Origin of the sequence: Luxibacter massiliensis (assembly GCF_900604355.1) — a bacterium.
GTDB lineage: Bacteria > Bacillota > Clostridia > Lachnospirales > Lachnospiraceae > Luxibacter > Luxibacter massiliensis.
The window spans coordinates 114,149-229,491 of the sequence record NZ_UWOE01000002.1 but is presented as its reverse complement, the minus strand read 5'-3'; the positions used below and the strand labels follow the sequence as shown (position 1 = coordinate 229,491).

Here is a 115,343-nt window from a genome sequence, read left to right as displayed (position 1 = left end):
GAATACGAAAATAATAGGAAACTACGCAATGTAGGGTTTCTCAAAATTTCCCGGAGCTATCACTCTTGCTCTATGCAGATCCAAATCCGCAATGTTCCTGTAAATCCTGAGAACACGATAAAATTTTTCGCGTTCTATAACCAGGACTCTTCATGTATTTTTCAAATGATAGATGAAATAAACTGTATGAACAAGTCTGTCTCAGCCAGAATTGTATTTTCCGAAAATCAGCTCCCCAGCAATCGGAAACTAGAAGAAATAGATGGTTTCTTCCTTAAAACAGCGGGAGGGCAGTTTTACGCGGCACTTTCGGAGGGGAGCACCTTTGATACTAGTTTGCTCCACAGTCCTGCCAAGCCAGATCAGCAGCCCCCACAAAGTTTTTCAGATGAAATCGGTCCGGCGCCCGGCGGTATATCCAGTCCTGATGAAGAATCTGCTAAAAAGGCCCTCCAGCCACAAAAAATTTCCTCCCCTGAGACAGCCGCAGCAAACAGTAAACCACTGTCGGCAGTCTTGCCGCCAGCAGAAATAAGTACCCCATCCGGGGAAAACGCTCCCGCTCTCGAGGAAGCCATCCCTGCTGGCACAGACACACCATTGGAAGGAGACGGCTTTTCAAATACCCAAAACTTATCAGCCTCTGACATAGGTATATCTGACACTCCTGAAGCAGAGATTCTAGCCTCAAATATACCTGATAACCCACATAAGAGCACTACTATTGCAGAACCACAGGCATCCCAGCCTAAAGCCACAGAAAAACCTGAAGCTGAAACTTCTGAATTGTCACAGCCTGCATCTCAGGAATCTGACTGCAGCATACAAAAAATCCAGCGTTCACAGCTTTCGGCCCTTCCCCGCAGGCATTGGAACCTAGCCAACAACAGCTTTCTGATGCATGGGTATCATAACTACAACCATCTGCTGCTAGTCGAGGAGGATGGCCACCATTGGCTGGGAGTCCCAGGCGTATATTCTGCCAGGGAAGCACGGGCCGCAGAACTCTTTGGCTTTCCGCAGTTTACTAAAAATTATAAAGATAAACTGGAACTCTCACCGGACGAAAAAGAAGACTGCGAAAACTTCGGACACTGGTGCCGCTATATACGCTGACCGTGCCTTTTCCTATTTCAGTCCTTTAAAGAGATACCAAAGTGCACACCGGGACAAAGCATATCCAAAGTCCCGCTTCCCCAAGTACAGCTTCAGCCAAAAGGGCATGTATGAAGAGATACCCTAAGGTACACCCTCATACATGCCCATAAACAGGTTATTCCTAAAATAATGTACTAAAGGCAGCTAATGTCCTATGCCGTCAGCCGCCCTTCCATCCCAGCAAGACTTTTCTATTAATCAAATAATCCCGTTCATTTCTTGATAAAGGCGTTTAGCATAGCTGTCAGTCATCCCGCAGACATAATCCGTCACCAACAGCAATCGGAGATAAAGTTTCTCTGCCTCGTCTTTGCCCTGTGCCTGGTTCTTGTAGGCATTTTTATAATTATCTGAAATAAAAGAAATAATCCTTCTGTCTATCGAATCCATCTTCTTATCTGTGTCATAATACAGCACGGCATGGGACAGTTTATCCATCAGAAAATCTAAAATAACGGCCTCCGTGACCTCCATCTTATAGATCTCCCTGGAAGAGAACACATATCTGTATGCCATCTCGCCCAGTAAATCCATTAGTTTCTCCCCGACTGTCCCATAGAACAAATCCTTTTTGAAGGTTCCAGCCATTATTGCATTGTAATTAGATGTAAACCCAAAAGTTGCGCAGCTAATCAGAAACCCCTGTACACGGATAATCCAATTTTTTACTGCATAGGACTCTGGGTTTGCTATCTGCTTGTCGGCGCCCCTCTGGTACAGTCTTTGAAGAATACCCAGCCCATCAAAGCTATCATTTTGCCCGGCCTCTTTGAGCCTCTTTAACTCCTGTTCCAGAGTATGGTAAGAAATAAAGCCTTTTACAAACGCATCCTCAATATCTGCAGTCTTATATGCCAAATCGTCCGCTGCCTCCAAAATATATGTAAGGGGGTGGCGGTTATTTCCCGTTCCCGTAGCCGCTGAAACTGCCCGGAAAATATCCCGGTCAGCGTAATAATACCCCATTTTTTTATCCTTGATATTTCCAGTGCCTGGGGCAATCCCTGTAGAGGGAACTGGATACTTTATAATTGTATTTAAAAGGGCGTAGGTCAGATTCATTCCATTTTCATCTACCAGATAGTGCAGTCTGGTCACGAGCCGCAAAGCCTGCGCATTTCCTTCGAAATTATAAAAATCTTCCCGCATCTGAGGAGTCAGCATTTCCTTTGCAGTTTTTCCAGAGAAATTTAGCAGGGAAAGGTTCCTGCGAAACCAATCTCTGATAGCCATCTCGCCAAAATGTCCGAACGGGGGGTTCCCGATATCATGGATCAGTCCCGCACACTCCAGGATATGGCAGATATCCGCCTTCATCTGCCCGGTAAAACCTGGGTCCTTTTTCTCTGAAATAATACTCTCTCCAATGTTCTGCCCCAAAGACTTCCCGAGAGAGGAAACTTCCAGGGAATGTGTCAGCCTCGTCCGTATAAAATCGCTCTTATCCAGCGGAAATACCTGCGTCTTATCCTGAAGCCGGCGAAAGGATGCGCTTCCAATAATTCTATGATAGTCTTTCTCAAATTCACTCCGCAAGTCTGTCGTTTTCGCCTTCTGGACATTTAATCCTTCCCGCATTCTTTTTGTTGAAAGTAATGTACCCCAGTCCATAGTATCCTCCATTTATTTCTCCAGATATGCAGCCGCCCTTCTCTTAATCAAGATAGATGGGCGGCTCGTAATCCTTCCCCAGCAATGCCTTTTTCCGTTCCTGGTATCCTAAGAATGCCCATTCTGTCATGTCTGTCCACTTATGGCCGTCGCGGTTATACACCTGGACATAACCAATCCTGCTTGGATGCATACGGACACTGTTGGATTGATATTCACGCCCTGTATACGGATTCATCTCGCCGATCTCTAAGTCCTCCTCCGCATCTTCATGTTTGATCACAGGTTCAAAATCATCGGTCTCACCGGAGACGCCCCGTGAAGTAATATTGCCAGGTCTCCTTACAAATGCCGCTCTCCCTTCTTCCTCTCCCGCAGACTTATTTGTCCTGAGAAAAATCCCCTCTGTATGGAGCTTCTCCTCGTTTTCTTCGGCCTGCTTTTCCAATTCTTCCTTAATCGTCTCAGCAGGCTCCCCCATCTGCGCGTTTTCTTCCAGTTCAGACAACTCCTCATGAATTTTATAAAGCTCCCCAATTGTGATATCAGTCTCTCTTACTCCCGTCCCCTGTACAGGCTTTGAATGAGCCTCTGTCTCATCCTGTCTGTCCCTACCATGTTGGGGCGCCTCTGTCTCTTCATTTATGGTTTGCCTGCTTTTAAGCTCTTCCTTTATCTGTCTTTTTTCTGGGGATATATCTGTCTGTACAGGAGATACCGCCTGTCCTTCCATAAGTATACTTAGATGAAAAGAGCAACCCAGGATATTTGCAATCATGCGCATATCCTGCTCCTGGAAATTGTCCCTCCCCAGACGCTGTGTCAGATTCTGCCTGGACATTTTTTTGCCTGTCCTTCCTTCAATAATCTCTGCCAGTTCTTTAATAGTCATCCCTTTTCGGCCAAGGATAATTTTGACTTGTTCTCCGAATGTAAGATCTTGCATGATCCTCCTCCTTAGTCTAATTAATACTATACTCCTAAATAGAAACTATATAATTTCTTCATAAACCCATCTTTTTCTATTTTATCAAATCAATAAAGTTGCGTCAATGTTATATTCTTTATAACCCGGGCCCGGAAAACATTTATCCCCGGCTACCCCTCCAAACGTTCACTATAACAAAATTTGGACGCTGATTAGGCATACTAAAAATAAAGCACGCCTAAAATTCATCCTTATGGTCTGGGGGCGTTGCAAAAGCCTGTGCAAACAAATATACTTTTGTCTGAAAAAATCGGGAAGAAATCCACAATTAAAGATTTCTTCCCGATTTTTCATTTATATAGAGCGAGGATGTCACTCAATTATCTAATTGGACACTTTGCGATACCTTATCTTAAAAATAACGGTTTTTAGGTATGCTCTATCCATGAATGATATTAAATTTATTACGGCGCTTTACAGAGACAGATTCTGCACTATGCGACACCCAAATATTCCTCCAGTGTCACCCCCTGCTCCTTTATCTCTTTCGCCACCTCTTTCCCAACATATCTGTAATGCCAGGGTTCATAAACAATTCCGGTGATATCTGACTTATCTGAAGGATAGCGGAGAATAAAACCATATTTATAGCAATTCTCTGCCAGCCATTTTGCCTCCGCAGTTTCTGCCTGCTTTTCATCCAGTTCCTGGTATCCCTCGGATGTAATATCCATAGCCAATCCTGTGGCGTGCTCACTGTAGCCAGGCACTGCAACAGATTTACTGGTCTCTGTATAGGCATCCACATAGCTGTTTCCCTGATCCACCCATGTCTGCATAGTCTCATTAAAAACAGTCTTCTGTTCCTCATAAGAACGATATGCTGAACAGATATGCATACTTAGCCCTGCCTGGGCCGCGTCAGACAACATATTTTTAGCGTCCTCTGCAATTCTGGAGTCCACCGAAAATCCAGTGGCCACTTCTGCCAGATCCGGTGTATACTTCTGATCCAATGGGTGATCCCCATTGACTAATATAAGTGCCCAGTCATCCGGTTCTTCTGTGGAAAGTGTAGCGGCCGCCTCCACCGTTTTTTTCTTTTCTAACTGTCCCTCCAACTTTTTCTTTTCAGCTGTCCAGGTCTTTTTAGTGGCTGCCATGGATGCTTCCTTCTTGTCAAGCGCCTTGCTGGCCGCCGCGAAGGTTAGGAGCATTCCCAATATCCCCCCTGCCACACCTCCAAGGATTAAAGCTCTCTTTATCTTCCAGTGTATTTTCATACTCATAATTTCAACTCCGTTTGTATTTCAGAATCTATTACTCTGTCAGTGGAACATATGGCTATCTTATAAGGAATATGGGGCAACGCATACTCCCTGTAATAATAAGGCTCTCTAAATCTCTCTGGCTTCCTGAGCAGGACGGGAGGGTCTGCAAGCTGAATCTCAAAACTTCTCATATCCAACGCCATGCCCATCCTGGTAGCCTTCATAAAACTCTCTTTTAATACCCAGAAACGGTAAAATCTGTCATCCCTCTCGGCTTTCCCTGGCTGTCTCATGATTTCTTCATATTCAGAGGGACAAAAAAACCGCTGTGCTACCTTTATGTCAGCATCTTTTATCTGTTCTATATCACATCCGGCGAGTATTCCGGCACGGCATTGTATATCAACAGAACACAGCACATAATCTCCCGAATGAGAAAGATTAAATGCTGCTTCATCCGTTATGCCATATTCTTTTCTTATCATTTCCAAAAGTGACCAGGCCCCGATGCTCTGCATCTTACCTTTATGCTGCTGTATCCTTCTTGCTTTCTCTTTTCTAAAATCCGGCAGGTTTTTATAATATTGCATATAACGGTCCGGATCACATAAAGGCCTGATATCCGCAATCCATGTCTTTATCATAGACTAGATTCTCCAGTTCCCTACCCCCTCATATAACGCACTTCAAATGTGTCTATTTTTATGGGTTTATTAAACAATGTCCCCTGGGCGTATTCACACCCCAGCTCCTTTAATACATTCAGTTGGTCTTGTGTCTCTACTCCTGATGCAGCCACATGCACCCCTAACTGGCTGCATACATCAATAATAGCCTTAGCCACCACCTGGCTGCGGCGGTTCCCCACTATATTAGTTACCAGGCTCCGGTCAAGTTTAAGTCCGTCGAATTCCATGATCGACAAAATCGAAACACTGGAATTCTTGGCCCCAAAATGATCTAGGGTCACCCGTATATTCTCTTTCCTGATTTTATTACTTGTCTCAGCCAGCATCTCCTGGTTCATGGCTAAATTAGACTCAGACACTTCGATCTCAAGATACTCACAGGATACATGGTACTTCTCCACCAGCGCCATCATCTTCTCTGCAATATCTCCCTGCCGCAGCGTTGTCCCCGCAAAATTTACGGATACGGACAGCATCGGCATATCCTCCATCTCCCATCTTCTGAGAGTCTTACAGACCTCCTCGAACACATACAAATCCAGATAATGGGACAGCCTGGTTTCCTCCAGGAGCGTTATATATTTGCCGGGATCCACAATCCCTAAATCCTTATGATGATAACGCACCACAGCCTCTGCGCCTACCACCTCTTCAGCTGCCACGTCCACCCGGGGTACAAAACATACGATAAAATTCCCCTGCTTAATATCCTCCAGCAGATCCTGTTTTATAATTGGCTCATGGTGTCCCTTTTTCAGATTTTTATAGTACTTCTGCTTCTCCTCCCGCATCATATTCTCGGCATCTGTAACCAGCTTGTCCACATTAATATCTATTTTCTCCCAAGCATACCCCATTGTAGCCAGGCCCAGACTGATGTTATCAAGCTTGGTATGCGCTTCATGCACTCTTTTCATAAAACTGTCGTAAGTCACATTCTCCATAATGGCCAGGTATTCATCCCCAGTCAGGCGGAAAACCATGGCTCCCCTGAAGTATTCTTCTAACACTTCACCTACACGGATAACAACCTCATCCCCATATTCACGGCCAAATTCTTTATTAAAATTCTTCAGACCATTAATATCTGCTGATAAAGCGCCAAGAGATTTCAGCTCTTTGTGTTTAGCCTCTTCAATGTATCCCACGAAACTATTCCTGTTCAGAAGGCCGGTCAAGTCATCATGATAGCTCAGATATTCCTGTTGTTTCTGCATTTTCTGCATGACTATGGCCTGAGAAATATAGGGGATTACTGCCCGCATAAGGGAAAGGTCGCACCCTCCTCTATGGACATTCACAACAGCCAGAATAGCAGTTACATTATCCCCCAGGGACTGAAATATACTGTAACTTTCTTCTGTAGTGTCAGTAATCTCCTGTTTCATCCACCGGGGGATCTGCTCTGCATCCAGCATCTTAATCCGATCCCGCTGCCACGGGATATTCTCAGCGCACCATTCATAAATTGTGAGGATATCATCCTCTTCCTTCTCTATATAATAAGCATACTCTGAATCATAATAATCACGTATCGCGCTTAAGATGTCATTCATAATCTCAATAATCGAACGCTGTTTATATTTTTCATTCATGGATCTCTCTCCCCTGATTATAGCTTTACCGAAAATCACCTCATAGTCTGTTCTTTTATAGTACAGATATAGTTATTGTAGTATAATCCTTTATAAAATGCAAGTTAGAATAGGAAACAAAACAGGGCAGAATACACATACTGTATCCTGTCCTGCTGCTAAAAACCGGGCCTTGCCAAACCTTATTGGATACGTCAGCATCCCGCCGGGCAGACGTAAACCTAAAGCCGCTCTTTCCTGAAATCCCCTTCCTGAATTACAGGTAACACCCCGTGTCTTCCTATTGTATTCTTTATTGCTATAGATTCCAACGCTTCTCCTGGGACAGCTTCAGCCGGTTCATGGCTCTTGCCAGTGAAGACTGGGTCTGATGATATTCCTGTGTACTCTGTTTCTGCCTTAGCTGCTCCTCCGCGCGCTCCTTGGCCTCCTCTGCCCTCCGTATATCAATCTCCTCTGGACGCTCGGCCGTATCTACCAGTATAGTCACACGGTTATTTACTATCTCAGCAAACCCATCGCCCACTGCTATCTCTGTCCACTGTCCTTCACCTTGCTGCATTTTGGCAATGCCGACATTCACCGCAATCACCATATTCTCATGATTTGCAAGTATCCCCTTTTCTCCGTCAGGAGCAGGAAGTATCAGCTTTTTACAGCGGCCATCATAGAAAATTCTGTCACTGGCAATTATTTTCAGACTAAATGTATCCATATGCGTACACCTCTATTCTCCGGCATTTTCTGCCTTTGCCTTTTCGATTACGTCTTCTATGGTTCCAACATTGAAGAACGCAGATTCAGGATATTGATCCATTTCGCCATCTATAATCATTTTAAACCCTCGGATTGTCTCTTTTAAAGGCACATACTTACCTGGAATCCCAGTGAAAGTCTCAGCTACAAAAAACGGCTGTGACAAAAATCTCTGTATTTTTCTGGCCCGCATAACGGTAGCCTTATCCTCATCCGATAACTCTTCCATACCCAGTATGGCTATAATATCCTGCAGTTCCTTATATTTCTGAAGAATAGCAGTCACCTGGTTGGCTACACGGTAATGCTCTTCGCCCACAATATCAGCCTCCAGAATACGGGAATTAGATTCCAGCGGATCTACTGCAGGATAAATTCCCTGCTCAACTATTTTTCTGGAAAGCACTGTCGTAGCATCCAAATGTGCAAATGTAGTGGCTGGGGCAGGGTCAGTCAAGTCGTCTGCCGGCACATAGACTGCCTGTACTGATGTGACAGACCCATTCTTCGTGGAAGCGATACGCTCCTGCAATTCTCCCATTTCTGTAGCCAGGGTAGGCTGATATCCCACGGCGGACGGCATACGCCCAAGAAGAGCAGAAACTTCAGAGCCTGCTTGAGTAAAGCGGAAGATATTATCAATAAACAGCAGTACATTCTGATGTTCTTCATCCCGGAAATATTCTGCCATTGTCAGTCCGGTCTCCGCTACTCTCATACGGGCTCCCGGCGGCTCATTCATCTGCCCAAAGACAAGCGCTGTCTTTTCGAGCACACCCGACTCCTTCATCTCGGTCCATAGGTCATTTCCTTCCCTGGAACGTTCCCCGACTCCGGTAAAAATAGAATATCCACCGTGTTCCGTCGCAATGTTTCGGATAAGTTCCTGTATCAGGACTGTCTTACCCACTCCTGCGCCCCCAAACAGGCCTATTTTTCCCCCTTTTGCATAGGGGGCAAGAAGATCTATTACCTTGATTCCCGTTTCCAATATTTCAATAACAGGACTCTGTTCTTCAAAGCTGGGAGGATCCCTGTGGATAACCCATTTGTCGCTATTTTCTATAGGCTGGCCATCATCAATAGTCTCTCCAAGTACATTAAAAAGCCTGCCCAGTGTCTGCGCCCCCACAGGTACCTGTATCCCTGATCCTGTGGCTGTCACTTCCATATCCTTATGCAGGCCTTCACTGGCTGCAAGCATCAGGCAGCGCACTTCATTATTGCCCAGATGCTGGGCGACTTCCATAATGCACTTTTTACCATTATTTTCAACTTCAAGCGCATCCTTGATAAAAGGAAGGCTGCCATCCTCAAAAACCACATCAACGACAGGCCCCATGACCTGCACAATTCGTCCCTTATTCATATCAGTATCACTTCCTTCTTGGTGTGGGAGAGCAAAGGGGTCAGTCCCTCTTGCAAAAGGGACTGACCCCTTTGCTCTCCATTTTCAGAATATTCTCACTTCTTCTTTTTTTGAGCATTTGCACCGCTGCAAACTTCTGTTATCTCCTGTGTAATTTCTGCCTGCCTTGCTCTGTTATACAGAGTTGTCAATTCCTTTATAATACTCTTTGCACTGTCAGTAGCAGATTTCATCGCCATCATCCGGGCATTATGCTCGCTGGCATAAGCTTCAACAAGACTTCCGTATATCATGCCCGTAACGTAGTTTGGCACAATACTATCCATCACGCTCTCTGCAGATGGGTACAACTCTATTTCTTCTCTATACATATTCAGAGGCATGACCATCTTATTAAATGAGGCTCTGGCCAAGGGAAGAATCCTGACTTTTTCAGCTTCTGCCTGTATAGAGTTCTCCATACGTGTATAGATAATATAGACTTCGTCCAAGTCACCCTGCTCAAATTGGCTGAGGATTACGGACGATATATTACGGGCACGGTGCATAGTCGGCTTCTGCACTGTATATTGAAAGTTTGTGTCAATCTCTACATCGCGCCTGGCAAAATAATGCCTTCCCAGCTCTCCGACGACAAACAATTTATGTTCTCCCGGCTGCTGCAAAAGTTCTTCTTCCAACTTAATAATATTATGATTGTATGCACCGGCAAGGCCTTTGTCGGCAGTAATCACGATTGAGCCTATCTTCCTCTTATCTTTCGGAATCTTCTCCCTCAGATCAAAATATGGATGCTCAATGTCTGGTACATGGCGCAGGATTCTGGAAATTTCCCCCTGCAGGCCATAAAAATATGGCTCTGTATCCACCAGTTTTTTTCTGGCCTGCTTCATTTTAGAAGAGGAAATCATATACATTGCATTTGTAATCTTCATTGTATCCTTAACGCTATTGATACGGGTCTGTATCTCTCTGATATTGGCCATATTAACACCTGCTTCTCTTAAATTCTCCGGCCGCGGCCACAATTTTCTCAATCAAATCTTCACTTAATGCTTTTGTATCCTCAATTTCACGGCCGATTTCTGGATGCTCTGATTCAAAATAACGCAGCATGTCTGCCTGAAACTGTTTTATTTTAGACTTCTCCACTCCCAACAGGATCTTATGGGTCGCTGCACAAAGGGTAATGACCTTTTCCGGCAGGCTCATCGGATGACAGAGCGGCTGCTTCAGAAGCTCCATCAGTCCACTGCCATATTCCAGCTGCTCCTTTGTGGCGGCATCCAAATCAGAACTAAACTGGGTAAATACCTCCATCTCACGGTACTGAGCCAGATCGATACGGATACTTCCTGAAGCCTTTTTCATAGCTTTTGTCTGTGCAGCGCCTCCCACACGGGAGACTGACAATCCTACATTGACAGCAGGCCGCATTCCTGAGAAAAACAAATTACTTTCCAGGAAGATCTGCCCGTCTGTTATAGAAATTACATTTGTAGGGATATACGCAGATACGTCACCGGCCTGTGTCTCTATAATAGGAAGGGCAGTGATAGACCCGCCTCCCAGTGTATCACTTAGACGGCTGGAACGCTCCAGCAGCCTAGAATGCAGATAGAATACATCTCCCGGGTAGGCCTCACGCCCCGGGGAACGTCCAAGCAGCAAGGATAATGCCCGGTATGCCACAGCATGTTTAGACAAATCATCATAGACAATCAATACGTCTTTCCCCTGGTACATAAAATACTCGGCCATAGCTGTACCTGCATATGGAGCAATATACTGAAGCGGCGCACAGTCACTTGCTGTGGAGGAAACTACAATTGTATAATCCATAGCGCCATTTGTTTTCAGTGTATTTACTACCTTTGCCACAGTAGAAGCTTTCTGCCCTACTGCTACATAAATACAAATAACATCCTTGCCTTTCTGATTTAAAATTGTATCTAAGGCAATAGAAGTTTTTCCAGTCTGCCGGTCTCCGATAATCAGCTCCCTCTGCCCCCGTCCAATAGGAAACATAGCATCAATAGAAAGTATTCCCGTTTCCATTGGCACGCTTACAGATTTTCTGTCAATAATACCAGGAGCCTCCTGCTCTATAGGCCTATAGCCGTCAGAAGGAATCTCACCCTTGCCGTCAATGGGGGCGCCTAATGAATTTACAACCCTGCCTATATACTTATCGCCGACTGGAACGCCAGCCTTCTTGCCAGTTCTTGTTACTTTGGTGCCTTCCTTGATGCCTGTATCATGTCCAAATAATATACAGCCTACCGCATCTCTCTGGATATCCTGCACCATACCCTTTAATCCATTTTCAAAAGTAACAATTTCTCCATACATAGCCTGGTCAATTCCATAAACTGTGGCGATCCCATCACCCACTGCAATTACAGTACCTACCTCACTGTTCCTGCTGATTGTATCAAAATTTTCTATCTCATCTTTCAGAATAGAAATAATCTCATCTGAATTGATTGAACTCACCTTGCTCACCTCCAGGTTAATTTTTGCTCTAATCTCCTTAAGCGCCCTTTCAGGCTCCAGTCATATTCATCACTTCCAGCCTTCAGGACAAACCCGCCAAGCAGAGTCTCATCTGTCCTTATTTCTATATCAGCCTCAGCTGCATCATATTTTTCACAGAGAAACTCCTTTATTTTATTAAACTGGACCTCATTTGGAGGATCCACACAAACTAATACCGCATGTAAAATTTTGTCCTGTGAGTCGCAATAGCTTCTGTATGCATTGAAAATATTCCCTAATAGATGTATCCTCTGGTATCTCAACACCACTTTCAAAAACCTCTTTATCTCCTCAGGGAAAATGCGTTCTATTGCATTAAACTTTTGTTTTTCCGGTATTACAGGGTTGGCCAGTATTTCCTGAATGCCCGGAACCTCCATATATATTTTCTCTGCTCTCTCCACTGCATTTCGTGGTATCCCAAGTTCAAATAATACACGGGCATATTTCACAGCTGCCTGGGGGCAATACTTACTTTCACTCTCTGTCTTTGTTTTCATGAGCATCACCTACTTCTCCCAGAAACTGGCTGTAAATATCCTGATTTCCTTGCGTTCCCGCCTTTTCCCCGACAATTTTGGCGGCCGCTGCCATAGCAAGTCCTGCAATCTCTGACTGGAGTTCTTTCATTGTCTGCTCACGCTCAGTCTCTATACTGGCCTTAGCTGCCCCCAGCATATCAGATGCTTTCTCCCCTGCCTCATTTAAAATACGGTCATATTCCACTTTGGCCTGTACCTGCGCCTTTTCCACGATTCTGGCGGATTCTTCCCTGGCGCCTGTAAGGGCAGTCTCATACTCCTGTTTCAGTTCCATCGCTTCATTTCTTGTGCTGTTTGCACTTTCCAATCCTTCAGCAATTAACTTCTCACGTTTTTCCATAATATCGGTTATGGGCCTGATTAAAAACTTTTTCAGCAGAAGATAAAGAACGACAAGATTTATAATGGTAAAGATTAGGCTCTCGTTTAATTGAAGCACCTGTCCCACCTGCCTTTCCTGCTATTTATTTTAAAAGTAAGATAACCAGCAAGCCTATAATAAAACCATAAATAGCTGTTGCCTCTGCAAGGGCACATCCCAAGATCAATGTCTTACTAATCTTGCCCTCTGCCTCCGGCTGCCTTGCAATGGCCTCTGTCGCCTTGCCTGTAGCAATACCAATGCCGATACCTGCTCCTACACCTGTCAAAACTGCAATACCTGCCCCTATAGCAATAATTGTTCCCATAATGTCAATCTCCTTTTCTATCTTTATTAAATTCTTAGTTTATAAATTACTCTTGTTCCTCATTCATAAATAATGCTGTAAGGAACACAAAAACATATGCCTGCAATAGACCGTCAAAAATATCAAAATAAAAACTAAACGGTATTGGCACTAAAATCGGTATAATTGCTTTTAAAAGCTCCATAATAACAAATGCGCCCAGCACGTTGCCGAAAAGCCGCATACAAAGAGATAACGGACGGATTATGATTTCCAGAACCATAATCGGCGCCACAACCGGTACTGGCTCTGCGAAATGCTTTACCCAATGCTTTACCCCATTTTTGCGTATACCTGAATATTCAATCAGGAACATGCTCATTATTGCAAGCGCTGCTGTCACGTTCAAGTCCTTTGTTGGCGGCTTAAACCCAAACAGACTGATGATATTGGAGACACCTAGATAGAGAATCACTGTAATCAAGTAAGGAATATATCTCTTATTTTCCTTCCCTATAATGCCCACAAAAAAATCCTGCGCCCACCCTATGGCTGATTCAAGAGCAAGCTGCTTTTTCCCCGGATTCTCGACTTTTAGATTCCGGACAAGAATAACAGACAGGATAACCAGTATGGCCATAATGATCCAGGTGACAACTACTGATTCGGATATCGGGATTCCACCAAAAACAGGAATTGTAAATACCGTCTCACAGTTCAGCTCCTCCAGCAAATTCTCTGTTAAATTTTCCGTATCGCTCCCTCCCTTTCTTCTATACATGTATTTATTGCGGCGATAAAGGAACTGCCAGAAACTGCCATATAAAGGAAGAAAATCCATACTTGGAATTCCCGAATCCCCGCCTACTTTTAGGCAACTCCGTCCTAAAAGCCAAATAAAGATTACGCCTAAAAATTTTGTTTGTCAACGATAAAAAAATGCAAGCTTTTGCCGTATATTGACACCATTTTTATCAAATTTGAATGTGAATCAAAATAAGAATTTTAGGAATTTATATAAATTTAATCTTTATTTTTTTAGGAATAATATTTCAAAAAAATATTTTCTAAAATTATTACCATATATACTTATTTCAAAATGAATATTTCGTCAAAATAACCATGAGTATGTCTATATTTTCACAAGTATTATATATATTGAGGACGTAATAAAGTGACAAAGGGTTACGTCCTAAACTTCAATTAGACCTGTACCTTTTTGACAAAATTTATTATATAATCATTCTAGATGTCTGCAATTTTTATGCCAGATATGGAAATATTTTTATAAGAGCGAGGTTAAAGAATCTTGATTCCTAAAATATGCCAGGTTTTCAAACTTAAAAGCTCCTTATTTCATAAGCTATACTATATTCTTCCACACCAGGGCATGGGTTATGAGACTGGGCGCGGGATTCTATTTAAATTTAATATTTTTTCGCTTTTCTGTGGCATTATTATGGGAGTAAGCGAAATATGGAAACAATTGTATCTCACATTTGGAATAAACGGGGGAGTGTACCAGTGGTGGTTTTTTCCATTCCAGCTTTGTAGTATTGCCATGTATATTCTGCTTGCCCTTCCCTGGGTCAGAAGTCTTAGATTACGCCAAATGTTTTTGTGTTTTTTAATGAGCTATAGTATGCTGGGCGGAATTGCTGTATTTGCTGATACAAGCGGACTCCACTATCCCGTTTTGCCTCTTACTATTCATTCTTACCTGTGGCACATTTTGCTAATAATTGTAGGGATTATTTCCGGTATCACATATATAGGGGAAAATAAAATTTGCCCCTATACTTATAAATTTCACTTTTTGCGATTTTATAAGGCCACCTTATTATACTTTTTATGCTGCTTAATCGCCACGCTCATCAATGACTGTTTTGATTCTTATGGCAATATTAATATGTTCTATATTAATCCGGACTATCCTATGCAGCAGGTCTTTTTCTCCTCTTTGGTGAAATATATTGGCAATGTCCCTTCAATTATTGTTTATATGTCCGCAACCATTCTTGGAGCTTGTATCCTTTTCAGCATTTGGCATATAGCAGCACACTATTTGATGCAAAAAAGAAAACCTCAAATATAGCAGCAAAAAACTTCCCTTACAGCAGACAATCTAGTTACAATACTCATCTAATGTAAGGGAAGCTCTGAGTTACTGCCCTGGTTTCTCAATATTCTTACTTTCACTTTCTTCCTGAGATTCTACGATTCTCAGAAAATCCCGCTCTGCTTTCTTTTTTCTAGGCACAAGCCGCCTTACCACGAATCCTTTCCCTCTATTTTTCACATAAAAATAACCTATTATAGAGAACACTACAGCCCCTATAAAATTTACCATGAGATCCTTCATGGTATCAATCAGTCCAATATCCAGGTAGCCGCCTAACCCCAGCTCTTTTCCCTGCACAATCACATTGGTAATATTGCCAATCTCATATGGGACATTATGTCCTGCAGGATCTAACATTACAGACCGAATCGTATGCACGACTGTGTCTTTCTGCATGTCGAACCCTAGAATCTGATCCATCCCAAACTCAAAAAATTCCCAGATTACACCTATTGTCATAGAAAAGCAAAAAGCCACTATCGCTGTAAATAGGGGGGACAGCTTGAAAACCATCCTTTCACTCCGATTTAATAAATCAACCAACGAAAAACCTATAGCCGCTGCCAGGAAACCATTAATTGTATGCAGCACTGTATCCCAAAAAGGAAAAACCAGGTAAAATTCTCTAATCTCCCCCAAAATCTCCGCTGCAAAAATAAATACTAGTATAATTATTTCAAGAGTTGTAGGCAGCTCGATTTTCATAGTCACCTGCACAAGACTGGGGATTACTAACAGCAGCAGCGTCAAAATACATAAAAAAACATTTTCATAATTTCGATTGAAAATCTGCAGGATCATCATAATAATCACAAGGAGCCGCAATATAAAATATACTAAAAACGAACTCTTGTGCTCCCGCAGTTCCATTTTCAATGCTTTCCACATATAACGCAAATGTTTCTTGTCCTTCTTCTGATTATTCCTCATATCAACCTCATATTCTATAGTATCATACCTTTCCTCAATCCCCGGTACCGGTTCTCTCAATGGAAAAGATAATTATTTTTTTATTATATTGATATTCCAGGAATATTGCAAGGTAATTTCTGAAGGGTATAGGCCTGGTGCAAAAGATTACAGTACATGTGTCACAATTGAATAATGAAAAAGTCTTATGCCCTGACGCCTGCATCGCCGCTAGTTTAAAGCGCCGTATATTTACATCGGGGCCTTTGACTTTAACAAATATTTTTCATATGCCTTATGAGCGTCAAAGTAAACTTCCTCAAAGAATACAATCAGCCAAATATTAAACCTCCTCCGCAGTATGGGTTCATAATTATGTCCCTTCATCCTGGACTTCCACTCAGGAAGTCTCCCCAACTTATAATTCCTTCCTTCCGGCTGTCCTGTAATTGGATCCTATTTCAGCAGCAGGATTTTCTCTTCCGGCATAAACAGGTATTTAGGAATGCCCTTCCTATCCAGCTCAGCCATCCTATCCCTCTGTACAAACCAGCATATTTCTTCCCTATTCTCCCGCAAACTTTTAATAAAGTATCTGGTCTCAAAAGGCAGTTCTGCTGTACTTTTTATATCCGCAGGTATACAATTTTCCCCTGCCTCCTCCCATACAGGGATAAAGTCATGTGCCCTAAAACCCACAAAGCGTACCCACTCAGGGACTTCCCCCTCAAAAATCAGCGTCACCCCCCAGTCCTCAACCTCGATATGGTGCGCATCCAAGGGGCGGGCAGGGGCAATATTTTTGCATCCTGTAAGGCGGGCGGCTTCTCTTCGGCCGGGATCCTGAAATATAGTCTTTGTCTCCCCGCTGCAAATCACTCTCCCCTGATCCATAACCAACAGTTCATCACTAAACCTGTAAATCTCATCTCTGTTATGGGAAACTAAAAGAACTGTTCCTTCATAATCCGCAAGCATCTCCTGCATTTCCTGCTGAAGCCTCTCCTTAAGAAACTCATCCAGAGCCGAGTACGGCTCATCCAAAAGAATGGCATCAGGCTCATAGGCCATAATCCTGGCCAAGGCGACTCTTTGCTGCTGTCCCCCTGAAAGCTGTCCCGGCAGACGGTTTTCCAAACCCTGGAGACGAAATTTTTCCAACATCCGCCCCACACGCTCCCGCTGCTGTGCTTTACTTCCTTTTAATCCCGCAGCAATGTTGGCCCTGACAGACATGGCCGGAAAAAGCGCATAATTCTGAAACAGATACCCAATATTTCTTTTCTGTGGTTTCCAGTTTATTTTCTCTGCAGAATGATATACAACCTTATCATCTATAGTAATTTTTCCTTGATCCGGCGTCTCAATCCCTGCTATGCTTTTAAGTGTCATGCTCTTCCCGCAGCCAGACGCACCAAGAATCCCTAATCTCTTACTCTCACTTTTCAAATCCACATCTAACACAAAGTTTCCAAGCCTTTTTTGAATGCTGATTTCAATTGGCATTTTCTTCCTCCCCGGCTGGACTGCCTGTTACCAGCGTTTAATCTGTTTCATATTTTTCCCAGATATCAAGTTCATCAGAAAAATAATTATAAATGCAATAAGCATGACTATTAAGACCCATATTCCGGCAGTCAAATAATCCCCGTCCTGGATGACCATAGCGATTTTCTGTGAAATGGTACCTGTTTTTCCTGGTATATTCCCTGCCAGCATGGAGGTTGCACCATACTCCCCCATGGCCCTGGCAAATGTCAGTATAGTCCCAGACATGATTCCCGGGCCTGCAGAAGGCACTACTACCTTCCAGAATATAGCTGTCTCACTCATTCCCAGTGTCCTTCCTGCATAAACCAGGTTGGCATCTACCAACTCAAAAGCCGCCCTTGCATTTCTGTACATGAGGGGAAAGGCTATGACAGTTGCGGCAATAATACACCCAAGCCAGGTCTGTACTATCTTTAGATCAAAATTTTCAAACAAAAAGATTCCCAGGGGCCTCCGCCTGCTAAATAAAAGGAGAAGGAAAAATCCGGCCACTGTGGGAGGGAGTACCATAGGCAGGGTCAAAATGCCATCCGCCACTGCCTTTATTTTAGGACTGGCTTTTATCACCCTCCTGGCGGCTAAAATTCCAAGAAAAAAAGATATTACAGTTGCCACAATACCAGTTTTTACTGAAATCCAAAGAGGGCTCCAGTCCAGATTTTCTAAAATCTCTATCATTGTTTTCATGATTTCCTCCCTACATTTTAGCCTTGCCCATGAGCACCCTGGGACACTTGCATACAGTCTTTAAAATTACTGCCTCTCTAAATCTGTATCAAAATAATACGCGTCAAATACTTCCTTGGCCTCATCTGAAAGTATAAACTGATAGAAATCTGCCGCCGCTTTAGCCTGCAGTTCATCCGCCTCCTCATTTACTACCTGGCAAATAGGATAAATAACATCCCCTGTCAGATCATAGCTGACTGTCTCTAAAATATCCAGATCATCCTCATAGCCATATGTATCAGAATAATAAGTAGTGCCTACCTCGCAGGAACCTTCTACCACAGCCGAAAGTACCTTGCTTACATTGTCCTGCTCACTGATCTCCACACCTCCAAGTGCCTTTGACAATTCCTCAGTGGTAACTGCATCCGGCGCTTCTGTTCTCTCCAAAATGCCAAGATTCATCAAAGCCTGCCTTGTATACTTGCCAACTGGGACACTGCCCCCTGCCAAGGCTATACTTTCTGCCTCTCCAAGTGTTTCCAGGCCAGTCACTTTTGTTTTACTGTCTTTGAGCGTAATAACTACTACCTGGTTATTCAATACATTGGCCCTTGTCCCTTCTTTCACAAGGCCGTCCTCCTCCAGCTGGTCCATTTGTTTCTGTGCTGCTGAAAAGAATAGGTCACATTCATACCCCTCTTGAATCTGTGTCAGCAATGTACCCGAACTGTCCGCATTAAATGTAACCTTCACATTGGGCTGGATTTCCTTATACTTCTCAGCAAGGTCTGTCATGGCTGTGTTCAGGCTTGCTGCAATAAACACCTGGATTTCTGTATCACCAAGTACGTCTGATTCCTCCTGGGCCTCTGCCTCTTTAGTCCTTTCCGTCCCAGCCTGTTTTTCTTCTGCCCCGCCTGCACTGCCTCCGCATCCTGCCGCACTGACTGCCATGATACCTGTCATAATTACCGCCAACATTTTCTTTTTCATTTTTTTCCTCCTTTATCCTTCATAATCTTATCCTTCCCATTTTCTGACCCGGCAGGCAATATAACCTCAACCCTATCACCAACCCGGATATGCCCTCCAGCCACTACTCTGGCAAATACTCCTTCCCTGGGCATAATACAGTCTCCCATGCTCTGGTAAATCTCACAATGGCTGTGACACTCCTTCCCAACCTGCGTCAGCTCCAGCACTGCCTTATTAATATTAATCCTTGCCCCTAAAGGAAGATTTTTCAGATCAATTCCTTGTACAATTATATTCTCCCCAAAATCCCCCTGGGCCACCTCCGCCCCTCTCTCGCGGAATGCCTCTATTTTCTCATAGGGCAGGAGGCTCACCTGGCGATGCCAATTGCCTCCATGGGCATCCCTTTCTATCCCCCACCCTTCTACAATATCAGCCTCTGGCAGGGGATTCTTCTTCGTCCCACGTTTCTCACTAATGCATATCCCAACCACTTTTCCCATACCTCAGCCTCCAATCTGCACCATTTTCCTGGCCTCTGTCATATCCTGTTTCCTTTCAAAACAGTGCCCCTCTGGCTTCCCTTTAATGGCCTGCCCCAAAATCCGGCGAACCTCCATCTTATCTCCCTCTCGAAGCGCCCGCTTTACAGAACCGCCCCCGCCATAGCAAAGACAAGGCTTTATCTCCCCATCTGCAGTCATACGTATACGGTTGCATGCTGTGCAAAATTTTTCATGGACAGCACTTATAAACCCTATGCTGCCTAAAAAACCAGGAAGGCGGTAATAGACTGCCGGTCCGTTCCCATGTCCTTCAGCATCTCTGGCCAGCCGCCCATATTTATCCATGATCATCTTAAGCAGATACTGATTGGAAATCCCCCGGCACTCTTCCCCGCCCCCAATGGGCATCATCTCAATAAATCTTACATCCACAGGCCATTCCTGTGCCATTGCAAGAAGGCCGTCCCACTCCCCGGCATTTACGCCCTCCTGCAGGACCACATTGATTTTCGTATTTACACCATGACATACCGATGCCTTAATTCCATCCAATACCTGGCCCAGCTTATCTGCCCCAGTAATCCGCCTAAAAGTCTCCCTATCCAAAGTATCCAGGCTGATATTAATCCCATCCACCCCAGCGCTGCACAATTCTTCTATAGACTGCTCCAGCAGGATGCCATTGGTGGTCAGCGTCACCTGGCAAATTCCAGGGATCTGCTTTAATTTCCCCATCAAACTCACGCATCCCTTTCTTATCAAAGGCTCCCCTCCTGTCACCTTTAATTTACTAATGCCCAAAGCTGCCGCCTGCCTGCATACCTCCTCTATCTCCTCGTATGTTAAAATCTCTTCCGGGGCCATCCACTGGATGTCCTTTGGCATACAGTATCTGCACCGGAGATTACATCTGTCAGTTATGGATATTCTCATATAGTCTATAGTTCTTCCTTTTCCGTCTATCATAATCTTTCTGCCTCCAATAACAGAACCCTGCTTTTGTCAGTTCTCCAGAAAATCCGCTAATCAAGCTCTTTCATTTCCTTTGTAACTTATATCAGATAGGTAATTTTAGATAAGAATGCTATACCCGCAAATTTTTATAGTCGGAGAACAGCCACGCACCCCTCCAAAAAGGTACAGGTCTTTTGTTAATTTGGGACGTAGCCTTCTTGCACTTTATTACGTCCCCTGTTAAAATGTTCACGAGGTGATTCATATGGCACAGCCATTTTCCTATGAAATTATATATAGCAGCCGTAAATCTCTTGCTGTGCAAATCACAGTGGAGGGATCGGTAAAGGTCCGCGCCCCCAGGGGATACCCGGCTGCTTCTATCGAAGCTTTTCTGAAAGAAAAGGAACCATGGATTTTGAAGCATATAGAGAGGGCAAGGCAAAATTGTCCTAAAAGCCCTCCCCCTCTCTCTGACTATGACCGGAACAGATATATACAAACTGCCCGGAGTGTTTTTACTCAAAAAACTGCATATTATGCCGCAATTATGGGCGTAACTTATGGCCGGATATCTATCCGTGAACAGAAAACCCGCTGGGGCAGCTGTTCGTCTAAGGGAAATTTGAACTTTAACTGGAGGCTTATCTTCGCCCCCGGCGATGTGCTGGACTATATAGTGGTGCATGAATTGGCGCACAGAAGAGAGATGAACCATTCATCTGCCTTTTATGCCATTGTGGGATCCATCCTGCCTGATTATAAGAAGCAGCAAAAATGGCTCCGTGACAATGGCCACTCACTCTGGACTATTGTATAAATCCTACATTTGCCCAATTTCTTTTAATAACTGATACAGGCGGGAAATAGGCAGTCCCATCACATTGTAATAATCACCTTCAATTCTGTCTATATAAGCTGCAAATTTTCCCTGTATCCCATAGGCGCCTGCCTTATCCATGGGTTCTCCACTCTGGATATATGCCAGGATCTCACTGTCATCCATATTATGGACAAACACCTTGGTCCCTACCGCACACACATGGGGTTTACAGGCGCCCGTTTCACTAAAATCCAGGAGGGACACCCCGGTAAATACTTCATGTTCCCTCCCCTGCAGGCTTTTAAGCATCCCGAACGCGTCCACTTCGTCCTTAGGCTTTCCCAAAACACTTCCGTCAAGCGCTACTACTGTATCTGCCCCTATTACAATTATATTTTGAGCATTTAAGTCAGCTGCTACATTTTGAGCTTTCATCGTGGCAAGTTCTTTTACAATCTCTTCAGGAACAGTACTTTTGTATATCTCTTCCCCGAAACTGGCCTTCACCTCAAATTCAGCTCCCATCTGCTCCATTAAAGCCTTCCTCCGGGGAGATGCCGATCCAAGTATTATTTTTTTCATAGCATTTTCTCCTTATAGCAAAATTGCATAAATATTATACCATGAATTTTACTGACAGGCACCACACTTCAAACATTTCACTTTTGGCCTCTACTTTATTTAAATTTTGAAGAAATATAGAAAAAACCTTTAAACACTGATATTTCAGTGCCTAGAGGCTTTTCTTGCATACTCCTAGACGTATGGCATAAATTATTATACCCTTTACTTTCCGCACTTTTTTTACTGAATTTTCACTACACCACTTTCACAGCACACCCAGGAATGTTTTGCAGATTCTGTCTAGCAATTTACGATTCCCATATACCGGGTTTCCTCTCCTGACAACATACGGCATGGATGATTCAGTTCATCCCTTATTATTTTCTTACCCCATCCAGTATATAAGATAAAACCAACTTCTGCCCCAGTCGAAAAACCTGTTTACAATCTCACAAAAACACTTTCCGGACGTCCTCTGGAAGTCATTCGTTTCTTATAGGCCACTTGCAGTGTCCCCTCCTTTTCAAGTGCCGCAAGCATTCGGTTGGCACTTCTCTTTGTCACTCCAAGGCGAAAAGCCAGCTCCTGCGCCGTAATCTCTTTTTTTGGCGCCGCATCCATGGCCGCAAACACCTTTTTCAAAGTAAGCGGCGACAAACTGGATTCCATCTCCGGCCCTGCACTACTTTCTACCTTTAAAATAAACTCTGCACCCTGGCCAAGGGGACCTATCAACTCCTCCCTCTCGCTCATCAGATAACTCACATTTTTTCTGAGCTCTGCTTCGTGGCAGGCGCTAAGCGCATTCATTCTTGTCTGTGCAAGCCCCATCCCAAGCCCATAGCCAATACTGAAACCCCATGCAGTTTTTTTGCTTTTCAGATAAACTCCCACCCGATCCTCAGTCAGGTCTTCTGTCCACTCTAGAATCACCTTCCTAGATGTAACAATCTCCATTCCATAATGATAACGCTTTATAGAATAATCCATCATCCATTCTTTGAGATATTCTGTCATCAGTGATTCAAGACGAACATAGTTCAGGTCAAGCTCTTGTGAAAAGGCTTTTTCAGAGGCAGCTATTTTAATGATAACAATTCCAGGCTGATGCTCCTCTAACTCCTTTTTCTCAATCTTTTCAAGGAGACTTCCGCACACTTCCCGGATATACGGTTGTCCTGGATATGGAAAATAGACGTTTACCCCGGCTTCACGCAGCCTTAGGACAATACTGGAAAACCTTGTAATAGACAGATCTGTCTTTCCTCCCCTCCACAGCTCCAGGTGCTTCTCATACTGCTCCTGTTCAAGATGCAGCATTCTCTCAAGACTGAATTCCTCCTCTGAGAGTCCGCTAATATCAGGCATATTTTCCCTGCCCTCCGCAAATGCCTTAAGATCCCCGCCGAACATCTGTATAATATCTGCATAAACACGATCAAAATCCAGCTCTCTGTTCCTTTGCAACAAAATCAAGAGAAGTCGGTACATGGCCGATTCATCCGTATTAAAAAAACAGATCGGCCGCTCTTCTCTCGGATAATAAAGCTTTATCATATGTGCCGGAAAGCTCCCGCTGGTCAGAATCCCGTCATATTCTTCTGTAATATCTTTATAGATTTCTTTTAAATCTTCAAATGTATGGTAAACAAAAATCCGGTACGCAAAGCCCAGATTTAATTCATCCAACGTATTACAAATAAATTCTCCTAAAAAATCCGTTGTAACCACTGCAATTTTCCTAATCATTCTAAGCCTCCTGCCCTTTCTCTTTTCTAATAGTAACACATTTACCAAAAACGGGCACCCTTTTTTATTTCAAAAGTATTCTCAACTTTGTGCATATCTCACATTTTTCCTAAAGTATATTGACACATTCTGTATGAATGTTATAATAAAGACATATCTTTATATATTCTTTAAATGCGATTAAGGAGGAGTTTGCATGAATCATTTTTTAGAAAGAGCAAAAGAGCTTGAAATCCAGATGCAGGAAGACCGGCATCATCTGCACAGACGGGCTGAAGCCGGAGAACATCTGCCGGAAACAGTTTCATATGTGATGAACCGTCTGCGTGAAATCGGACTGGATCCAGAAGAAATATGCCCATCTGGTATTTCCGCATGCATCAAAGGAGCATATCCAGGAAAAACAATACTCCTGCGGGCAGACATGGATGCACTGCCAATGAACGAAATCAATGATCTTCCGTTTCAAAGTGAGACAAATGCCGCACATAACTGCGGACATGACCTGCACACAGCAATGCTTCTCGGTGCAGCACAGATACTTTTTGAACACCGCAATGAACTCCACGGCAACGTCAAATTGATGTTCCAACCTGCCGAAGAAATATTTGCCGGTTCTAAGAAAATGATTGAAGCTGGTATTTTATCCAACCCTCCTGTAGATGTGGCTATGGGCATGCACGTCATGCTTGATACTGCAGTGCCCTCTCTGAACTATGGCACCGGCTATATGACTTCTTCCTGCGACGGCTTCAAAATTACTGTCCACGGCTCAGGATGTCATGGGGCGATGCCACATCTAGGGATTGATCCCATTAATGCCGGACTACATATTTATAGCGCTTTTCAGAATCTTATTGCAAGAGAATGTGATCCATCTGAGAAAGTCAGCCTGACTTTCGGTGCCTTTCAGGCAGGTTCCACGACTAACATCGTACCGGATCAGGCCATCCTCATGGGAACACTGCGCACATACAATAAACAGCTTAGGGGGCGGCTCGTGAAAAGAATGCAGGAGATCTGTGAATATACCGGCAAGGCTTTTCATGTGTCTGTTGACTATGAGACCGTCTCTGATGTACCGTCTACTTACTCTGATCCAGAGCTGACCACAGAACTGGCAGAATATGCCTCCCATATCGTTCCGGACTTTATATGCCATACGGACTACAAGGTAACTCCTTCTGATGATTTTGCATGTATCTCAGAGCAGGTTCCCACCGCTTACTTTATGATCGGATGCAAGGTAGAGGGATGCAGCGTACAGCATCACAATCCAGGCGTACTTTTTGACGAAGCTGTCCTGCCTTACGGAGCAGCCACACACGCAGCCTGTGCTTTCCATTGGCTGAATAAGGAGCATTAATTATGAATAAGAAAAAAATTTTTTATGGATGGTATATTGTCTTCGGATGCCTCATTATCACTTGTACGATGGTGCCTCCGATTATGGCACTTAGTAATAAATTCTTAATCCAGGTAACTGGAGAGCTTGGTATCTCCCGAAGTGCCTTCACCCTTGCAAATACAATTCTGCAGGGACTTGGCATCTTTATCTCACCAATTGTCTCTTCCAGGCTTGCGAAAGGAAATATGCGCCGGATTCAGTGTATCAGCATTGTAGGATTTGTACTTTCCTACGCATCCTATTCGCTGGCCCAAAATGCAGTCCACCTTTATATTTCCTCTTTCTTTACCGGAATCTTCTTCTTAAATGCGGCTCTCATTCCTGTCAGCATGATGATTACAAACTGGTTTGTGAAAAAAAGAGGGTTGGCAATGAGTATTGCCATGGCCGGAATTGGCGTGGGCGGAACTATTTTCAGTCCCATTATTACTACACTCCTTGAACACTATGGCTGGCGCCACACTTATCAGATCATGGCGCTGATTATCCTTGTCCTGGCGCTCCCTGCAGCCTTCTTCCTTCTGCGGAAAACACCTCAGGATATGGGCCTTCTTCCATACGGAAGTGATGAAGCTGCTCAGTCAAAGACTTCTGCAGCGCAGGCTTCTCCTTCTTTTACCCTAAGTGTAAAAGAATCCTGGACAAAGGTATTCTTCTGGATTTTTATTTTGGGGATGCTCTGCAATGGATTGATCAATACCGGTGCCCTGGGCCACTTCCCTCCTGCAATTGAGGAAATGCACGGCGCGCAGGTACAGGCTCTGATTATCTCCATGTATTCGTTAATCGGCATCTTTGGAAAAATCGTGCTGGGCTGGCTGAACGACCGGTACGGAGTTGTTGTCAGTACTGCATTCGGCTGTATAACATTTGCCGTCTCTTTTATCTTTATGCTAATGGGAAGCAACGTAACCCTACTTTATATTATGGCTGTCCTTTTCGGTCTCGGAGATGCTATCGGAACCGTAACACCGCCCCTTGTAACCTCCGCTATCTTTGGCGCTGAAAAATATGGAGAGGCTTATGGGATCGCAAACAGCTTTACGCAGATTGGCCTCTCGCTTGGTTCTCTTCTGGTCGCCGCAATCTATGATGCAAGCGGCTCCTATAATACAGCCTGGATTCTTCTTCTGATCCTCACAGTCGGCGCACTTTTTGGATGGGTTGGCTCTTATTTACTTTCTAAAAAATACCGTACACAGTAATCATAAAAGAAAAGCCTTTAAACACTGCTATCCTAGTGTTTAAAGGCTTTTCTTACTTATTCATATTTTACGCTGTCAGAATTAGTCCTGAACGTATGGCATCAAAGCAATATGTCTTGCTCTCTTTATCGCTACCGTCAAAGCTCTCTGATGTTTTGCACAGTTTCCTGTGATCCTTCTGGGAAGAATTTTTCCCCTTTCAGAGATATATTTCTTTAATTTTGCAACATCTTTGTAATCAATCTCATTATTCTCTTTGCCACAGAATACGCATACCTTTTTTCTCCTGCGTGCCGGGCCTCTTCTCTTGAAGCCGCCTTCTGGTCTGCTGCCCTTTTCGTAAGCCATTTCTTTTACCTCCTGTTATAATTAGTTTATTGGCCCTCTCCGGCCCAATAAGTAGACAGAAAGAAATTCACAACTATGTCTAATTAAACGGCAACTCTTCATCAATCCCATCCGGAATATTCATGAATCCGTCACCCGCATCGACACTCGGTGAAGGACTCGGGGCCGCCTGCTGGAAGGAATTTCTGTTAGCTTCACTCTCGGCTCTGCTCTCCGCAAATTCCTGCTCCTCAATAATAACCTCTGTCGTGTACACCTTAGCGCCTTCTTTATTAGTGTAGCTTCCGGTCTGAATACGGCCCGATATAGAAACACGCATACCCTGCCGGAAATACTTCTCCGCAAATTCAGCAGAACGTCCAAACACAACACACGGAATAAAATCTGCAGTGGGTTCATTATCCCTTTTAAATCTGCGGTCAACGGCCACTGTATATCTTGCAACGGCAGTTGTACTGTCACCTTGTGAATATCTAACTTCGGGGTCTCTTGTGAGGCGCCCTACCAAAACTACTTTATTCATATATACCTCTTTCTTTATGCTTCCTGTCTAACGCATAAATATCTGAGTACATGATCCATAATACGGATACGCTGCTCCACTTCACTAGGAACAGTACTTTCAGATTCGAAGTGGATGAAGTAGTAATATCCCTCTTTCATCTTCTGAATCTCGTAAGCAAATCTTCTCTTACCCCATTCATCAACGTCTGATACGCTGCCACCAAAACGTGTGATTAAATCTTTCACTTTTTCGATAACTTGCGCTCTGGCATCATCTTCGATCTTTGCGCTGACAACAACAGCTAACTCATACTTATTCATGTTTCTTGCACCTCCTTATGGTCTCTGGCCCCCGGTCCACCCGGGAACAAGGAAAATTATATCTGAGGCTATAAAAATCCCCAGGTACGTCACGATTACTAATCATACCATAAATGCCTGTCCCTTTCAAGCTTTTTTCCTGATTTCCTTCGTATTCTTTTCCACCAACTTCCGGGGAACCATAATCTGATGTCCACACCCCTGGCATTTAAGCCTAAAATCCGCACCTACACGCAGAATCTCCCACTCATGGCTTCCGCAAGGGTGAGGTTTCTTCATCCGTATCAAATCTCCAATATCAAATCTGTCTGCCATTGGGCACCTCCTCATTAAAAACTGAATATTCTGAAAATGGTGGTCAAAAGGGACAGTCCCCTTTGCAAAGGGGACTGTCCCTTTTGTACTAAGGCTCTTTTACCAACACCCCCTGTACCAGGAATCTCTCGTCGTCGTTTATGTTTGTACAGGTAGACAAACTCACAATTTGCGACTGGCTGTTCAATTCAACATCTACCTGATAGTTCGACGTGGCCTTGCACAGCTCTTCGTAATCAAGAAACTCTTCCTGTGTGGCATATGTAATTTTATAATTCTCTGCCGTATCTTTGACAACAGCGGCGGAAAATACCCGGTATGTTAGCTTCTGTCCATTTGGCGTATAAATATAAAAATATGGATATTTCTTACAGAATTCTTCACTCGCATACTCATTTAGCTGCGAAAACATTTCTCCGCCCACCTTTAGGTTATGCCCATAAATAAATGTATTACGCTCCGTAAATTCAGGATTATTCCGCATATCCATGAAAATTGCCCCCAGCCTGTTATCATTAGCGGAAAACGTCTTTGTGAGATATTCTTCGTTATCCGAACTCTTTACAATAGGGTAACTGATAACTGATGGTTCTTCCAGCCTGAGCCACCCTACTGTATCTGGATTCTCCTTCAAGAGTGCTTCAAAGTCAACTTTAAAATCATCCCCATCTTCTCCGTTTCCATCAGTCTGTTCGATGGCCAGCTCCTTGACTTTATCATATTCCTTCCCACCTGTGTAATATGGCACAAGCACCATCGTCAGCTGGTAGGCTGAAAATATAAAAACACACACTGCCGCTAAAAGCACGGCGGTAGATATGGCTCCCCCTCCCCGGCCTTTCTTCCTTTTCTTTTTTTCCTGATTCCTGCTCATATTTCCAACTCTTCCCTCAATCCATTTCTCCCTGCCCACTCCGCCCTAAAGGACACTCTTAGGCACGGGCCCCTTAGGCAATTAAACACAAATATGCCCACAAGGTATGCCCTAAGAATCCCCCGCAGTTCAGGCCCTCATGCAGTTTGGCGCAATCCTGTCCCACAGGGCATCTATTTTCAGATATACAACTAAATTCTTATTTTTACAGAAAGAAAGATTATCTTTTAATAAAATATTCCTCATACCAAACCAGAAAAGTATAAATCGTCCACACTTTCCTCCAATTATCTGAATTACCGCCTATATAATCCTCAAAGATTTCATTAATGGCATTAATGTCAAAAAACTCAGCGGCCATCCTGCTGTTAAACTTATCTCTGACATCCTGGTTATATCTGTCATCTGCCATCCATATGCGGATGGGCACAATAAACCCAAGCTTCTTTCTGAACGCAATTTCCTCTGGCAGTACTTTTGCCGCAGCCATCCTAAACGCGACCTTATTCTGCTCCTCATTCACCTTATATTTCGACGGCATACGGGACGCAATATCAAAAATCCTGCGGTCAGTCAGGGGCATACGGATTTCCAGGCCTGCCGCCCTGCTCATTTTATCCACATTCAAATAGATATCACCCTCCAGCCAAATTTGGATGTCCACATCTGACATCTTAGCCAAAGGATCCAACCCTTCCGTTTCCTCGTAAATATCCCGTGCCAGCTCTATAGGCAATACATCCGGGTCATATTTCTTCAGAATCCTCTGCTTCTCATCTTCCTTCATTATATTAGTATTGCCAACATAAAAGTTCTTCAGATTCTCCCCATAGCGTTCAGCATTTCTATACATATTGTATCCGCCAAAAAACTCATCTGCCCCCTCTCCCGAATAGCAGATCTTCGTGTGCTGAGCTGTGGCCCTGCACGCAATGGCAAATGCAATAGCAGATGCATCTCCCAAAGGCTGCTCCATATTATACATAACATAGGGCACGACTCCAAAATACTCCTCTGGCGTAATCAGACATCTTCTGTTCTTGCGGCCCAGTATTTCTGCCGTCTGTTTTGCCAAGCCAGACTCATCAAAACGTTCCTCCTCATACCCACAGGAGTCAGACACCTTAACATCAGACATAGCCAGCACATAAGATGAGTCAACTCCCCCTGACAGAAATGACTCTGCTTCCTCATCCTCTGACTTTACCTCAGGCATAATTTCCTGAATCGTTCTGTGAATCTCATCCGCCCACTCTTCAAGATCCCGGTTTTCGTCAGGATGAAACTCCGGCCGAAAATAACGCTCAATTTTCAGCTTTCTATGCTGCCATGTCAGATAGCGCCCCGGCATCAATTTCTTAAGTCCGCGGAAAAATGTATTCTCTCCCCCCACATACGTGAGGCTTAGATAAATCTGCAGCATCTCCTCATTTAGTTCCTTTACAAATCCAGGCTGCTCCATAATTCCGCGGATGGTTGTCCCATAGAGCAGACGCCCATCTTCAGTCTCATAGTAATAAAATGGCTTCGTACCAAAAGGATCCCGAAGGCAGAACAACTTCCTCTCCTCTTCATCCCACAGCGCAAACGCAAACATTCCATGCATGTGGTCTGCCATTTCATGTCCCCATGTTTCATATGCCCTGATTAGAATTAATTCCTCCCGCTCTTCTCTTGTAAGAGAAAGGTCAATGCCAAGGCGCTCACAAAGCTCCTCCCAATTGCGAATATGTCCACTGTATTCTTTGATTTTTATCATTTGTGTGCTTCCTCTCCTGTAAAATGGCTATCCCTATTATAAACGAAAGTTCCAATGATAACAACCTCTCCCTTTTGAAGTTTCTTTGTTACCCTCATTTATCCTTCCAGCACTGCCTAAAATAAGGACTGCCGCAAAATGGATTTCTCATACAAGATCATGGTATCTGCCGGGCAGGCAGAACATATTCTTGGTTGAATTCCCACATTTTGCGGCAGTCCCTGAGCCGATATACTCAAATAGTTTATTTCTATAGATATGTTTATAGCTAAAGCTATAAAGCAAGATACACTTATTGAACTACTAATATTCAATAAGGTACACCCTAAGAGTATACCCCTAATACATATCCTTCGGGCGGACTTTGTCTAATAAGGTACACTTTTATTCACATATCAAATTAAATATGAGAAATAATATTATAAATAATATATTACTTTACATTACTATTGTTATGCTCTATAATTTAAACATATTTTTAGCTGGATTAAATATCTATATAAGTAAAAATATTGTCGACTATTGTGTACCTTATTAGACACTGTATGTCTGCCTGCAAGGGCATGGAATGAAAGTTATCACGTTTCAGGCAGAACCCGTGCTAATCCCGAAGAGGATTCTTTATTTACAGTATAATCTTTTAGCTCTTTTCCCTAAACCGGGGATACACTCTGGCGTTTTTTCATATCTTATATTTTTTATCCAGCAACTTCTATGATATAATTATATCCAATAAGAATTAACTCGTGGGGGGAAATATCTTATGAATACATTGATAATCTGCGATGATGAACAGTCCATTGCCGAGGATTTACAGTCACGCATTTCTTCTATCCTTAGTGAGGAGTGGGATATTCAATTCTTCTGTTCGCCGGATAAGTTCCGGGACTATATGCGCGGCGCTAAAACTTTACCTGACATTTTATTTATGGACATACAGTTCGGAGCGGAGAATGGCATAGAACTGGCCTATGAGATCCAGTCACGCTGCCCATGGACTGCAGTCGTATTGATAACCGGTTATATTAATTTTGCCAATGATATTTTTACTATTCGCCCAGCCTATTTTTTAGTAAAGCCTATTGACGATGACAAATTGGCCGCCTCGGTAGAGCGGGCCCTTGAATACCTGAATAGCTGCCGCGATACTGCAGTCACCCTTCAGAGCAACGGAAATATTTTTACATTAAGAAGCAGTGAAATTTATTATGTAGAGAGTGAGAAGCGCAGGCTCCATATTCATACAACAGCAGAAAGGTATACTGTGTATATGAAACTAAATGAAATAAAAGAACAGCTTCCCGACTGCTTCCTGTCCTGCCATAAAAGTTACCTCGTAAATTTAAATTATATACATACTCTTACTTCACAAAAAATAACTCTGGTTAATTCTGCTGAAATTCCAGTAAGCCGTTCCAGATACAAAAAGTTCAAGGAGGACTTCATGCACTTCTTCAGTATGGAGAACCGCCGGCAGCAAAGGAGATTTTAATGCTTTTGTACAATCTGATAAGGCTTACATTGGCCACTGGCCTAGTTACATTCCTGATAAGTAAAGACGTGGATAAAAGAAAACTTTTTACAGTTGTATATACAAGTATATTTTTATTGTTTACCGCTGTCTCCCTTATATTCACGGTACATATTTCGTGGTATGCCGCCTTTTTTACGGAGTTTATGCGTATGCTCCTTCAGTTGGCCGCAGCCTATATTTATACAGAACGCGGATTTTATTACTTTATAAAAGAATCTGTATACTATGTATTATTCAACCTGATTTTCTCGGGACTCACTATCCTGGAGGGACTGCTGCTGTCTAACTGGCAGCATTTTATGACAACTCTTGCTGTCTTGGATGGAATACTTTTCCCCAGCCTTTTGACCCTTTTATCTCTTTTGGCTGTATGGTTCCTAATACGCTTGAATTTCTTTGATAAAATCCCCTACAATATCATGAAATTTCTCTTTATTTCTATGACATTAATGGATCTGGGGGCAGGACTGGTCATCCGCACAAGTCAGGTTCCCTTTCACCGTATGTTGGCGGTCTGTCTCTTAGTATTCTTTTTATGGATTTTATTTCTCACTGTATTTATATTTTTCCGCCACAGATATAAGTCTGAGGCCCGCAGTATCTATCAGGAGATTTTGAAAAACCAATATGCATTTTATCAGAATATACAGGCGGATCCCGATGAAGTCCACAAACTACGCCATGATCTTTCCAACCATCTTCAGATCTTAGGCCATCTGTCCAGTTGTCCCCAAAATACAGAGATACAGGAATACCGGCGTACCCTGATGCAAACCTTATATAATACTCCACAGCCTAAATCTGAGAGCCAAACGCCCCGATGCAAGCATACGGGGCATCAAACTAGCAGCACTGCAAGCCGGGGTATTAGACCCTCGCGGCAGTCGCCAAATGGACATGTAAACATGTCCGCTCGGCTCCTCGCTCTCGGGAATAAAAGCTTTCCTGTAAAAAGAAAAAACTTCATATACTACATTATCTGTATTGCCATAATGTTCTTCTGTATATTAGGGTTTAGGGTATTTATTTTTCCCCATATTTCCCAGAACTATAGCATATATGAGTGGGCCGCCTTTATTTTGATGAGTATACTGCTGGGTGTCACATGCCTGACAATCTCTATATATGCCAAGGCTGAATATACACAGCGCAGGACACGGCAGATGCTTGAGAATGCCGCTTCCCTTAAAATGCAATGGGATGAGGTCCAAAAAATGGCCAGCACTGCTTTATCTGGCAAAACAAATGAATTTAGTTTCCAAAAGGAACAGATATACTTTACTTCCCTTCCAGTTATAAATACTGTACTAAACATCAAGCACCGTTATTGCCGGCAGCATAAAATCCTGCCAGTCTGGCATATTTATGTCCCTCCCGTCTGCCAGATCGAACCTGTAGACATGGCAGGCCTTCTCGTAAACCTGATTGATAATGGAATCGAAGCCTGCCTGCTCCTTCCAGAAGACAAACGCAAACTGACGGTACAAATGCAGGCCAGGGCAAACTTTTGGATAATAGAGGTAGAAAACTCTAAACTTCCCTACGAGCACCCTACTCAAAATGGATTTCATTCCATGAAAGGGGAAGGGCATGGCCTGGGGCATCAGATTGTCATGGATCTGGTACATAAATATAATGGGGAAATTCATTATATTGATAAAGGCAATATATTTCTAACCACAGTTATGCTGGATGTAATGACTTAAAGTACACAAAAAGCTGCCGCAATCTTAGATATCCGGCGTAATATGGAGCAGGTATCCCCTGCAAATACCATACTCCGTATGGATAACTAATTTCGCGGCAGCCTCTTGCTGTCTGTTAAATTATATTGACACCAATGGAATCCTCTATCTTCCTATGTTCTCCATCACATTTTTTACAATCTCCTGGCGTACCTTTTCATCTGGCTCTGTCAAAGATCTAAAGTCCGCATAGCGGGCCGCGACATATAAATAATCTGCCAGCCGGTTCATATACTGCATGGCTTTACTGTCAGCCCCATAATTCTGGGCCACCCGCCGAAACCTGCGCTCCGCCCTCCTGGCAACAGCCCGTGCCACATCCAGGCGTGCGGACTGTTCACAGCCCCCATAAAGGACAAACTCTTTTGCCCGTGTAAACAGAGCCTCCATGCGGTCAATCTCCTCCTCAAGACCCAGTGTTTCTTCTTTAGTAAACCGATATTCCATATTTCTGGGATCAGCAATACCGGCCATCATCTGCATCAGCTCCCTTTGTATCTGTGACAGGCGCTCTCTTAAAGATGGCTCAGCGATCACTTTAGCAAGGCCAATATTGCTGCTTAATTCATCAATAGTCCCCAGCAGCTCAATTCGGTCATCAGATTTTGAAACACTAATTCCATTCATGAGAGAAGTTTTACCGCTGTCCCCATTTTTAGTATAAATCTTCATACTCATCTCCCCTTTTAAACATTATTTCATCATTTAACTGGAATCCTCCTGCAGGGCAGAAACATAGAACCTCCTATTTAAAAGGCAGCTTTTTAATGGCCCTGGCGCTATTAGCTCCCAGCATACGCGCCTGCTCACGGGTTGGTTTATCATACTCCTGCACACTGCGCTTTTTATTGGCTCCCCGCATCTGAAAAGCCGCATGGGAACCATTTAAGCCTATTCCCGACCCCAGCATAGAATCATTGGCAGCATTCCACGCCAGCTCACCCGGGCATATATCAGACATTTCCGCCACCTCATAAAACACGCCCTCTTCCTCTATGCCAGCACATATTTCCCGCAGGACTGCCGCATCCGGTAAATATACATATATAAAGATCGAAGGTTTTTTAATAATCATGACTGCATTTCTCCTGCATATGAAAGCACAAGTCCCGTGGCCACAGCATTACGGGGGCCCTGTGTACCCCTGATGTTTCCTCTGCCGCACACAATCCGGTAATTAGAAAACTCCTCCATAAGCATTTCAGGAATCTCGAAATCCTCAGCCGACCCACCCACCAATACCACATTCGTAATATTTTTCAGGTCATGCCCGGGAGCCACTTTTTTCAGCGCCCTGAAAGCATTTGTCAAAAAGACTTTCCGTTTCGCATCTCTGCGCACCTGTACAATCTTTTCCATAGGGATATCCTGTTCCATTCTGATAAACCCATCCTCTGCAAGCAATACTACCCTGCCATAAAACCTGGGGTCAATGGATTCTTCCACAAAAGTCATCTGCCCATTCTCCATACGCATATGAAAAAGGCTCTCCACCTTGGCGAGAGGATACTTCTTAATCTGTTCCGCCATATGACGGTCGCCTAACCCCAGCTCCGTCTCTATCAACATAGAAACAAGTTCTCCGGCGCCTGCCTGGTGTGTCATAGCCACACTTCCCTCCTGGGAAATCACGGCAGCATCGGTAGAACCGCCTCCCATATCCAAAATTGCCAGGGGCAGCTTTGTTCCGGGTGTAGTCAGAGCCCCCAGGGTAGCCATCACGGCCTCCACTCCCGCAACCATAACCTTTGTACTTAATTCCCCTTCCAGCCTTTGGGCAATCTGCCTCATGGGGAGCTGCTGTGTCTTAACCATGGCAGCAATCCCCACCGCTTTCTCCAGACAGGTTTCACCTGCAAGGGCGCCCGAGATAAGCACAGGCGCCAGTGTATCCACTGCAAGGATATCTGTGATGCGTATGTCTGCATCGGCTCCTGCATCCACCTCGCTCATGCCCTTCCTGATACGGGCCAGCATATTTCCTACATTGGTCCCTTCCTGGCCGCTGATGTCCCGTATATCCCCTGCATTAGACACAGCCTCCATAATCTTCTGAGCGCCCTCGTCCAGATTAACAGAAGTACTATTCTGCGCATCCAGATAAATTTCACCTGCAGGCAGCACATTCTCCCGGATATTGCCCCCCGGCGTCTTAATTACAACCGCACTGCGCTTGCCGATTAAGCTCTTGGCAATTGGCGTAATGACCCGTGTCTCCTCTGCATTTAGGCTAAGCAATGTGGCAATGCCATAGGGATTAGAAAGCATCCTCACTGTCTGCCCGGGAAGGGCTACCTCAATAGCCGCCAGAACACCGTCAGGCAGTTTATCGATGCGTGCCACTTCATCAATAATCGGCACTTTCTTCTGCAAACGGTTTTCCACAAGCACGGCCTCATCCGCCTGCAGAATGACCCCTGTAATATCCAGCGAATCCGCCGACTGATTTAAAATAGCCGCGGCCTCCTCATAGGAATATACTGCAGACGCAGCCACAATATAGGGAATCCCCGGCACGCCCCGGGATATATTCTCAATCAAGAGAATCTCCCCAACAGCCTGCCCTGCACCGGCCGGAGTGGAGGGATTATGGCCAATCATAGAAGAATCCGTAATAATTGTTTCCGTCAAAGTCTCCATGGCAGTATCCCCGATAACCGGCGCGGCTTCATTTAGCCGGATCAGGTCAATATCTGTCACCTCCCGGCCAATCTTACTCATTGCCTGGACTAGCGCAGATTTAATGGCATGGATATTTTCGACTGTTCCCTTTGTACCAGTGGTAGCGCAGGAGGCGCTGGTCAGAAAATGGATCCTGCCATCCCCCCCGGCCTCGCCAACGCAGACTTCTGTAGTTGAATTACCTATATCTACTCCAGCAATATAACTCAAAGCAGAATCCCTCTCTTCTCATACACTTCAGCGGCTTCCATCACAAGCCTTGCACAGTTCCTTGCGTGGTACTTCTCCAAAAGCTCCTGGGCCATCATAACCAGCTCCAGCTTTGTAGAGCGGTTCGGGCGCAGCTTATCATACATCTTCAAAATCACATCATCCGGCACATCCACCAGTTCTGCAGCCCTTTCAAAGTTCTTCTCCATAGGGCCATTATCCGCTTCCCTGGCTACCTGGCCCTGGGCCCTTAGCATTTCTTTTGATATTTTGATATCATCCGCCGCCACATGGTTCTTCATAACCTCATCCAATGTAATATCTGTCAGCTTCTTTCCTGTCTTTGATGTAATACGTTCCTTTTCATGTTCTCCTAATGGGTACTGCATATCATAATCCCTCCCATTCGATAATTCCTACTTCCGGATCCAGCTGTTCTGTCTCCGCAATATGCATCAGCGCCGCCTTTACCTGATATTTAGGCCTGGACATAGGGTCGTTAGTGCAGGGAACCGGCACAACCTGCTCGCCCTTTACATACTTAGCCGCGTTCTGGCCTATTTGACGGTATGTGTCCAGATCCATAAGGGGAGCCTGGGGAAACAACTCTAAATTGGAAAGGGGGTATAAATCCTTCTGATGAATTACCGTTGTCCCTTTTGACTGCAGGCCGATACCAATACCTGATCCTGAAAGCTTGGCAGCCTCCAATGCCATAAAGCATACATCCGATGTATCTAAAATCTTGACAACCCTGGGTATCAGCCCCTCTTCCTCTATGCCAGCCTTAATATTTCTCAGTACATCATCCAGAGGGATGCCGCAGATTGTCTTTTTTATCTCTCTCTGAAAGGCGGCCCCAACCCCAATAACAACTTCCTTAGGGTCTGTCCCCTTCTTCGCCCTGGGATAAGAAACATAGGAAGTCTTGATTTCATTCACCCGGTCATGCCCTGCGAGGGAAGGGGCGGGACTTGTGGACTGTACACTGTTTGAAGGTTCCTGTGTACCTTTCTGTTTTATTTCAGCCAGGACAGCATTCGCTATCTGTTTCACTAAAGCTTCGTTAATCTGCATGGTCTTTCCTCCTAAATATCCTGCGGGTTTATAATATGGGGAATCTTCTTAATCTCCTCCCAGCGCTCTCCCTCTACACGATAACCAGTCCCCGGCCCCATATAGTCGTTGGGTGTGTTGACTCCTGACAGGACATGGAAGTCTCTGTCCAAAATAGCCGCCGTCTGCATATAATCACCAGCAACGCGCTGCTTGAGCATACTCAATACGCTCTCCGCAATATCCTGGTACCCTGTCTCGGCCAATGCCTTTACGATATCTATACCGGTTATGCCCCGCTTCAGCACATCCTCTGCAGCCATAAGGTCCGCCGTCACATCGCGTGGCAGTGTGTCCTTACTGCCATGTGCATAGGTGACAGCGTCCACCTGCTCATCTGTCACAGGTGACAGTCCCAGCTGCCTGAACACAGCCTGTACCGCCTTTCCGGCTTTCCCTCGGACATGTATGACTTCTTCTTCTGTCACAGGCCTTAACCCGCCGTCCACCTGCATGTCCCTCTGCAGCACATTATAATCGTCAAAATCCTCTGCATCAAAATTAGACCCTGCAAACATATTGTCATAGTTAGGCTCCCCTGCATAGCCAGAGAAAATAAAATCTGTTCCAGGCAGGAACTGCAGCATTGTCCTGGCAGTTCTCCTCATATCAGAATTGGAAAAGCTCTGGTCATTGGAGGATGCGCACTCCAACCCTAAAAGAGCAGCCACCAAGTTCTCTGTCATGACCTCCCGTATGCCTCCAGGCACAGCCCCTGCCACGCCTATGCAGCTTACAGACCCATTCTGTATGCCCTGGCTCCCGGCGCCCTTTGTTGCATAGAGGCAGCGGCATTCCAGATAAAGCATGGATTTCTTCTCACTGCTGCCCATCAGGACCTCAGAGCCGGCGCCTGATGTAAAACGTACCTTCAGTCCTCTTGAGGCATACGCTGAATTAAGAAACGCTTTAGAATAAGGCGTGTCATCTCCATCAATAAATACTTTTTCCGTGCCATACACAGACAACGTCTCTGCATATGTGGTCAGTCCCCGGATGCCTAACTCCAGCTCAGTGGCCTCCTCCGCGGAACACTGGGTCAATACCCCCGGCCGCCCCACCTGGGATCCGATCAAAAGTGCAATAGAGCTTAACGGGGCATATCTGGCCACTCCCATAGTTGTCTCTTCCTCAGCAAACCCCCGAAGCGCCCCTTCCGCGGCATCCGCGGCAATCTGAACCGGATCGTCCTTTAAATTCGTGATGTGGGCCTGGTTCCCCGGAGTCCTCCGGGCCCTGATCTTCTGCATGCCCATCATAAGCTCAACTACATTCAGGTGGTTCATCACCTCCGCCATCTTCGCCGGGGTAATCCCACTTACAAGTTCCAAGATCTCTTTTCTGGAAACATGGATATCCACAATCATCCTTGCAATATCAAGGGACGGCACGCGCATAGAACTCTCTGTCCGTCCAACATGGATGGCATAATCTGCAATAAACTGGTCAATAAAGTCAAACTCCTCTCTTTTCTTCCCGTCCAGCTCTACAATCCTGCCATCCTCTACCCTGACAGAAGGCTGCGGGTCATAAGGACTCTTCATTGCAGTAAATCCCATCTCCGGCCATTCATTTATATAGCCATCCAAATTTACCGGACGCTTGTCCAATGTCTCAATACGTTTTGATCTTCTCATTTTCTTACTTCTCCTTACGGATACTCTCCCACGTTTTACAATATTTTTATTATACAACAATCCCCAAAAAATAGCAATTCATTATTCTATCAAACAATCAAAAATCCACACTTTTTATGTGCAAAAACCACACAAACCAACGTATCAATCCAGTCAAATGGGGCCGTTGCCAAATGGACATATAAGCATGTCCTTTTGGCTTGCTGCTCGCAGGAATACCGCCCGGCAAAAAGACAGGCCCCATAAAGGCTGTAAATTATCTGGCATTCTCTGGCTATCCAGGAGCCATTCTGCTATAATTATATCACTCTATATTTTTTGCCGTATAAAGTCCGCCTGCCTGTAAAGGCATAAGTTAAAGGATGCCCTTGAGAGTATATACCCCGGCGCAGGCATACGGGGCATCAAACTGGCAGCAACGCAAGCCTTGGAGTATTAGGCCCGGTGGGCAGCCTCCACATAGACACGTGAAAATGCCGCATTGCCCGAGGGAATAAAATCTGTTGTCAAAGGAGAAGCACATGGAAATAATCAAAAAAAGGACTGCATGGATTAGCGCTTGTATAATGGCAGTATGCCCCCTGTTTATTTCTGTTCCTATGGGGGAAAAACGTTATAATATATATTCCGCATTTGGGGCCGCTGTCCGCAGCCAGGATTATGTAGGCTTTTGGACAAAGGACTGGCAGGTTGACGGACTGATCATCATGGCCGCCCACGGCATGATCCTGCTGGGAATTGTCTTGTATGCCGCAGATGCCATTCTCATGCTGAAAACGACCCGCCATAGATGGATAAACACATTAAAGCATATAGAAATGCTGCTCTTGGCAGCCACAGTTTTTTCATTTCCCTATATTACTTCCTTCCTCATATTTTCTGCCATATCATTTGGTGAATTCTTTACACAAGTATGTTTATTTGAATTTAAAGATTCGAAAGCTGCAAAGGAACAGCCACGGCCGGCAAAAATAAAAAAGGCGAAGGAAAAACCTTATCCGGCAGAATTTTATCATATTATATTGAAAAATTTTACATTTTATAAAAGTCTGAACATCCTACTTACATTGGGAGGGGTCCTGACAGCATTTGTCCTCTATGTCTGTTCATCTGTTTATATGAAAATGCAGGAAGTCCACGGCATTGAAGATATTTTCAAAGGAAACGGACTTCTTCGGATGTTCATTGAGCTTGGGGGAATGTTATCTTTGGTGTTCCTCTTTTTGATGTTTGCCGTCGTCTCACATTATATAAAAAACAGAGGAAATAAATATGCCGTATATTTGATGCTCGGTATCCGCAGAAAAACGCTATATGCAATGCTGGTTCTTGAATATATGCTGTGCATCCTTACAGGCGGCGGGGCAGGGATTATTCTAGGGATCGCCGCATCAGGCATGTGGGTTTCACTGGAAAGCCTGGGAGTTACTTTTGGTATATACCTCTTTATCTGCTGCCTGGCTCTTATGCTGAATCAGGATCATATTGTCAGGGCGGGCATCGGACAGGCCGCAGCGCCTCAAAATAAACCAGAACCTGTCTACAGTAAAGGACTTGTCTGGCGTCTGATTGCCGGGATTATCCTGATTGCCCTTGCCTGTCTGTGGTTTTCCAGGCAAAAATCTGCAGAAACAGTCTATATATTCCTGGCGCTGGTTCCAGGATTCGCCTGGGTTCTTTCGGGCGGACTGGCTGTCTTTTTCAGGCATTACAGGAAAAAAGATTCCAGATATTTTCCTAATATACTGAAGGTAAGTCCTTTTTACTCAAAATTCAAATCAAATACCAGAAATATGATTGTATTATCCACAATCCAGATTTGTCTGTGGGGATTGGCAGGTATACGGCTGTTCAGCGCCCTTATTGCCGAAGACTCCCAGACCCTGTTCCCTTATGATGTTGTAGGTATGGCATACTCACAGGATATGGATCAGCTGCAGGAAATTTCTGCACAGTACAAAGCTCAGATGTCTGTATATCCCATGGTCCGCATAACGTCTATAGACGGGGATGAGGAGAGGGAACATTGGGGCGGCGGGCGCAGTGTCATATGGATACAAGGGCAGCACATAGGGATATCCCAGTCCACATACAATGAACTTAGGGCAGCACTGTCACTGGAAACTAAAAACCTGGGGTTAAAAGACCAGGAGATGCATGTGGTATATCAGCAGGACAGGTCTGTAAAGGCCCAACCAATAGACTGGGATATAGGAAGCCTCAAGCCAAGGCTCCGCTTCGGCCAGCCGCTGGATGTATACAATACCAGTGACGTGGATCATATTTTCCCTGAAAGAAAGATCAAAAGCCAAGAAAGGGCAGTACTTACCGGCGCCTTCCACCAGGGACTGGAAGAAAACCTTATTGTTATGTCTGACGAATGGTTTAATAAAATATACCAGACCATTTCCAGGCAAAATGAAGAGAACTGGGATGAACGCCTGCAGATAACAAATCAAGAGTGGAAATCATATACAATGGAACATGACTCCAACCTGACTGAAGGGCCGACCAATCTGGTAGTTTGGGATGTGCCCAGTGAAAATACTTCAGAGTTTATCGGATCACTTTCATTTCTGGATACTAAATATCCACATGAAAAAGACTGGGATCCCTCAATTAAGCATTTTTATACCCGGAATCAGCTGCTGGCAGACCATATGGGGGAGCAAAACTTCAAAATAACTATTTATGGAGCCGTGGCCTCCATCCTCTTTATTGCATATTTTTTCCTCCTGTACGCCCAGTATGAGGCTAATATCAGGGAGTTAAAGTGGCAATATAAATTTCTGGATCAGACGGGCATGAGGGTGCAGGAACGCAAAAAGCTGTTTATAGGGCAATACCGCCCCTTTGTACTTTTGCCTGCCGCAATTGGCATAGCAGCAGGCTTCATGCTGACCGTTATAATGTGGCAGATCCGGTTCTATTCTATTTCCGAGATCGGACTATATATTCAGGTATTCGCCCTGTGCCTATGCGCATATCTCTTTATACACTTTCTGGCAGCATGGTGCATATACCGCTGTCTCTGGAAACAGATAAACAACTAAGCAGGGAGGTACTATGAAAACAGTAATCAAAGCAGATTCAATCATCCGGGATTATTCCGAAACTATCCAAGTTCTAAAAGGGATAGATTTTTCCGCAAATGAAGGGGAGTTTATAGGCATTATGGGGAGATCCGGCTGTGGAAAGACCACGCTCCTGAAAATTCTTGGCCTCATAGACAGGCCTACCCAGGGAACTGTCTATTTTCAGGGGAGAGATACAGGAGAGCTTGACAAAGATGAACTATCTGATATCCGACGAAAAGAACTTGGATTCATATTTCAGGACTTTTGCCTGATGGACAACCTAACTGTAAGAGAAAATATTTATCTTCCGTCAATTCTGGACAGGGATGATATTTCTGCCATAAAAGAGCGGACTAAGTCCTATGCTGCCAGGACTGGACTGTCACATCTGCTGGATAAAACTCCCAGCGAGCTTTCCGGGGGCGAAAAACAAAGGACGGCCATCTGCCGTGCCCTTATGAACAGTCCCGCTGTCATTTTAGCAGACGAACCTACCGGAAGCCTGGATTCACAATCAGGTGAGGCCGTTATGGATATGTTGGAAGAAATTAACAGAAACTATGGAAAGACAATCATCCTGGTCACGCACGACGCAAGGGTAGCAGCATACTGTGATAAAATCATCACTATGCGGGATGGTTCCATTTCAGATATATTGCAGAGAGGGCAGGGGGAGGACAGAGACAGCTTCTGTAAAAGAATTACCCTTGGACTGCAGGAAAGCATCCGCTGAATTCGGCCTGTCTCTGTGGCGCCCTTACTTCTGTCTGTCCGTGAGGGTTATGCCATGGAACGCCCTGAGTTATGTATTAACTGATATTTAAAATAAGGATAGGAGGATCTAGTCTATATGGTTCAAATAAGTGCTTCCGTCTTAAAGGGATGGTTTGACCAAAATTTTGATTTTATGAGGGAGACTGCCCACAAAATATTCCGGCACCCTGAATTATCTGGCAAGGAAGTGTATTCCTCCAGATGCCTTGCCGAATTCCTAGAGAGCCGTGGTTTCTCCGTGCAGTGGAACATTGCCGGATTTGAAACAGCCTTTATTGCCGAATGGGGGTACGGCGAGCCTGTCATCGGATTTTTGGCAGAATACGATGCCTTGCCTGGACTTGGCCAGGAGGCAGTCAGCCAATATTGCCCTACCGGATTACCAGGCCACGGATGCGGCCATAACCTTCTAGGTACTGCCTGCGCTGGAGCCGCCTGTGCTCTCAAGGCACAGATAGAGGCGGAAATGAAAGGCAGAAAAGGAGCAGGGACGATCCGCGTTTATGGATGCCCGGCAGAGGAAATCGTCATAGGAAAGATCCGCATGAATGAGCAGGGCGTATTTGATGATTTATCCGTGGCAGTAACCTGGCATCCATTTGACAGAAACAGGGTGAGTTACGATATCTGGCAGGCCCAGGACATTAAAAATTATAAATTTTTTGGGACCTCAGCCCATGCAGCCAAGCATCCAGAAGCTGGGCGCAGTGCGCTGGATGCAGCCGAGTTGATGAATGTAGGCGTTAATTATCTCAGGGAGCATGTGGCTGACGACGTCCGGATCCACTATGCCTATACCAGTGATTGCGGCCCCGCTAATATCGTGCCCGCCTACGCCTCCACCAACTATTTTATCCGCTCAGGGAAACGCGCAAAGACAGAGGACGTATCCAGAAGGGTAGACGACTGTGCAAGAGGCGCTGCACTTATGACTGGTACCAGGGTGGAGATTGAGCTGGCCGCCAGCAATAAGGAAATGAAAGTCAACCGGACACTGGCCGAGATTTTCTATCATGCCATGGAACAGACAGCGCTTCCCATTTACACTGAAAAAGAATTGGAGTTTGCAAGAAATGTAAGCCGCCAGGCGGGACTGGAAAACAACGGCCTTTATTTCACTGGGTTAGAGCCGTTGGAAGACCAGCCAGTACCCCTGGCCATTGGGACAGATGTTTCAGACGTCAGCCACACTGTCCCCACAGTCATGCTCAGCGCCGCTGCCATGTGCAAGGGCACCCCTCTCCACCACTGGTCGGCTACTGCCCAGGCAGGAATGAGCATCGGCGAAAAAGGAATGCTGTATGCGGCAGAATGCATGGCGCTTGGCAGCTGGATGCTCCTCAATGACCCGGATGGATTAAAGCGCGCTATAGAGGAACATGGTTTACTATAAATCCTGTTTTTTTACATTTTTAATAAAAACATATTCTGTCTCTGTTGACAGGCCAGGCTGATATTCATAATCCAACCTCCTAAAGTCCCTAATATCTTCCACATTCGATATTTGATTTTCGGCCATCCAGCGGACCATTTCGCCCCTGGCCATTTTCGCTTGTGTGGCCTTTACCTTAGTTTTCCCCCGTACTTCTTCTCCGAAAATACAGGTAAAGCATCTCACAGGCGGCTTTATATAAGGCAGAATAGCACGGCTGTATTCTGCTGAGGCTAAGTTTAAAATATCCATATATTCTGAAGCAACGGCTTCTCCCTTCAATTTATCATACAGGCTCCCGCCCCAGAAATCATAGAGGTGGCTGGCGTTTTCTGTCTTAAGTTTTGCCTGCATCTCCAAACGGTATGGGACTACTCCATCTGTGGGCCTTAAAATACCATAAAATCCCGACAGAATCCGCAAATGTTGAACCGTATATTCCCATTCTGCTTCTGAGAATATATGGGGAGCCATATACTGGTACTGTATCCCTTCATAGGCAAGCAGCGCTGGCGTCAGCAGCCGGGACGGACTGTAAGAATGCAGGCGTTCCCAGTTAGCATGAACCAGCTTATCACTGCATCTCCATAACTCTTTTAATTCCTCCTGGGACATTCCTGACAATATACCATGAAGATAAAGCGCCTGCCCCAAAAATGCCGGATAAGTCACCGGGCAGGTAAACTCATCTAAAACATTCATTTTCTTGGCAGGAGATATTATGATTTTTAACATATAAGATCCTTCCTTCTATATTGTATATATCCAGGGGCATACATCGGAAAAACTCCTGGGCGCGGCTCTGTTGGGTGTATCCGCCTTCCCGCAGGGACATATGTAATGGAACGCCCTTCAGTATGTATTAAGGACCCCCCCTGGCGCCATTATATCATACAACCCCCAAGTATAGATTTTTTAGTATTTTGTGTTTATAATGTTGAATATGTGAATATGCTTATTGCATAGTACACTGCAGAATTGTCCCCAGCTTTATCTGGCAGGACATTAGGCATAGTTCATAAAAAAGAGGTGACTACTATGGATACAATAGGAGAATTATTACTGACAGCAGCAGTAGCCGGAGCCGGCGGTATGGGACTGGGAGGCCTCTTTGGAGCGCTGTTTAAAAAGGAATCAGGCAGAAGTGTAGGCATGCTTTTAAGTTTCGCTGCAGGTGTTATGACCAGCATAGTGTGTTTTGACCTTATCCTGGATGCCATAGAAACAAATATAAATATCTTCGCAGTTATATTTTCAATCATGGCAGGGGCAGTCATTATATACTTGCTTCACAATATAACAGAAGCCAGAAGCAGCGGGGCAGACCATTCTCTATTCATGGCAGGCGCTGTGATGGCCTGCGCGATTGCCGTCCATAATGTACCAGAGGGGATGACAATCGGCGCTTCCTATGCGGGCAGCCATGGAAATATAAAAGCTATATTAGTTCTGGGACTCCTCATTGGAATCCACAATGTTCCCGCCGGGATGGCAATCTCAGTCCCTCTCATCAGCGGAGGCATGGCAAAAGAGAAAGCCATATTATTGACAGCCCTAAGCGGCACGCCCACGATTATTGGAGCCGCTATTGGCTACCTGATCGGCGATCTGGGCTCCCTTGGCCTGGCCTTGAGCCTTAGCTTTGCGGGCGGTTCTATGCTGTATGTCATTTTTGGGGAACTTCTCCCCGAATCTGCCTGGATGTGCCAAAGTAAACGTTCCGTGCTGATGACAATTTTAGGAATATTAACAGGCCTGCTTCTCATTTATCACTAAAGGGCCTGGACATAGTCTGCTGCAAAATTGTTCCCAGCACCCAGCTAAGGTTTCGCTGGGTTTCAAGATTCTTTTACTGGCCAGGCTTCTGTCCTGCGGCCTCTTTTTCAATATTCTGTTGAAAACGGTTTTGGCTGGCAATCAGGCGTATTTCAAAATCCTGTCTGTCCTGCTGGACAATAGACGATAAGATTAACCCTGCAAAAAATGAGATAATAGCTGCCATATATACAAATCCGCACACAATTAACGTGGGGAAATTGGGAACCATCCCCGTCTGTGCATAAGTGACCAGCACTGGAATTAAAAAGACTGTACTGATCAGTCCAAGCATAAGAGATACAAATGAAAAAAATCCAAGTGGTTTATAGCTTCTGTATAAACGCCAAATTGTGCGGAGCACTTTCATCCCATCTCTGTATGTGTTTAATTTCGATTCGCTTCCCTCGGGACGGTCGCGGTATTCTATGATCACATTCTCCACCTGCATATTTTTGTCCACCGCGTGAATGCTCATCTCAGTTTCAATTTCAAATCCTTTTGACAGTACCGGAAATGTCTTAACAAAATTATAACTAAATGCCCGGTAACCTGTCATGATATCTTTTATATCATTTTTAAACAGTGTATTAATTGATTTGCGGACCAAAGTATTGCCAAAATTATGGAAAGGCCGTTTATTCTCCGTAAAGTAAGTGGAGGACAGGCGGTCTCCTACGACCATATCTGCATGACGGCAGAGAACCTTCTCCACCATCTCCCGTCCGAACTTTGCAGGGTACGTGTCATCTCCGTCTACCATTATATATGCCTTGGCATCAATCTCGCGAAACATCCTCCGAATGACATTCCCCTTCCCCTGCTGGTATTCATGGCGTACAACTGCCCCTGCCCTCTCAGCCAGTTCGGCAGTTTCATCCATAGAATTATTATCATATACGTAAATAACGGCTTCTGGAATTGCCTCCTTCCAGTCATGAATTACTTTTGTGACTGTCTTGCTCTCATTGTAGCAAGGAATCAGTACTGCGATTTCGTCCATAGGTTATCCCTCTCATTCGTAAAAAAAGATAATTTAATAATAAACTATTTTACATGTCCATTCAAGCCGTTGTATTAAAATAGCGCTGTTAAGGACATACATTGTACAAAAAGGAGTCCTTGAAAAAATAAGCGGCCCCTTTTATAATAGGAAAGTAAATATTAACTAAGATCCAGAGACCCTGATGTAAGCATACGTGGCATCAAACTAGCAGCGATGCAAGTATCGGGGTATTCGGCCCTGGCGGCAGCCGCCAAATGGACATGTAAACATGTTCCCTTAGCCCGCTGCACGCGGGATTAAATTTCCAACTATACTCCAAAAAAGAGGTCTGGTGTATTTATGCGGTTTTATTATAAAGTAAAAGACAAGGAAATAGAAATTTTCAGATGCCACGGCAGTGGTTCCCGTGTGGAAATTCCTGCTTATATAAATGGCCTTCCAGTAACCCGGGCTGCAGGATATGCATTTTCTGACAGAAAAGCCGAAAAAGATGCAGATATTCTGGTGTGGGAGAGCGAGGGGCAATTTATGTCAGAAGATAGTGGACAACCGCTCTGGGGCCCCAAAATTGAAGAGATTATTTTCCCTGATACTATACGGGAAATCGGAAATTATATATTTTATGGCTGTAAAAATCTCAGGCACCTGGAATTTTCAGATTCCCTCATGCACATTGGCAGCGGGGCATTCACCGGATGCGGGAATCTTTCAGCTTTGACTGTGTACATGAAAAATGGACTGCGCTCCTGCGTCAAGGAGATTCTCGGCGAGCTGTGGCAGCGCATTGACGTAACATTCTGCTTTCAAAATGGCGGCTGCGCCTACCTGGTATTCCCAGAGCATTATGAGGAAGCTGTGGAAAATACCCCGGCACGGATTTTATTTACCCAACACCATGGTTCCGGCAATAACTACCGCCAATGCTTTTACAATAAAGAATTGGATTACCGCAAATATGATAGCCTATTCTCTGTGGCTGCTGCCTGGGACAAGCCGAAAGTCCTGGCGGATATTGCATTTTCACGGCTTAAATACCCTTATCATCTGGCCGGCGCGCACCGGGAAGCTTATATTTCCATGATTCAAAAAAGATATGAGGAGATCTTAGAATATGTCATTGAAGAGGACCGTCTGGATTATATAAAAGTAATCTCCGGGCAGGTATTCTGGACTCCCGGTATGATAGAGTATGCATTAGAAGCAACAGCCGAATCAGGAAAAACGGAAATTTTAAGTTATCTTATGAATGAGAAGCAGAAATTTACGCCGAAAAAGAAAAAACTTTTTCAGTTATAAATATAGAATATATTAATCTGGTATATGAGTATAACCCTCATTCATATATGGCAGCGGAAGGGAGATGACCCTGTGACAGTACAAGAAAACAACGAAAACCGGGAGGTTGCCCAGAGGCTGGAAAGTATAGGAATACAAATACTCTGTGCAGCAAGGGATGAATTATATTTAGGGATGAGGTTTCTCGATGTGGCTCTGAGCAGTTTTGTATACCAGATGGATCCGGGAGCCGCTCCTTTTGGCACCGACGGGAATATTATGTATTTTCATCCCCAGCATTTAGGAGGCTTGTATAAGGAGAACCGTATTCTCGTAAACAGAGGATATCTTCATATGGTTTTCCACTGTATTTTCCGCCATATGGTAAAAAGGGGGATGGATGGGAGATGCTGGAATCTGAGCTGTGACATTGCAGCAGAACATATAATTGACAGCAGTTTCCACCGGTCCATCCGGTTTTCCAAAAGCCTCCTTAGAAGGGATACCTACCAAAGGCTGGAGTCCCTTGGACATGTCCTCAATGCTGAAAGAATTTATAAAAGCCTGGCATCCTGGGAACTTAGCGAAAAGGAGCTCGCTCAGCTTGAGAAGGAATTCTATGCTGATGACCATCAGTACTGGGAAAATCAGAAACCCGGCAGAAAGCCTGACCCCATCCTTAATCAGAAATGGCAGGATATCAATGAACGCATGGAGACAGACCTGGAAACCTTTTCTAAGGAAGCTTCTGAGAAGTCGGGAGATTTACTGGGACAGCTTAAAATAGAGAATAGAGAAAAACATGATTATAAAGACTTTTTGAGGAAGTTTGCAGTAATGCATGAGGAAGTTGCCGTGGACCCTGACTCCTTTGACTACACGTTCTACAGCTACGGACTTCGTATGTACGGAAATATGCCTCTCATAGAGCCTCAGGAGACTAAGGAGGTCAAAAAGATTTCAGAAGTTGCCGTGGTAATCGATACTTCTATGTCCTGTTCAGGCGAATTGATCCAAAAATTCCTTGAGGAAACCTACTCTGTGCTCAGTGAAAAAAATAGTTTTTTTAAAAAAGTAAATATCCATATAATCCAGTGTGATGAAAAGGTACACTGCGACCAGAAGATTACCAGCACAAAAGACCTTAAAGAATATATGGGCACAATGACTTTGTATGGGGAGGGCGGGACAGATTACAGGCCGGCTTTTGCTTATGTGGATGATCTTTTAGAAAAAGGAGAATTTGAGGAACTCCGCGGATTAATATATTTCACAGATGGCTATGGAATATATCCTGCCAGGATGCCCGCCTATAAAACTGCATTTGTATTTATGCAGCAGGATTACCAAGATGTAGATGTCCCCCCCTGGGCCATCAGGCTAGTTTTGGAAGAAGAAGATTTAATTGAAAAATGAAACCTTGCTGGACGAAGTCCACCCGTCCGTAGGACATGTATTAGGGGGTGCCCTTGGCGCATAAAATATTTAGAAGGGAGAATTATACAGATCAATTCCCAGATTTTGATTTGTATTTTTCAGGCATTGCCAACTTTTGCCTGAAAAGCTTTAAAAATATGGATATTAAGAGAGCGAAACAGGAAATTAAAGATACAATAGAAGCCTATTTGTTGAAAGATGCCTTTGGGGAGTATAAAATCCCCACCGTGCGTCAGCGTCCCATCCTGCTGATGGGGCCTCCAGGAATCGGCAAGACTCAAATTATGGAGCAGGTCGCAAGGGAGTGCAAAATAGGCCTGGTGTCCTATACAATTACACATCATACAAGGCAGAGCGCTGTAGGCCTTCCTTTTATTCAGGAAAAGGAATTTGGCGGGCAGAATTTTTCTGTGACAGAATATACTATGAGCGAAATCATTTCCTCTGTATATGAAAAAATAAAGCAGACGGGTATCGATGAGGGCATCCTCTTTATTGATGAGATCAACTGTGTGTCTGAAACTCTGGCCCCCACGATGCTTCAGTTTCTGCAGTGCAAAACTTTTGGAAACCAGAAGGTTCCAAAGGGATGGGTCATTGTAGCAGCCGGGAATCCCCCCGAATATAATAAATCTGTCCGGGAATTTGACATCGTCACACTAGACAGAATCAAAAAAATTGATGTGGCTGCCAATTATGACGTATGGAAAGAATATGCATACCGGCAGGGTATACATCCAGCAGTTATTTCTTATCTTGAATTAAGGAAAGAAAATTTTTATAAAATAGAGACAACGGTGGACGGTAAGTACTTTGCAACTGCCAGGGGATGGGAGGATTTATCTGAGCTTATCTCAGTATATGAAGTTCTTCGCAAACCCATAGACAGAGATGTGGTATATCAATATATCCAGCATCCCAAGACTGCAAAAGATTTTGCCAATTATCTGGAACTTTATTACAAATACAGGAAAGATTACAATATTGAGGATATACTAAAAGGCCATTGGGATGACTCCCTGCTTAAAAAGATTCATGCCTCGCCCCTGGATGAGCATCTCGGCATAGTCAGCCTGCTCAATGGACGGCTGGCCGAGCTCTTTACAGAAAGCTATACGCAGGATGCCTATGTAGCCAAGCTATATGAATATCTTATTTATTATAAGGAAAATCAAATAACCACAATGGCGGAGGACATCTGGCATATGGCCGAGAGTGACCTGGCCCGGCAGAAACAAGCCGGGCACCTCAGCCGCCGCGAGGAAGCAATATTTAACAGAGTAGTCTCCACCCTGGAAAGATATTCTGTAAATATACGTGGAGAACTATTTATTGGAGATGGTGTATTTGACGAAATTAAAGCTTTATTCGAAACCGAAGTAAAAGACCGGGAAGAACAAATTGCATACACATCTAAAACACTTCAAAATGTATTTAATTTCATGGAAGAGGCATTCGGCGAGAGCCAGGAGATGGTGGCCTTTATCACTGAGCTGAATGCCAATTACTATAGTATCTGGTTTATAAAAGAAAATGGCTGTGACCAATATTACCGGTATAATAAGGGACTGCTGTTCGACGAGCGGCAGGTGGATATTGTGCGGCAGATGGATGCGGCTGAGGAGATATTAAATAGAGGGATTAAATAGAGAGATAAAGCTGCAAAAGTGCCTCACAGCAAGGCTTTTCATGTGTGAGGCACTTTTTGAACCATATAGAGGGGATACCGTACACAGCATAAGAATTACGCTAATAAACTTTTTGATTTCTCCAAGCTGTCCCCCGACAGATGATCAAACGGAAATACACAATGCGTCTGTATCGGCAAACCTGACTCACGCATAATTTCTTTAAAAAGTTTCTGAGGATTACTCTCAAGGGTATACAGTCCCATCAGCTTTTTAATTTTTTCATATATTTCTCCCTGCAGTTTAAAATCCCCCCTGTTCACTGATGATACCCACTCAGCCCAAATACCGGGGCGGAGATTCGACAGGGCGCCTATTCCCCCTGCCCCTCCAAGCCATGCATTCAAAAGGAATTGATCATCATAACCTGAAAATACTTCAAAATCAGGTCTGAATGGCTTAACTTTTTCAAGAACAGCTTTTGTGTGCCCAAAATCTTTCACAGAATCCTTTAAACCCACAATATTTTCGTATTTCTCTGCCAGCCTGGCAATTATATCCGGGGGAATACTATGGCCTGTCCGCTCGGGATAATTATAAATATATACACGTCCTCTGATTTCATTGGCAATACGTGCATAATAGCGGTAAAAATCTTCGTCATCCATATTATAATAAAACTCTGAAATAACAAGGACTCCTCTGATTTTTCTGCCATGTCTGCTGAGAATATAGTTAGACAGATGAATTGTGTCCTCAGCATTTTCCCCGCCTGTCCCTGGAAGCAGTTCTACCCGCCCTCTGGCAGTGGTTATATATTTATCCAGATAATCTTTTTTTGCCTGAAGAGAAAGGGTCGGATATTCCCCGGTAGATCCAAGGGGCACTATGCCGTCTACCCCACCGTGTATCAAATGTTCCATTACCTGTAAATTACCATTGAAATCAATACTGCCGTCTTTGTTAAATATTGTAACGGCAGGCGTATATATTTTTACTTTCATAATCTCTTAATACTCCATTATTAGTACTTAATCAACTAAACAGTCCGAATCCGCCAAGGACAATTGCCGATACTATAACCATTGTCCCTCCTATGACCGCCTCGTATGGGATAACTTTGAGTCTTTCCCGCATTTCCATCTGCACAGACCCTGCGCTCACGTGGAAGAAACTACCGTGGGGCAATCCGGCAAGCATGACTGCACCTATATTAATCATAGCTGCCGCTCCAACTGCACCAACCCCGGCCTCCAGCAATGCCGATCCAAAAATCTGGCTTGCAACGGTGGCCCCTGCACTTGCAGATGCAGTGGCAGCCCCCATAAGCACACCGGAAAACGGAGCCAGTATAAAGCTGGGCAGTCCGAGAAACTCAATAGCTGAAGTAACTGCTGCCTGTATATCAGAATTTGAAATAATGCCTGCCAGACACCCTGTACCAATCAGCAGCATAACAACACCACTCATTTTTCCAAGTCCATACTCCAGATATTCGCGGAAATGCCCCCATCGCCGCATAGCCGCAGCGCCAACAATAGCGCCTATAGGCATGGCAATGATTGGATCTATTTTAATTCCCACTATCGGATCCAGAAACAGCAGAGCAATAGTTACAACAGGGCCGCTTATGGCTCCTATCAGCTTTGGACGGTCAATATTCTCTGACATTTCTACTGGCTGTAATATAATCTCTCCCTTGTCCGCAGCAAAAAATGTACAGGCCACTGTAGCAGCAATCCCTGCCACAGATGGAATAATCCCTGCCATCATCACCATGGTAAGAGGAACTTCAAATATCTCTGCCACTGCGATCGTATTGGCGATAGGTCCACATATAACCCCCGACATCACGCCACCGATCAGGCACACAATAACAGACCGGCGGGACATTTTAAGTTTGAACGCCATGTCAAGGCCAATAGGCGCCACAGTGAGAATAACCACATCCCCGAATATCCCTGCCACGCACAGCAGCCATCCACATATTACAAGAGCTACAATAGAGAACCGTTTCCCAAATACCTTGATAATCGCATCCGATATTGTTTCAGCAGCGCCAGACCCTGCCAGCATTCCCGCCAGTGTTCCTGCGGCGACTATTCGTACGATGGTTGGCACAATATTCTTAACTCCGTCCAGCATAATACTGATCGTTTCCGTCATTCCCGCACCGCCTACGATGCCTCCCACAAGCGCGCCCACCATCATGGAATATGTAGGATTCACTTTTATAAGTATCAAGATAATAGCGACTGCCATGCCGATCAGCGCGCCCAGCAGTGTTATTTGTACATCCATACTTTACCTCCCTTCTGCCTGTCCTTTCGTCAGACTTTCAGTACTGCCCCCTCTGCTGCTGATGCCGCCAGTTTACCATAAATGGAAAGATATCCTGTCTCAAACCGTGGTTTGGGAGCCTTCCACTCTTTAAGCCTGCTGTCCATCTCCTCCTGTGTAATATGAAGATCCACTATTCTTTTCTCGATATCTATCTCTATCTCATCTCCATCCTGAATGATGGCAATTGGCCCTCCTTCCTGTGCCTCCGGCGATATGTGGCCGACAAAACACCCATTGTTTGATCCAGAAAATCGCCCGTCAGTAATCAGAGCAGTACTCTTATTCAGTCCCCGGCCATACAGATATTTCATGGCTGAATACATCTCTCTCATTCCCGGCCCGCCTTTTGGCCCCTCATACCTTATCACTACTACATGGCCCGGCTCTACCTTTCCATCAATGATCGCTCTGTTTGCCTCCTCCTCACAGTCAAAGCAAATAGCCTTTCCCACAAAGTGCTGGACACTCGGATCTATGGCTCCCGGTTTCGCCACCCCGGTCTGCGGGCAGAGATTTCCTTTCATAATTGCAACTGAACCTGAATATCCGAACGGATTATCAAGAGTCCTTATCACTTCAGGGTTCACTGGGAATTTATAATGGAAAGAATTGATATTATCATTCATTGTGTTCCCGGTTACTGTCATGACATCCATACACAAAAGAGACTGCATATAGTCTACAACCCTCACGATTCCGCCTGATAAGAAGAAATCCTCCGTGTTATACTCATAACTGCTGGGATTAATCTTTACGATAGTTGGGATATCATATGATAAAACGTCAAACTCATGCAGGACATCAACATCTGCCCCGGCTTCTTTCGCGATTGCTATAAGATGCATTACCACATTCGTGGATCCGCCTATAGCTATACATACTTTAATGGCATTTAAAATAGATTCTTTTGTAAGTATCTGATCCGCGCATATATCCTGTCTCACAAGTTCCACTATCTGTCGGCCCGTCTCAAATGCCAGACGTTTCCTATCATTATGGACGGCAGGAACCAAAGCGGCTCCAGGCAGGCTCATACCAAGAGCCTCTGCGATACAATTCATAGAATTAGCTGTTCCAAGAAATGAACATGAACCACATGTAGGACAGCAGGTCTCTTCAAGATCTTTAAGCTCCTGCTCTGTTGTCTTACCCGCTGAAAGCATTCCATATCCCTCTGCGCAGGAGTTCACATCTGATTTACGTCCATCAAAAACAGCTCCGCCGAGCATGGAACCACCACCCAGAAAGATCGCGGGAATTTTAAGCCTGGCAGCGGCTATCAGCATTCCGGGAACAATCTTATCACATGAGCCTAATAGCACAATGCCGTCAAGTCTGTGTCCCTGTACCATAAGCTCTACAGAACTTGCAATGAGGTCGCGGGATGGCAGTACATATCTCATGCCCTCGTTAGCCTGTCCGATGCCGTCACACAGTCCGATGGTTCCGAACTCCACAGGGGTCCCTCCTGCTGCATATATTCCATTTTTTACTTTCTCTGCAATCTCACGCAGATTGTAGCTGCCCGGACAGATCTCGCTAAAAGAATTGGCAATACCAATTTTAGGCCTACGTACCTCCTCATCTGTGTAACCCATGGACTTCATCAGAGAACGGCCAAGACTGTTGTGTGCTCCTTTCAGAAACTCATCACTTCTCATTTGTTTTACCTCCTTTTGCAAACTTTCCCGCATTATGGGAATTGTTTCTCATATTGTGGGATTTTTTTGCCGGGCAATAGAGCCCGGTTTTTATAATTTTTTTATTTTATAAGATTGGGGTGTTAAAAGGGTGTGCCGCACCCACTCTATAGCATATACTGATATATATGTTTGCCCATAATTACAATATATGGTATGAGTGTGGCACCAAAGGTACTTTTGACACTCTAATCTTTATAAACGTATACCCACAGGGTACCCCCTAATACATGTCCTACGGACGGGTGGACTTCGTCCAATAAGGTATACCCACAGGGCACCCCCTAACACATGTCCTTCGGACGGGCGGACTTCGTCCAGCAAGGTATACCCACAGGGTACCCCCTAATACATGTCCTACGGACGGGTGGACTTCGTCCAATAAGGTATACCCACAGGGCACCCCCTAACACATGTCCTTCGGACGGGCGGACTTCGTCCAGCAAGGTATACCCACAGGGCACCCCCTAATACATGTCCTACGGACGGGTGGACTTCGTCCAATAAGGTATAAAAGGCTAAATATAATGATGTACTATCTCCCGGGATACCCGAGTTCTGCTGAAATCTTCCGCGCAGCACTAATAATTCCTGGTTTCAGCACTTCTTCCTGTTCAGGGGTCAGGCGGTATGATGGCACAGAAACGCTCACTGCATAGTTTACCTGTCCTTTATAATCGAAAATTGGAACTGCAAAGCAGACCAGATCCTCAATAAACTCTCCGTTATCCTTTGCCATGCCTTCTGCACGCACACGTTTAAGCGCATCTAACAACTCTGCACGTGATCCTATCGTATTTACCGTATATCTTTTAAGAGTCTCAGGAATATATTCCTCAATATAGTCCCCGGAGCGATACGCTAAAAGCGCTTTCCCAAGTCCAGATACATAGGCAGGAATCGTATCCCCGCGTTCTGAATTTGTTTTAATGGGATGGAAACTCTCCACCTTTTCCAGGTATACTGCAAACCCATTCTCCAATTTTGCAAGCTGAACTGTTTCATTGACGCTATCCCTTAACTCTGCCATAAAAGGTTTAGCGATATCTATAATTTTAATTGACTTCTTAGCAATTTCTCCAAGCTTCATCAGATGAACGCCCAGCCGGTATGACCTGGTAACTTCATCCTGCTCCAAAAGATCCAGCGCTTCCAATGTGCTGATCAAATTAAACGCAGTACTTTTATTAAGGCCTGTCCGCTCCACAATCTCTGTAAATCTGAGCTCCGGTCTTTCTGCTGAAAATTGATCAAGAATGTGGACAACACGCTCAACTGATTGAATTCTATCTGTACTTTTCTTTTTTCCCATATTATAAAACTTAGTTCTTTCTTATTTTCTTTATAATAACATACAATATAATAGGAGTCAACGATAATTAAAAATCATATAGAAATCCATATGGTGACAGGCAGTCCCACTGTAAACAGGTACTTTTGTCCCTCAGGCAGCTATATAACGCTGCCCTCCTATTTATTTACCTAACCCTCTCTCCAAATATAACAGCAAAGCTAGTTGATATGGCTTGACGAATCCGGTATAATTTTATAGTATTTGGAATTTGTTGCTCCATACCTTATTGGACGAAGTCCATCCGTCCGAAGGACATGTGTTAAGGGATGCCCTGTGGGTATACCTTATTGGACGAAGTCCACCCGTCCGTAGGACATGTGTTAAGGGATGCCCTGTGGGTATACCTTATTGGACGAAGTCCACCCGTCCGTAGGACATGTATTAGGGGGTGCCCTTTGGATATACCTTATTGAACATTAGCGGTTCAATAAGTGTACCTTGCTGGACATTAGTAGTATAGTAAGTATAGGTGATTACTCATCTGTCTTGCAATATTCCTTACATGTTCAATATATTAGAATTTCAGGAGGAAAATAATATGATAAAAGTCATTGCTTCCGATATGGATGGCACACTGCTTAATAATCATCATGCAATAGACCCTGAAACCCTCCGGGCCATTCATAAAGCATGTGATGCCGGTATTCGGTTTATGTTGGCCACCGGACGCAATTTTCGGGGAGCGCTGGTTGAACTAAAAGATATGGATCTAGTATGTGATTATATTGTAGGAAGTGGAGCTGAAGTGCGCAACCCAGAAGGCGAGCTTGTACTAACCAATCCTATTAATATAAACCTATGTGAGCAGGTATATGAAATACTCATAAAATATCCTGTCCCCGTAGTTTTTTGTACAAATCATTTTGACTATAGAATCGGGGACGCAGAGGAAATTGAAGAAAGTTTTATACATCAGTTAAAGGGATTTCACACTGAGCAGGATATGGATGACGAACAAATACGCCAGGATCCTGTCTATATACGTATCAAAGAAAATACAAAGATCATCCCTGATTTTTCCGAAATTAAGAAATCCGGCTTGCCTATATATAAAATTTTTCTCTATTCAGATAATATCCCTCTGCTGAATAACATCCGGCAGGAACTATCTTCCAATAAACAGATAGCTGTTGCCGCATCCTTTGAGACAAACTTGGAAATCACGGATATAAAAGCACAAAAAGGGCCGGTACTGAAAAAATACATAGAATCCCTGGGATATACCATGGATGAGGTCATGGTATTAGGTGACAGCATGAACGACTTTTCCATGCTGGAAATGCCCTTTGGCGCTACTGTGGCAATGGAAAATGCAATGCCAGAAGTAAAAAAAGTGGCTAAATATATAACAAAATCAAATGAAGAACTAGGCGTGGCACATGCGATAAACCGTTTGTTAGAACAATATGGCCTATAAATTAGGTACAGGTCCATTTACATTTAGGTACAGGGGGGCATTAAATTAAGGACGTAGCCTTTTTTCAAAAGGCTACGTCCTCATTCAGAAACAAATCAACCCCATTCGCGATCCCCTGTACAATTCGCTCTTGATATGCAGGTGTCTGCATCAGCATATCTTCCTGGGGGTTTGTCATATACCCTATCTCCACTATTGTAACAGGAACCCGGCTCCAGTTGTTTCCACTCATGGTATCAGTCTCCCACACGCTGTCATTCTCACATCCCGCAGACTCACAGAGTTTTATAATAATGCAGTCGGAAAGCCGCCGGCTTGCAGTATATAGTTCTGGAGCATAGGGACTCTGGGGAGTTGTGCATATAGTCATGGCTCCCTGGGCGGACGAATCCTCAGAACCGTTGGCATGAACCCTGACATATGCGTCTGCCCCTGCGTTATTTGCAGCATCTGCACGTTGAATACAGCTGACAGGGACATCATTTGATTCCCTTGTCATAATCACTGTATAGCCTCTGTCTTCTAGTTCATTTCTAAGTTTTAAAGATATGTTTAATGTCAGCTCATATTCGGGCACATTGCTGGCTGCTCCCCTGGTGCCGCTTGTATCCGCCGCCTTAAGCTCAGAGGATCCTGGGCCTAATGGCTCCACCCCTTCTGCTACTACCGCCGAATGCCCGGGATCTAAAACAATGGTTTGGGGCCTGCTCTTTTTTTCTTCAGCTTTCTCCGCAGCCTCTTTCTCCTTCTGTGTCTTTAGTTCCTCCTGCTTCTTCAAATCCTCCTCTCGAATCCTTTCCTGCTCTTCCTCCTCTGCTGTAGCCTGTTCTCCCTCTTTTACTTGCTCTGCTTTTGTCCCATCTGCCTCCATCTGCTTTCCAGAGCAGCCTGTGAAAAGCAAAGCCATGCCTAAAATAAGAAATATATATTTAACTGTTTTCTTCTTTTCACTTGCGCTTTCCATAACATATCCCCCATTTTATGTAAAATTTATAACCTTTTTCTACTATGATTTTCCTGCGTATATATTATTAAATATACTTTATTTTTTAACTTCTTACAAAACATCAACGCCTAATTACTATTATATTCCCCTCTCCCCTCTTTCATTCCATACTTATTGAACTGCTAATGTTCAATAAGGTATACCCACAGGGCATCCCCTAACACATGTCCTTCGGACGGGCGGACTTCGTCCAGCAAGGTATACCCACAGGGCACCCCCTAACACATGTCCTTCGGACGGGCGGACTTCGTCCAGCAAGGTATACCCACAGGGCACCCCTTAATACATGTCCTTCGGACGGGCGGACTTCATCCAGCAAGGTATACCCACAGGGCATCCCTTGCTGAATATGCGTAATCCAATAAATATAATTTCTTATATTGGGGATAACAGTCAAAAACCCAGCAGCAGGATTTTTGAATTTTTGGCCTTCGCGTCGCTTTGCCCGCTGGATTAAAAAAGATATCAGCAGTGCCCATACGCTTACTGATATCCTTTCCAAAAGTCATCTATTGCCTCCAAGATAAATTGCTTCGTTCAGAACTATAGCCTGCTCTCAATCTTACTTACATATTTTTTAAGCAGCATCGCCCATTTATCAATATTCTCCTCTGTAAAATGTGTAGCAATCCCGCTGATACTGACCGCGGCATAGACCTTCCTGCTGCGGTCAAAAATAGGCATGGCTATACATTTAATACCAAATTCATGCTCCATGTCATCTACCGCATATCCTCTCTGCCTGGTACAGGCTAGTTCCTGATAGAATATGCCCTTGTCCGTAATGCTCTTATCTGTAAATGCCTCGAACTCATGCGTATCCAGATATTCCCGGATTTTCTGTTCCCCCATATATGCCAGCATTGCTTTCCCAAGTCCAGTACAATACATCTTAGCCCTTTCACCCAGTATTGAACGCATTAGCTCAACTGCCGCCTCTGGATACATGGCTTCCAGATACAAGACTTCATCCCTGTAGGGGACTGCCAAATACACTCTCTCATTGGTCTGGTTCGCGATTTCCTGCATATATGGCATTGCGATTTTGGTTATTGAATATGTATCGGCCATTGCCTTACTCAGGTTAAACACCTGGATCCCAAGACGGTATTTGCCTGACTGCTCATCCTGTTCAAGATACTCCATTGCCTTTAACGTAGACAGAATATTATGTACTGTGCTTTTGTACAAACCAAAATGCTCACTGATTTCCGTCACTCCCAATAAAGGCTTTTCCGTGAAATAATTTAAAATCTCAAGGGCTTTCTGAAGGCTTTTTACTTTAATGTCACGATTCTCTACCATCGGCTTTCCCCATTTCTCTCAATTTCATCCCCGTTTTACATCCCACACCTAAGTTATATTATAACATCGAAAATATCCAGATTCAATCAGGTTAACTGCATTATGGAAGATTATATTATAGAACAACGCCCCGGCCAATTACGGCCAGGGCGGATATTGAATTAAGGGGTGCCCATAACACAAAATTTATTTTGTGGCAGTCCCTATATAGACTTTTCTTGTTACACCAAACAATTTTTAGGCTCCCTGCCATCAAATACGGCCAACACAGCGTCTGCTGTCGCCACGGATGTCGTTTCACAATTTTCATATGTCTCTGCAGATACGTGTGGGGTTGCAATATAATTCCTTAACTGAAACAATTCTCCGTTTAAGTCCACGGGTTCCTTTTCAAATACGTCTGTCCCCAGGGCTAGGACTTGGCCGCTTCTCATAGCCTCAGCCGCATCTGCCTCACAGATGACACTGCCCCGGGCCGTATTAATCAGTATAACCCCCTGCTTCATCATAGAAATGGTCTGGCTACAGATTAGGTGGCGGGTCTCTTTCGTAGCAGGCAGGTGTACAGATATAATATCCGCCTCCCTCAGCACTTCCTCCAATGACACCATTGTTACGCCCAGGCTGCGGGCCGCCTCCTGATTTGGATATGTATCATACGCAATCATGCGGGGATGGAATCCCTGAAGCCTCTCTGCCACATTTCGGGCGATTGCGCCAAATCCTAAGAAACCCACCGTCCTGCTCTTCATTTCATGGAACATAGGGCGGGGCCAAAGGCCTTTCCGTATTTCTGCATTTAACCCGGGTATATCCCGAAGTACACAGAGCATCAACGCAACTGCCTGTTCTGCCACAGCGGAAGAATTAATTCCAGGACAATTACAAACCCTAATTCCGAACTTTTTAGCATCTTCCAGGGAAATATTATCTACTCCCACCCCGAATCTGGCAATAACCTTCAGTCTGGGAGCTATCTTAAAGACATTTTCATCCCATGTGTCTACCCCTGCCACTACACCGTCAATATCTCCAATGACAGCTTTTAGTTCCTCGAATGTATACGGCCTTCCATATGGATTCTCAACAATTTCACATCCCGCAGCTTCCAGCATTTTTTTCCCTGGCTGGCAGTATTTCGAATAATTTGTGGCTGTTACTAATACTTTCATCCGCATATCCTTTCTTCCTTCAGGCCAATCTGTTCCCTTATCAAGTCTGTCATACGCATGAGCTGCTCCACCTCCAGGGTGGCCGTCTTATTTAGCAGCTCTTTATCCTTTGTCCTTGTATAAACAGAATCAAAGTTCCCCAGAAGTTTCTGGCAGTATTTTGCATTTACAGGGTATACCTGACGCTCAATCAGAGAGGCCAGTGTAAGAAAGTCTGCCACACGGCGCGCATCAGCCGGACACCTTTGGAAGTTGCCGCACAGCCATACATACAAGTCTGTATGGAAATTTGCCATTACACCGCTAAACCCGCTGCCTCCCATCTGCAATGTTTCCAGCAATGTGGAAGAGTTGGCGTTGAAAAGCTTGAGCTGGCTTCCCTTTATCTGCTCTAACTTCTCCCGGATAATTTTTATGTCACAGCTTGTATCTTTAATAAAATAGAAACGCCCTGAATCGGCACACCATTTCAGCAATTCCGGAGAAATGATCCTTTTGTAAGGGTATGGGCATTCATAAAATCCAAGGGCCAAATCCTCCGGTAATTTTCCTAATAACTTTTGGAGGTTCTGCATCCAGGCCTCATCACTTTCATTCTCCCGGGCCAGACGGTTTGTCAGCAGAATCACTGCGTCAACACCGGTCTGTGCAATAGCGTTTAACTCCTCTGCCTGCCCTTCAATAGTGTCTGATATATGTCCGGAAGCAATTACAGGAACCCTTCCTGCTGCTTTTTCTTTTACAAAGGCCGCAATCTTAACCCGTTCTTCCAGTGAAAGAGAGAACATCTCGCTGGACTGGCAGTCTGCAAATAACCCGGCAGAGCCATTATCAATATACCAGTCCACCAGCCTGGCAAGTGACGTATAGTCAACTGTATTGTCATCCTTAAATGGAGTCAGCATGACCGGCCAGACTCCATTTTGAAATTTTTTGCTTATCATTTTACTCACCTATCCCTTCACGCCGCCTGCAGTAATACCGCTGACCATATTTCTGTTAAATAATAAATATAAAATAACCACTGGAACAGACGCTATCAGAGAGCCTCCCATCAGCGGGCCCCATGCGTATACATCTCCCACGACCATATCTGCCAGCGCCAGGGGTATGGTCTTAAATTCTGCCTTATTGATAATAACAAGAGCATACAGATATTCGCTCCAGCACAGCGTATACGAAAATATTAATGTAGACACAACTCCCGACCTGGCCAGTGGGAAACATACTTTCCACATTGCCTGTACCCTGCTGCATCCGTCTATAATTGCCGCTTCCTCTATATCATAAGGGATCCCCTGAAAATACGAGATCATCATCCATGTGGCATAAGGAATGGTGATGGTCGGATAAACCAGAATGAGTCCCCATAAATTGTTGCTCAGGCCCAGCTGTGTGACCAAAAGATACAGAGGTATAAATAGAACCGTCCTGGGCATCAAATAAGAGATTAGTATTCCTTTGGACAGATGCCTGCGCCCCCTGAATTTAATTCTGGCAATAGCGTATGCTGCTGGCATACTGACTGCAATGGAGCCAAACGACACTACCAGTGATACAAATAGGCTGTTTATTACATTTCTGATATACCCTGTCTCCAGAAACAATTCTTGATATCCTTCAAAAGTTAGCTTTTTAGGCCAAAAAGTAGGAATAATCTTATAGATCTCTGTACTTGTCTTTAAAGATGTTATCAACATCCAGTAGATTGGGAAAAGACAGAACAAAATTAATACAGCAGCCACAACGTAAGATATCAGTTTTGATTTGACAGTTGTTTTCATCCTGTTCCCCCCCCTAATCTTCATCTGCCAGAGATGATTTTGTTATAAAATGTACTAATACTACTAAAATCGGCACAAGAATCAGTGAAGCTGCTACCGACCTTGCAATATCACTATTTAAAAATCCCTGAATATAGCTGTACGTAGATACCAGCTCTGTGGCATGGGACGGGCCTCCTCTGGTCATGCACCACACGATCTCAAAGTCATTCAGCGTCCATACTGTAGTCACGAAAGCTGACAGCTTAATTACATCCTTCACCGATGGAAGGGTCACATACCAGAATCTTTTCAGCATATTTGCCCCGTCCAACGCAGCCGCCTCATATAAATCTGCAGAAATATTCTGGAGTCCTGCAAGGACAGAAATTGCAATAAATGGAGTCCCTCTCCAAATATTTACAAGGATTACAGAAAACATGGCCATATTTGTCGTGGACAGCCACCCTATCTGGTGGTCTGTAATATGCAGTACCATTAAAATCCTGTTTAGGGCGCCTCCTACATCAGAATAAATCCACTGCCACGCAAATACAGACACAATCGTGGGTATTGTCCAGGGTAAAATCATGGCTACTCTGATCATCCCCCTTCCTTTAAGAGGCTGATTCATCGTAAGTGCCATAATCATTCCTAAGAGCACCTTGCCGACTACGGCAAAAAATGCAAATATGAATGTATTTAACAGAGCCTTTTGAAAGACAGAATCTTTTATAATATCAATATAGTTCTTCAGTCCAATAAAATTGATTTCCGAATTTCCGATTACTTTATCAGTCAGGCTGGTATAAACCGCCCATAATAGAGGAAGTCCCATGACCAGTATCAGGTAGATGACTGCAGGGGCTACCAGTATCATAGCCAGCCTTTTTTCCTTTTTCTCCATGCCCGGCGCTCTTTTCATCTCCCCGCCTTTGGCTGCCGCAGCTGTGCTTTTCATTTCGCCCACCTCCATCTTACAGCGGGGCGGGCCCCGCCTGCCGTTAAAATACCCCCCTGCCCGCCACTCAAACTATTCTTTGTCATAGGCCTCCTGCATCTGTGTCTGAAGAGAGGCAATTTCCTCAGATACATCACTGCCGCTTACAATATTTGTAAAGCAGTTGCTCAAGAGCCGTGAATTAAACACTTCACTTGCTGCCGGAGTATATGCATTTGGATATCCGAGGAATGTAAAGTTCTCAACCGAATCAATGAACGGTTTATTTCTTTCCTCCTGCCATACAGAGTCCTCCTTCATTCCCTGAAGTACAGGAATCTTAAATGGTGCTGTCTCATTCACCCACTCTGTGTACCATTCTTTTTCCATGAGATATTTTACTAGTTCCTTAGCGCCGTCCTTGTTAGATGCATCTTTGAAAATCCCATATCCATCCAGAATACCAGGCACCATGGCGCCGGCGCTTCCGGAAGGCATAATCGCAATCCCTGTATTCTCATATAAATCTGGGTCATCTGTCTGAATTGTATTTAACAGGCTTCCAACGTTGAAAATCATAGCGCACTGGCCACTTAAATACGCCTTGTTATTTCCTGAGTCATCCCAGTTTACAGCAGTCGGAGGAGTCACCTTGTCTGTCAGGAACAAATTCTGTATGTATTGGGCGGTCGCTATTGTTTCCTCACTGTCAATAGCAACCTTGCCAGCTTCATCTACATCCACGCTTCCATTGGACCATAACATAGCCCTTGTCAGCCATTCTGCGTCCGAATTGCTTGCCCCATATCCAATGCCAGCGCCGTATATGCCGTTTGCTTCATCCGTAAGCGCAATTGCAGCTTCCCTAAAATCATCCCAGGTCTCAGGAGCCTCAAGGCCTGCCGCCTCAAACATATCTGTGCGGTAATACAATACCTGGACAGATGCCCATCCCGGAATGCCATACACGATACCATCAGAGGATGTAACCGCAGAGGCCAAGGTCTCCTCAAAAGGATTCATATCATTAATTTCATTATAAACATCTGTTAAATCCTCCAGAATACCCTGATTGTAATACTGCCCCATTTCCTGATAACCAAAATAGCTCAAATCAGGCAGGTTTCCTGACTCAATGGCAGCCGCCCACTTAGTATAGAAATCCTCATAAGCGATAACTTCTACTTCTACATTTACATCGTTCTCCTCAGCAAACTGTTCACATCTTTCCTTAAACATATCATTTGCCACATCTGTAAGGTCCTTTTTCATCCAGACCACAATCGTCTCATCAGAACCAGATGAACCTTTGTCTTCTCCCGAATCTCCTGATCCGCTTGCACAGCCTGCAAGCATTGTGATTCCCATCACCGCACATAACATCAAACTTACCAGTCTTTTTTTCATACCTTTTTCTCCTCTCTTCCTACGGGTGCAGAATTACCTTAATTGCTCTGCTGTCTCTTTCGCACAATAGGTCAAATCCCTTTTTCACTTCCTCAAGTGGAAGCCTGTGAGTTATGACTTTCTCAATATCCACCTTATCCTGCCTTAAATATTCCAGTGTTGTCCCGCATTCTCTGGCGTACCCAGTACTTCCCAACACATGCAGTTCTTTGTACACAATCTGCTGTATATTAATCTCCAGCACTGGCTTTGTAAACCCAAGGGCAATCACCGTACCCCGTTTCCTGCACATATTCACAGCCATATTATATGTGGCGCTGATCCCTACTGCTTCCACCACAACATCCGGCCCCTTCCCATCTGTCTCCTCTTTGATACGTTCCATGAAATCCTCTGCATCAGACCTAAGGCATATGTCTGCGCCCACCTCCTGCGCCACTGAGAGCTTATAATCAGACAGGTCAACAGCTATCACCTTCATGGCCCCTGCCAGTTTCGCAGTCTGCACTGCAAGAAGGCCGATGGTCCCTACGCCCATGATAACTACCGTATCGCCAAGCTGTACTGTCCCCCGGTTAATCAGATGTATTGCATTCCCCAGCGGATCCAAAAATGTCCCATAATCATAACTCACCTCATCTGGCAGGCGGTAGAGCTGCTTCTCATGAATCACAATATACTGGCACATCGCCCCGTCCAGGAACCCCCGCATAGAGGAACCTATCAGCAGAGAGTGGTCACACAGGTGGGGCAGTCCCTGCCTGCACATCTCACATTTCTCACAGTTGATTTGGGGGTTCACCGCCACTCTGTCGCCTGGCTTCCACTGAGAAACATTTTTTCCTACTGCCTCCACATCCCCGGCAGCCTCGTGCCCCATAATAATCCCCGGCTCCCTCCGGTCGATCCCATTTCCTCTATAAGGATGAATATCTGAGCCGCAGATGCCTACCGAGCGCACTCTTATCAGCACTTCGTTTTCCAAGGGTTCTGGTTTCTCCCGGTCGCATATCTCAAACTCATATGGCCCCTTAAAAATTGCCGCTTTCATTTTCTCCTCCTTTCTAGTTCTCTTATATTGAACATCGTTCTCTAATATCGGTAAAAAAGAAAAGGTGCAGATGCATCCTTTGCATAAAGTTCTTTAATAATGAACGTTGTTCTTTATATTTTTATATTATCATAATTAACTACATATTGCAATTATACTAATTTATCAATTATTGCAGTCTATTTTTGTGCAATTTAGCTATTTTACTCCCTAATTACTAAGTCAGAATATATCCGCTTATATATTTATTGAACTATACCAGTTCAATAAATATTCCCCCCTTGGCTGGTTTCTCTCGGAAATAAAAAGTCCGTCAGCGCTATATCGGCTGACGGATCATTTACCACGATATTTTACCATTCCCCAGGGCTGCGCCTGCCGTGCATATGTCTCTCGCGTTCCAGCTGCCTGCGCCTCTGAATCTTTCTCTCCAGCCGTATTCTGCTTCTCTCCGCTATTCTGGCCGGGGCAAGAACCGTCCAGCAGCAGATTCTCACGGCAATAATGCCGGCAAAGACTCCTATGCTATCAATACCCACGTCTCTCACTGAGGGCCCCCTGCCATCCACAAAAGACTGATGGTATTCATCCCCACAGGCAAATCCCACACATATCAGGCCAGCCACAAGCATAAGTCCGAACCCCCTGAGTCCATAAACGTAAAATGGCAGAGAGACTGTGACTGCCAAAATAAAGTATTCCGTCATATGGGCCAGCTTTCTCACCGGGTACTCTATCTCATAAGCCTTCTGTTCAATCTCCCAGTCCTCCATGCCCTTCTGAAGTACCTCATTGCCTATTTCTACAATCTTATGGCTGACCGTATAGCTCAGATTACCTGAATCCACGCCAGTCTGTGCAGAAAAAGAAAATATTATGTACATCATTAATACCGCCGGCAGAAAAGACAGGGGTTTCAATATAAACAAAATAAATTTCTTCACTTAATCATCACATCCTTTACCAAAAAGTATTTTATTATCATACTCTGGTATGCTCAGAAAATCAAGTCGTGTTTAACCCTCTGTACATTTTGCTTTATATCAGCCTTTCAAACGCCCCTGCTATCTGGGCAGTTAAAAAGCAGACGACCATACCAGCCAGTACTGGAATTATCAGGGCCGCTAACGTCCATTTCCAGCTTTTCGTCTCCTTTTTTATAGTGAGGAGGGTGGTAGAGCAGGGCCAATGCATCAGTGAAAACAGCATAGTGCAGACAGCCGTCACCCAGGTCCATCCATTGTTCACAAATAAGGTTTTCATTTCCGTGAGATTATTTAAATCCCCAATGCTGCCCCGGGCCATATAAGCCATGACCATAATAGGTACTACAATCTCATTTGCCGGAAGGCCCAAGATAAAAGCAATCAGAATTACGCCATCGAGTCCTAAAAGCCTGGCAAATGGATCCAGAAGCGAAGCGCCATAGCTCAAAAGGCTTTGCTGCCCCACATAAATATTGGCAGCCGCCCATATGGCTAACCCGGCTGGGGCGGCGGCAACAACTGCCCTGCCCAGAACGAAAAGTGTCCTGTCAAAGATGGAACGCACGATTACTTTTCCTATCTGAGGCCGCCGGTAGGGCGGCAGCTCCAGCGTAAATGAAGAAGGGCAGCCCTTGAGCACTGTCCGCGACAGTATCCAGGATACAAGAAACGTCATTCCAATCCCCAGCAAAATAAACGCCGTCAAAATAACGGCCGAAGTTAAAGAAGAAAGAACCCCTCCGCCTACAAAAAACATAGTAATCAGAGCAATCAGAATAGGAAATCTCCCGTTGCAGGGGACAAAGCTATTGGTTAAAATTGCAATCAAACGTTCTCTCGGCGAGTCTATAATCCTGCATCCTGTCACACCAGCGGCATTACACCCAAACCCCATAGCCATTGTAAGGGCCTGCTTGCCGCAGGCATGGCATTTACAGAATGGTTTATCTAGATTATATGCTATGCGCGGCAGATATCCTACATCCTCCAACAAAGTAAAAAGCGGGAAAAAGATAGCCATAGGAGGCAGCATGACAGAGACTACCCAGGCAAGCACCCTGTACACTCCCAATACAAGCATATCATGAAGCCAAACAGGCGCCTGTAAATATCTAAATAAATCTGTCAGTCTGTCCTGCACCCAAAAAAGAGCCGTTGAAAGTATCTGTGATGGATAATTTGCCCCTGTAATAGTAATCCACAAAATTACCATCAGCAAAAAAGCCATCAGCGGATACCCCAGCCTTTTCCCAGTCAGTATTTGGTCAATTTTCCTATCTCTGAAATCCGGCCTTGCCCGCTCAAAGCTTACAGCCAGACGGCACATTTCCTCTGCCCTTCCCATCACTGCAGATACAATCTCCTCCTCAAGCTCCTTCTTTCCAACAGCGTTTATTAATAATACCTCCTTCGCTCTTTTTGCAGCATCCTCTATATGGGGTTCGTTTTGTATGTCCAAATCCATGCTGCGGCATATCCCATCTAAAAAGGAGCGGTCATCTTCCAGAAGCCTCAGCGCTGCCCATCTGGAGGGCAGGCAATATGGATTCCCTGCATTTTCCAGAACCCTTTGAACCTCCGGCTCCAGCACAGATATAGCTTCTTCCACTACTTTTGAATATGTAACCAGATATCCGCCCCTACCTATAGAGCTTCTGTTTCCCCTGCTGCCTGACCTCTTCCCCGCCTTTTCCATCATAATATCCAATGTATCTTTCAGGCTGTCCAGTCCCTTCCCCTCCCTGGCTATCATACCCACCACAGGCACGCCCAGGCTTTCTGAAAGTGTATCTAATGAAATATGGATCCCCTTTTTCTCCGCCTCATCCAAAAGATTGATGCATAAAATCACTTTGTCTGTAATCTCCATGGTCTGTAGAGCCAGATTCATATTCCGTTCCAGACAGGTTGCATCACATACAACCAGGACAGCATCTGCGCCGCCAAAACAGATAAAGTCTCTTGCCGCCTCTTCGTCAGCTGAATGTGCCAAAAGCGAATAGGTCCCTGGAATATCAACTACTTTATAAGAGTAACTCTCCGTACTGAAGAATCCCTCTGCATTGGTAACTGTCTTTCCCGGCCAGTTCCCTGTATGCTGATGCAGATTAGTCAGACTGTTAAAGACCGTACTTTTTCCCACATTAGGATTACCTGCTACTGCAATTATTTTTTGCTCCGCCATCCTACACTCCTTCCGCCCTGTCTACTATAATATTTCGGCAGTCCTCCAGACGTATGGCAATTACCGCGCCCCTTATCAAAAACGCAGACGGACTCCCCGCCGGACTGCGCCCCACACACTCTACTTTGGTTCCCCTGACAAGTCCTATGTCAAGAAAACGTCTGTGGATGCTGTTATCCGCTTTCAGCTCTTTTATTACAGCTCCCTGCCCCGGCCTTATATCACAAAGGGTCGCCGTCTGTTCCATAATTGCCACCTGCCATACTATATTTGAGATAGGAAAATGTATTTTCCTCATAATATAATATTAATTTATTTAGATTTTGTTACAAATCAGACATTCCAGGGAAGACCGCTATATTTAGCTATTTCTGATCCGGCAGCTATCCCCAACCTCCTTCTTCCAGTAGATTTGAAACTGCCTGTCATTAATGCGTTCTATAAAATGGCTCTTATACTGAATGAAATCCTCCAAATCCATCAATATATGATAGAGTACGGCCCTGCTCTCGAACTCTTCCCTTGTTTTAGGAAGCTTTTGCCCCTCCATTTCTTTAAACAGTTCATAAAGCCTGTTTAACTGTCTGTCAGGTATATTCATTTCCGTGATGTAATTCACAAGCCATACTATAAAATCAGCTATAATTTCAGCCTGCCTTGGAAGTTCTTTAAGCTTTTCCATCTCTGAATGAAGATGATATAATACAGCACACTGGCTGGCACGCATTTCAAAATATTGGCTATAATAGCTGGTATGAGCCTGAAAAGTATTGTTTTGATAAAGGTAAGCCTGCTCCTTGAAACGTCCCAGGGCCGACTCTAAGTCGCCCAGATCTTTCCACACGTTAGAGTTAGCCTGATTATTCATAAGGTATCCAGCCAGCTGCTCCAGCACTTCCTTAAAATGCTGCTCTGTATATCTCATATTTTTTATGATTTTATTTTTTTGGCTCCCATTATTCTGAAATAAGTTCATAAGAATGGCAACTGTGATACCTATCAGCACAATAAAAAACTCATTCATAATGAATGCTATACTGAAATCCCGTACTGCCAGAAAGTGGGTCCCGATTACAGCATTTACGGAAACCGTAACCCTCCACCCAATAGCCTCACTTACCATAATTAATACAAAAATAAGAACCCCAAAAGCGATACTGTCATTTTTGAATGTTCCCAGTATCATCCAGGCCAATAATACGGCCATAAAAAAAGTAAGTATCCTGGCAGCAGAAAGCTTCAATGTCTCCCATTTAGTCGTCAATATTGTAAGCAGCGCTATCATCCCTGCAGATGTTGAAAATTCTAATTTTAAAGCTGAAGCGGCCAGGATCGCCGCACCACTTCCAACAGCCAGCCTGACCGTCTGTATTAGTAGTCCTTCTTTTAATTTGTTTTTAAAATTTTCGCGTCCAGTACTCATTCCTGCTCCTCCCTTATGGGTGCAATTATTCCCCTTTTCACTTATATCTATCAAATTTTTTTCAGTCAAAAAACCCGCTGCAATTATATGGTCATCAAACTAGCAGCGATGCAAGCATTGGGTTATTAGACCCTCCCCGCAGCGGCCAACTGAACACGTAAACATATCTCTTTGCTTGTTGCTGGCGGGCATAAATGAAAAAAGCCTGTACCAGTACTTATAAAAGCACTTGTGCAGGCCTTTTCTATTTATTTACTTATCTTAATTACTTAAATTCATGCCTGGCAGCCTGCATGAATAGATTCTGCCTAATATTGGTGCCCAAAATTACAAATAATTTACGGACAAGCTTCCATATTCCGGGGCAGTAAGTGGCAGAACCCCCCCTAGGGTTACCTTTGTTATCCCTTCAAAAAACCCCAGACAATTTGTCAACATACGGTTGCATCCCATAAATGCGCCGCTTAAGCATTATATTCTTCCATCTCCCGGAGCATATCTTTCTCGCAGGACCGCATTGCAAGTATAGTCTTTTCGAATAATTCATTTAATTCCCAACCCAGCTTCTCCGCCCCCTGCCTGATAATATCCCTGGAACAGCCTGCTGCAAACTTTTTATCCTTAAATTTCTTCTTCAAACTGGAAACTTCCATATCCATCACACTTTTAGATGGACGCATCAATGCGGCCGCACCTATCAGTCCTGTAAGCTCGTCTACCGCAAAAAGCACCTTCTCCATCTCATGGGACGGCTCAATATCACTGCAGATGCCAAAGCCATGGGAACATACCGACCTAATCATGTCCTCCCCAACATTTCCCTCCTCCAAAAGTTCCCTGGCCTTCTGGCAATGCTCTTCAGGATACATCTCAAAGTCAATGTCATGAAGCAGGCCTGTAATCCCCCAGTACTCTTCTTCTCCTCCGTACCCGAGTGCATTAGCATACCATCTCATCACCCCTTCCACAGTCAAGGCATGCTGGATATGAAAAGACTCCTTATTATATTTTTTCAGAAGCTCAAATGCCTCTTCCCTCGAAATATCTGAACAATACATGAAAACCATCCACCCTTCTATCTATGTATTCCTTACTTATAATCTTGCTTTTTAAAGGCAAATTTGTCAAGAGTAAAAATGGGTTACAAAGGGGACAGTCCCTTTTGCAAAAGGGACTGTCCCCTTTGTAACCCATTTTCAGTCTTTTAATACTTCTTCAACGTATCTTAGCCTTTCCTGAATTATTTTATACACAACTGATACTATTCCCCTCTCAACTCAAAGCCTTCCTAAAATAATTAATCCACAAATATTGAATAGAGACAGCACTCCCTTAATTATCTCAAGAAGAACCTCCCCTACGCTGCTTATTTCCATATTACTACACAAATATACTAACAGCACTACAGCCAACAATACTCTGCCAATATAAACCATCATATTACCTCTTTTTTTGTACAGATTTTCTTTATATCTTTTTCTCTAAATGTAACTATAATGGATATTCCTGCTACAAACAGCAGTCCTGTGCCAGCCAGTATTTTTTCTCTTCCCCATAACATAAATATCCTGCCGTCTGCCCGGGCACTTAATACTTTTATATACTCTTCCCATGATATTATACCAGTTCCATATTGACGAAACGCTTTATCTAAACCTTTCTGAGTAATTGTACAGCTTAAAAATCCCATCCCCAGCATACAAATAACTAAAACAAGTAATATTGCCAAAGCAGGTTTTCTCATTTGTATTCTCCTTTTTTAATTTTATTATATGAGTATATATCTACTCATATAAAGATACCATATATTTAAACCCCTTACAATATACTCATAAATAAAATATCCTAATTATACGGGAGGGCAGATATATGGAAGATTTAGAATTTGGTACAATCAAATTGCATTTAGAAGAGTTAATGAAGGAACGGAATATTTCTATTAATAAATTATCCTTCCGCGCAGAAATGCAGAGGACGCAGCTTAAGAAATACTGCCGGAACGATGTTCAGCGTCTGGATATCTCCGTTTTATCACGCTTATGCTACGCCCTAAATTGCGACCTCCATGATCTGCTTGAATACATCCCCCCATCAACAGATTGATTTGCGCACAACAAAAATCACTGTCCCCAGAGCCTATTTGCCCCAGAAACAGTGATTTAAACTGCGCAGCCAATATCATTCCAATGCTATACCCAAAAGGCCTCTCCTAGCTCACGCCCCCACGGACGGGCAGATTTCCTCCAACAAAATTATACTTATGGACTGCTAATGCTCGATCAGTATATTTTATTCCTTATATATCTTTGCTTTAATATATCACTTGATATTTTTTATTCATCTCAGGATCAGGCTCTACCTCAATGGCTATTAGTTTGCTAATCATTCCATGGCGGTATAAAGTTCTAGCTATAGAATATCCCATATAGTTCGCATGAGGCCAGTTATCCTCTGTTTTCCCATTACCTACAGGCACATGTAAAACCATCTCAGTTTTACCCTCCTGGTCTGCAGTCACAATCTGTCCAATCAAATCCTGATTTACTGCAATACAAACTTGAGGGTTAAGAGAACCCATATTTGATTCTTTGAATATCCGTTCCCCAATCATTGTATTCATAAGAACTATATACAAAACCAATGGGAGGACTAAAATTACTCGTGGATATTTCTGTGCCACATACAACATCGAACCCATAATAAATAAAAAGCCATAAAAGAAGATTCCAAAGGATACATCTGCCCTTTCTAAATAACCACTCCCCGACACCCCACAGAGCAATACTAAGAAAATAGCAACAGTCACTGCACATACCAAGGACCGTATCACTGTGCTGATATAGCGCTTGTCTATTTCCCCTTTATTTTTAGACCTGAACCAAATTATCATTGCTGCTATAATTGAAATAAAAAATAAAAGGCATGTCATTCTATTAAGTCTAGGCAAATATCCAATTAAGGCTAAAATAGAATCCTTAATCTGAATACTGTCAGATGCAATATCTACACTCCGCTCTCCGCCAAACTCGAAGACTAATGAAATCAGCCATAACGTGATACTTGCAACTGAAAAAAGATTCTGTTTCAGGAACAAAAGAATATTTTTCCGCTTTTCCTTGAAATACACTATTAACCCAAGCAGCAAATCGTATCCAATATAGGCAATCAGGATAATTGTCTGAAATAAATTCGACAAAATCGCCAGATAAACTAATAAAATTAAGCCGCCTTTACGCAGAGGGTGTTCATTATCCCACCTTTCATTGATACCTGCTTTGCTGCCCATAAACCATAACACTATACTTGCGTTTATTAGATTTGGCAGCACATAATAAAAGTAGCATGTAACATTATCTGAAAAGAAAAGGTACGAATTATCGTTCCATTCCACTTTTAGGATGCTGAAATGAAACAGCAGGAAAGCAAGTGTAAAAACGAATGCCTGGGCCTCCGTGGCTCTAAACTTTGCCTGAATCCATCTGTAAAATACAAATAGATAAACTAATATAGCAATGCTAATCACAGCCCCATGGGTAACAGTCATGGACAGGATATAATCATGGACAAAAGGTTTAACCAAATATACTGCCACATAAGAAAGTATTGGCATAAAGGTTTCGGGAAATACACGGCAGGGATTCCAGTCACTCCATAGAGGAAAAGCCTGCCTTACATAGGATATATTGCTCCAATCATCCGAATCATAAATTACTAGGGGATGAATCTTTGTAAAAAAAACATATAAAAATGTAAACAGGCCTGCCCAAAACAGGACTTTATAATATTTCCTTCGATTATAAACAATCTTAGTATCTAATTTTTTTTCCACTTATAGCTACCCCGCATCCTCAATTTCCTACTTCAGTTTCAATAAACACCATACTGCCCTAAAATACACTCTAATACTCCCACCGCACGACCCTATTACTTCTATAATTATACGCTTATGATACAGTAACTTTGGCTAACTATCAATATTAATTTATGAAAGTCTTTGTAATCAGCTTAAGCTTTACAAAACATGTATTATAAATGGAAATACAAAATTGCCTAATACATTTTTTAATTGTTCCAACATACAACAGCTATAACATTAAAAAAGAATTTTACCACAGCAGGATTCTCTCCCTTCGGCAGATCCAGTGAGCGATATAATTCCACTCCGCCACAAGTGCAATTCCGCACAGAGTGCTGTTTAATTACATGGGAAATCCAACGGAATTTCCTATATAATTAAAAAATCACCGTCCCCGGAGCCTTCTTACTCCAAAAACAGTGACTTAAACTGCGCGATCAGGGGTTCGAACCCTGGACACCCTGATTAAGAGTCAGGTGCTCTGCCAGCTGAGCTAATCGCGCACAATTTTTCTATTTTGCATTATCCTTAAGTGGTAACGCAAGTGATATTATATATTATGTGCCAAAAAAATACAAGGGATTTTTTACATTTTTTTAATTATTTTTAACATTTCTACATTTTTCTTTTCCACAACCCCCGCTCTTATCCAATTTGGCCAACGAAATTAACTTTTCCGGACAGAATCCATCCCTTCGCCCGTGAGTACTCTCAAATGTATACTTCCCCAAAACCATGGTTTTATCCATATTTGTTTACTCTCCTCTTTCCACAAAAAAATTCAGGCTTGTATCTCCCTACATAATTTTGGGTGCAAAGGCCAAGTGAAATATTTGTCAGCGATTGTGCAAATGAATTTTCTTTGGCCTGTACACATGCTGCCAGGGGACTTCTGCGAAATGAATTGCTATTTGCCCATTGGATTTTTGAGCACATCCTACATATTGAACTGCTTAGATTACTTGGATATCTAGCTGGTGTAAGAAATGGGTTTCCGCTTAACACGGGGAAGCATAACAAATGGCTGTTACACTATCTTGCAGAAAAAGAACGTGAAGAATTATCCGGGACTTATAAACTTGAAAATACAGACATGGCCTGGGATTCATTATATACAGCTATCCATTTATTTGAAAATGTCTTAAGTGAGGTCTGTGCTTCACTGTCATATACCCGCCCCAATTATTTAGAAAGGGCCCAGAAATATATTGAGGTATTAAAGGGACTGAAATAAATTGTGCATTTCGGCCAGTCCCCTCAGTTCACCTCTCCCGCTATCTGGTAAGCTTTCTTGCCCAGTTCCCATAATTAGCTTTTAAGAATGCAGGAATACATTTAAAAATCTGGTCAGCATTCAGACAGCATACGACTATTGCCGGGGAGGCCTTAACTACGAACGCCATCACAAAAGAAAGAGGAATCACAATACACCATATACTTATAATATCCATTTTTACGACAAACACTGCGCTGCCGCCACCCCGGATAATCCCATTATTAGTAGGCATCTGGTAGGACATCCCTACAATGACAATGCTCAGGATAATAAGAAACGTGTCAGCCATATCTTTTGTGGACGCTGCCAGATCATAAAAGCTGAGGATCGGTATCCGTATACTAAACAGCAGGCATCCTGATATAACTCCTATAATAATGAAAAGCTTTTGCATCGTCTTTGAATATTTCCTCACCAATACCATATCACCGGTTCCGATGGTCTTGCCAATTATGACAGAAGCGGCTGAAGCAGCCCCCACCGCCATAGATTTCACCATAAGGAATATGGTAGACGCCACACTGTTTGCAGCGATAGCCGCTGCAGCCATATGGCCTAGTATCACTGTCTGGAGCGCTGTATTTACCCCCCACAAGCCATTTACAAACAGCATAGGGGCCGTGATTTTAAAATAATCCTTAATTAAAACCCTGTCTGCCTGTAAGAAACTTCTGATTCCTAAGTGCAGGTTCGTCTCTCTCCTGGCAATATAGACAATTAACACTCCACATTCTATAATCCGCGCCGCCAGGGTCCCTATTGCCGCCCCTGATGCCCCCATCTCAGGAGCACCAAATTTCCCATAAATCAGGACATAATTAACTCCGCAGTTGATACAAAATGCCATAACTGACAGATAAAACGCAACCCTCACAACCTCCACACTCCGCAATGTGGCCAGCAAAATCTGAGTTACGGCAAAAAAGAAATATGTAAACCGGATAAGTGAAAGATACTCCACTCCCTGCCCAATAATTGCCTCATCCGTGGTAAAAATACTCATGGCCTGATAGGGGAAAAGGCTGATCAGGGCAAATAAAATAGCTGCCACTGCTATCGCAGACTGCATGGCTGTGGCAGCTATTTTTTTCATTGGCCCTAACTGTCTTTTTCCCCAGTACTGGCTGCAGAATATGACCAATCCATCACCCAGCGCCATAATAAGCTGTTGGTAAACAAATTGGATCTGGTTTACAGCAGCAACACCGGACAATGCTGTTTCACTATAAGTGCCTAACATAATATTGTCAGCCAGGTTCACACTTAGGGTCACAACATTCTGCAGAACCAGGACGACATAAATAGAAAAAAACTTTTTATAAAATAATTTACCTTCCGTATTGTACATTGTGTACTTCCTTTAAATTTATATATTCTTTTAATAAAAACTGGCCATTACTTAGGCAGCTTTTTATAGCTTATTGTTGTTCACCAATTACATCACACATATTTCCAAAAGTGATTATCTCTCATCATCAAACATAGAAACTCCCATTCCCCTATACATAAATTTTAACTGCTCAAATATTTTAATTGTCACCTTTTTTTACATACTTTTTAATTATTGTCTTTTTTAGAAAAAGGTAATTAAATGAACAAAAAGTAAAATTCATGTATTTTACTGTAGTATTCTAACATTCTTTAGTAAATGTAACAATACTACATCTGTTTTCTTTATTTTAACCTTTTCAAATTACACATTTTCTAATCCCACTGAGACTACGCCCCATAATATAAATCCAAAGCAAAAATCTTGATAGAAATATACAACATTTTATTTTGTGCATAGATAAAAACCGCAGATATGCCATCCACTTAATTGTAATGTACACATCTACGGTTTACTCATATCAGATTACGGCCTATAGCCTGATCATATCATCCAGCGTCTCCTTTTTCAGAATCCCGCTGGCCGCCGCTGCCGGATTCCCTTCCCTAAAAAGGACAAAGGTGGGCACGATTTCCACCTCAAATTGCGCGGCCAATTTCTCACTGGCCTCAATATCAATTTGACATACCTTAACTTGGCCCTCATATTCTCCAGCAATCTCCTCGACAATATCCTCCATCATAGCACACTTCCCGCACCAAACAGCAAAAAATTCAACCAGCACAGGCAGGCTTGATTCAAGTACCTCCTTTTGGTAATTATCCTCCGTCACTCTGATTTTCATAGTAAACACCTGCATTTCTCACTAATTTCTATTTGCCGCAGCAGCCTCCATGATTAAGAATCTCACATACCTCATCAAAAGAACGCTTCAAACAAATTAATTTGCGGTTTAAATCCGGCTTACTATATAACTTACGGCAGATATAAATTTTCCACTTATTTCCCTTCATCACTTTTCCCATCTTCCAAACCATATCTCCTCAAAATTATATTATGATAAATATGAAGAAAGTGTGAATTAGGACGTAGCCTTTTTAATTTTGTTACGTCCTTAATTGTTATTTCCTTACCGCAATTAGTTTATTAATTGGATTACCTTTCGCGGAAAACTTTATTTCATACTCTGTCATAATATTATTCTGGTTTAAAATCTCATGATGATGCAAATCGTATGTATAATTCCCTAAAGTCCATCCTGCCTCTTTTATCTGTTCTAATGAAAAGTTGAATAATGCTGTATTATCTGTCTTAAATTCGATTTGTCCGCCGGGAGCTAAAATCTTCTCATATCTTCTTAAAAAGTCTATAGAGGTCAGCCGTCTTTTAGCGTGACGTGCTTTTGGCCAAGGATCAGAGAAATTCAAATATATCTTCTCTACCTCATTGTTCGCAAAAACTTCATCAATGTTTCTGGCATCCATACAAATAAATCGTATATTCTGGAGTTCATTAAACCCGTCAGTATCATATCTCTCAACAGCTCTCAACAATACACTTGTATACCTCTCAATTCCTACGAAATTAATCTCCGGGTTCATTGCAGCCATATTTAATAGGAAGCTCCCCTTCCCCATCCCTATCTCAATATGCACAGGATTTATATTTCCAAATACCTGTCTCCAGCACCCCTTTTGTGCATCTGGCCTCTTAATAACTGCAGGGTGCACCTGAATTGTACTCTCTGCACGTGGAATATTTCTCAATCGCATAAGCAAAAACTCCTTTTTATTACTTCCCTCTTTGAAATAGTAATTTTTATTGGTATTTATGGTAAGTATAATACAGAACATATAAAAAGCAATCAAATCACTGCTTAAAATTCAATGACTTTTATAAAAAATATAATAACATGCAAACAGGTACAGGTCAAAGTTCATTTAGGTACAGGACTAAAGCTCATTTAGGACGTAGCATAATTAAAAAGGTTACGTCCCCAACTTGCTTTTTTTATAAAAAGGTGTATTATAAATACAGTTATAATCAATGATTAACAGGAGGCTTACCATGGATTCTATTGTAAAGAGATTATCGGAAATAGAAGCCGCCGCTGCAGCTATTGTGGTCCATGCGGAAGGGCAGAAGGAGATTCTGGATAAGGAATATGAAGAGAAGCGCCGCAGGTTCGACGAGAAGCTGGAAGGGAAGACCCAGGCAAAGCTCCTCAGAATCCGGGATGAGCTTGAAAATAAAACAAAACAGATTCTAGCCAGCCAAAGCGGATCCAACAGTGCTTCTATTCAAGCGCTGCAAAAGGAATATGAAGAAAAGCATACAACTTATGCCCAGGATATTCTGAGGCGGATGACAGAGGTATAATCTATGGGGAATCTACTTGTCTATAGCGGCATAGTGACCAAAATCCGCGCTATGGAAGCACGGCTTTTAAAACCCGCCAATTTTGAAGAAATTGCGAACCTTCACAGTGTGCCGGAGGTTGTTACTTATTTAAAAGAGAACTCCTCTTACTCTGATGTCCTGGAAGAAATTGATGAGGCCAGGCTTCACCGTGGAGATATTGAAAAACTTTTAGTGCAGTCCCTATACCGGGACTATACAAAAATATACCGTTTCTGCAGCCTGGAACAGAGGGAATTTTTGAAACTATATCTCAAGCGGTATGAAATTGAGCTGATTAATTATTGTTTTCGGATCGTCATTAATCATTATGCTGAGCCATTTGATTTGAATTATAAAAAGCCTTTTTTTGACAGATATTCTCAAATATCAATCGAAAGGTTAATTACCTCACGGACTACAGATGAATTGGTAGACAATTTGAGAGATACCGAATATTATGCTCCACTCAAAAAACTCAGGGACACCCAGTCCGTCACACTGTTTGACTATGATTTGACACTGGATTTATATTATTTCTCTGCCATTTGGAAAGAGCGGAAAAAAGTCCTGAAAAAGAAGGAACTTGAAATTTTCACACGGGATTGCGGGTCTAAAATTGACCTTCTGAACCTCCAATGGATTTACAGGGCCAAAAAATACTATAAAATGGCACCGGCAGATATCTATTCACTGCTGATACCTATCCACTATAAGATTTCTACAGACTTAATTAAGGAACTTGTAGAAGCCGCAAATACAGAAACATTTTTTAACACGCTGAAAAAAACCAGTTATATACGCCATTATGATTTCGGGCAAAAATTGACAATCGAACAGATGTATGCGGACTGTCTTTATCATTTATATACTGTTGACCGCCGCCGTAACCCCTATTCGATTGCTATTATAAATACGTATTTATTTTTAAAAGAAGAAGAGCTTAAAAAGCTGACGACTGCTCTGGAGTGTATACGCTACAGTCTCTCTCCCAGTGAAACGTTGGCATACATTGGAGGTAAGACTCAATGATTGTTAAAATGAAATTCATCAATATCTCCGGCCCCCGCAACGATATTGACCGTGTCACTGACCTTTATTTGTCACGGTATGAGATTCAATTGGAATCCGCCCTGTCTGAACTAAAGACAGTGGACAACTTAAGGCCTTTCGTGGAAATCAACCCTTACCGGGACGCCCTGAATAAAGCCGTTCAATTTGTGGGATATCTGCCAAATGCAGACGACATTGAGCCCGATACATCCCTGGGACTTGACGATATGTTTGAGGTCGTCCGCAAAGCAAACCATGACTACATGGGCCTTGAGGATAAAAAAGAGAATTTAAAGAGAAAAATAGAAGATCTGCGTAAGAAGCAGCAGATAATCGCCCCCTTCCGGCCCCTGGATTGCGAATTATCAAAAATTTTACAGTATAAATATATCGATTATAGATTCGGGCGGATTGCAATAGAATATTATCACAAGATACAGAAATACTTGATGGATGACCTGGGCGCCATTTTTGTAGAAGGTGAGAGGGATGAAAGCTATGTATACGGGGCATATTTTGTATCTCCCGGTGAGTCCCAGAAAGTAGATGCTGTTTTCCGTTCTCTTCATTTTGAGAAAATAGAGCTGCCCCCGGAATTTTTAGGAACCCCTTCAGAGGAATACCGGAAGCTGGTAAAAGAAATATATCATTCCAGCCAGGATATTGAAGATTTAGATAAGGCCGCCGGGGAAATGCTTGCTGGCCGCGCGCCACAGCTCATTGCTTCTAAAAACCGCCTTGAAGAATTAGCAAACAATTTTGACGTCCGGAAAATGGCCGCACGCATGGAAGACAACAAGGAAGATTATTATATCTTATGCGGATGGATGGCTGAGGAAGACGTTGACAGGTTCCTTCTGGAAATCAGAGATGATGACAAGGTTTTTGTGGTGGTTGAGGATGATCACGACACCTATTTCGGGGAACCACCCACTAAACTGGAAAACCCCAAAATATTTAAACCTTTTGAGATGTTTATACAAATGTACGGCCTGCCTTCCCATGATGAGATGGATCCAACCGTATTTGTGGGCCTGACCTACTCTTTTATTTTTGGCGTCATGTTTGGCGATGTAGGGCAGGGCCTTCTGCTCCTGATTGGCGGCGGCCTCATATACCACTTTAAAAAGGCACCCCTTGCAGGGATTATTTCTACAGCCGGTATTTTTTCTGTCATCTTTGGGTTTATGTTCGGCAGTATCTTTGGCTTCGAAGATATATTGCCCCCCTTGTGGCTCAGGCCCATTGAACATATGACGACGCTCCCGTTTATCGGAAAGCTGAACACAGTATTCATTGTAGCCGTGGCATTTGGCATGGCAGTTATACTTGTCGCCATGGTACTCCATATTGTCAATGCTGTCCGCTCACATGATACAGAAAATATATGGTTTGACTCAAACGGTGTGGCAGGATTTGTTTTCTATCTCTCCGTTGTTGCTACCATTGTACTGTTTATGACAGGCCACAAAACCCCAGGCGGAATCTTAATGGCCGTCATGTTCGGGATTCCACTTTTACTGATTTTATTTAAAGAACCTATAACAAAAAAAATACAGAAACGCGCAGATACAATGGAAGAGAGTGCCGGAATGTTTTTAGTCCAGGGGTTTTTCGAACTGTTTGAGACACTGTTAAGTTACTTCTCCAATACATTATCTTTTGTGCGTATCGGTGCTTTCGCAGTCAGCCACGCCGCCATTATGGAAGTTGTCCTGATTCTGGCCGGCGCAGAGTCAGGTTCCCCCAACTGGGCTGTCATTGTTTTCGGCAATCTCTTCGTCTGTGGTTTTGAAGGGCTGATTGTAGGCATTCAGGTGTTACGTCTGGAATATTATGAAATGTTCAGCCGGTTTTATAAAGGCAGCGGAAGAACATTCCAGCCATACACCAAAAAAAATAATAAGACCAAGAAAAGGCAGGGAGGATCTAAATTATGACATTAGCAACCAAAATCATTTTAATAGCAGCTCTTATTTTGAGTATTATCATTCCATTCGGATATTACTTGATTGGCGAGAAAAACAAGAAACGTTATAAAAGAACTGTAGGCGTAAACGCTTTCTTCTTTTTTGGCGCATTTGCCATCGCTTCTGTGATGATGCTGGGAGGCGATGTACAAGCCGCTGAGGCAGCCGCTTCTTCCGCCTCCACTGCGACAGGGTTGGGTTATATAGCCGCTGCACTTGTTACTGGATTATCCTGTATTGGCGGCGGTATTGCCGTAGCCAGCGCTGCCAGCGCTGCTCTCGGGGCCATCAGCGAAGATTCCAGCGTACTCGGTAAATCACTTATTTTCGTAGGTCTTGCAGAAGGTGTTTGTCTTTACGGGTTAATCATCTCTTTCATGATCTTAGGTAAGCTATAAAATGAAAATGTATTTAATTAGTGATAACGTGGATACTTATACAGGAATGCGCCTTGCAGGAGTGGACGGCGTGGTTGTCCATGAACGCAACGAGCTTCATGAGGCGCTTCGGAAGGTGCTCCAAGACAAAACGATTGGAATTGTCCTCCTGACCGAAAAATTTGGCAGGGAATTTCCTGATATTATTGATGAGTTCCGATTGGAAAGAAAGATGCCTCTTCTAATAGAAATTCCTGACAGGCATGGAACCGGGCGGCAAAAGGATTTCATTACCTCTTACATTACTGAGGCTATTGGCCTGAAGCTATAACAATTGCCAATATACGAAGTCAAAGTCCCCGGTGCAGGCATACAGGGCATCAAACTAGCAGCGATGCAGGACATGGGGCATTAACCCCTGGCGGCAGTCGCCAAACAGATATGGAAACATGTCCCCCTTGGCTCGTTGTCCGGGGAAATAAAAGACGCCCGCAGAATTATAAGATATCCCTTCAGATAAGGCATATTCTGATGGGCACAGATAAGCAGCGTATAAGGATACCTAAAAGGGTATCCTGTAAATTTATGCCCCCTCGGGCAGTCCTGCCTTAAAACCGCAGAATTAAAGTATAAAAGGAGGTACCCCTCTTGACTCTGGAAGAAAAAATCTCACATTTACAGGCCCTCTCTATGGAAGAGGCCCGGGCCGAGGGAAATATGATCATTGACAATTATACAGACGCACTGGAAAAAGTATTGCAGGATCATAAAGAAGAGGCCATTCGCCAGTCAGAGACCCGTATAAAAGCAGAAACAATCAGCGCAAAACAGCAGTTAAACCAGGTCATGGCTAAATCCCAAATTGAATTAAAGCGGATGCAGGGAAAAGTGCAGCAGGAACTGAAGGATAAAGTTTTTGATGAAGTCCGCATACTTATCCAGGATTTTATGAAGACAGATGCCTATGAGGATTATCTTGTAAAGTGTATTCGCAAAGCGGTTGCTTTTGCCTCAGGGGATTCTATGACTATTTACATCAACCCCTCTGATGAAAACCGCATCCATGATTTAGAAGATGCCTCCGGGGCCAGGCTGACCATAAGTGCGGAAGATTTTACAGGGGGTATGCGTGCAGTTATACGCAGCAGAAATATCCTGATTGATAATTCCTTTAAAACGGCCCTTCAGAATGAATACGACAATTTCATGTTTTTAGGGGGTGACGGCATTGCTTAATACTGGAACAATATATGGAATTAACGGCCCTGTCATTTACCTGAAAGGCAACACGGGTTTCCGTATGTCAGAAATGGTATATGTGGGGAAGGAAAAGCTGGTTGGTGAGGTCATTTCCCTGGACAAAGATTTGACTACTATCCAAGTTTATGAAGAAACTACCGGGCTGCGGCCTGGTGAGGAAGTGGTGGCAACTGGGAATGCCGTATCCGTTATTCTCGCGCCGGGTATTCTGAACAATATTTTTGACGGTATTGAACGCCCTCTCGAAAAGATTGCCCAAGCTGGGGGAGCATTTATCACACGAGGTGTCAGCGTAGACTCTCTGGATACTAAAAAGAAATGGCAAACCCACATTACAGTTTCAAAGGGTGATTATCTGCATGGAGGGGATATTATAGCAGAAGTGCCCGAAACACATGCAATCCTCCATAAATGTATGGTGCCGCCTAATCTGGAAGGTACCGTTATAGAGGCTGCCGGGGATGGGGAATATACAATTGAGGAGACAATCGTAACTATTGAATTACAGGATGGTACCCAAAAATCCTTAAGTATGGCACAGCGCTGGCCTATACGTGTGGCCCGCCCTACCCACCACCGTTTCCCGGCATCAACTCCACTGGTCACTGGCCAGCGTATCATAGATACTATGTTTCCCATTGCCAAAGGAGGCACTGCGGCAGTACCGGGAGGGTTCGGGACAGGAAAAACTATGACACAGCATCAGATAGCAAAATGGTCTGATGCAGATATTATTATATATATTGGCTGTGGGGAGCGCGGGAATGAAATGACACAGGTTCTGGAAGAGTTTGGAGAGCTTACAGATCCCAAGACAGGCAATCCCCTGATGGACCGCACTACGCTGATTGCAAATACATCTAACATGCCCGTTGCCGCCCGGGAGGCCAGCATTTATACAGGACTGACCCTGGCTGAATACTACCGGGACATGGGATATGACGTAGCCATTATGGCCGACTCTACATCCCGCTGGGCAGAGGCACTCCGTGAATTGTCCGGACGCCTGGAGGAAATGCCCGCTGAGGAAGGTTTTCCGGCATATCTTGCCTCCCGTCTGTCTGCTTTTTATGAAAGGGCAGGCATGATGCACAACCTAAATGGAAGCGATGGTTCAGTCACAATTATCGGTGCTGTTTCACCCCAGGGCGGTGATTTTTCCGAACCCGTCACCCAGAATACCAAACGGTTTGTGCGCTGTTTCTGGGGACTCGATAAGAGCCTGGCTTATGCAAGGCATTTTCCTGCCATCCACTGGCTCACAAGCTACAGCGAATATTTAGGTGACTTGTCACCCTGGTACCAGGACCATGTATCTCCTAAATTCGTAGATTACCGCAACCGCCTGATGGCTCTTTTAAACCAGGAGAGCAGCCTCCTGGAAATTGTAAAACTTATTGGAAGCGATGTCCTCCCCGATGACCAAAAGCTAGTTCTGGAAATTGCCCGGGTTATCCGTCTTGGTTTCCTGCAGCAAAATGCATTTCACAAGGATGATACCTGTGTATCCATGGAAAAACAATTCCTGATGATGGACACCATTTTGTATCTCTATAAGCAGGCCCGGGCCCTTGTGACAATGGGGCACCCCATGTCTGTCCTAAAGTCGGAAAATATATTTGACAGGGTCATCGCCATTAAATATGATGTTCCAAATGACCGGCCGGAAATGTTCGCACAATACAGACGTGACATAGATGCGTTTTATCAGCGCGTCCTGGAAAAGAATGCATAGGGAGGGAAAAACTTTATGTCAATAGAATATTTAGGCCTCAGCAGTATTAACGGCCCTCTGATTGCGCTGGAGGGCATTCAAGATGCCTTCTTTGATGAAATTGTTGAATTTGTTATCGATGGAACTGAACGGAAAATCGGCCGTATCGTGGAGATTTACGAGGATAAAGCTATTATACAAGTATTTGAAGGCTCTGAGAATATGTCCCTCAAAAATACACATACCCGGCTGACCGGACATCCCATGGAAATTGCCCTCTCCCCTGATGTGCTGGGACGTACTTTCAATGGTATTGGGCAGCCTATAGACGGCCTGGGGCCTATTACATCTACATTAAAACGAGATGTAAACGGACTGCCCCTGAATCCAGTTATGCGTGAGTACCCCAGGAACTATATCCGTACAGGCATATCTGCTATCGATGGCCTGACTACCTTGATACGGGGCCAGAAACTTCCTATTTTCTCAGGAAACGGACTGCCCCACGACCAGCTGGCGGCACAGATCGTAAAACAGGCATCCCTGGGCGAGAATTCGGATGAACAATTTGCCATTGTATTTGCGGCTATGGGCGTCAAACACGACGTGGCAGACTTCTTCAGGCGTACTTTTGAGGAGAGCGGCGTGGCAGACCATGTGGCCATGTTTCTTAACTTAGCCAATGACCCTGTTGTAGAACGTCTTATCACTCCGAAAGTGGCGCTCACTGTAGCAGAATATCTGGCTTTTGAACAGAACATGCACATACTTGTTATTCTGACCGACATGACCTCATTTGCGGAGGCAATGCGCGAGGTCTCCTCCTCCAAAGGCGAAATCCCCAGCCGTAAAGGTTTCCCCGGATATCTATACAGCGAGCTGGCAACAATATACGAACGTGCTGGTATCGTACAGGGGATCAACGGATCCGTAACACAGCTTCCTATTTTGACAATGCCCAATGATGACATTACTCATCCCATCCCCGATCTGACAGGCTATATCACTGAAGGGCAGATAGTGCTCGAACGGGAGCTGCACGGCCAGTCCATCTATCCTCCCATCAATATCCTCCCTTCCCTGTCCCGATTAATGAAGGACGGCATAGGGGCAGGGTACACAAGAGAGGATCACCAGGATCTGGCAAACCAGCTATTCTCAGCATATGCCAAAGTTGGGGACGCACGTAATCTTGCATCCGTAATTGGTGAAGATGAACTTTCGCCAATTGATAAAAAATATCTACAATTTGGAAAAGAATTTGAGGAACGCTATATAGGGCAGGGGCCCGGTGAAAACCGCACTATGGAAGAAACCCTGGATTTAGGCTGGGAGCTTCTGGGCCTGCTCCCGCGGGAAGAATTAGACCGGGTAGATACCAAAATACTGGAAAAATACTATAGAGAAGGGTAGAGATAAAAACAGAGGGGGACAGTCCCCTTTGCAAAAGGGACTGTCCCTTTTGCTCTCCATTTTCAGACTTTTCAGAAAACTCACGAAAGGAGGAGGTTTCATGGATCCACGCACCTTTCCCACAAAAGGAAATCTTATGCTGGCCAAGAACTCACTTGCACTGGCCAAGCAAGGTTATGACCTAATGGATAAAAAAAGGAATATTCTGATAAGGGAACTCATGGATCTGATCGAAGAGGCCCGGGATATCCAGGATGAAATCGATACTACCTTCACCCATGCATATCAGTGCCTGCAGCGGGCCAACATTGAACATGGCATTAATATGGTAGCCCAGCTTGCTTACACAGTCCCCATAGAAAACTCTATCACGATTCAGACCCGGAGCATCATGGGAACCGAAATCCCCCATGTAAAATATAGTCCTGGAATCCAGTCTCCAACCTACTCTTTCAGCACTACAAAGGAGTCCATTGATCTTGCCACAGAGGCTTTCCATAAAGTTAAAGATCTGACAGTAAAGTTATCTATGGTAGAAAATGCAGCCTACCGCCTGGCCAGCAATATCAAAAAGACACAAAAGCGTGCCAATGCCCTGCAAAATATAACAATCCCCATGTACACACAGCTTGTCTACAGCATCACAAATGCACTGGAGGAGAAAGAGAGGGAAGAGTTTACACGCTTAAAGGTCATCAAACGTATGAAGCAAAAAAAGAGGGCATAGGCCCTCTTTTTTTAATCACATCTCAATATATCATGGGCAACAGGTTCATAAAATCCCTTGCTGATACTCTGAAAATCTTGATACTTTCCCAAAAGCCACATAAGCTTTGTAACTGTTGACTCTATAGTCATATCATAAGCCTGGAGAAGCCGGTAACGGGACATCGCCTTTGCCCCAACCTCGTACAGCCTTAGATCGCTTCCCTCAAGCATAACCTGGGTAGCAATGACAACAACGCACTCTCTTTTAAGCAGGTTATCAAGTTTCTCGAAGAAATTCCTCTCATCTGCAAATGGAAGCCCACCCGCCCCATAACTCTCAATAACAACCGCATCATAAGTAACCCCTATATAATCTAGAATGTCGGGCCTCATACCAGGAATCAATTTAAGAAGAAAAACCTTGGGGATCAGCCTGTGATAAAATGTAGGCTTTCCCCCTGTTCCCCGTATATCAACATATTTAATCACTCTGTCATTATCTATAAAAGCTAATATCGGATAATTAATACTGTCAAAAGCATTGTAACTTTTTGAACGTATCTTCCGTGCCCGGGTGCCCAGGATCACTTCTCCGTTAAATACAAGAAACACACCGCTTACATCCTCCTCACATGCAAACCTGAAGCTGTCTCTAAGATTTTTCCTTGCATCTGTTATTGTCATAACCAGGGGTTTCTGGGAACCAGTAATCACAACCGGCTTATTTGGATTCTGAATAAGGTAAGACAAGGCTGCGGCAGTATATGCCATTGTATCGGTCCCATGGGCAACTACAAACCCATCATATTGCTGGAAATTTGCCTCTATGGCCCTGACAATCATAAGCCAGTGCTCCGGCTGGATATTTGTACTATCTACGTTCAGAAGCTCCAGAGTTTCTATCTGGCAGAAATCTGCAATCTCCGACATATAATCCAGCAATTCCTTCGAGGAAATTCCAGGCCGCAACCCCTCCTCTGTCTCTACAGATGCGATTGTCCCGCCTGTTAAAACAAGTAATATTTTTTTCATTTTATATCCCCTGAAAAATATCTGCTTTTAATTACCGGCAGCCAATGGTCATTTACTCAACTCAGAAATCAGCTTGTCATCAGTCTTAGCATCCGGCGTTATTTTGTAGATTACTATATAAACAATAAAGGAAATAAACATAGCAACCAACCCCGAAGGCAAATCTAATGGAAGAGGTACAACATATTGGAATAAGAATCCCAGAACGGCTCCAATTAGAAAGGAGATAACCCCCGCCCACCGGATATTGGGATGCCTGTTTAAAAGTGCCATATTATACTTGTCCTTACTCCTGCCTATAATAAAATAATCTGCTAAAATAGGCGCACATAATGGAGGAGCCATAGACCCCAATATATCAATAAACTTTGCAAAAAACAGTTGGTAAAAAGCAAATGCCCCAAGAATTGTTCCAATTGTTCCCGCTATAATAACTAATTTCTTTCTTGAAACATGGATCCCAAAAGAATTTAAGGATGGCCCTGTATAAAGTGCATTGCAATAAAGCTCACTGTTATCTGTGGTCCAAAGCGCAGTCGTCCATACAACTACGCCTAATATGGCAACCACAATATTAACCCCCAGCATCCACAGCACATAATTAAAATCTCCAATATGGACCGTCCCGATATAACCCACAATATTTAGAATGGGGTTTGTAAGAATGAAACATGCCGCGGCACACCCAAAAACCGCCTTAACGCTTTTATTAAAGCGGAACAGGTCAACGCCCATAACAGCACCGGCAATCCAGCTTCCTACAACGGCTGTAACTGCATTCCCCATACCCAGTCCCCCAAGAGCGCTCGCTTCGTCAATAAAACTGCCCACGCCTCCGCTCTGAAAGACAAAAATAACTCCTACCACAACTGCAACTATCAAAATCAGCGGTGCAAATATGTCAGAAACCTTCTCAATTGCTCCCATCCCCCTTACAGCAGTATATGTAAATACAATACCCCAGAATATACAGGAAATCACTACCTCCAGAGTAATAGGCGCCACGCCTGTCACCCCGAAATTAGCTGGATCAAGGACTATAATGCCTGAAGGATTTCCTATAAAAGCTCCCCATATATCCCCTATCATTCCAAGGATACTGGAAAACCATCCAAGGGTCAGCAGCGCCATAACTATCATCGGTATAGCACTTCCTTTATACCCATAAGAAAATCGGGACAGCAAAGAAAGGTTCAGTCCTGTTTTCTGTGCCACAATCCCAAGAAACGACGTAATAAGGTATAATGCCCCCATTCCCAGGATGATCGCCATAACTGCCTGAAACGGGGGAAGCCCGCCAGTCCCGCCGTATCCCCCCAGGGTCCCTCCAATAATCAAGCCTGTCACCGCATAGCCAAAACCAATCCACACCATAAATTGACTTTTTGTAGAACGTCTTGCAGTTACCGGTACAGGCTCTAACATAAATTCGCCATCTTCAAATTCCTTATTCAAGGCTTCACTCTGCATATTTTTTTCTTCCATATGGTCTCATTCCTTTCTGATAAGATATCACTCATCCATCCACTCTTCACAATCTATCCATCTAAAAGAATCCTGGTATGGCAATTCCATCACAAATTATTGTATTTTCTCACAATACGTGATGTATATCACATGTATATCACAGAAATACTTTATTGTCAACGATATCACTGATTTTTCAAAAAAACAGTCAATACTCATAAAATTATCAGAATTTTTTTGTTAAATTTAGAGTACTACTTATTATTGCATATTTAAAATTATATATTTATAATTGTATATAACAAATTCATCGTCATCTCAAATCAATTTTATAAAAGAATCTAGTCACAGACAAATAGTTTCCAGCCACCTGTTCATACCAAACCACCGTTTTACGTCTGGGTTTTATAGTCTGGAAATAATTATGAAACAATCAGGTTGGCTGAGTCTGCCCCAGGAATATGAGGGACAGATACAGCCGTTTATGGATTAAAGGAGAATGATTATGCTGAATGAATTATGGAAAATGACTGCGCATCAGGTTAAAACAGGGAATTTTAATAAGGCCATTATTTCGATTGGCTCCTGCGAGGCACATGGCCAGCACATTGCGGAAGGCTGCGATACTCTAGTAGCTTACAAACTGTCCAAACAAATTGCAGACCGTGTAGAAGGGATGCTCGTACTTCCTCCCATCACTATTGGATATAGTGCCCACTATGACAGTTTTCCATTTTCACTGACTTTAAGTTATGATACAACTATTGCTGTTCTATACGACACTATAGAATCCGTAATCCGCAACGGAATACAGCACATTTTTATTATGAACGGACATGATGGAAATATCGCCCCAATTGAGATTGCATCCAGAAAAATCAAAGAAAAATACCCGTCTGTCCAGATTGCTGCACTGACACAGTGGTGGGTCGCAGCAGGGAATCTTCTGCCCAAAGACACCTTTGAAGTCTGGGATGGACTAGGCCATGCAGGCGAAGGGGAGACATCTATAGCATATTATCTCTTCCCAGACTGGTGCGAACCAGAATATGCAACATGCGTAGTGCCAAACCTTCCTACTGAGGTGGAGATTAAATGGGACTTTTCTGAATTGACAGATACTGCCCAGACGGGAGACGCCACAAAGGGCACCGCAGAAAAAGGTAAAAAAATGAATGATGTGATTGTTGAACACGTGGTTAAAACCTTAGCAGAGCTCGATTCTACGAATTGGAAATATAAGCCGGCAAACTAACCCAGGTTCATATATGCAGGCAAAAAGGGATCCTGGATCTATAATAAATCTATTTTACAGGAGGTCGTAATCATATGATAGTAACTTCTAAAAATGGTGCTTCTGTAACCGACACAATTGCTGAACAGTTAAGGAATAACATCAATAACTGCGTCTACCAATACGAACATTTTATTACCGAGGCTGAAATCTCCTCACAATTCCAGGTAAGCAGGACTCCCGCACGGGAGGCGCTGAACACGTTGTGCCAGGAAGGATTATTAGTCAAGATCCCCAGGAAAGGTTATACAATTAAAAAGCTTACGCTGGCCGAACTACAGCAGCTTTGCCAATACCGTTCTATACTAGAATGCGGGGCAGTAGAACATGCTATCAGATACGGCTCTGATTCAGAATTAGAGAGGATATCCGAGCTTGCAAATAAAAAGATTGATATGGACGATTCTAACTTTTATAATCAATACAATGATTTAAACTTTGAGTTTCATTTGTCCATTTCCCGGATTACAAAAAATGCTTACCTGATTTCTGCTCTGGAAAATGTTATGAATCTACTGCGCCGGGATCTGTTAATTGACGGCCATTTAAATCTGGAGCTTGCCCTTAACACGCACATACAAATTGCAAACGCACTCAAAAAGCGGGATTTGGAGCAGGCACGGCGTATTACAGCAGATCAGATTGATTTTGTAGAAAAAAGGCTTTATTTACATTAGAGGGCAAAGTCCCATTGGTTGATTATAGTTCCATCCACTTGGGAGCCGATGCAAAGTATTTCCAGTATACAAAAGCATCCCCGCAGGACTCCGTGTATTAGGAAGTTCCCTGCGGGGATATTTTACTGTTCTCTTTCACAGCTTAACTTTTTGTTCTGATTTAGTCAAAGACCCCGATGCAGGCATATAAGGCATCAAACTAGCAAAGATGCAGGCATGGAGGTATTAGACCTGGGCGGCGGCCGCCAACTGACATATAAATTTGTCCCCTTGGCTCGCTGCTCACAGGAATACATCTTTGGCATCTCCTAAGATACAATCAGAATTCAAACACTGCAACTCCATAGGCGGGCAGAGGATATGCAAAAGAGTATTTTCTTCCGTCACATTCTTTCTTCTCTGGTTTATATATTGCCGGCTTTTCTTCTCCCTTTCCACCGTACTTGACATCATCCCCATCCAAAATCAGCTTATACTGCTTTCTCCTTGGTACGCCCACTCTGTAATCCGGGCGTTCCATAGGTGTAAAATTACATACAAACAGTAAATTCCTCTTGCCATCCCTGGAATGCCTTACAAAGCTGAATATACTGCGGAATGTGTCATCCTTATTAATCCACTCAAAGCCTTCTTCTTCTGTATCCAGCTCAAACAAAGCCTTATTTTTCTTGTATAGATGAAGTAAATCACGGTAAAATGCCTGAATCTGCCTGTGCGGCTCCTCAGCCAGAAGATACCAGTCCAGCTCCCTTTCCTCACTCCACTCTCTAAGCTGGGCAAACTCCTGCCCCATAAACAGCAGTTTTTTACCTGGATGGCCAATCATAAAGGCATATCCAACTTTTAGGTTGGCAAATTTATCAAATCCCAGTCCAGGCATTTTATTAACCATGGAGCACTTCAGATGCACGACCTCATCGTGGGAGAGTACTAGGATATAATTTTCACTGTATGCATATTCCATAGAAAAGGACATCTGATAATGTGCATTTTTCCTAAACAGAGGGTCAAGTTTCATATATTCTGTAAAGTCATGCATCCACCCCATATTCCACTTCAGGCTGAAACCCAGCCCGCCTTCCTCTGGATCCCCAGTAACCTTGGGCCACGCTGTAGATTCCTCTGCGATCATCACGGCGCCATGGTTACGCCCCAGCACCACTGAATTCAAATGCTTGAAAAACGCAATCGCCTCCAGGTTCTGGTTCCCCCCATGTTTATTCGGAACCCACTGTCCATCCTGCTTTCCATAGTCCAGATAGAGCATAGATGCTACCGCATCCACACGCAGTCCGTCCACATGATAATGCTCAATCCAGAATAATGCATTGGCAATCAGAAAATTCTGCACTTCTGGTTTGCCATAATCAAATATCTTCGTTCCCCAGTCAGGATGCTCCCCTTTCTTGGGGTCCCCATACTCAAATGTAGGAGTCCCGTCAAAATCTGCCAAACCATGTGCATCCCTTGGAAAATGGGCAGGAACCCAGTCCAGTATAACACCGATTTTATTCCTGTGCAGATAATTAACAAGATACGCAAAGTCTTCAGGAGTTCCATATCTGGATGTGGGAGCATAATATCCTGTCACCTGATACCCCCAGGAGCCGTCAAATGGATGTTCTGCAATACCCATAAGCTCTACATGGGTATATCCCATATCCTTTACATAGTCCACAATAGACTTTGCAAACTCTCTATACGTGTAGAATCCTTCATCCTCCCTGCCAGGATGCCTCATCCAGGAACCCATATGGACTTCATAGATAGACATTGGATTATTCTTATTGTCCCATGTTTCACGTGCTTCCAACCACTCATGATCAGACCATGTTAAATGTGAAATATCTGTAACCCTGGACGCTGTTCCGGGACGCATCTCCGCATAATTGGCAAAGGGATCTGCCTTAAAGATTCTTTTTCCCTGCTCTGTCTCTATACAGAACTTATATAAATCTCCTTCCTTGACCCCTGGAATAAAACAGCTATAAATGCCTACAGGTTCCTGGCGCTCCATATAATCTGCCCCAAAATCCCATTCATTAAATTCTCCAATGACAGATACTCTTCTCGCATGAGGGGCCCACACCGCAAAGTAAACGCCTTCTTTCCCTTTTACTGTTGCCTTGTGGGCACCGAGCTTCTTATATATCTCATAATGTGTCCCCTGGCCAAACAGATACTGATCTAATTCCCCAATCTCATAGGACTGAACCTTTTTTTGCATGGTTTTTTTCCTTCCCATAAAGCTCACCTCACCGCTCATATTTTGTACATTACTTAACAGCTTTAGATAAATCTGCCCTAGGGCATACTCCGCTTCACAATCTTAGCTGTGGCCCACCCCAAAAAGTATGGGACAGTTTGTCCTTTAATATATGTTCAATTATACTTGATATGGCATAAAAAAGAAAGAAAAATCCGCCCACATAAGAGGAAAATCATCAGGCAATATTCGATAGTTTATATGCCTTACTAACTGGCCATCCAATCAGGCCGTAAGGATTAACAGAGTCAAAAACCCTGATGCAAACATATTGGGCATCCAATTAGCAAGGATGCAGGCATCGGGGTACTGACCCCTGGCGGCAGCCGCCAAATGGACATGTAAATATGTCCGCTTGGGTCGCTGCTGGAGGCAATAAAAAATACTCCCCTTCGGCAAAGGCCAGTATATATCAGCCCTCGCCAAAAAGGAGTTATATTTTATATATTGAAATCTTTCTCTGACAAAATAATTCTGTCAGCATCATCCGTATTCTTTCCGAACACACGCTTTACAAGCTTCTTTGCAGATGCTTTCTGGGAATGCTCCATAGCTTCATCCATAACCTCTTTTACTTCAGCTACTGTAACCGCATGGTCTTCTCTCTGCAGGTTATCGATTCTGCTGTAAAGTGCCAAGATTCCCATTTCGTCAATACGATAGCCATTCTCCTGGGCATATGTCTGGCCAAAAGTAACCAATTCGTCATTAATAAATATTGGTACCTCAAGCCGGCTTGTAAACTTCCTGCGGAATTCCCTGTTAGAAGAAAGAAGTCTGTCTAAAGGCTTTCTCTGCTCTTCCAGTACAATCATCATTTCTCCCGTGTCACGCTCCATAGCCTTATTGATCCGTGCAACCGTTTTTTCATTTAACTTGCCAGCTTTCTCGATAATCAGGGCGCCGCCATACAACTTTGTAAATATATCACTTATTTTCTTCTTATTTAAAGAATCCCCTGTTACAATTGCAACCTTGCCCTGACGGATATTCCTTTGCTTTTGGATGGCTTTGACAACATCTACTGCAAGGACAGTCTTGCCATTCCCCTTATTTCCAATAATTAGGAGGTTCCCGGTTCTGGATGTGCCATTCCTGTTCGTACAATTCCTATCCTGTTCTAACACATCTACAAGCTGCTCACTCATACCTCTTACCGGCACAAAATAAGAAAACAATTTCTTCTGCTCTTCAGTCAGGCCAGCTCTTGTACCGATGCCGCTCTGTGTCTCCAAATCATACCGGCCATGTACTATAAATCCAGTGTCGGACATAGAAAGTGCATCAGAAATTTCATCTATTGGTATGGGTGCAGTTTTGCCCGTAGCAATCATTTTAGCTGTTTCTTTCCTACTCAGAGGTGTCGTGGCTGACAAAATATCCATGTTATCATCTTCATCTGGAATCTCTCTGTCATCAGGCTCGCTGCTATGTTCTGGATTTATGCGGAATTCCTCTTCAAAACTAGCCTCAATATCCTCCAGGTATTCCTCGCCCTCTTCTTGTGGGTACTCTTCATCATAGGCCTCTGTTACCCCGTCTGCAGAGTACTCCTCCTCTTCTCCAAAATCATCAGCAGTCTCGTAATCCTCCTCATACTCAGATTCAGCCTCTTCCTCATATTCCTCTTCATATTCAAATTCATCGGCTTCGTCGTAAGCTTCCTCATAATCAAGGCCAGGAGTTTCCTCATAATCTTCCTGATAATCTGGTTCTGCCACATCTTCATACCCAGCCTCGGTTTCCTCTACATAGGCTTCTTCATACTCAGGCCCGACAACACCGCTGTAGTCCTCTCCAGCCACATCTTCCTGCATATCCTCATAGGCAGATTCATCCTCTTCTAGCTCTCCCTCATAGGCAGGTTCATCCTCTTCTAACCCTTCCTCATACTCTTCCTCGTACTCTGCTTCAACCCCCGCCTCTAACTCTTCCTCATATTCAGGCTGGGCAGCCTCCTCGTATTCCTCTTCATACTCAGCTTCAAGATCCTCTCTATATTCTTCCTCATACCCAGCTTCAAGATCCTCTCTATACTCTTCCTCATACCCGGAATCCACAGCCTCTTCATACTCTTCTTCGTAAGCAGCATCAAAGGTTTCTTCGGACACTGTCTCATAGCCTGGCTCCGCTGCATCCTCCTGCGCGTCCTCATACACAGGTTCATCCTCTTCTAACTCTTCCTCATACGCATCGGCCACCTCTTCATCTTCCATCACGTACGCAGGCTCAAAAGCCTCCTCATAGGACGCCTCAGGAGCTTCTTCATAGGCAGGCCCATAGTCCTCAGAAAGCACCCTGCTATCTTGTTCTGCCAACTCCAAATTATCCTCCTGATGGTCTTCTTCCCCTTCCGTATACGCTTCCGCCGCAGGTATCTCAGCCTCACCTGCCTCTGTATCATCCAATAATTCATCAGGATTATCCAGATTAAACTGCTGGCTAATCCCGCCTATATCTTCACGGATCTCTTCAATCACATCTTCGATTTCAGGTTCTGGTTCCGGTTCAGCAACTGGCCCTTCCGGGAGAACGCCCTCGATTTCATCTATCATTCGCTGTATATCTGGCGGAAGAATCGGCTCAGCCTCCTTCTTCTCATCTGCCGTCTCTTCCACTTTCGCCGGCTCTCCCCAGCCTGCAAAAATATCTTCCATGCTGAGCTGGCCTTCTACCTGGTCATCCTCAGGCTGTTTTTTACTTTCTTCCAAATTAAATTTCTCTTCACTTTCTTGATCTGCCTGTTGGATTTCAGATGATGCAACCAAAGTCTCTCCTTCACCTGCCCCAAATATATCCGGATCCTCCAGAACATCCATATCCTCTATAGAAATACCAGTTCCTTCGGCTGCGGCTTCCGCATGTCCAGATATATCTTCCTCTGCAGCAGATAGTTTTGCAATCCCAGCCACATCGGAGTCCATTAAATCACCCTTGTCACTCAATCCTGGCTCATGGTCTTCCGGCTCCTCTAATGGCTCTGCACGCAGTTCCTCTAAATCTGCATCAAACGTAGCTCTTTTTTCAAGTTTCCCTGACAAGCCTTTTACCAACTCCAAATCTACCACAGATTCAATCTCTTCAATAGCGGTTTCAAACTCAGAATCTCTCTCTGTCTCCTCATGGCCCGAATCTGTACTTTCTGCCTTTTCAGGTTCAGGGGCGCTCTCCGTATTCTTTGGCCGCAGAAGGCTCTGAAGAGCTTCCCCCAGCCTCATGGTGCTGGCTATTCCTTTTTGAGTAAGCTTTTGCACAATCTCATCATTCTGAATAGATTCCTCTGGTTCCTGTGCGGGAGTGTCTGCCTCTGGAGCTGTGTCTGTATGACCCTCCTCCTCATGCACAGGTGCAGGAGTGTCTGCTTCTGCCGCCGGATCCTTCTGAAGCTGATACTGTGTTAGGTCTGGAATCTCCTCAGTCTCTGACTCTAATTTTTCATATCTATGGTCATATTTTTCCTGTTGGGATGGAGTTAATTGCTTGTACTGCATCTTAAGCTCCATAGCCTTGTAAACATACTTCCCTTCGCTGAACCATAAAATCAAATCATCGCATTCCTCAAGACATTCAGCCGTCATCCCCGCTTCCTGGTAAAGCTTAGCCAGTTCATAGGCCCACTCTTCAATATATTCCGCCTTTTTAAACTCCTCTAATGCCTCGATTTGCTGTTCTACAGGGGATCTGCGTGCCCTGAGAATTTTATATTTTAAAATATGCTGATTAGGATCTTTAGGCGCAACCTGTATGAAATCGTCATAGTAGTCAATAGCTTCATCTACATTGCCAGTCTTAAGGGCAAGCGCACACAGGCGATAAATAACCTTCCTGCTTCCTTCAGCACGATGATAAGCAATATTCAGAACATCATAACTCTTCTGGTAATCTCCATTTTTTTCATATATATCACTGACATTTGTCAGCATAGTGGCATTTCTGACTCTTTTCCAGTCAATGGTATCCGCAGCCTCAGCCGCTTTACTGTATGCGCCTTTTTCCATAAGTTCAAGCATCTGTTCTGTCTTTAACTTATATTCATACTTATCCACTGCACTCACCTCGTTAAAATAATATTGTTCATACGCATACGCTACTTTATACGCACACAACCCATAATTCTGTCCTTAGTTTACCATAAGCACCCCACAATGTCAAAAAAATGCATCTTCAATTAACGTTGAAGATGCATTTTAATTTTTATTTAATTTTCTCATTCTATATATTTTATAAATCGGAGGAATCCTTCGATTTTTGTTCCTGTAAGACCTTTGCCATTTGTCAATTGATACTTCAGTCTGCTCACTAAGACTGGCTTACTAAACCTCCTGTCCTTCAATATAACAAATCTGCTTTTATCAAAATCCAATAATTTCATCTACTGGTATTCTTCCATAGCGCTTAGATAAACATCTTAGTTATTCATCCTATAACCTTTTAACTGCCGCAGTACCGGTTTTGATATTCCAGCTGTCTAATCAGCTATTCGCTCTATAACTATGTATATCTCCTATGAATTAATATTCCGTCCATGTTTCTTTACACATTTGTGGAAATTCTGATATATGTGATACTATATTCAATACGTCTGTAAATGCAAAATCTTTTGATTTTATCCAGTTTTCAAACTCTCCGATTAAATCCTTTTCATTCTTCTTTACTGGACTCTTTTATCTTAAGATGGCAAAGGCCTCTTGATCACAGGAACTTCCATCTACCGTACCACTAACATATTGAATTTTAACTGATATTGTACTGTCCATTGGACCTTTCCCTCCTTGACTAAATATTTTAATCCAATTGAACATCTTAGAATTATGTTCATTTAGATATATTCCTTGAGATTGTCTTTTAATTTGTCTATCTCTTTTGGATTGACTTTATAATAGCATATGAATTTTTATTTGTCAACTCATTTCTATTGTTTTTTATAAATAAATATATAATTGTATTTTTTATATATAATTATCAGATTATTATATTTATCACACTGTATCTTAGATAAAAATCCATGGGGAATGAATATCCTTTCTCCCCATGGAAGAATAGCGCCCCCTAATGCACGCCGTAATCCATACCTTGTAATATATGCCGTCAGGAAGAACATAAAAAGTCTATGCTACGATCTTCCCATCCTCGATTTGTATAACTTGGTCAGCCATCTGCGCAATCTCAGGATTATGGGTAATCATCACTATAGTCTGATGAAATTCCTTACTGGTCATTTTTAACAGGCCTATCACATCTTCACTAGTATTCCTGTCTAAGTTTCCTGTGGGTTCATCAGCCAGGATAATAGAAGGTTTGCTCGCCAGGGCCCTGGCAATAGCCACCCGCTGCTGCTGGCCGCCGGAAAGATTGTTTGGCAGGCTGTCCAGTTTGCTGTCTAAACCCAATAATTTTACAATTTTCATAATAAATTTTTTGTCTGGCTTCTGGCTGTCTAAGGAAATGGGGAATAAGATATTTTCCCATACTGTTAATACTGGAACTAGATTATAATTTTGAAAAACAAAACCAATTTGCTTGCGCCGGAAAATAGTTGCCTGCTCACTGTTTAATTTTGCCAGCTCAGTACTGCCGATTTTGACGCTGCCTTCTGTGGGGGTATCCAGGCCCCCCAGCATGTTTAAAAGAGTGGATTTGCCTGAGCCGGACGTACCGATAATGGCAGTGAACCTACCCCGTTCAATTTCTAAATCAACGCCGTCCAGCGCCTTAACCATTGTTTCGCCTTTGCCATAATATTTTTTAAGACCGCAAGTTTTTAAAATACTTTCCATAAAATTACCCTCCTTAATAATAAATACTACTTTATTCTGCTATACGAAGCTGCTCCACAATACTGCCCTTGTTGAAAAGCCGCAGCGCGACGGCAGGAATAACGGCAGATATGACTATCAAAACCATACAGGTAATGAGGGCGGGAAACAGGGTAAACTGAAATGTAAAATACCAGACTGACCCTGTCAGTCCCCGCACCAGTGTCAGTCCGGTCAGTATAGAGACTACGGTCCCGAGTACACAGGCGCCGGCTGCATAGTATATACCCTCAAAAGTCATCATTTGTACAAGCTGCTTAGGCGTCATGCCAATACTCTGCATGGTGGCAAATTCAGGGCGCCGGGCAATAATAGTAGTTATGATAGAATTAATTAAGTTGAGTACCCCTACAATGCCAAAGATAGATCCAATCAATATCCCCACAAAGTAAATCATAGTGCGGGTGCCTTCTGCGCTCTCCCTTGCACTTTCAGCTGTTGCATAGTACAAATCTGGGTCGGCAGCCATAGCATCTTCTAAATAGGCGGTTACATTTTCACGCTCTGTCTCTTCCACGTCAAAAGCATATTTATATACGGAAGGGGTGTCATAAAGCTGCTCATATATGCTGCTTGGCAGATAGAGGAGCAAGCCGTCCCCACCGATACTCATGGGGCCGTTACATGTGTATCCGATTTCTTCGTCATCCCCATTCACGGCAGCCTTGGAGAGTACAGGCAGTTCCATCAGAGGTCGGCCGTCACGGTAAACAGTAATAGTATCCCCCACGTCCAAAAAGTCCAGAAAATCAGCCAAGCTCATATCCTGCCGGTTAACCTGTACACCCAGCAGCACTCCCTGGCCATCCTCCATCTTGGAATACAAAGCGTGGGGGTCAGTCTCTCCTTCCCGCAAATCCATACGGCTTATAGAAATTTCCTCCATCCCATAAACATTGCATACAGGGCGGCCATCCTCCCCTAAGCCAAACCAATAATAGTCCTCTGTAGCTGCGTGGGGCAGGCCGCTGACCTGGTTGACCATTGTCTCCTGAGTCAGCGGAATGCCAAAATCATAGGTAATATTTGTATCCTGGGCAGTATTCTTATAGACTGGCGCTGCATCTTTTACTCCCGGCAGGGCAGAAATGGCTTGCATCCATTTAGGGTCAAGGCTCTGTTCCCGGCTGGTAAACCCCTTCTGGCCATTGGCTGACGCCGCATTGACAACAGCATAATCAGTACGGATCATGTAATTTACTTGTTTCTCCACATCCAGGCTGGCCGCGGCTATGCCTACGCCATTGAGAAGCGCAATGCACAACATCAATGACAGCATAATAAAAGCGGTGCGGCGGCGGTTTCGCCCTAAATTTGACCAGGCCATACGGTAGATCCTCGCCTCAGTAAAGCGGCCCCTCGCCCTGGGCCCTGCTCCTGCCCTTTCCACATAGCGAAACGCCTCAATAGGCGGAGTATTGGCGGCCACACGTATTGGTTTTCGGGTAGAGAGGAAAACTGTCAGTGCTGTCAATGCCGCTGCTCCCAGGAAAATTACTGGGGAGGGTTCTACGCTCACAACAATGTTCTGGTATTCGGAGGACATAGTATCCATAACCACTGGGAGAGCGGCTTTTCCTACAAAAAAACCAATAGCCAATCCCAGGGGGATACCAATGCAGGAAAGCCATAATGCCTGCCGGTTGATGAGCTTTTTTACTTGCTTCCGGCTCATGCCAATGGTGCGGTATAGTCCATAGCGGCGTATTTCCTGCATAACAGCAATGTCAAAGACATTATAGATGAGCAGGTAGCCGCACAACAGAAACAGCGCTGCCACTATACCGCCCATAATATATACGGACAAAGACATCGGCTGGTTGGTAGTTGTGTTAATGACGGCAGCCAGGTAATTGTCCGCTTTCATGTCCTCTGGTTCTCCCCCCACGCTGTATACCCAGTCATTCATTTTGTCCTGCAGGCCAACAGTACTTTTAGCAATAAAATCTGACGCATAGGTACCCGCCAGTTCCCGATCCTTAACATAAGTATTTTGAAAAATTTCCGGATAGGTATCACGGAAAGCAATTCCCGCCCACAGCATACTTATCTGGTCATTGGTAGCTTCATACCATCCCGAAACTACCATAGGAAGGACATACTCCTGGCCATGTGCACAAAAGCGCAGAGTGACAGCCGCTCCAACTTCCGGTTTTGCCCCTAACTCCCGCAGGGCAGCGTCAGAAGCGACAATCTCATTGGCAGCCTGGGGAACTGTTCCATGGCTGGGGTTACAAAATGTCAGCTCTGCCTGAGTCTCATCTAGCACATCGAACTCGATGTTATGATGGACTGTATCCGTAAGGAAACCTACTGCCATCCGCAGTCCATAGCTTTCGATAAAATCTGCCCTTTCCAGGGCGGCAAATTGTTCAGCTGTCATGTTGCGTAAGTCGCCGTCAGATTTGCTTCCTTTTAGTATCTGCATGGTCAGGGTCATGGAATCCATGGCGCCCAGGCTAATAGTCGTTACAGATGTAAACAGAACTGCAGTCAGCATAATCGCTAAGACTGCGACCAGATTCCGGGGCCTGCTGGCGGCAAGACTCCGCCTGGCGAGAGTTTTCAGCATTATTTTCATGTTATCGCATCCTCCTGTTTCTTGCTGATACCAGCATAACCCCACAATGTTACAGCCAGGGTACAGGAAAGTTACATTTTTGTACCTTTCCTGTTTGCAGCAAGAAAATCCTGTCTATGAAACGATGCGCCCATCCTGCAGCCTTACTACCCTGTCAGCCAGTTGTGCCAGCTCCAGATTGTGGGTAATCATGAGTAGTGTCTGGTGAAAGGTTTCTGCCGTCAGTTTCAAAAGTCCAGCTACGTTTTGGCTTGTCTTAGCATCAAAGCTCCCTGTAGGTTCATCTGCCAAAATAATAGATGGTTTGGCAACCAGTGCCCTGGCAATAGCCGTACATTGCTGGCCGCCTCCAGAGAGCATATGCGGAAAGCAATTTAATTTCTTTTTCAGTCCCAGGAGGGAAATAATTTCTGCCAAAAAGGCCTCATCTGGGCGGGAATTATCCAAGGCCAGCGGAAATACTATATTCTCCTGTATAGTTAGCTCAGGGACTAAATTATAACCCTGAAAAACAAAGCCTATTCTCCTGCGCCTAAAAATAGTCATTTGATCCTCTGACAAGTCCGACAGATCGGTGCCGTCTACAATTACAGTCCCCGCAGTTGGACAGTACAGGCCGCCAACGGCATTTAAAAGTGTTGTTTTTCCGGAGCCAGATGCTCCAATAATAGCAGTAAACCTGCCTTTTTCAATTTCCAAATCAATTCCGTCCAAAGCCTTTACCAAGCGGCAGCTTGTGCCAAAATATATTTTAAGATTGCGAATTTCAACAATATTCATACGGTTTTTTCCTCATGGATTAGGTCAGGACAAGAGGAACACAGAAAATGTACTTCCTTTGCCCGGCTCTGATTTTACACTGATATACCCCTTCTGACGGGCAATAATACCCCTGGCCAAATACAGGCCCAACCCTACCCCTTCCTCAGACGCAACCTGCTGTGACCGGTAGAACCGCCTAAACACATCGTTATAATGTTGGGGGGCAATTCCAATCCCTGTATCCCCTATATCAATCCTCGTATAAAATTGCCAGGGCCGGACACTGATATATATGGCTCCCCCGGGAGATGTGTATTTTACACCATTATCTAAAATATTTCCCAATGCCTCTGCTGTCCATTTTGGATCATGCCTGACAGTTACGCTGCTGTCACAGGACACATCAATAGTAATCCCTTTTTCATCTGCCTTTGCCCATATCCCGCTGACCGCCTGTGCAACGGTATTATACAAGCTGGCCTCTTCCATATGGAGGACAAAAGTCCCCGTTTCCAGCCGTGACATTTTAATAAGAGACTGCATGAGAAAATCTAGTTTCTTAATCTGTACTTCCATAGTGTTTAGAAAGTCAGCACGTTTTTCGTCAGATAATTGGTGCTGCTGTAAAATGCCCGTAAACATTTGAAGGTTTGCAATAGGAGTTTTAACTTGATGGGATATATCACTGACCAGTTCCTGGATAGTTTCTTTGTCCTGCCTGCTTTGGCGACGCCCCTCCTGCATCCTGTCATAATACTGCAAAAGCTTTCCCTGTACTCTTGAGATATGGGAATCTACGTAAGGCTGATAATCTTCCAACTTACGTCCGTCCATAAGTGTATCTACTGTCTCACAAATATCATTAGCAAAATCTGACTGCAGCTTCCTTTGGCGCCAGTCCCATAAAAGCGCAAGTGCAAAAACCAGAAGTCCGGACACAAGTAAGCAGGCCCTGATGATCCAAAGGGGAATATACTCCCACGCCAGTCCAAAGGTGAAAAGAAGCGCAGCCAGAATCACTACAATGTTTCTAATTTTTTTCATATACTTGTACCTGTCCAGATATACCCCATGCCTCTGACAGTCTGAATATAAGAATGGCTGGCATCTTCTATTTTTGCCCGCAGCCGGGCCATTGTGACAGTCAAGGTATGGTCATCCACAAAATTTGCGTCGCAGTCCCACAGCTTTTCCAATAAAATCTGACGTGTCACAATACTCCCCGCACTAGCAGTCAAAAGACGCAATAATTTATATTCGTTGGGGGTAATTGCCAGTTTTTTACCGTTTCGTATGGCCGTAAGCCTCTGGAAATCCAAATGCAGAAAGCCATCCTCATAGCCATCGGCAGTTATTTTTGCCATGGCCGCTCCCCGGCGCAGAGTGACCTCTATACGCCGTTTCAGGATCTGCGTATTAAATGGCTTGGTTATATAATCCTCTGCCCCAAGGTCAAAACCTTTCAGAACATCCTGTTCCAAATCATTAGCTGTTAAAAAAATTATAAGCTGATCAGGCCGGACGGCCTTTATCTCCCGGCACAGATCAAAGCCGCTGCCATCTGGAAGGTTTACGTCTAAAAGTATCAGCTCAAAATAATCACTTTCCAAAAGCTGCCTGGCTTTCTGGCAATTATAAGCGGCTACTGTCAAATATCCACACGTATCCAATTCAAAACAAAGTCCCGCACTGAGTGCGAGATCATCTTCTACGATCAATAATTTCATCCCCATAATCCTTTCGAGTTTTATTACTTTATAAATAATTCTCTCATACCATTCTACATTATATATAGTTTTTGTGCAGCCTAAATAACAGCAGGTGGTACCCCCGGGCATTCCTTGTAGGACAAAGGGCGTCCGCCCATAAGGACATATGTTTACAGGCGCCCTTGGGTATAAATCAAAAAGGGATTGCTGCAAACCCAAAATTTCAAACAGGTTATGGAAGCGCCCAGCCTGACAGCACCATAATCTTATATGAAAAGGTTGATATGCAACAGTCCCCTCTAAATTCGTAAAATATTATAATCCTAACTAATTTCTGCCCCTGCCGGCATATCCTTTTCAGGAGTCATCAGTGCAAGATTTCCTTTTTCATCTTCTGCACAGAGAAGCATTCCTTCAGACAAAACACCTGCCAGTTTTGCCGGCTTTAGATTAACAAGAACCATTACTTTCTTGCCAACCATCTGCTCCGGCGTATAATGTGCTTTAATACCTGAGACAATCTGCTTAACCTGACTTCCTACTTTTACCTTAGAACAAAGCAGTTTCTTGGACTTTGGAACCGCCTCACAAGCGATAATTTCCCCTACCTGGAACTGCAGGGCGCCAAACTGGTCAAATGTTATTTCAGGCTTTGCCTCAATATCAATAACATTCTCATCCTTTTCCTGCACAGGAGGATGCAGCTCTTCCACTTTCTTTAAGACCTCCTCCACATCCAGCCTCTGGAAAAGAATTTCTGGATGAGCAGTCACATGGCCTCCCCCAAGCTGCTCCAGAATCTTTTTGCTGGCAGACGGCATAAAGGGTTCAAGGAGCACGGCACCGCTTGAAATACCCTGGATCAGGTTCCACAGCACAGTCTCCAGCCTGCCCTTTTGTGTTTCCTCCTTTGCAAGGGCCCACGGCATCGTCTCATCAATATACTTGTTACACCTTTTAAATAAATTAAAAATCTCCGTGATTGCATCTGCCACCCGCAGTCCATCCATTTTTTCCTCAACTGCCTTTGGAGTACCTTCAATAACTGCCTTTAAATCTCCATCTATCTCTTCAGCTATCCCCCTGTCTGAAACAGTTCCGCCAAAATATTTATTTGTCATGGATACTGTACGGTTTACTAAATTTCCCAGGGTGTTAGCTAAATCTGAATTCATCCGTTCTACCATTAGCTCCCAAGAAATTATTCCGTCATTTTCAAAGGGCATCTCGTGGAGTACAAAATAACGCACCGCATCTACTCCAAAGAAGTCAACAAGTTCATCCGCATAGAGTACATTCCCCTTTGACTTACTCATCTTCCCATCCCCCTGCAAGAGCCATGGATGGCCAAATATCTGTTTTGGCAATGGCAGATCCAGAGCCATCAAAAATATAGGCCAGTAAATCGTATGGAAACGGATGATATCTTTTCCAATTAAATGTAAATCTGCAGGCCAATTCTTTTTAAACTGCTCTGTACTGTCCCCATCGCAGTCATATCCAATCCCTGTGATATAGTTTGTAAGTGCATCCAGCCATACATAGACTACATGCTTTGGGTCGAAATCAACAGGTATGCCCCACTTGAAAGATGTCCTGGACACACATAAATCCTGGAGGCCTGGAAGCAGAAAATTATTCATCATCTCATTTTTTCGGGATACTGGCTGAATAAATTCGGGATGGGCATTAATATGATCAATCAGGCGGTCCGCATACTTACTCATTTTAAAGAAATAGGCCTCTTCCTTTGCAGGCTGGACTTCCCGCCCACAATCAGGGCATTTCCCATCAATTAACTGAGACTCTGTAAAAAAAGACTCACAGGGCGTACAATACATCCCCTCATAATGCCCCTTGTAAATATCCCCCTTATCATACAGCTTTTTAAAAATCTTTTGGACCTGTTTCTCATGTTCCACATCCGTTGTCCGGATAAACTTGTCATAGGAAGTATCCATCAGATCCCAAATCCCTCGTATCTGACGGGCCACATTATCAACAAATTCCTTCGGCGTAATGTTTGCCTCATCAGCCTTCTGCTCAATCTTCTGGCCGTGCTCATCAGTCCCAGTCTGAAAAAACACATCAAACCCCTGGCTCCGCTTGTACCGCGCAATCGCATCCGCAAGGACAATCTCATACGTATTGCCTATATGCGGCTTACCAGATGTATATGCGATTGCTGTGGTAATGTAATACTTTTGCTTTTCTGACATAATGCTCTCTCCTTTGTGGACGTAGCCTTTTACAAAAGGGATACGTCCTAAATTAACTTTTGACCTGTACCTAAATGAAGTTCTTCGTAACGATTTCTTATGCAATAAAAATACCCGTCTTCTTATTATAAGAAGACGGGTTAATTCCGTGTTACCACTTCTAGTTTGCCCTGCCCTCACAGACAGAACCTCAGTAAGTGCCGGCCAGCACTTCTTCGCTGTAAAGGGCGAACCCATTGCAGCCTTGCACAAATCCTAAACTCTGTGTTCGGTGCACCGCTCAGAAGCCATGTTCACCTACCCTCCATTCATCCCTCTCAGCTTAAAGCCTCTATCAGGCTAGTAGGATTTCTCTGTAAAATGTCATGCAGGCTACTCTCTTCATCACTGCGTTTTCTTTTTATCTTTGAAAAAGCGTAACACAGCATTTTGGGAATGTCAAGGCAGGGATTTTATATTTTTTAAAGGATGCTTTCATAAACTCTTAATCTTACCAACACATTTTTGTCACAAAAATAATTTATCTTATACTTATACAAAGCAGCAATGCTTTTTTACATAAATTTTTTTCATTCCTTTTCTCCGCCGGATGCATTTTGCTCCGGCTTTTTTAGCGCTTCTTGTTTCAAATTTATCAAACAATAAACTAATATTATTATATATTTCACGCTTTTTATATTATAGACCAAAATACACTTCGTAATTTATACCTCTTAACCAGCAATTCCAATTATAACCTATTAATCTATAAGATATCCTTTGCTGCACAGCATCTCTTCAATTGTATCCAGTATTTCTTCACTGTCTGCTTCCACCTTATGATAGTGATAATTTGATGTAATATTTTTAAGGGGACTGGATTTCCCGTTTCGGATATCTTTCATAAATTCTATCACCTGCTGCCTGGAATTAATATGAAGGTCTGCTTCCATATGCCCGTAAACCCGGTGATTCACCATTACATTCACTATACGGCCCCCCAGGTCTACAATGGCACAAAGCTCATTTTCCAGCTCCTCATCTGTATGACAGACCTTAAAGATCCTGGAAACCGCAAAAGGTGCATTTAAAATATACCCCCGGTTTGTAGAAATAATGTCATAGCCTGCTGCCCGGATCAGGGCAATATCCTGTACAATTACCTGCCTGCTTACATCATAAGCCTGAGCCAGCACCTTCCCAGATACTGGCGATTTACTGCTTCTAATCCTCTCTACTATTCCCTCCCTGCGCTCTGCGCCTGAAACCATATACCCACCTGCTTTCTATAAAAAATGTCCAAATATATAAATCCATTTTTATTTTAAACTACTTACCGCTAAAACAGAAGAGCTTTCTGAAAATTGAACTAAACTACATGAAGATTTTTCATTGAAATGTCCAAAATCGGAGCCGAATGCGTCAGGGCCCCGCTGGATACATAATCTACTCCAATCGCTGTGATTCTGGATATATTTTCCTTTGTCACATTTCCAGAACATTCTGTCTGCGCCCTCTTATCAATAATGCGGATGGCCTCCTGCATTTCCTCTGTTGACATATTATCCAGCATAATTATGTCTGCCCCGGCTTCAACCGCCTCCCTCACCATATCAAGGCTTTCTGCCTCAACCTCGATTTTACGGACAAAGGGGGCATATTCCTTGGCCATCTGGACGGCCCTTTTTACACCTCCGGCAGCACTGATATGATTGTCTTTAAGCAGGATTCCGTCCGATAAATTATATCTGTGGTTAAAACCACCTCCCACTCTCACAGCATATTTTTCAAAAATACGCATATTAGGGGTTGTTTTTCTTGTATCTAAAAGTTTTGTTTTCGTACCTTTAAGAAGTTCCGCAACAGAATGTGTATAAGTAGCTATCCCACTCATTCTCTGTAAATAATTCAAGGCGACTCTCTCGCCAGATAAAAGGACGCGGATATCCCCTGACAGCTTTCCCATAAGCTGCCCGTTCTTCACCTCATCGCCATCCTTACAGTAAAACTGGGCCTGAATACTTTTATCCAATAACTCGAATACTCTTTTAAATACATCCAAACCTGCAACCATTCCATCTTGCTTGCAGATTAAGTCAACTTCTCCTTCTATAAACTCCCTCATCACTGAATTTGTGGATACATCCTCGCTGGAAATATCCTCCTTCAGAGCCTCCAGAATTAAGTGATCTGCCTGTAGATCCATTGTAATATTATTCATACCTTTGGTTCTCCTTTTCTCAATAAATCAATCTGCCATTTTCTATACCCAAGAGTTTCCCTTAATCCGCGTTACTTTGAACTTTAGGACAGGCCGTCTAAGGCTATCAGGGTTTGCTAAAGGGCAATAAACTAAAAATAAATCTCTATGCTGTCTCCTGCTCATCTCCCCGGGCCTGGTACAACTCTCCTATTTTCAAAGCCGCCCGCTTGGCAAATACAAGGCTTTCAAGGAGTGAGTTACTTGCAAGGCGGTTTGCCCCGTGCACGCCATTGCAGCTTGTCTCACCTGCTGCAAACAAGCCGGGCATAGATGTCCTGCTGTAGGAATCTACCCAAATACCACCCATGAAATAGTGCTGCGCTGGAACTACGGGTATGGATTCCTTGGTCACATCATACCCTTCCTCCAAACAATGTCTGTAAATATTAGGAAAATGATTGAATATAATTTCCTTGCTAATATGTTCCATGGACAGCCATACATAATCCGTGCCATCCCTTTCCATCTGATTTTGGATGGCTTTTGTAACCACATCCCGCGGGAGCAGTTCATTTACAAACCTTTCTCCATTTTTATTATATAAGATTGCCCCCTCCCCACGTACAGACTCAGAAATAAGAAATCTTCTGCCGGGTTTTTTAGAATAAAGGGTAGTTGGGTGAATCTGCACATAATTCAGATTCTCCGTTTTTATCCCGTGCTTTTGTGCTATTCTAAGGGCGTCTCCAGTCAGGTGCGGATAATTTGTAGAATGTTTATAGTTTCCCCCTATCCCGCCACTGGCCAAAATCGTATAGTCTGCATATATTTCCAATGTGCCTCCATCTTCTGTTCTTGCTACAACTCCATTACAATTTTTATTACGCTCAATAATATCTGTCATAGTCGTGTGCTCAAGGATTCTTACATTTTTTAAGCCTGCAGCCTTTTCTAAAAGCCGGCCTGTTATTTCCTTTCCAGTGATGTCTTCGTGGTATAAAATACGTGGCCTTGAGTGTGCCCCTTCTCTCGTGTATGCAAAATCCTCACCATTTTTCTTAAATGCAACGCCGCACGCAACCAAATCTTCAATAATCTGCCGGGAGCTTTGTATCATAATATGTACCGATTCCTGCCTGTTTTCATAATGTCCGGCCTTCATTGTATCTTCAAAATAACTTTCATAATCATCCTCATCCCTGAGGACACAGATACCTCCCTGAGCCAAAAAAGAATCGCTGCTTCTGGTATCAGACTTAGTAATCATTAATATTTTTTTACTAGCCGGCAGTTTTAAAGCACTAAATAATCCTGCCACACCTGTGCCGACAATTACAATATCTGTTTTTATTTCCATTATCTGTCTCCCAACACTCCTACTTAGCCAATGCAAGCATCCTTTCCAGTGGCTTCCTGGAGTTTTCTCTTAACTTATCTGAAACGATAACCTCATTTTCTCCTGTTTCCAACACATACAGAATCTTTTCTAATGTTATCAGTTTCATATCCTGGCAGACTGGCTCTGTCTCTGTAAAATAAAATTTTTTATCTGGACACTCCTTCTCCAAATTATGGCGCACTCCGCTTTCAGTACAAATAATAAACTCTTGATTGCCACTGCGCTTGGCATACTCAATGATACCAGATGTGCTCCCTATATAATCTGAAATATCAAGAATCTCTTCCGGGCATTCGGGATGGGCCAATACTAAAGCATCCGGGTGCAGGCCGCGTACATATTTAATCTCATCTGTCTGCATATTCTGATGTACGGGGCAATAGCCGTCATTATAAATAAAATTTTTATCCGGTATTTGGGAAGCCACAAAATGCCCTAGGTTCCTATCCGGAATAAAAAATATATTCTTATTGGGCAGCGCCTTTACAATTTTAACTGCATTCGCCGAAGTTACGCAAACATCTGATAATTCCTTCAGCTCCGCTGTTGAGTTTATGTAACAGACTACTGCCAAATCCTTATACTGGCCGCGTATTTTCTTTATTGTACATTTATCCGCCATATGGGCCATCGCGCAGTCTGCAGACGCATCCGGCATCAAAACAGTCTTACCTGGATTCAGCACCTTAGCGCTCTCCCCCATAAAGGATACGCCGCAAAAAACAATTACTTGTTCCTTAAGGCCAACTGCAATTTTACTCAGATAAAAAGAATCCCCTATGTAATCAGCGATTTCCTGAATCTCTGGATTCACGTAATAGTGGGCCAGGATTACCGCATTCTTTTCTTTTTTGAGAGCATTAATTCTATCAACTATCGTCATTTTTCACACCTCTCCCTGCCTGTTCAGCAAATTCACATCATTATAGCATATAACTTTACATATGACAAGACAGTTGTGTAGCAGTCCCAAAGATCTTTCTGCTTTTTAAAAGCAATAAAATTAACCATAGGATATCCCCTATTATCAAGAGAAAAACGCTCTAATTATAATCTATTGTATAAAATAAACCAAAATCATAACCACCAGTGAAAACTGGTGGTTTGCTCTATCCCTATAAGGGACGATTGCCGGCTTGGGCCTCAAAGGCCCTACGAAAATAAAGGCCCCAACCGCACCTTATTCCCGGCTATCCCTTACAAGGGATTTGTTTATTTGCCTTTTGTTACTGGCTCACCCGTAAACGGGTCTATAAATTCTTTTAAACTTAATTGATCATAGGCTATGTCGTCTTGTAATTGGTTTTTTATATGCTCTTCTATTTTCTTTGCATTTTTTCCGGCTGTATCCACATAATATCCACGACACCAAAATTTTCTATTCCCATACTTATATTTCAAATTTGCGTGCCTATCGAATATCATGAGCGAACTTTTTCCCTTTAAGAATCCCATAAAGGATGACACACTTTGGTTTGGTGGGATTCTCACCAGCATATGAATATGGTCTCTGCAGCATTCTGCTTCTATTATTTCCACTCCTCTTCGTTTGCATAAGGTACTTAAAATGTTCGCTACATCCGCTTTGATGTTTCCATATATAATCTGTCTCCTATATTTAGGTGCAAATACAATATGATATTTACATTCCCAAGTTGTATGTGATAAAGTATTTTTGTCCATGTTGGACACCTCCTTTGTTATTTTAGTGCGGTTTAGGACCCACACTCATTATAACAAAGGAGGTTTCTTTATCTAGGGCTTGAAGCCGGATGGGGGTCCACTTGCATAGCAAGTGGTTTATTTGGATTTGTATCCAAATAAAAGATACCTCAATGCAGCAATACAGCTGCCTTCGGTATCTTTCGAAATATTCTGACAATGGAAAGCAAAAGGGACAGTCCCCTTTGCAAAAGGGTCAGACCCCTTTATCATTTTTACAGTATACTGCCCAATTTTGTTCCCCGTCATCCCTTATCTGTATGTCATCAAAACTTTCAATATATTGTTTAAACTGGGAATACCCATAATCTCTGACTTTAAAATCGCCAAACCGATTTCGTATTTTATTTCCTAAAGTTCCCAGTGACACTCCTTGGCTGTCAGCATTTTCAACTAACTGAATAATATACTCCTCCAGCATTTCTTTTTTACTTTTGTCTTCATAAACTGTCACTGTCACCTGAGTCCCATCCTGTTTTAATTTCAGTTTTGGAAACTCTTCTAAGAACTTTGATAGTAGGCTATAGCCGTAACGGCGAACATCGAAATCTGGATACAGCTTAACCAGACGGCTCCCCACCTCGCCAAGTCCTGTTTCTTTATCATTATTCTGATTTTCTGTAATAATCTTGACAACAGCTTCCTCGATCTGATTTTTGGAAGCTACATCTGTATTACTTTTCTTGCTGTCCCTTCCAGTGGCATGTACTGTTACTTTCTCTTCCTTATCTATAGTGTTATCTTCCAACAGCAGCTCAA

103 protein-coding genes and 1 tRNA gene (1 of these 104 cut by a window edge) are annotated in these 115,343 nt (G+C 43.7%); 28 read left to right on the top strand and 76 right to left on the bottom strand.

The annotated features are described in order from the left end of the window. Positions 1-186 precede the first annotated feature (186 nt). The gene (locus tag EFA47_RS19015; protein ID WP_164690071.1) at positions 187-1,116 is read left to right on the top strand and encodes a DUF6128 domain-containing protein; all 930 of its coding nucleotides are present in this window, start codon (positions 187-189) and stop codon (positions 1,114-1,116) included. A 240-nt stretch (positions 1,117-1,356) separates the two neighbouring features. Here EFA47_RS19015 and EFA47_RS19010 read toward each other — a convergent pair whose 3' ends face one another. From EFA47_RS19010 to EFA47_RS18950, 13 genes are all read right to left on the bottom strand, one after another. Next, on the bottom strand, positions 1,357-2,769 hold the full coding sequence (locus EFA47_RS19010; protein WP_122644869.1) for a deoxyguanosinetriphosphate triphosphohydrolase: 1,413 nt from the start codon (positions 2,767-2,769) through the stop codon (positions 1,357-1,359). Between the two features lie 43 nt (positions 2,770-2,812). After that, on the bottom strand, positions 2,813-3,715 hold the full coding sequence (locus EFA47_RS19005; protein ID WP_122644751.1) for a hypothetical protein: 903 nt from the start codon (positions 3,713-3,715) through the stop codon (positions 2,813-2,815). Positions 3,716-4,191: 476 nt separating this feature from the next. Further along, positions 4,192-4,986, bottom strand: coding sequence for a M15 family metallopeptidase (locus EFA47_RS19000; protein ID WP_306438894.1), 795 nt, complete (start codon positions 4,984-4,986; stop codon positions 4,192-4,194). Next, entirely contained in the window at positions 4,983-5,612 is a 630-nt protein-coding gene (locus EFA47_RS18995) for a 4'-phosphopantetheinyl transferase family protein (RefSeq protein WP_122644750.1), read from the bottom strand. Before EFA47_RS18995 ends, EFA47_RS19000 begins: the two co-directional genes overlap by 4 nt. A gap of 20 nt (positions 5,613-5,632) precedes the next feature. Next, positions 5,633-7,252, bottom strand: a complete 1,620-nt coding sequence (locus tag EFA47_RS18990) for a bifunctional diguanylate cyclase/phosphodiesterase (protein ID WP_122644749.1) — start codon at positions 7,250-7,252, stop codon at positions 5,633-5,635. A gap of 298 nt (positions 7,253-7,550) precedes the next feature. Next, positions 7,551-7,967, bottom strand: coding sequence for an ATP synthase F1 subunit epsilon (atpC, locus tag EFA47_RS18985; RefSeq protein WP_122644748.1), 417 nt, complete (start codon positions 7,965-7,967; stop codon positions 7,551-7,553). 12 nt (positions 7,968-7,979) lie between these two features. Beyond that, complete coding sequence (atpD, locus tag EFA47_RS18980) at positions 7,980-9,377, bottom strand: F0F1 ATP synthase subunit beta (RefSeq protein WP_122644747.1); 1,398 nt, start codon at positions 9,375-9,377, stop codon at positions 7,980-7,982. Between the two features lie 95 nt (positions 9,378-9,472). Then, a complete protein-coding gene (gene atpG, locus EFA47_RS18975) occupies positions 9,473-10,363 on the bottom strand; it encodes an ATP synthase F1 subunit gamma (RefSeq protein WP_122644746.1) in 891 nt (296 codons plus the stop codon). A gap of 1 nt (position 10,364) precedes the next feature. Beyond that, the gene (atpA, locus tag EFA47_RS18970) at positions 10,365-11,873 is read right to left on the bottom strand and encodes a F0F1 ATP synthase subunit alpha (RefSeq protein ID WP_206215561.1); all 1,509 of its coding nucleotides are present in this window, start codon (positions 11,871-11,873) and stop codon (positions 10,365-10,367) included. A gap of 5 nt (positions 11,874-11,878) precedes the next feature. Next, complete coding sequence (gene atpH, locus EFA47_RS18965; RefSeq protein WP_122644867.1) at positions 11,879-12,415, bottom strand: ATP synthase F1 subunit delta; 537 nt, start codon at positions 12,413-12,415, stop codon at positions 11,879-11,881. After that, positions 12,393-12,896 (bottom strand): F0F1 ATP synthase subunit B, encoded by a 504-nt coding sequence (atpF, locus tag EFA47_RS18960; RefSeq protein WP_122644866.1) that lies wholly within the window; start codon positions 12,894-12,896, stop codon positions 12,393-12,395. The genes atpH and atpF overlap by 23 nt, the downstream gene beginning before the upstream one ends. A gap of 25 nt (positions 12,897-12,921) precedes the next feature. After that, positions 12,922-13,146 (bottom strand): ATP synthase F0 subunit C, encoded by a 225-nt coding sequence (gene atpE, locus EFA47_RS18955; protein ID WP_122644744.1) that lies wholly within the window; start codon positions 13,144-13,146, stop codon positions 12,922-12,924. A 46-nt stretch (positions 13,147-13,192) separates the two neighbouring features. After that, positions 13,193-13,855: a F0F1 ATP synthase subunit A gene (locus EFA47_RS18950; protein ID WP_122644865.1), complete on the bottom strand. Its 663-nt coding sequence runs from the start codon at positions 13,853-13,855 to the stop codon at positions 13,193-13,195. 660 nt (positions 13,856-14,515) lie between these two features. On the opposite strand from EFA47_RS18950, the gene EFA47_RS20635 reads away from it, so the two are divergent. Further along, positions 14,516-15,220, top strand: a complete 705-nt coding sequence (locus EFA47_RS20635; protein WP_122644864.1) for a TMEM164 family acyltransferase — start codon at positions 14,516-14,518, stop codon at positions 15,218-15,220. 69 nt (positions 15,221-15,289) lie between these two features. On the opposite strand, the gene EFA47_RS18940 is transcribed toward EFA47_RS20635, so the two are convergent. The 6 genes from EFA47_RS18940 to moaA form a co-directional block, all read right to left on the bottom strand. Continuing rightward, complete coding sequence (locus tag EFA47_RS18940) at positions 15,290-16,177, bottom strand: hypothetical protein (RefSeq protein ID WP_122644743.1); 888 nt, start codon at positions 16,175-16,177, stop codon at positions 15,290-15,292. A gap of 435 nt (positions 16,178-16,612) precedes the next feature. Next, positions 16,613-17,662, bottom strand: coding sequence for a sulfate/molybdate ABC transporter ATP-binding protein (locus EFA47_RS18935; RefSeq protein ID WP_122644742.1), 1,050 nt, complete (start codon positions 17,660-17,662; stop codon positions 16,613-16,615). 27 nt (positions 17,663-17,689) lie between these two features. Continuing rightward, entirely contained in the window at positions 17,690-18,394 is a 705-nt protein-coding gene (gene modB, locus EFA47_RS18930) for a molybdate ABC transporter permease subunit (RefSeq protein WP_122644741.1), read from the bottom strand. Positions 18,395-18,460: 66 nt separating this feature from the next. Next, positions 18,461-19,372 (bottom strand): molybdate ABC transporter substrate-binding protein, encoded by a 912-nt coding sequence (gene modA / locus EFA47_RS18925; RefSeq protein WP_122644740.1) that lies wholly within the window; start codon positions 19,370-19,372, stop codon positions 18,461-18,463. Continuing rightward, a complete protein-coding gene (locus EFA47_RS18920) occupies positions 19,369-19,857 on the bottom strand; it encodes an MOSC domain-containing protein (protein WP_122644739.1) in 489 nt (162 codons plus the stop codon). Before EFA47_RS18920 ends, modA begins: the two co-directional genes overlap by 4 nt. Positions 19,858-19,860: 3 nt before the next feature. Beyond that, positions 19,861-20,826, bottom strand: a complete 966-nt coding sequence (gene moaA, locus EFA47_RS18915; RefSeq protein WP_122644738.1) for a GTP 3',8-cyclase MoaA — start codon at positions 20,824-20,826, stop codon at positions 19,861-19,863. 253 nt (positions 20,827-21,079) lie between these two features. Between moaA and EFA47_RS18910 the strand changes: the two genes are divergently transcribed. Continuing rightward, positions 21,080-21,634 (top strand): M48 family metallopeptidase, encoded by a 555-nt coding sequence (locus EFA47_RS18910; RefSeq protein ID WP_122644737.1) that lies wholly within the window; start codon positions 21,080-21,082, stop codon positions 21,632-21,634. Positions 21,635-21,637: 3 nt separating this feature from the next. Here the strand turns inward: EFA47_RS18910 and EFA47_RS18905 are convergent, their stop codons facing one another. After that, on the bottom strand, positions 21,638-22,219 hold the full coding sequence (locus EFA47_RS18905) for a Maf family protein (protein ID WP_122644736.1): 582 nt from the start codon (positions 22,217-22,219) through the stop codon (positions 21,638-21,640). A gap of 423 nt (positions 22,220-22,642) precedes the next feature. Then, a complete protein-coding gene (locus EFA47_RS18900; protein ID WP_122644735.1) occupies positions 22,643-23,950 on the bottom strand; it encodes a helix-turn-helix domain-containing protein in 1,308 nt (435 codons plus the stop codon). 196 nt (positions 23,951-24,146) lie between these two features. On the opposite strand from EFA47_RS18900, the gene EFA47_RS18895 reads away from it, so the two are divergent. Beyond that, positions 24,147-25,316, top strand: a complete 1,170-nt coding sequence (locus EFA47_RS18895; protein ID WP_122644734.1) for a M20 metallopeptidase family protein — start codon at positions 24,147-24,149, stop codon at positions 25,314-25,316. 2 nt (positions 25,317-25,318) lie between these two features. Continuing rightward, positions 25,319-26,563: an MFS transporter gene (locus EFA47_RS18890; protein WP_122644733.1), complete on the top strand. Its 1,245-nt coding sequence runs from the start codon at positions 25,319-25,321 to the stop codon at positions 26,561-26,563. An 81-nt stretch (positions 26,564-26,644) separates the two neighbouring features. Here the strand turns inward: EFA47_RS18890 and rpsR are convergent, their stop codons facing one another. The 6 genes from rpsR to asnB form a co-directional block, all read right to left on the bottom strand. Further along, positions 26,645-26,911, bottom strand: a complete 267-nt coding sequence (gene rpsR / locus EFA47_RS18885; protein ID WP_122644732.1) for a 30S ribosomal protein S18 — start codon at positions 26,909-26,911, stop codon at positions 26,645-26,647. A 79-nt stretch (positions 26,912-26,990) separates the two neighbouring features. Beyond that, positions 26,991-27,434 (bottom strand): single-stranded DNA-binding protein, encoded by a 444-nt coding sequence (locus EFA47_RS18880; protein WP_122644731.1) that lies wholly within the window; start codon positions 27,432-27,434, stop codon positions 26,991-26,993. A 14-nt stretch (positions 27,435-27,448) separates the two neighbouring features. Beyond that, on the bottom strand, positions 27,449-27,736 hold the full coding sequence (gene rpsF / locus EFA47_RS18875; RefSeq protein WP_122644730.1) for a 30S ribosomal protein S6: 288 nt from the start codon (positions 27,734-27,736) through the stop codon (positions 27,449-27,451). Between the two features lie 126 nt (positions 27,737-27,862). Beyond that, on the bottom strand, positions 27,863-28,051 hold the full coding sequence (locus EFA47_RS18870; RefSeq protein WP_122644729.1) for a DUF951 domain-containing protein: 189 nt from the start codon (positions 28,049-28,051) through the stop codon (positions 27,863-27,865). 88 nt (positions 28,052-28,139) lie between these two features. Then, on the bottom strand, positions 28,140-28,925 hold the full coding sequence (gene srtB / locus EFA47_RS18865) for a class B sortase (RefSeq protein WP_122644863.1): 786 nt from the start codon (positions 28,923-28,925) through the stop codon (positions 28,140-28,142). A 220-nt stretch (positions 28,926-29,145) separates the two neighbouring features. Continuing rightward, entirely contained in the window at positions 29,146-30,684 is a 1,539-nt protein-coding gene (asnB, locus tag EFA47_RS18860) for an asparagine synthase (glutamine-hydrolyzing) (protein ID WP_122644728.1), read from the bottom strand. Positions 30,685-31,447: 763 nt separating this feature from the next. Between asnB and EFA47_RS18855 the strand changes: the two genes are divergently transcribed. Then, entirely contained in the window at positions 31,448-32,176 is a 729-nt protein-coding gene (locus EFA47_RS18855) for a LytR/AlgR family response regulator transcription factor (protein ID WP_122644727.1), read from the top strand. Continuing rightward, a complete protein-coding gene (locus EFA47_RS18850; RefSeq protein ID WP_122644726.1) occupies positions 32,176-33,924 on the top strand; it encodes a GHKL domain-containing protein in 1,749 nt (582 codons plus the stop codon). Before EFA47_RS18855 ends, EFA47_RS18850 begins: the two co-directional genes overlap by 1 nt. Positions 33,925-34,068: 144 nt before the next feature. On the opposite strand, the gene EFA47_RS18845 is transcribed toward EFA47_RS18850, so the two are convergent. The 6 genes from EFA47_RS18845 to EFA47_RS18820 all read right to left on the bottom strand — a co-directional run bounded on the left by EFA47_RS18845 (position 34,069) and on the right by EFA47_RS18820 (position 39,608). After that, positions 34,069-34,635: a cob(I)yrinic acid a,c-diamide adenosyltransferase gene (locus EFA47_RS18845; protein WP_122644725.1), complete on the bottom strand. Its 567-nt coding sequence runs from the start codon at positions 34,633-34,635 to the stop codon at positions 34,069-34,071. Between the two features lie 73 nt (positions 34,636-34,708). After that, positions 34,709-35,038, bottom strand: a complete 330-nt coding sequence (locus EFA47_RS18840; protein WP_122644724.1) for a glycerol dehydratase reactivase beta/small subunit family protein — start codon at positions 35,036-35,038, stop codon at positions 34,709-34,711. Then, complete coding sequence (locus EFA47_RS18835; protein ID WP_122644723.1) at positions 35,035-36,855, bottom strand: diol dehydratase reactivase subunit alpha; 1,821 nt, start codon at positions 36,853-36,855, stop codon at positions 35,035-35,037. Before EFA47_RS18835 ends, EFA47_RS18840 begins: the two co-directional genes overlap by 4 nt. Further along, positions 36,852-37,244, bottom strand: coding sequence for a diol dehydratase small subunit (locus tag EFA47_RS18830; RefSeq protein ID WP_122644722.1), 393 nt, complete (start codon positions 37,242-37,244; stop codon positions 36,852-36,854). Before EFA47_RS18830 ends, EFA47_RS18835 begins: the two co-directional genes overlap by 4 nt. A 1-nt stretch (position 37,245) precedes the next feature. Beyond that, positions 37,246-37,932: a propanediol/glycerol family dehydratase medium subunit gene (locus EFA47_RS18825; protein ID WP_122644721.1), complete on the bottom strand. Its 687-nt coding sequence runs from the start codon at positions 37,930-37,932 to the stop codon at positions 37,246-37,248. Positions 37,933-37,943: 11 nt separating this feature from the next. Further along, positions 37,944-39,608 carry a propanediol/glycerol family dehydratase large subunit gene (locus tag EFA47_RS18820; protein WP_122644720.1) on the bottom strand — a complete coding sequence of 555 codons (1,665 nt, stop codon included), beginning with the start codon at positions 39,606-39,608 and terminating at the stop codon, positions 37,944-37,946. 521 nt (positions 39,609-40,129) lie between these two features. Between EFA47_RS18820 and EFA47_RS18815 the strand changes: the two genes are divergently transcribed. The 3 genes from EFA47_RS18815 to EFA47_RS18805 all read left to right on the top strand — a co-directional run bounded on the left by EFA47_RS18815 (position 40,130) and on the right by EFA47_RS18805 (position 44,852). Then, complete coding sequence (locus EFA47_RS18815) at positions 40,130-42,661, top strand: FtsX-like permease family protein (protein WP_122644719.1); 2,532 nt, start codon at positions 40,130-40,132, stop codon at positions 42,659-42,661. A gap of 13 nt (positions 42,662-42,674) precedes the next feature. Continuing rightward, on the top strand, positions 42,675-43,418 hold the full coding sequence (locus EFA47_RS18810; RefSeq protein ID WP_122644718.1) for an ABC transporter ATP-binding protein: 744 nt from the start codon (positions 42,675-42,677) through the stop codon (positions 43,416-43,418). A 117-nt stretch (positions 43,419-43,535) separates the two neighbouring features. Continuing rightward, on the top strand, positions 43,536-44,852 hold the full coding sequence (locus EFA47_RS18805; RefSeq protein WP_122644717.1) for an amidohydrolase: 1,317 nt from the start codon (positions 43,536-43,538) through the stop codon (positions 44,850-44,852). On the opposite strand, the gene yaaA is transcribed toward EFA47_RS18805, so the two are convergent. Next, the gene (yaaA, locus tag EFA47_RS18800) at positions 44,847-45,626 is read right to left on the bottom strand and encodes a peroxide stress protein YaaA (RefSeq protein WP_122644716.1); all 780 of its coding nucleotides are present in this window, start codon (positions 45,624-45,626) and stop codon (positions 44,847-44,849) included. The genes EFA47_RS18805 and yaaA overlap by 6 nt on opposite strands. A 303-nt stretch (positions 45,627-45,929) precedes the next feature. On the opposite strand from yaaA, the gene EFA47_RS18795 reads away from it, so the two are divergent. After that, positions 45,930-46,667: a ZIP family metal transporter gene (locus EFA47_RS18795; RefSeq protein ID WP_122644715.1), complete on the top strand. Its 738-nt coding sequence runs from the start codon at positions 45,930-45,932 to the stop codon at positions 46,665-46,667. A gap of 73 nt (positions 46,668-46,740) precedes the next feature. On the opposite strand, the gene EFA47_RS18790 is transcribed toward EFA47_RS18795, so the two are convergent. Then, entirely contained in the window at positions 46,741-47,709 is a 969-nt protein-coding gene (locus EFA47_RS18790; protein ID WP_122644714.1) for a glycosyltransferase family 2 protein, read from the bottom strand. A 342-nt stretch (positions 47,710-48,051) separates the two neighbouring features. Between EFA47_RS18790 and EFA47_RS18785 the strand changes: the two genes are divergently transcribed. From EFA47_RS18785 to EFA47_RS18775, 3 genes are all read left to right on the top strand, one after another. Beyond that, the gene (locus EFA47_RS18785) at positions 48,052-49,008 is read left to right on the top strand and encodes a leucine-rich repeat domain-containing protein (protein WP_122644713.1); all 957 of its coding nucleotides are present in this window, start codon (positions 48,052-48,054) and stop codon (positions 49,006-49,008) included. Positions 49,009-49,080: 72 nt separating this feature from the next. After that, positions 49,081-50,403, top strand: a complete 1,323-nt coding sequence (locus tag EFA47_RS18780) for a vWA domain-containing protein (protein WP_122644712.1) — start codon at positions 49,081-49,083, stop codon at positions 50,401-50,403. Positions 50,404-50,561: 158 nt separating this feature from the next. Further along, positions 50,562-52,073 carry an AAA family ATPase gene (locus tag EFA47_RS18775; protein ID WP_122644862.1) on the top strand — a complete coding sequence of 504 codons (1,512 nt, stop codon included), beginning with the start codon at positions 50,562-50,564 and terminating at the stop codon, positions 52,071-52,073. 95 nt (positions 52,074-52,168) lie between these two features. Here the strand turns inward: EFA47_RS18775 and EFA47_RS18770 are convergent, their stop codons facing one another. The 4 genes from EFA47_RS18770 to EFA47_RS18755 form a co-directional block, all read right to left on the bottom strand. Beyond that, positions 52,169-53,056 carry a dihydrodipicolinate synthase family protein gene (locus EFA47_RS18770; RefSeq protein WP_122644711.1) on the bottom strand — a complete coding sequence of 296 codons (888 nt, stop codon included), beginning with the start codon at positions 53,054-53,056 and terminating at the stop codon, positions 52,169-52,171. Positions 53,057-53,087: 31 nt separating this feature from the next. After that, complete coding sequence (locus EFA47_RS18765) at positions 53,088-54,353, bottom strand: GntP family permease (RefSeq protein WP_122644710.1); 1,266 nt, start codon at positions 54,351-54,353, stop codon at positions 53,088-53,090. 29 nt (positions 54,354-54,382) lie between these two features. Next, positions 54,383-56,056 carry a dihydroxy-acid dehydratase gene (ilvD, locus tag EFA47_RS18760; RefSeq protein WP_122644709.1) on the bottom strand — a complete coding sequence of 558 codons (1,674 nt, stop codon included), beginning with the start codon at positions 56,054-56,056 and terminating at the stop codon, positions 54,383-54,385. Between the two features lie 574 nt (positions 56,057-56,630). Then, complete coding sequence (locus EFA47_RS18755) at positions 56,631-57,407, bottom strand: IclR family transcriptional regulator (protein ID WP_122644708.1); 777 nt, start codon at positions 57,405-57,407, stop codon at positions 56,631-56,633. Between the two features lie 580 nt (positions 57,408-57,987). Between EFA47_RS18755 and EFA47_RS18750 the strand changes: the two genes are divergently transcribed. Then, entirely contained in the window at positions 57,988-58,866 is an 879-nt protein-coding gene (locus EFA47_RS18750) for a Cof-type HAD-IIB family hydrolase (protein ID WP_122644707.1), read from the top strand. A gap of 64 nt (positions 58,867-58,930) precedes the next feature. On the opposite strand, the gene EFA47_RS18745 is transcribed toward EFA47_RS18750, so the two are convergent. The 14 genes from EFA47_RS18745 to EFA47_RS18675 form a co-directional block, all read right to left on the bottom strand. Continuing rightward, entirely contained in the window at positions 58,931-59,830 is a 900-nt protein-coding gene (locus tag EFA47_RS18745) for an N-acetylmuramoyl-L-alanine amidase (protein WP_122644706.1), read from the bottom strand. Positions 59,831-60,415: 585 nt separating this feature from the next. Continuing rightward, positions 60,416-61,177, bottom strand: coding sequence for an IclR family transcriptional regulator (locus tag EFA47_RS18735; RefSeq protein WP_122644704.1), 762 nt, complete (start codon positions 61,175-61,177; stop codon positions 60,416-60,418). 221 nt (positions 61,178-61,398) lie between these two features. After that, on the bottom strand, positions 61,399-62,355 hold the full coding sequence (locus tag EFA47_RS18730; RefSeq protein ID WP_235853381.1) for a phosphoglycerate dehydrogenase: 957 nt from the start codon (positions 62,353-62,355) through the stop codon (positions 61,399-61,401). Continuing rightward, positions 62,346-63,293, bottom strand: coding sequence for a dihydrodipicolinate synthase family protein (locus EFA47_RS18725; protein ID WP_235853379.1), 948 nt, complete (start codon positions 63,291-63,293; stop codon positions 62,346-62,348). Before EFA47_RS18725 ends, EFA47_RS18730 begins: the two co-directional genes overlap by 10 nt. A gap of 9 nt (positions 63,294-63,302) precedes the next feature. Then, the gene (locus tag EFA47_RS18720; protein ID WP_122644703.1) at positions 63,303-64,133 is read right to left on the bottom strand and encodes a carbohydrate ABC transporter permease; all 831 of its coding nucleotides are present in this window, start codon (positions 64,131-64,133) and stop codon (positions 63,303-63,305) included. Between the two features lie 13 nt (positions 64,134-64,146). Continuing rightward, entirely contained in the window at positions 64,147-65,073 is a 927-nt protein-coding gene (locus EFA47_RS18715; RefSeq protein WP_122644702.1) for a carbohydrate ABC transporter permease, read from the bottom strand. Between the two features lie 72 nt (positions 65,074-65,145). Further along, the gene (locus EFA47_RS18710) at positions 65,146-66,459 is read right to left on the bottom strand and encodes an ABC transporter substrate-binding protein (RefSeq protein ID WP_122644701.1); all 1,314 of its coding nucleotides are present in this window, start codon (positions 66,457-66,459) and stop codon (positions 65,146-65,148) included. Between the two features lie 19 nt (positions 66,460-66,478). Then, the gene (locus tag EFA47_RS18705) at positions 66,479-67,510 is read right to left on the bottom strand and encodes a zinc-dependent alcohol dehydrogenase (RefSeq protein WP_122644700.1); all 1,032 of its coding nucleotides are present in this window, start codon (positions 67,508-67,510) and stop codon (positions 66,479-66,481) included. Positions 67,511-67,863: 353 nt separating this feature from the next. After that, the gene (locus EFA47_RS18700) at positions 67,864-68,454 is read right to left on the bottom strand and encodes a VanZ family protein (RefSeq protein WP_122644699.1); all 591 of its coding nucleotides are present in this window, start codon (positions 68,452-68,454) and stop codon (positions 67,864-67,866) included. A 94-nt stretch (positions 68,455-68,548) separates the two neighbouring features. After that, positions 68,549-70,681, bottom strand: coding sequence for a ferrous iron transport protein B (gene feoB / locus EFA47_RS18695; RefSeq protein ID WP_122644698.1), 2,133 nt, complete (start codon positions 70,679-70,681; stop codon positions 68,549-68,551). 1 nt (position 70,682) lies between these two features. After that, the gene (locus tag EFA47_RS18690) at positions 70,683-70,928 is read right to left on the bottom strand and encodes a FeoA family protein (RefSeq protein ID WP_122644697.1); all 246 of its coding nucleotides are present in this window, start codon (positions 70,926-70,928) and stop codon (positions 70,683-70,685) included. A 114-nt stretch (positions 70,929-71,042) separates the two neighbouring features. Further along, a complete protein-coding gene (locus EFA47_RS18685; RefSeq protein WP_122644696.1) occupies positions 71,043-72,104 on the bottom strand; it encodes an aromatic acid exporter family protein in 1,062 nt (353 codons plus the stop codon). A gap of 464 nt (positions 72,105-72,568) precedes the next feature. Further along, entirely contained in the window at positions 72,569-73,162 is a 594-nt protein-coding gene (locus tag EFA47_RS18680) for a hydrolase (RefSeq protein WP_122644695.1), read from the bottom strand. Positions 73,163-73,539: 377 nt separating this feature from the next. After that, positions 73,540-73,848: a hypothetical protein gene (locus EFA47_RS18675; RefSeq protein WP_122644694.1), complete on the bottom strand. Its 309-nt coding sequence runs from the start codon at positions 73,846-73,848 to the stop codon at positions 73,540-73,542. A gap of 125 nt (positions 73,849-73,973) precedes the next feature. Here EFA47_RS18675 and EFA47_RS18670 point away from each other — a divergent pair, with 125 nt between their 5' ends. Continuing rightward, entirely contained in the window at positions 73,974-74,207 is a 234-nt protein-coding gene (locus tag EFA47_RS18670; RefSeq protein ID WP_122644693.1) for a helix-turn-helix domain-containing protein, read from the top strand. A 208-nt stretch (positions 74,208-74,415) separates the two neighbouring features. Here EFA47_RS18670 and EFA47_RS18665 read toward each other — a convergent pair whose 3' ends face one another. From EFA47_RS18665 to EFA47_RS20015, 3 genes are all read right to left on the bottom strand, one after another. Then, complete coding sequence (locus EFA47_RS18665; protein ID WP_122644692.1) at positions 74,416-75,933, bottom strand: hypothetical protein; 1,518 nt, start codon at positions 75,931-75,933, stop codon at positions 74,416-74,418. A gap of 457 nt (positions 75,934-76,390) precedes the next feature. Then, positions 76,391-76,463: transfer RNA gene (locus tag EFA47_RS18660), tRNA-Lys, on the bottom strand. A 93-nt stretch (positions 76,464-76,556) separates the two neighbouring features. Then, complete coding sequence (locus EFA47_RS20015) at positions 76,557-76,709, bottom strand: hypothetical protein (RefSeq protein WP_164690070.1); 153 nt, start codon at positions 76,707-76,709, stop codon at positions 76,557-76,559. A gap of 62 nt (positions 76,710-76,771) precedes the next feature. Here EFA47_RS20015 and EFA47_RS20595 point away from each other — a divergent pair, with 62 nt between their 5' ends. Beyond that, positions 76,772-77,194: an aminoglycoside 6-adenylyltransferase gene (locus EFA47_RS20595; RefSeq protein ID WP_122644691.1), complete on the top strand. Its 423-nt coding sequence runs from the start codon at positions 76,772-76,774 to the stop codon at positions 77,192-77,194. Between the two features lie 40 nt (positions 77,195-77,234). Here the strand turns inward: EFA47_RS20595 and EFA47_RS18650 are convergent, their stop codons facing one another. The 4 genes from EFA47_RS18650 to trmB all read right to left on the bottom strand — a co-directional run bounded on the left by EFA47_RS18650 (position 77,235) and on the right by trmB (position 80,338). Next, positions 77,235-78,584 carry an MATE family efflux transporter gene (locus EFA47_RS18650; protein WP_122644690.1) on the bottom strand — a complete coding sequence of 450 codons (1,350 nt, stop codon included), beginning with the start codon at positions 78,582-78,584 and terminating at the stop codon, positions 77,235-77,237. Positions 78,585-79,098: 514 nt separating this feature from the next. Next, positions 79,099-79,410: a thioredoxin family protein gene (locus EFA47_RS18645; RefSeq protein WP_122644859.1), complete on the bottom strand. Its 312-nt coding sequence runs from the start codon at positions 79,408-79,410 to the stop codon at positions 79,099-79,101. A 28-nt stretch (positions 79,411-79,438) separates the two neighbouring features. Next, positions 79,439-79,591: a hypothetical protein gene (locus EFA47_RS20010; RefSeq protein ID WP_164690069.1), complete on the bottom strand. Its 153-nt coding sequence runs from the start codon at positions 79,589-79,591 to the stop codon at positions 79,439-79,441. 96 nt (positions 79,592-79,687) lie between these two features. Continuing rightward, on the bottom strand, positions 79,688-80,338 hold the full coding sequence (trmB, locus tag EFA47_RS18640) for a tRNA (guanosine(46)-N7)-methyltransferase TrmB (RefSeq protein WP_122644858.1): 651 nt from the start codon (positions 80,336-80,338) through the stop codon (positions 79,688-79,690). 295 nt (positions 80,339-80,633) lie between these two features. Here trmB and EFA47_RS18635 point away from each other — a divergent pair, with 295 nt between their 5' ends. From EFA47_RS18635 to EFA47_RS18595, 9 genes are all read left to right on the top strand, one after another. Further along, positions 80,634-80,945, top strand: coding sequence for a hypothetical protein (locus EFA47_RS18635; protein WP_122644689.1), 312 nt, complete (start codon positions 80,634-80,636; stop codon positions 80,943-80,945). Between the two features lie 3 nt (positions 80,946-80,948). Further along, positions 80,949-81,995, top strand: coding sequence for a V0D/AC39 family V-type ATPase subunit (locus EFA47_RS18630; RefSeq protein ID WP_122644688.1), 1,047 nt, complete (start codon positions 80,949-80,951; stop codon positions 81,993-81,995). Beyond that, a complete protein-coding gene (locus EFA47_RS18625) occupies positions 81,992-83,956 on the top strand; it encodes a V-type ATP synthase subunit I (protein ID WP_122644687.1) in 1,965 nt (654 codons plus the stop codon). The genes EFA47_RS18630 and EFA47_RS18625 overlap by 4 nt, the downstream gene beginning before the upstream one ends. After that, positions 83,953-84,384 carry an ATP synthase subunit C gene (locus EFA47_RS18620; RefSeq protein ID WP_122644686.1) on the top strand — a complete coding sequence of 144 codons (432 nt, stop codon included), beginning with the start codon at positions 83,953-83,955 and terminating at the stop codon, positions 84,382-84,384. Before EFA47_RS18625 ends, EFA47_RS18620 begins: the two co-directional genes overlap by 4 nt. 1 nt (position 84,385) lies before the next feature. Further along, positions 84,386-84,694, top strand: a complete 309-nt coding sequence (locus tag EFA47_RS18615) for a V-type ATP synthase subunit F (protein ID WP_122644685.1) — start codon at positions 84,386-84,388, stop codon at positions 84,692-84,694. A gap of 317 nt (positions 84,695-85,011) precedes the next feature. Beyond that, a complete protein-coding gene (locus EFA47_RS18610; RefSeq protein WP_164690068.1) occupies positions 85,012-85,599 on the top strand; it encodes a V-type ATP synthase subunit E in 588 nt (195 codons plus the stop codon). Continuing rightward, positions 85,592-87,358, top strand: a complete 1,767-nt coding sequence (locus EFA47_RS18605; protein WP_122644684.1) for a V-type ATP synthase subunit A — start codon at positions 85,592-85,594, stop codon at positions 87,356-87,358. Before EFA47_RS18610 ends, EFA47_RS18605 begins: the two co-directional genes overlap by 8 nt. Positions 87,359-87,373: 15 nt before the next feature. After that, positions 87,374-88,750, top strand: coding sequence for a V-type ATP synthase subunit B (locus EFA47_RS18600; protein ID WP_122644683.1), 1,377 nt, complete (start codon positions 87,374-87,376; stop codon positions 88,748-88,750). 100 nt (positions 88,751-88,850) lie between these two features. Then, a complete protein-coding gene (locus EFA47_RS18595; protein WP_122644682.1) occupies positions 88,851-89,477 on the top strand; it encodes a V-type ATP synthase subunit D in 627 nt (208 codons plus the stop codon). 11 nt (positions 89,478-89,488) lie between these two features. On the opposite strand, the gene EFA47_RS18590 is transcribed toward EFA47_RS18595, so the two are convergent. Then, the gene (locus EFA47_RS18590) at positions 89,489-90,490 is read right to left on the bottom strand and encodes an asparaginase (protein ID WP_122644681.1); all 1,002 of its coding nucleotides are present in this window, start codon (positions 90,488-90,490) and stop codon (positions 89,489-89,491) included. Between the two features lie 48 nt (positions 90,491-90,538). Further along, positions 90,539-91,975, bottom strand: a complete 1,437-nt coding sequence (locus EFA47_RS18585) for a purine-cytosine permease family protein (protein WP_122644680.1) — start codon at positions 91,973-91,975, stop codon at positions 90,539-90,541. A 487-nt stretch (positions 91,976-92,462) separates the two neighbouring features. Between EFA47_RS18585 and EFA47_RS18580 the strand changes: the two genes are divergently transcribed. Both EFA47_RS18580 and EFA47_RS18575 read left to right on the top strand, forming a co-directional pair. Further along, the gene (locus tag EFA47_RS18580) at positions 92,463-93,212 is read left to right on the top strand and encodes a creatininase family protein (RefSeq protein ID WP_122644679.1); all 750 of its coding nucleotides are present in this window, start codon (positions 92,463-92,465) and stop codon (positions 93,210-93,212) included. 74 nt (positions 93,213-93,286) lie between these two features. Then, positions 93,287-93,928, top strand: a complete 642-nt coding sequence (locus EFA47_RS18575) for a GntR family transcriptional regulator (RefSeq protein WP_122644678.1) — start codon at positions 93,287-93,289, stop codon at positions 93,926-93,928. A gap of 319 nt (positions 93,929-94,247) precedes the next feature. Here EFA47_RS18575 and glgB read toward each other — a convergent pair whose 3' ends face one another. The 14 genes from glgB to EFA47_RS18500 form a co-directional block, all read right to left on the bottom strand. Beyond that, positions 94,248-96,173, bottom strand: coding sequence for a 1,4-alpha-glucan branching protein GlgB (gene glgB / locus EFA47_RS18570; RefSeq protein WP_122644677.1), 1,926 nt, complete (start codon positions 96,171-96,173; stop codon positions 94,248-94,250). A gap of 461 nt (positions 96,174-96,634) precedes the next feature. Further along, positions 96,635-100,240, bottom strand: a complete 3,606-nt coding sequence (locus EFA47_RS18565) for a hypothetical protein (RefSeq protein WP_306438893.1) — start codon at positions 100,238-100,240, stop codon at positions 96,635-96,637. A gap of 1,062 nt (positions 100,241-101,302) precedes the next feature. Beyond that, positions 101,303-101,971: an ABC transporter ATP-binding protein gene (locus EFA47_RS18555; protein WP_122644675.1), complete on the bottom strand. Its 669-nt coding sequence runs from the start codon at positions 101,969-101,971 to the stop codon at positions 101,303-101,305. Positions 101,972-102,002: 31 nt separating this feature from the next. Then, positions 102,003-104,591, bottom strand: coding sequence for an ABC transporter permease (locus EFA47_RS18550; protein WP_122644674.1), 2,589 nt, complete (start codon positions 104,589-104,591; stop codon positions 102,003-102,005). A gap of 114 nt (positions 104,592-104,705) precedes the next feature. Then, positions 104,706-105,371: an ABC transporter ATP-binding protein gene (locus EFA47_RS18545; protein ID WP_122644673.1), complete on the bottom strand. Its 666-nt coding sequence runs from the start codon at positions 105,369-105,371 to the stop codon at positions 104,706-104,708. 24 nt (positions 105,372-105,395) lie between these two features. Then, positions 105,396-106,397 carry a sensor histidine kinase gene (locus tag EFA47_RS18540; RefSeq protein WP_235853377.1) on the bottom strand — a complete coding sequence of 334 codons (1,002 nt, stop codon included), beginning with the start codon at positions 106,395-106,397 and terminating at the stop codon, positions 105,396-105,398. Next, entirely contained in the window at positions 106,394-107,080 is a 687-nt protein-coding gene (locus EFA47_RS18535; RefSeq protein ID WP_122644855.1) for a response regulator transcription factor, read from the bottom strand. The genes EFA47_RS18540 and EFA47_RS18535 overlap by 4 nt, the downstream gene beginning before the upstream one ends. 305 nt (positions 107,081-107,385) lie before the next feature. Beyond that, positions 107,386-109,323, bottom strand: coding sequence for a methionine--tRNA ligase (gene metG / locus EFA47_RS18530; protein ID WP_268888501.1), 1,938 nt, complete (start codon positions 109,321-109,323; stop codon positions 107,386-107,388). Between the two features lie 698 nt (positions 109,324-110,021). Further along, the gene (locus tag EFA47_RS18525; RefSeq protein ID WP_122644670.1) at positions 110,022-110,531 is read right to left on the bottom strand and encodes a transcription repressor NadR; all 510 of its coding nucleotides are present in this window, start codon (positions 110,529-110,531) and stop codon (positions 110,022-110,024) included. A 98-nt stretch (positions 110,532-110,629) separates the two neighbouring features. Continuing rightward, entirely contained in the window at positions 110,630-111,481 is an 852-nt protein-coding gene (nadC, locus tag EFA47_RS18520; RefSeq protein ID WP_122644669.1) for a carboxylating nicotinate-nucleotide diphosphorylase, read from the bottom strand. Between the two features lie 145 nt (positions 111,482-111,626). Continuing rightward, on the bottom strand, positions 111,627-112,820 hold the full coding sequence (locus EFA47_RS18515) for an L-aspartate oxidase (RefSeq protein WP_122644668.1): 1,194 nt from the start codon (positions 112,818-112,820) through the stop codon (positions 111,627-111,629). 19 nt (positions 112,821-112,839) lie between these two features. Next, complete coding sequence (gene nadA, locus EFA47_RS18510) at positions 112,840-113,745, bottom strand: quinolinate synthase NadA (protein WP_122644667.1); 906 nt, start codon at positions 113,743-113,745, stop codon at positions 112,840-112,842. A 329-nt stretch (positions 113,746-114,074) separates the two neighbouring features. Continuing rightward, on the bottom strand, positions 114,075-114,545 hold the full coding sequence (tnpA, locus tag EFA47_RS18505; protein ID WP_122644666.1) for an IS200/IS605 family transposase: 471 nt from the start codon (positions 114,543-114,545) through the stop codon (positions 114,075-114,077). Positions 114,546-114,780: 235 nt separating this feature from the next. Next, positions 114,781-115,343 carry the 3' portion of an NYN domain-containing protein gene (locus tag EFA47_RS18500; protein ID WP_122644665.1) on the bottom strand. Its footprint extends 412 nt past the window's final position, so the window shows 563 of its 975 coding nt (coding positions 413-975); its start codon lies off the right edge, out of view; the stop codon is at positions 114,781-114,783.

Coding starts and splice junctions, on each gene's coding strand:
- EFA47_RS19015 (WP_164690071.1), top strand. CDS start 187: ATGAACAAGTCTGTCTCAGCCAGAATTGTATTTTCCGAAAATCAGCTC.
- EFA47_RS19010 (WP_122644869.1), bottom strand. CDS start 2,769: ATGGACTGGGGTACATTACTTTCAACAAAAAGAATGCGGGAAGGATTA.
- EFA47_RS19005 (WP_122644751.1), bottom strand. CDS start 3,715: ATGCAAGATCTTACATTCGGAGAACAAGTCAAAATTATCCTTGGCCGA.
- EFA47_RS19000 (WP_306438894.1), bottom strand. CDS start 4,986: ATGAGTATGAAAATACACTGGAAGATAAAGAGAGCTTTAATCCTTGGA.
- EFA47_RS18995 (WP_122644750.1), bottom strand. CDS start 5,612: ATGATAAAGACATGGATTGCGGATATCAGGCCTTTATGTGATCCGGAC.
- EFA47_RS18990 (WP_122644749.1), bottom strand. CDS start 7,252: ATGAATGAAAAATATAAACAGCGTTCGATTATTGAGATTATGAATGAC.
- atpC (WP_122644748.1), bottom strand. CDS start 7,967: ATGGATACATTTAGTCTGAAAATAATTGCCAGTGACAGAATTTTCTAT.
- atpD (WP_122644747.1), bottom strand. CDS start 9,377: ATGAATAAGGGACGAATTGTGCAGGTCATGGGGCCTGTCGTTGATGTG.
- atpG (WP_122644746.1), bottom strand. CDS start 10,363: ATGGCCAATATCAGAGAGATACAGACCCGTATCAATAGCGTTAAGGAT.
- atpH (WP_122644867.1), bottom strand. CDS start 12,415: ATGAAAACAAAGACAGAGAGTGAAAGTAAGTATTGCCCCCAGGCAGCT.
- atpE (WP_122644744.1), bottom strand. CDS start 13,146: ATGGGAACAATTATTGCTATAGGGGCAGGTATTGCAGTTTTGACAGGT.
- EFA47_RS20635 (WP_122644864.1), top strand. CDS start 14,516: ATGGGTTATGAGACTGGGCGCGGGATTCTATTTAAATTTAATATTTTT.
- EFA47_RS18940 (WP_122644743.1), bottom strand. CDS start 16,177: ATGAGGAATAATCAGAAGAAGGACAAGAAACATTTGCGTTATATGTGG.
- EFA47_RS18935 (WP_122644742.1), bottom strand. CDS start 17,662: ATGCCAATTGAAATCAGCATTCAAAAAAGGCTTGGAAACTTTGTGTTA.
- modB (WP_122644741.1), bottom strand. CDS start 18,394: ATGAAAACAATGATAGAGATTTTAGAAAATCTGGACTGGAGCCCTCTT.
- modA (WP_122644740.1), bottom strand. CDS start 19,372: ATGAAAAAGAAAATGTTGGCGGTAATTATGACAGGTATCATGGCAGTC.
- EFA47_RS18920 (WP_122644739.1), bottom strand. CDS start 19,857: ATGGGAAAAGTGGTTGGGATATGCATTAGTGAGAAACGTGGGACGAAG.
- moaA (WP_122644738.1), bottom strand. CDS start 20,826: ATGATAGACGGAAAAGGAAGAACTATAGACTATATGAGAATATCCATA.
- EFA47_RS18910 (WP_122644737.1), top strand. CDS start 21,080: ATGGCACAGCCATTTTCCTATGAAATTATATATAGCAGCCGTAAATCT.
- EFA47_RS18905 (WP_122644736.1), bottom strand. CDS start 22,219: ATGAAAAAAATAATACTTGGATCGGCATCTCCCCGGAGGAAGGCTTTA.
- EFA47_RS18900 (WP_122644735.1), bottom strand. CDS start 23,950: ATGATTAGGAAAATTGCAGTGGTTACAACGGATTTTTTAGGAGAATTT.
- EFA47_RS18895 (WP_122644734.1), top strand. CDS start 24,147: ATGAATCATTTTTTAGAAAGAGCAAAAGAGCTTGAAATCCAGATGCAG.
- EFA47_RS18890 (WP_122644733.1), top strand. CDS start 25,319: ATGAATAAGAAAAAAATTTTTTATGGATGGTATATTGTCTTCGGATGC.
- rpsR (WP_122644732.1), bottom strand. CDS start 26,911: ATGGCTTACGAAAAGGGCAGCAGACCAGAAGGCGGCTTCAAGAGAAGA.
- EFA47_RS18880 (WP_122644731.1), bottom strand. CDS start 27,434: ATGAATAAAGTAGTTTTGGTAGGGCGCCTCACAAGAGACCCCGAAGTT.
- rpsF (WP_122644730.1), bottom strand. CDS start 27,736: ATGAATAAGTATGAGTTAGCTGTTGTTGTCAGCGCAAAGATCGAAGAT.
- EFA47_RS18870 (WP_122644729.1), bottom strand. CDS start 28,051: ATGGCAGACAGATTTGATATTGGAGATTTGATACGGATGAAGAAACCT.
- srtB (WP_122644863.1), bottom strand. CDS start 28,925: ATGAGCAGGAATCAGGAAAAAAAGAAAAGGAAGAAAGGCCGGGGAGGG.
- asnB (WP_122644728.1), bottom strand. CDS start 30,684: ATGATAAAAATCAAAGAATACAGTGGACATATTCGCAATTGGGAGGAG.
- EFA47_RS18855 (WP_122644727.1), top strand. CDS start 31,448: ATGAATACATTGATAATCTGCGATGATGAACAGTCCATTGCCGAGGAT.
- EFA47_RS18850 (WP_122644726.1), top strand. CDS start 32,176: ATGCTTTTGTACAATCTGATAAGGCTTACATTGGCCACTGGCCTAGTT.
- EFA47_RS18845 (WP_122644725.1), bottom strand. CDS start 34,635: ATGAAGATTTATACTAAAAATGGGGACAGCGGTAAAACTTCTCTCATG.
- EFA47_RS18840 (WP_122644724.1), bottom strand. CDS start 35,038: ATGATTATTAAAAAACCTTCGATCTTTATATATGTATATTTACCGGAT.
- EFA47_RS18830 (WP_122644722.1), bottom strand. CDS start 37,244: ATGCAGTACCCATTAGGAGAACATGAAAAGGAACGTATTACATCAAAG.
- EFA47_RS18825 (WP_122644721.1), bottom strand. CDS start 37,932: ATGCAGATTAACGAAGCTTTAGTGAAACAGATAGCGAATGCTGTCCTG.
- EFA47_RS18820 (WP_122644720.1), bottom strand. CDS start 39,608: ATGAGAAGATCAAAACGTATTGAGACATTGGACAAGCGTCCGGTAAAT.
- EFA47_RS18815 (WP_122644719.1), top strand. CDS start 40,130: ATGGAAATAATCAAAAAAAGGACTGCATGGATTAGCGCTTGTATAATG.
- EFA47_RS18810 (WP_122644718.1), top strand. CDS start 42,675: ATGAAAACAGTAATCAAAGCAGATTCAATCATCCGGGATTATTCCGAA.
- EFA47_RS18805 (WP_122644717.1), top strand. CDS start 43,536: ATGGTTCAAATAAGTGCTTCCGTCTTAAAGGGATGGTTTGACCAAAAT.
- yaaA (WP_122644716.1), bottom strand. CDS start 45,626: ATGTTAAAAATCATAATATCTCCTGCCAAGAAAATGAATGTTTTAGAT.
- EFA47_RS18795 (WP_122644715.1), top strand. CDS start 45,930: ATGGATACAATAGGAGAATTATTACTGACAGCAGCAGTAGCCGGAGCC.
- EFA47_RS18790 (WP_122644714.1), bottom strand. CDS start 47,709: ATGGACGAAATCGCAGTACTGATTCCTTGCTACAATGAGAGCAAGACA.
- EFA47_RS18785 (WP_122644713.1), top strand. CDS start 48,052: ATGCGGTTTTATTATAAAGTAAAAGACAAGGAAATAGAAATTTTCAGA.
- EFA47_RS18775 (WP_122644862.1), top strand. CDS start 50,562: ATGGATATTAAGAGAGCGAAACAGGAAATTAAAGATACAATAGAAGCC.
- EFA47_RS18770 (WP_122644711.1), bottom strand. CDS start 53,056: ATGAAAGTAAAAATATATACGCCTGCCGTTACAATATTTAACAAAGAC.
- EFA47_RS18765 (WP_122644710.1), bottom strand. CDS start 54,353: ATGGATGTACAAATAACACTGCTGGGCGCGCTGATCGGCATGGCAGTC.
- ilvD (WP_122644709.1), bottom strand. CDS start 56,056: ATGAGAAGTGATGAGTTTCTGAAAGGAGCACACAACAGTCTTGGCCGT.
- EFA47_RS18755 (WP_122644708.1), bottom strand. CDS start 57,407: ATGGGAAAAAAGAAAAGTACAGATAGAATTCAATCAGTTGAGCGTGTT.
- EFA47_RS18750 (WP_122644707.1), top strand. CDS start 57,988: ATGATAAAAGTCATTGCTTCCGATATGGATGGCACACTGCTTAATAAT.
- EFA47_RS18745 (WP_122644706.1), bottom strand. CDS start 59,830: ATGGAAAGCGCAAGTGAAAAGAAGAAAACAGTTAAATATATATTTCTT.
- EFA47_RS18735 (WP_122644704.1), bottom strand. CDS start 61,177: ATGGTAGAGAATCGTGACATTAAAGTAAAAAGCCTTCAGAAAGCCCTT.
- EFA47_RS18730 (WP_235853381.1), bottom strand. CDS start 62,355: ATGCGGATGAAAGTATTAGTAACAGCCACAAATTATTCGAAATACTGC.
- EFA47_RS18725 (WP_235853379.1), bottom strand. CDS start 63,293: ATGATAAGCAAAAAATTTCAAAATGGAGTCTGGCCGGTCATGCTGACT.
- EFA47_RS18720 (WP_122644703.1), bottom strand. CDS start 64,133: ATGAAAACAACTGTCAAATCAAAACTGATATCTTACGTTGTGGCTGCT.
- EFA47_RS18715 (WP_122644702.1), bottom strand. CDS start 65,073: ATGAAAAGCACAGCTGCGGCAGCCAAAGGCGGGGAGATGAAAAGAGCG.
- EFA47_RS18710 (WP_122644701.1), bottom strand. CDS start 66,459: ATGAAAAAAAGACTGGTAAGTTTGATGTTATGTGCGGTGATGGGAATC.
- EFA47_RS18705 (WP_122644700.1), bottom strand. CDS start 67,510: ATGAAAGCGGCAATTTTTAAGGGGCCATATGAGTTTGAGATATGCGAC.
- feoB (WP_122644698.1), bottom strand. CDS start 70,681: ATGGCGGAGCAAAAAATAATTGCAGTAGCAGGTAATCCTAATGTGGGA.
- EFA47_RS18690 (WP_122644697.1), bottom strand. CDS start 70,928: ATGGAACAGACGGCGACCCTTTGTGATATAAGGCCGGGGCAGGGAGCT.
- EFA47_RS18685 (WP_122644696.1), bottom strand. CDS start 72,104: ATGAGTACTGGACGCGAAAATTTTAAAAACAAATTAAAAGAAGGACTA.
- EFA47_RS18680 (WP_122644695.1), bottom strand. CDS start 73,162: ATGTATTGTTCAGATATTTCGAGGGAAGAGGCATTTGAGCTTCTGAAA.
- EFA47_RS18675 (WP_122644694.1), bottom strand. CDS start 73,848: ATGAGAAAACCTGCTTTGGCAATATTACTTGTTTTAGTTATTTGTATG.
- EFA47_RS18670 (WP_122644693.1), top strand. CDS start 73,974: ATGGAAGATTTAGAATTTGGTACAATCAAATTGCATTTAGAAGAGTTA.
- EFA47_RS20015 (WP_164690070.1), bottom strand. CDS start 76,709: ATGGATAAAACCATGGTTTTGGGGAAGTATACATTTGAGAGTACTCAC.
- EFA47_RS18650 (WP_122644690.1), bottom strand. CDS start 78,584: ATGTACAATACGGAAGGTAAATTATTTTATAAAAAGTTTTTTTCTATT.
- EFA47_RS18645 (WP_122644859.1), bottom strand. CDS start 79,410: ATGAAAATCAGAGTGACGGAGGATAATTACCAAAAGGAGGTACTTGAA.
- EFA47_RS20010 (WP_164690069.1), bottom strand. CDS start 79,591: ATGGGAAAAGTGATGAAGGGAAATAAGTGGAAAATTTATATCTGCCGT.
- trmB (WP_122644858.1), bottom strand. CDS start 80,338: ATGCGATTGAGAAATATTCCACGTGCAGAGAGTACAATTCAGGTGCAC.
- EFA47_RS18635 (WP_122644689.1), top strand. CDS start 80,634: ATGGATTCTATTGTAAAGAGATTATCGGAAATAGAAGCCGCCGCTGCA.
- EFA47_RS18630 (WP_122644688.1), top strand. CDS start 80,949: ATGGGGAATCTACTTGTCTATAGCGGCATAGTGACCAAAATCCGCGCT.
- EFA47_RS18625 (WP_122644687.1), top strand. CDS start 81,992: ATGATTGTTAAAATGAAATTCATCAATATCTCCGGCCCCCGCAACGAT.
- EFA47_RS18620 (WP_122644686.1), top strand. CDS start 83,953: ATGACATTAGCAACCAAAATCATTTTAATAGCAGCTCTTATTTTGAGT.
- EFA47_RS18615 (WP_122644685.1), top strand. CDS start 84,386: ATGAAAATGTATTTAATTAGTGATAACGTGGATACTTATACAGGAATG.
- EFA47_RS18600 (WP_122644683.1), top strand. CDS start 87,374: ATGTCAATAGAATATTTAGGCCTCAGCAGTATTAACGGCCCTCTGATT.
- EFA47_RS18595 (WP_122644682.1), top strand. CDS start 88,851: ATGGATCCACGCACCTTTCCCACAAAAGGAAATCTTATGCTGGCCAAG.
- EFA47_RS18590 (WP_122644681.1), bottom strand. CDS start 90,490: ATGAAAAAAATATTACTTGTTTTAACAGGCGGGACAATCGCATCTGTA.
- EFA47_RS18585 (WP_122644680.1), bottom strand. CDS start 91,975: ATGGAAGAAAAAAATATGCAGAGTGAAGCCTTGAATAAGGAATTTGAA.
- EFA47_RS18580 (WP_122644679.1), top strand. CDS start 92,463: ATGCTGAATGAATTATGGAAAATGACTGCGCATCAGGTTAAAACAGGG.
- EFA47_RS18575 (WP_122644678.1), top strand. CDS start 93,287: ATGATAGTAACTTCTAAAAATGGTGCTTCTGTAACCGACACAATTGCT.
- glgB (WP_122644677.1), bottom strand. CDS start 96,173: ATGGGAAGGAAAAAAACCATGCAAAAAAAGGTTCAGTCCTATGAGATT.
- EFA47_RS18555 (WP_122644675.1), bottom strand. CDS start 101,971: ATGGAAAGTATTTTAAAAACTTGCGGTCTTAAAAAATATTATGGCAAA.
- EFA47_RS18550 (WP_122644674.1), bottom strand. CDS start 104,591: ATGAAAATAATGCTGAAAACTCTCGCCAGGCGGAGTCTTGCCGCCAGC.
- EFA47_RS18545 (WP_122644673.1), bottom strand. CDS start 105,371: ATGAATATTGTTGAAATTCGCAATCTTAAAATATATTTTGGCACAAGC.
- EFA47_RS18540 (WP_235853377.1), bottom strand. CDS start 106,397: ATGAAAAAAATTAGAAACATTGTAGTGATTCTGGCTGCGCTTCTTTTC.
- EFA47_RS18535 (WP_122644855.1), bottom strand. CDS start 107,080: ATGAAATTATTGATCGTAGAAGATGATCTCGCACTCAGTGCGGGACTT.
- EFA47_RS18525 (WP_122644670.1), bottom strand. CDS start 110,531: ATGGTTTCAGGCGCAGAGCGCAGGGAGGGAATAGTAGAGAGGATTAGA.
- nadC (WP_122644669.1), bottom strand. CDS start 111,481: ATGAATAATATTACAATGGATCTACAGGCAGATCACTTAATTCTGGAG.
- EFA47_RS18515 (WP_122644668.1), bottom strand. CDS start 112,820: ATGGAAATAAAAACAGATATTGTAATTGTCGGCACAGGTGTGGCAGGA.
- nadA (WP_122644667.1), bottom strand. CDS start 113,745: ATGACGATAGTTGATAGAATTAATGCTCTCAAAAAAGAAAAGAATGCG.
- tnpA (WP_122644666.1), bottom strand. CDS start 114,545: ATGGACAAAAATACTTTATCACATACAACTTGGGAATGTAAATATCAT.